Here is a 113650-nt window from a genome sequence, read left to right on the forward strand (position 1 = left end):
TCTTCTCCGTCGCCGGGGAAGCCGCGGCGCACGGAAACCGGCGTATCTTTGGTGAGCAGCGCGACGCCATAGTGACCTTTCTGACCGTGGTAAAAGACGTTATAGCCAAGTTTCGCCACCTCTTCGAGGGGGAACATGTCGTCGTGAACCTTGGTCTCCTGCAGGCCGATCACATCTGGCTGATGTTGCTCAACAATGGCTTCAAGCTGATGGGGGCGGGCGCGCAGGCCGTTGATATTAAAAGAGACAAATTTCATAGTCGCTGCCAGTGCAAGGTGAATAGTGCATGGATGGTAGCAGAATTTGCGTCAACTGTTACCGGGTTCGACCAATAACTGCGACAGATCATGCCGGTGGTGCAATATTTGCACCATTCTGACGCGCTTCGCCCCCAAAGAGGGCGTAAATGGCCGATAAATTTCGCGAGCGATCACAATTCCAGAATTATATTTGGCCTCTGCATACTCTTTCTGATTTTCATGCGGCAAAGCGCCGCTTGTCGTAAAAATATTCACTTTTTATGCACTAACAGTGAATAACTCCATGTTGTAACTTGTTGATATTCTGTTACCTCAACCCGTTTATGCAATTTTATCGCTGGCTGGCACGAAGGCTGCAATCTACATTCACAGTGCAAACACTCAATTATTTAACATTCAAATAACTTTTTATTTACCGGATGAGGTCGCTATGTCTCTGTCAATTACGCGTGAAAATTTCGATGAATGGATGATGCCGGTTTACGCTCCGGCGGCTTTTATTCCGGTTCGCGGGGAAGGCTCACGCCTGTGGGATCAGCAGGGTAAAGAGTATATCGACTTTGCAGGTGGGATTGCGGTCAATGCGCTGGGTCATGCGCACCCTGCGCTGCGTCAGGCGCTGAATGACCAGGCGGCGAAGTTCTGGCATACCGGCAATGGCTTTACCAACGAACCCGCACTGCGCCTGGCGAAAAAGCTGATTGACGCGACATTTGCCGAAAAAGTCTTTTTCTGTAACTCCGGGGCGGAAGCCAATGAAGCGGCGCTGAAGCTGGCGCGCAAATATGCCCACGATAAGTTTGGTACGCACAAAAGTGGGATTGTGGCGTTTAAAAATGCCTTCCATGGACGCACGCTCTTTACCGTGAGCGCGGGCGGCCAGCCTTCTTATTCACAGGATTTTGCCCCGCTGCCGCCGGATATTCGCCACGGCATCTATAACGACCTGCAGTCCGCCAGCGAGCTGATTAACGACACCACCTGCGCGGTGATCGTCGAGCCGATGCAGGGCGAGGGCGGCGTGCTTCCGGCGCAAAAGGCATTCCTTCAGGGGCTGCGCGAGCTGTGCGACCGTCACAACGCGGTCCTGATCTTCGACGAAGTGCAGACCGGCGTGGGCCGCACCGGCGAGCTGTATGCCTATATGCACTACGGCGTGACGCCGGACGTGCTCTCTACCGCCAAAGCGCTGGGCGGCGGCTTCCCGATTGGCGCGACGCTGACTACCGATAAATTCGCCAGCGTGATGACCGTGGGCACGCACGGCACGACCTACGGCGGCAACCCGCTGGCGACCGCCGTCGCCGGACAGGTTCTTGACATCATTAACACACCTGAGGTGCTGAAGGGCGTTAAACAGCGTCACGAGTGGTTCGTTGAGCGCCTGAACGCCATCAACGGCAAGCTTGGCCTGTTTAAAGAAATTCGCGGTCTGGGGCTGTTAATCGGCTGCGAGCTCACCGCTGAGTTTGCCGGAAAAGCTAAACTTATTTCACAGGAAGCGGCAAAAGTGGGCGTGATGGTGCTGATTGCCGGTGCCAACGTGGTGCGTTTTGCGCCTGCGCTGATCGTCAGCGAGGAAGAGGTGCAAACCGGTCTGGACCGTTTTGCGCTGGCGTGTGAAAAGGTGAAATCCGGGGTGTCATCATGATGGTCATCCGTCCCGTTGAGCGCGACGATATCGCCGGGCTCATGCAGCTTGCCGGTAAGACGGGAGGCGGGCTGACCTCGCTTCCTGCCGATGAAAAAACGCTGTCGGCGCGCATTGAGCGCGCCCTGCAAACCTGGCAGGGGACGTTGCCAAAAAGCGAACAGGGTTACGTGTTCGTGCTGGAAGACACCGACACGGGGAGCGTGGCCGGGATTTGCGCCATCGAAGTGGCCGTCGGGCTTAACGACCCGTGGTACAACTACCGCGTCGGCACCATGGTTCATGCCTCGAAAGAGCTGAACGTCTATAACGCGCTGCCCACGCTGTTTCTCTGTAATGACCACACGGGCGCCAGCGAGCTCTGCACGCTGTTCCTCGACCCGGCGTGGCGCAAAGAGGGCAACGGCTATCTGCTCTCCAAATCTCGCTTTATGTTTATGGCCGCCTTCCGCGATCGCTTTAATGAAAAAGTGGTGGCAGAGATGCGCGGCGTGATCGACGACAAAGGCTACTCTCCCTTCTGGGAAAGCCTGGGCGAGCGCTTCTTCTCGATGGAGTTCAGCCGGGCGGACTATCTCTGCGGCACGGGCCAGAAAGCCTTTATTGCCGAGCTGATGCCTAAACATCCTATCTATACCCATTTCTTAACGCCGGAAGCGCAGGCGGTGATCGGTGAAGTGCATCCGCAAACCGCGCCTGCCCGTGCGGTGCTGGAGAAAGAGGGCTTCCGCTACCGTAACTACGTCGACATCTTTGACGGCGGACCGACGCTTGAGTGTGATATTGACCGCGTGCGCGCGATCCGCAAAAGCCGCCTGGTTGAGGTATCTGAAGGCCAGCCTGCGCCGGGTGACTGGCCGGCTTGCCTGGTGGCGAACGAAAATTACGCCAACTTCCGTGCCATGCTGGTGCGGGCCAACCCGAAATGTGAACGTCTGGTGCTGACGGCTGCTGAGCTGGATGCCCTGAAATGTAACGCCGGCGATACGATTCGCCTGGTGCGTCTCTGCCCTGAGGAGAAAACAGCATGACATTATGGATTAACGGTGACTGGGTCACGGGCGAAGGCGAACAGCGCACAAAGACCAATCCGGTTGGAAAAGAAGTTCTCTGGAGGGGGAATGACGCCAGCGCCGCGCAGGTCGAGCAGGCCTGCCGTGCCGCGCGCCGCGCATTTCCCGCGTGGGCAAAACAGCCTTTCACCGAGCGCCAGGGGATTGTTGAAAAGTTTGCCGGTCTGCTGGAGGCGAACAAAGCCGAACTGACGCGCATCATCGCGTCTGAAACCAGTAAACCGCGCTGGGAAGCAGCAACCGAAGTGACGGCGATGATTAATAAGATCGCCATTTCGGTCAAGGCGTACCACACCCGCACCGGCGAACAGCATACCGAGATGCCGGACGGCGCGGCCACGCTGCGCCACCGTCCGCACGGCGTGCTGGCGGTGTTTGGCCCGTATAACTTCCCGGGGCATCTGCCGAATGGCCACATTGTGCCCGCGCTGCTGGCGGGCAATACCGTTATCTTCAAACCGAGCGAGCTCACGCCGTTAACCGGCGAGGCGGTGGTGAAGCTGTGGGAACAGGCTGGCCTGCCGCCGGGCGTACTGAACCTCGTGCAGGGCGGACGGGAAACCGGCCAGGCGCTCAGTGCGCTGAGCGATATTGACGGCCTGCTGTTTACCGGCAGCGCCGGAACGGGCTATCAGCTGCACCGCCAGCTGGCGGGCCAGCCGGAAAAAATCCTGGCGCTGGAGATGGGGGGCAACAACCCGCTGATTGTGGAAGACCCTGACGATATCGACGCCGCGGTGCACCTGACGATCCAGTCCGCCTTTATTACCGCCGGACAGCGCTGTACCTGCGCTCGCCGCCTGCTGGTCAAGCGCGGCGCGCAGGGGGATGTCTTCCTGAAACGTCTGGTAGAGGTGAGCGCGCGTCTGGTGCCTGCCGCGTGGGATGCCGACCCGCAGCCGTTTATCGGCGGGCTGATTTCAGAACAGGCCGCGCTGAACGTGCTGAAGGCCTGGCAGGACCACGTCGCGCGCGGCGCGAAAAGCCTGCTGGAGCCGAAGCAGGTTCAGCCGGGTACCTCGCTGCTGACGCCGGGCATCGTTGAGATGAGTGGCGCGAGCAACGTGCCGGATGAAGAGGTGTTTGGCCCGCTGCTGTGCGTCTGGCGTTACGACGATTTTGACGCGGCCATTGCGATGGCCAATAACACCCGCTACGGCCTGTCGAGCGGGCTGATTTCACCGCATCGCGAGAAGTTTGATCGCCTGCTGCTGGAAGCGCGCGCCGGGATCGTGAACTGGAATAAACCGCTGACCGGGGCGGCGAGCACCGCGCCGTTCGGCGGCGTAGGGGCATCCGGTAACCATCGCGCCAGCGCGTGGTATGCCGCCGATTACTGTGCGTGGCCGATGGCGAGCCTGGAAACCCCGGCGCTGACGCTGCCGGAGACGCTCAACCCGGGGCTGGACTTTAGCGAAGGGGCTCGACATGAAAGCGCGTGAAGTTAACTTTGACGGGCTGGTGGGGCTTACGCACCACTATGCCGGTCTCTCTTTTGGTAACGAAGCCTCGACGAAGCACCGCTTTCAGGTCTCCAACCCGAAACTGGCGGCGAAGCAGGGGCTGCTAAAAATGAAGGCGTTGGCGGATGCCGGTTTCCCGCAGGCGGTGATCCCGCCGCAGGAACGCCCGAACGTGGCCGTGCTGCGCCAGCTCGGTTTCACCGGCAGCGATGAGCAGGTGGTCGAAAAAGCGGGCACGCAGACGCCGCACCTGCTCTCTGCCGCGAGCTCCGCCTCCTCAATGTGGGTGGCCAACGCGGCGACCGTCGCCCCGTCAGCCGATACGCTGGATGGCAAAGTCCACCTGACGGTGGCGAACCTGAACAACAAATTCCACCGCGCCACCGAAGCGGACACCACCGAGCGCGTGCTGCGCGCCATTTTCAAGCATGACGACCATTTTGAGGTCCATCAGGCCCTGCCGCAGGTGGCGATGTTTGGCGACGAAGGTGCGGCCAACCACAACCGTCTGGGAGGCGATTACGGCGATCCCGCCGTGCAGCTGTTCATCTACGGGCGCGAGGAGGGCGGGCATTCCGCCCCGGTCCGTTATCCAGCGCGTCAGACGCTGGCGGCCAGCCAGGCGGTGGCCCGCCTGAACCAGGTCAATCCCTCACAGGTTATTTTTGCCCAGCAGAACCCGCAGGTGATCGATCAGGGGGTGTTTCATAACGACGTGATTGCCGTGTCCAACCGCCAGGTGCTGTTCTGCCATGAGCAGGCCTTTGCCCATCAGGAGAAGCTGCTTACCACGCTGCGCGAACGCGTGCCCGGCTTTATGCCGATTCAGGTGCCAACGCAGGCGGTCAGCGTGCAGGACGCGGTCGAAACCTATCTGTTCAACAGCCAACTGCTGAGCCGTGATGACGGTAGCATGATGCTGGTGCTGCCGCAGGAGTCCCGGGATCATCAGGGCGTGTGGCGCTATCTCACTGAACTGGTGAAGGCCGATAACCCGATTGACGAGCTTCGCGTCTTTGACCTGCGCGAAAGCATGGCCAACGGCGGTGGTCCCGCCTGTCTGCGCCTGCGGGTCGTGTTAACGTCGAATGAAATGCAGGCCGTTAACCCGGCTGTGATGATGAATGAGGCGCTGTTCAACACCCTGAACGACTGGGTAGATCGCTACTATCGCGACCGGTTAACGCAGGCCGATCTGGTCGACCCGCAGCTGCTGCGCGAAGGGCGCGAGGCGTTGGACGCGTTATCGACAATCCTGCAGCTGGGATCGGTTTATCCGTTCCAGCGCTAGAGGAGTGGGTATGGAAAATTTACTGGCGCTGACCCTGGCGGATGAAACGCCGGAGCAGAGCGAGGGGGAAGGCCCCTCATTCCGCTGGCGGTGGCAGGGGCGCGGGGTGCTTGAGCTGACGCCGAGCGCAAAAAGCGATCTCTCGCTGCTGCTTTCCACTGGGATTCACGGGAATGAAACCGCACCCGTTGAGATTGTCGATGGGCTGCTGCGCGCGCTTTATCGCGGAGAAATCACCCTTGCGTGCCGCGTGCTGGTGGTGCTTGGCAACCCGCCTGCGCTGGCGCAAAACAAACGGTATCTGGTGAGTGATATTAACCGCATGTTTGGCGGTCGCTGGTCGCAGTTCCCGCAGAGCGACGAAACAGCGCGCGCTCAGTGGCTGGAGAACGTCGTGACGACGTTTTTTGCCGCGGCGGGGCCAGCGCGCTGGCATCTCGATCTGCATACGGCGATCCGCGCCTCTTACCATGTGCGCTTCGGCGTTCTGCCGCAGCGCAATCAGCCGTGGGATGAGGGCTTTTTGAGCTGGCTCGGGGATGCCGGGCTGGAGGCGCTGGTGTTCCATCAGTCCCCGGGCGGAACGTTTACGCACTTTACCTGTGAAAACTTCGGTGCGCTGTCCTGTACGCTGGAGCTGGGAAAAGCGCTACCGTTCGGACAGAACGATCTTACGCGCTTTGCGCCAACGCGTCTCGCGCTTCGGGCGCTGCTCGGTGGGACAGCTCCCGAGCACGCACATCAGCCCGTTGAGCGGTACCGGGTCGTACAGCAGATCACCCGCCGTAGCAATGCTTTCCAGCTTCATATGGCCGCGCATACCCTGAACTTCACGCCGTTTCGCAAAGGGGCGCTGCTTGCGGAAGATGGCGAAGATCGTTATGAGGTGCAGAAAACAACCGAATATGTGCTGTTCCCTAACCCCACAGTGGCGTTTGGCCTGCGAGCCGGTCTGATGCTGGAAAAACTCTCCTGACCTTTCCCCTCTCGTCATCCGGGAGGGGAAGTAAAAATGTTTTCTTAGCGATTAAAGCGCTCTGACTTGTTTTACGGAATATTCCTGGCGAATTGCTTTATTATTCACCTTCACTCCGTTATACTTCTGCTAAATATCTTTAAAATCATCGCGTTGAATATTTTTTGTTGCAACTCTCCACGCTTTATCCTTATTTCCTCCACATTTGGCGAAAAATTGTTTTTTACACTTTCATTGTTTTACCGTTGCTCTGACTAATTGACGATAAACCCCGTAAAGTTAATCTCGTCAACACGGCATAGCGCCGAAGAATAACTGAAAGAAAGGAAATAAATTATGCGTAAGTTTACTGCACTGTTTGTTGCTTCTACCCTGGCTCTGGGCGCTACCAGCATGGCGTTCGCCGCAGATACCGCAACCACCGCTGCCGCGCCGGCTGAGGGCAAAATGATGATGCATCATCAAGGCAAGCCGGGTATGCACCATGAAATGATGATGTTTAAAGATCTGAACCTGACGGACGCGCAGAAGCAGCAGATCCGCGACATCATGAAAAGCCAGCGCGACCAGATGAAGCGTCCTCCGCTGGAAGAGCGCCGCGCAATGCATGACATCATTGCCAGCGACAGCTTCGATAAGGCGAAAGCTGAAGCGCAGATCGACAAAATGGCCGAGCAGCATAAAGCCCGCATGCTGGCTCACATGGAAACCCAGAACAAGATCTACAACATTCTGACCCCGGAACAGAAAAAACAGTTTAATGCCAATTTTGAGAAGCGTCTGACAGAACGTCCGGCGATGGAAGATAAAATGCCAGCACCAACCGAATAATCGGTTCACTCTCTTAAGACCGCCGGGATCCTGTCCACAAAAGCGCAATCGCTGTGGACAGGACCGGCGGTTTTTCTATTCTGCCCTCTTGTCTGCCGCCGCCAGCGCGGTATTCTCCTGTAGTCGCTTCAGAGAATGTTTGTAAGTCATGGCGTTAGCTTTTTTTACTAACGCTCCTCTAAGGCCTGCCCGCTCTGCTGCCGATACTGTGTCTGTGAATCTCTAACGATAACAAACAAGACTGCAAGGGTAGCGATATCCTTGCCCTGGCACGGGTTGTGCCATTCAGGAGTGGTGATGGAGTTCTTTGATATTCGTAAGATGCCGGTCAGCCTCTGGCGCAATGGTGCCGGCGAAACGCGAGAAATTTGCTGTATTCCTCCCGCGACGCGCGATTTTTTCTGGCGTGCCAGTATCGCGACCATCGCCAGCAACGGCGAATTCTCCTCGTTTCCCGGTGTCGACCGGGTAATTACGCTGCTGGAAGGCGGGGAGGTGACGCTGGATGCCGGTCAGGCGTTCTGCCATACCCTTAAACAGCATCAGCCTTACAGTTTTGCCGGCGATTTGCCGGTGAAGGCGCTGCTTTCCGATGGCAGGATGGCGATGGACTTCAACATCATGACCCGGCGCGACTGCTGTCAGGCGAAGGTACGGGTTGCCGATCGTACCTTTACCACCTTTGGCTCGCGCGGAGGCGTGGTGTTTGTATTAAGCGGGGCATGGCAGCTGGGTGATAAATTGCTGACGGCCGATCAGGGCGCCAGCTGGCAGGAGGGGACCCATACTCTGCGTCTGCTGGAGTCACAGGGTACCCTGCTGTTCAGTGAAATTAACTGGCTGCCGGGTCACTGAGCGCGATGACCTCGAACTTGCCCGCTAAGACGGGCTTGCAGAGGATTTTGTAGCCGTCGTGGTCGAATCCGGCGGGGGTGCGCAACAGGGTTGCCGCGTCGCTTAAATCATCGACAGCCCCCAGCCAGAGCCAGTTATTGACGATGTGATACTGCGTCATGGTTTCACCCACCTCTTTTAGCGCAACGGCGCCGTCCCACGGCCAGCAGTTGACGCTGATGGCCGCCAGACCGCTGAGGAGACGGATGTGATGCGCCTCAAGGCTCTCTTTCCCGCAGCAGGCGCCTGCGCAGCGCTTCAGCGCGGAGCGAAAACAGGCGCGGCCCCGCGTGGTGCCCTCTAACCCTAAAAGGCTGTAGCATAGCTGCAGCTCGTCGGCGAGCGCCTGAAGAGACTGCAGGGCCGCACGCTTGTTTGCGAATAATCCAAAGAGATTAGGGGCATGTGAAAAATCGACTTCACGGGCGTACACTACCTGCGGCTTGCCGTCGGCGATCTGCAGGGAGCAGAGCTGGCGGTTGCGTCGCAGGCGCTTATTAAAGAGCGGCTGCTGCTCCTTTATCAGCCGGGCTTCCAGCAACAGCGCGCCCATTTCTCCCGCCGTCTGGAACCAGGTAATGCGTCGCGACTGGCGCAGCATGGCGGCCTCGTCCGGGGTACGCAGGTGGGATAATACCCGGCTGCGAATGTTAACGCTTTTGCCGATGTAGAGCGGCAGGGTCTCGCTTTCACCGTGAAAGATGTACACGCCCGGCTGTTTGGGCAACGCCTCAAGCCAGGGGCGGAGATGTTCGGGATATTCATAGATAGCCGCCGCTTCAAACTCAAGACGCGGGGCGGATTGACGCCTGCTCACATACTGCTCCATATACTGTTCAGGTATACAGTGTAGCAGGTGTGCTGTGGTTAAAAAAGAGCCGGGTGGCGGCTACGCCTTACCCGGCCAGGACGTGCGGCCTGATGCCCTCACCCCAACCCTCTCCCACGGGAGAGGGCGCAAACATTAAAAGCGGTAACCTGGATACCGCTTTGCTTTATTTTTTCCAGAAGTCGTCAAACACCGTAATTGGCGTGTGGCGCTTGTGCTCGGTTTTCAGATACCAGCCTTCGATAATTTTCGCGGTACCTTCATCCAGCGTTTTGCCTTCCAGATAGTCATCAATGTTGTCATAGGTGACGCCAAGGGCGGCTTCATCCGGCAGGGAAGGGCGATCGTCTTCCAGATCCGCTGTCGGCGCTTTCTTGTACAGGTGCTCAGGGCAGCCCAGCGCGGCGAGCAGCTGCTTGCCCTGTCGCTTGTTGAGACGGAAAATCGGGTTTATGTCGGTGCCGCCATCGCCGTATTTGGTGAAGAAACCGGTGATCGCTTCTGCCGCATGGTCGGTGCCTACCACAACGCCTTTGGTCATCCCAGCGATGCTGTACTGCGCTTTCATGCGCTCGCGCGCTTTCTCGTTGCCGCGCACAAAATCGCTCAACTCAATACCCGCTTCGCGAAGCGCCTGCTCGCTTGCCAGCACCGAGCCTTTAATATTGACGGTGAGCACGCGGTCAGGCTGGATGAAGGCGATGGCATCCTGGCAGTCCTGTTCGTCCGCCTGTATGCCATAAGGCAAACGCACGGCGATAAACTGCAGCGCGTCATCGCCCGTCTCTTCGCGAAGCTCTGAAATCGCCATTTGACAGAGTTTACCGGTCAGGGTTGAGTCCTGCCCGCCGCTGATGCCCAGCACCAGGGATTTCAGGAAAGCGTTCTTTTTTAAGTACGACTTTAAAAAATCCACGCTGCGGCGGATCTCTTCATGTGCATCTATCGCAGGCTTTGCGCCCAGCGCCTGAATAATCTCTTGTTGCAGAGCCATCATGCCCTCCATATGCAGAACATAAACAGAATGTGTTAACTGTTAAAACTAAACCTTTGGGCGGAAAACGACAAGGATCACAGTTTCGAGTGCGTTAATTTGCGGCGATTTAGCAGGTTATCGTTGTTTTATTAGAATTTTCCGAAATTCGTCTGGCATAAATCACAAAGTTGAACAATAGTACTTTTTATTCCATGCTTAGATAACACGCTGATAAACAAGAGGACGGAATATGAACAAGAACGTAGCAGGAATTCTTAGCGCAGCGGCGGTACTGACGATGCTGGCAGGGTGTACAGCTTACGATCGCACCAAGGATCAGTTTACCCAGCCCGTGGTTAAAGACGTTAAAAAAGGGATGACCCGTTCGCAGGTGGCTGCAATCGCCGGCAAGCCTTCTTCTGAAGTCACCATGATTCACGCGCGCGGTACGTGTCAGACCTATATCCTGGGTCAACGTGATGGTAAGGCAGAGACCTACTTCGTCGCGCTGGATGATACCGGACATGTGATTAACTCCGGCTATCAGACCTGTGCTGAATACGACACCGATCCGCAGGCACCTAAGGCGCAGTAACCCTGCTTGCCTGACGATGTTAATAAGCCGGCCCATGGGCCGGTTTTTTTATGCATACGTAAATCTTATTTCTTTGCGCGAATTATTTGCCTGAAATGTGAAGGGAGTCAACAAGCCAGGTCAATGAGAGACAATTTGAGTCTATCCAGAATTATCCCCTGTCTGTACCATTGCGTATACTCACTCCAACGATAAACAACAGTATGCAAGCTACCTGTCTGCCGGGACAGCGAGTCGAGTGATAGCGCGACGGCAGGTAGTCCTACAAGAGGGAAATTACGATGGAAAAGAAACATATCTACCTGTTCTGCTCAGCCGGCATGTCAACCTCGCTTCTGGTGTCAAAGATGCGCGCGCAGGCTGAAAAGTATGAAGTCCCTGTGGTGATTGAAGCGTTTCCAGAGACGCTGGCGGGCGAAAAAGGCCAGAAAGCCGATGTTGTTTTACTGGGGCCGCAAATTGCCTACATGCTGCCCGAAATTCAACGACTGTTACCGAATAAACCGGTCGAGGTGATCGACTCGGGGCTGTACGGCAAGATTGATGGTTTAGGTGTACTAAAAGCTGCTGTGGCAGCCATTAAAAAAGCTGCTAATTAATTTTTATTTTTCCCGTCAAAGAGTTATTTCACACACAATTACGCCGTAACATGCGTTACGGCATTTAAGGGTATTTTCCTATGAGTAAAGTCATCGCTTCACTTGAAAAGGTACTCCTTCCTTTTGCTGTTAAAATAGGAAAGCAGCCTCACGTTAATGCCATCAAAAACGGTTTTATTAAATTAATGCCGTTGACGCTGGCAGGGGCCATGTTCGTTTTAATTAACAACGTTTTTCTTAGCTTTGGTGAAGGTTCCTTCTTTTATTCATTAGGAATTCGGTTAGACGCTTCCACTATTGAAACCCTTAATGGTTTTAAAGCCATCGGCGGCAACGTCTATAACGGTACGTTGGGTATTATGTCGCTGATGGCGCCTTTCTTTATCGGGATGGCGCTGGCTGAAGAGCGGAAAGTGGATCCGCTGGCCGCCGGGTTATTATCCGTTGCCGCGTTTATGACCGTCACGCCATACAGCGTGGGGGAGGCGTATGCCGTCGGCGCGAACTGGCTGGGTGGCGCCAACATTATCTCCGGTATTGTTATCGGCCTGGTGGTGGCAGAAATGTTCACCTTTATTATCCGTCGCAACTGGGTCATCCGTCTGCCGGATAGCGTACCGGCCTCCGTTTCTCGTTCATTTTCCGCGTTGATCCCAGGCTTCATTATTCTCTCCATCATGGGGATTATCGCCTGGGCGCTCTCTCACTGGGGCACGAACTTCCACCAGATCATCATGGACTCTATCTCTACGCCGCTGGCGTCGATGGGTGGCGTGGTCGGTTGGGCGTATGTGATTTTCACCTCTCTGCTGTGGTTCTTCGGCGTGCATGGTTCACTGGCACTGGCCGCGCTGGACAGCGGAATTATGACCCCATGGGCACTGGAAAACGTTGCGCTTTACCAGCAGTACGGCTCCGTTGATGCGGCGCTGGCGGCAGGTAAAACCTTCCATGTGTGGGCGAAGCCGATGCTTGACTCCTATATCTTCCTGGGTGGTACCGGGGCGACTCTGGGTCTGATCATCGCGGTCTTTATTGTCTCTCGTCGCGCTGATTATCGTCAGGTGGCGAAACTGGCGCTGCCATCGGGCATCTTCCAAATTAACGAGCCGATTCTGTTCGGTCTGCCAATCATCATGAACCCGGTAATGTTTATCCCGTTCATTCTGGTGCAGCCGCTGCTGGCAGCGATCACCCTGACGGCCTATTACATGGGTATTATTCCACCGATCACCAACATTGCACCGTGGACCATGCCGGCAGGTCTGGGCGCGTTCTTTAACACCAACGGTAGCGTCGCGGCCTTCCTGCTGGCGATATTCAACCTCGGGATTGCCACCCTGCTGTACATGCCATTCGTGGCGATTGCGAACAAAGCCGCCACCATCATTGATGAAGAAGAGAGCGAAGAGGAAATTGCCCTCTCACTGAAATTCTAAGATTGACCGGCGCGGGGAAGCCCGCGCCAGCCACAAGGAGCTTAAACATGTTAGATTTGGATAGTATCGTCGCAGACGAAGCCGCAGAGAACGATCTCGAAGAAGTGGTGATGGGCCTCATCATCAACTCCGGTCAGGCGCGCAGCCTGGCGTATGCCGCACTGAAGCAGGCCAAGCAGGGCGATTTCGCCGCCGCGAAAACCATGATGGAGCAGTCCCGCACGGCGCTGAACGAAGCGCACCTGGTGCAGACAAAGCTGATTGAAAGCGACCAGGGCGAAGGGAAGATGAAGGTCAGTCTGGTGCTGGTACACGCTCAGGATCACCTGATGACGTCCATGCTGGCGCGCGAGTTGGTGGCGGAGTTGATTGAGCTTCACGAGAAAATGCACTAAGTCGGATTGAGCAGCAGGAGGTCAGCACGATGGAAATCAAAACCGCATTTGAACAGCAACTGTTTAATGGCAAAAATTTTCACGTGGTTATCTACAACAAGACGGAGAGCGCCAGCGGTCTGCACCAGCATGACTACTATGAGTTCACGATTGTTCTGACCGGCCGCTACTACCAGGAGATCAACGGTAAGCGTGTCCTGCTTGAGCGAGGGGATTTTGTCTTCCTGCCGATGGGTTCCTATCACCAGAGCTTTTACGAATTTGGCGCGACCCGCATTCTGAACGTGGGCGTCAGCAGACGCTTCTTTGAGAAGCACTATCTGCCGCTGGTGCCGTTCTGCTTTGTGGCGTCCCAGGTCTACCGTGTGAAAAACGAGTTCATGACCTGGATTGAAACGGTCATCGCCTCGCTTAACTTCCGCGACAATGAATTTGATGAGTTTATTGAAACGGTGACCTTCTACGTGATGAACCGGTTGCGGCATCACCGTGAAGAGCAGCAGGTGACGGATGATGTTCCACAGTGGCTGCGCAGCACCGTGGAACTGATGCACGATAAAGGCCAGTTCAGCGAAAATGCGCTGGAAAATATGATATCCCTCTCGGGGAAATCCCAGGAATATCTGACCCGCGCGACGCAGCGTTATTATCGTAAAACGCCGGTGCAAATTATTAATGAAATCCGCATTAACTTTGCCAAAAAACAGCTGGAAATTACCAACTATTCTGTCACCGATATTGCGTATGAGTCAGGATACAGCAGTCCCAGTCTGTTTATTAAAACTTTTAAGAAATTGACGTCATTCACACCGAACAGCTACCGGAAGAATTTAACGGTAATTAATTAACTTTCGGCGGGTTACCCGCCACAAATATTGCTTTAATGGCTTGCCCAAATAGCGGGAAGAGTACGCTATACCTTGCAGGCGATTAACCTGATACGCTAAGGGAGATATTATGCAAAAGAAATTAAAAGTCGTAACCATTGGCGGCGGCAGCAGCTATACCCCGGAATTACTTGAAGGCTTTTTAAAACGCTATCACGAATTACCGGTCAGCGAATTATGGCTGGTGGATGTTGAGGAAGGTCAGGAGAAGCTGGATATTATTTTCGACCTGTGCAAGCGCATGGTTGAGAAAGCGGGCGTGCCTATGACCGTGCATAAATCCGTCGATCGTCGCCTGGCGCTGAAGGATGCGGATTTCGTCACTACCCAGCTGCGCGTCGGCCAACTGAAAGCGCGCGAGCTGGACGAGCGTATTCCGCTGAGCCACGGCTATCTGGGGCAGGAGACCAACGGCGCGGGCGGCCTGTTCAAAGGCCTGCGTACCATTCCGGTGATTTTCGACATCGTAAAAGATGTGCAAGAGGTCTGCCCGAACGCGTGGGTGATTAACTTCACTAACCCGGCCGGAATGGTGACCGAGGCGGTTTATCGTCATACCAGTTTCAAACGCTTTATCGGCGTCTGCAATATCCCGATCGGCATGAAGATGTTTATCCGCGACGTGCTGGAGCTGACCGACAGTGACGATCTCTCTATCGACCTGTTCGGCCTGAACCACTTGGTGTTCATTAAGGACGTCATCGTGAACGGAAAATCGCGCTTTGCCGAGCTGCTCGACGGCGTGGCTTCCGGTCGCCTGACCGCGGCCTCCGTGAAGAACATCTTTGACCTGCCGTTCAGCGAAGGGCTTATCCGCTCGCTGAATCTGCTGCCGTGCTCGTACCTGCTTTACTACTTCAAGCAGAAAGAGATGCTGGCCATCGAAATGGGCGAGTACTATAAGGGCGGCGCGCGCGCGCAGATCGTTCAGAAAGTTGAGAAGCAGCTGTTCGATTTGTATAAAGATCCGAACCTGAACGTTAAACCGAAAGCGCTGGAGCAGCGCGGCGGGGCCTATTATTCTGATGCGGCGTGTGAAGTGATCAACGCCATCTACAACGACAAGCAGGCGGAGCACTATGTCAACGTGCCGCATCACGGCCATATCGACAATATCCCGGCTGACTGGGCGGTTGAGATGACCTGCATCCTGGGACGCGATGGCGCTAAACCGCATCCACGCATCACCCACTTCGATGATAAGGTCATGGGCCTGATCCACACCATCAAAGGCTTTGAAGTGGCGGCAAGCAATGCGGCGCTGAGCGGCGAGCTCAATGACGTGCTTCTGGCACTGAACCTTAGCCCGCTGGTGCATTCCGACCGCGATGCGGAGCAGCTGGCCAGCGAGATGATCCTGGCGCATGAAAAATGGTTGCCGAACTTTGCCGCCACGATCGAGAAGCTGAAGTTCAAACATCACTGAGAGGACGCACAATGGAAAACCTGCTGATCGTTAATGCTGATGACTTTGGCCTCTCTAAAGGTCAGAACTACGGCATTATTGAAGCCTGTCGTCGGGGGGTTGTAACCTCTACCACGGCACTGGTGAATGGTGAGGCGGTTGAACACGCGGCGCAGCTGAGCCGCGAGGTGCCGGAGTTGGGCGTCGGCATGCATTTTGTGCTGACGCTCGGGATGCCGCTTTCGCCAATGCCGGGCCTGACGCGCGACGGCCTGCTGGGCAAATGGATTTGGGAGCTGGCGGAGCAGGACGCTCTGCCGCTCGAAGAGGTTGCCCGTGAGCTGGACTGCCAGTACAACCGCTTTGTTGATCTGTTTGGCAAGGCGCCGACGCATATTGACAGCCACCATCATGTGCACATGATCCCGGCGATTTTCCCGATCGTTGCGGCGTTTGCCCAACGCAAAGGCGTGGCGATGCGCGTGGATCGTGAGGTGCAGGGCGTGCCGGACTGTGCCGTGGCAACCACAGAGGGGTTCAGCAGTGCCTTTTACGGCGACGAGATCGACGAAGGGCTGTTCCTGAAGGTGCTGGAAGATTCCGCCGCCAGGGGGGAACGGTCGCTGGAAGTTATGGCGCATCCTGCTTTTGTCGATAACACAGTGCGGAAAAGCGCCTACTGCTGGCCGCGCCTCGCTGAGCTGGACGTGTTAACGTCGGCCTCGCTGAAGTATGCGATTGCCGAGCGTGGGTATCGTCTGGGGACGTTTGGGGATCTGTGAGATAAAGCCCGGCGGCGAGGTAAAAGCAAAACGGTAACCTGGGTTACCGTTTTTATTGTTTTCTCCCTCTCCCGTGGGAGAGGGGCGGGGTGAGGGCATCAGGCCGCACAACCGGGAATGGTTTTTACGCCGGTATCTGGTCAATCTTACTGCTGCGCGACCAGACGCGGTGCGCGGCGAGCAGGTCAAACAGCTTCGTCATAAAGGCATCGTCCACGTTATCGCCCTCGACAATGCCATCCTCACCCTGTTCGGCAACCTTCAGCTGCGCCTTAAACTGTCGCGCGTCGCCGGACAGCGCGATCGGTTTCAGGTGCTTATAGGCTTCCAGCAGATAATACACGGCATCACCGTTGTTCAGCAGACTGTCAATATCCCCGCACGGCACAATCACTGCATCGACGGTCAGCGATGGTGCCCCGGCAAAGGTCGCCGCCACCGGCAGCACGGAGCCGTCATCGGCGGTCACTTCCCCCATGCGGGAATAAAGCAGTTTCGCATGCACGCCCTGGGTTTTCAGCGCCTGCATGATCCCCAGCACGTCGCTGGCGCGGGTTTTATCGTTCAGCAGGATGGCGACCACGCGGCCTTTAATCGAGCCTCCAGGCACCGCATACAGGCTCAACGACGGATCTTTCTTCACGCCGTTAACCTCTTTCGGCGGAGCAAGGTTGCGCTGCTCGTCCGTTAGCGCAATGCCCAGGTTATCCGCCACGCTCTGGGCAAGCTGAATATCAATATGTGCCAGCTGATCGACCACCCGCTCGCGGATGTAGGTGCGCACCACTTTGCTCAGTTCGAAGCTAAAGCCGCCAATGATGTGCTGTTGCTCAATCGGCGTCTGGCTGTTCCAGAACAGGCGAGGGTGGGCGTAATACTCGCCGAACGAAGGGCTACGCTCGCGAATTTTGTTGCCGTCGATACGTTCCTGATAAGATTCGAATCCGCCGCGTTTCGGCCCCGGCGGGGTTTCTCGCGGCCAGTTATCGTTGATGGAGTTCGGCTCATAGTTCGCCGGGTTGGTATCAATATCCTGACGGTGCATCCCGTCGCGCTGGAAGTTATGGTACGGGCAGGTTGGGCGGTTAATCGGGATCTCGTGGAAGTTCGGCCCGCCAAGACGGCTAATCTGCGTATCGGTATACGAGAACAGACGGCCCTGTAAGAGCGGATCGTTGGTGAAATCCAGCCCCGGTACGATATGGCCCGGGTGGAACGCGGCCTGCTCGTTTTCGGCAAAGAAATTATCCGGGTTGCGGTTGAGCACCATTTTCCCCACCAGCTGTACCGGCACCAGCTCCTCAGGAATGAGTTTGGTCGGGTCAAGCAGGTCGAAATCGAACTTAAACTCGTCCTCTTCCGGTATAAGCTGCAGGCCCAGTTCGTACTCCGGGAAGTCGCCGGCTTCAATCGATTCCCACAGCTCGCGACGATGGAAGTCCGGATCGCGCCCGGTGAGCTTCTGCGCTTCATCCCACACCAGCGAGGCTTTGCCCGCTACCGGCTTCCAGTGGAAGCGCACAAACGTGGCTTTTCCTTCCGCATTGATCATGCGGAAGGTATGAATACCGAACCCTTCCATCGTGCGATAGCTGCGCGGAATGCCCCGGTCGGACATCGCCCACATCACGTTGTGTAAGGTTTCAGGCTGCAGGGAGACATAGTCCCAGAAGGTATCGTGCGCGCTTTGGCCCTGGGGTATGGCCCAGTGGGGCTCCGGTTTTACCGCATGGACAAAGTCAGGAAATTTATGCGCATCCTGAATGAAAAACACCGGGGTATTGTTGCCCACCAGATCGAAAATACCCTCTTCGGTATAAAACTTAGTGGCAAAGCCGCGGATATCACGGACCGTGTCTGCCGAACCTGCGCCGCCCTGCACGGTGGAGAAACGCACAAATACCGGGGTGATTTTATCCGGGTCGGAAAGGAAATCCGCTTTGGTGATCGCTTTCAGGCTCTTATAGGGCTGGAAGTAGCCGTGTGCAGCCGAGCCGCGCGCGTGAACGATGCGTTCAGGAATGCGCTCGTGGTCAAAATGGGTAATTTTTTCCCGCAGGATGAAATCTTCCAGCAGGGTCGGCCCGCGCGCGCCTGCGCGAAGGGAGTTTTGATCGTCAGCAATCCGCACGCCCTGATTGGTGGTGAGCGCAAAACCTTCGCTGCCTTTGCGGTGCGGCTCAAGTGATTTCAGCTTCTCGTTTTCAGTATCCGGCGATTTCATGCTTCCCGGCGCGGTTGGCTGTTCGCCAGGGGCTGAAGGGCCAGGCGAGGGGCGGTGAGAGCCGTCAGCAGGGGCGAGAGAGTCCATACCCGGTTGAGATTCTTCAGTGCCATGAATCGGTGATTGATGTGTTTTATCTTTGTTCGACATTGCACGCTTCTCCTTTATCCATTGCTAAAAACCCTATTAAGGATAGAACAATGTCGTGAAATGGCTCGCGAACTAAGAGTTTTCACATCACGCCATTAACGAAAGGAGCCATCTCACCCACTCGGAGCGCGACGTAAGGTAGCAGGATCGGCTATCATAGAATTTTCCTGCTCCAAGAATTTGCTTTAGTGAATCCGTCGCTTATGAAACCTCTTCGTCAACAAAACCGCCAGGTTATTAGCTATGTGCCACGCGTTGAGCCCGCGCCGCCTGACCATGCCCTGAAAGTGGATGGTTTTCGTGATGTCTGGCTGCTTCGCGGTAAATATGTGGCTTTTGTCCTGATGGGTGAACATTTCCGCCGGTCGCCGGCGTTTTCCGTGCCGGAGTCAGCCCAGCGATGGGCGACGCAAATCCGCCAGGATGAAGAGGTTGAAGAATAACAGCCATAAAAAAACCGCCATCAGGCGGTTTTTTTATTTCTACCGTGATTAACGGTGCGCCAGCTCGGCGTCGTCTTCACTTTCCAGAATGGCTTTGTCGGTCTGCTTCAGCCACTGGCTGGTCAGCGTACCGGCAGTCATGGAACCGCTCACGTTCAGCGCGGTACGGCCCATGTCGATCAGCGGTTCAACGGAGATCAGCAGGGCGACCAGCGTAACGGGCAGGCCCAGCGCGGGCAGCACAATCAGCGCGGCGAAGGTTGCGCCACCGCCAACACCTGCAACGCCTGCGGAGCTGATGGTAACAATCCCGACCAGCGTGGCGATCCAGACCGGATCCAGCGGGTTGATACCCACGGTCGGGGCAACCATCACTGCCAGCATCGCCGGGTAGAGCCCCGCACAGCCGTTTTGACCAATTGTGGCACCAAAGGAGGCAGAGAAGCTGGCGATGGATTCCGGCACGCCCAGACGACGGGTCTGCGCTTCAACGTTCAGCGGAATAGACGCGGCGCTGGAACGGCTGGTGAAGGCGAAGGTCAGTACCGGCCAGACTTTGCGGAAGTATTTCAGCGGGCTGACGCCGTTTACGCCGAGCAGGATACCGTGCACCACGAACATAATGCCCAGACCCAGATAAGAGGCGACAACGAAGCTGCCCAGTTTAATGATGTCCTGCAGGTTAGAGCCGGCTACCACTTTGGTCATCAGCGCCAGAACGCCGTATGGCGTCAGCTGCATGACCAGACGGACCAGCTTCATCACCCAGCTTTGCAGGGTATCAATAGCGGTCAGCACGCGTTCGCCTTTCGGCGCATCGTCTTTCAGCAGCTTAAGCGCCGCCACGCCCAGGAAAGCCGCGAAGATCACCACGCTGATAATAGAGGTTGGGCTTGCACCGGTCAGGTCAGCAAACGGGTTCTTCGGAATGAAGGAGAGCACCATCTGCGGAACCGTCAGGTCAGCCACTTTACCCACGTAGTTGGTTTGAATGGCGGTCAGACGCGCCGTTTCAGCGGTACCCTGAACCAGACCTTCGGCGGTCAGGCCAAACAGGTTGGTAACCAGCACCCCCACCAGCGCGGCAATTAGCGTGGTAAAGAGCAGCGTACCAATCGTCAGAAAGCTGATTTTACCCAGCTGGGTCGCGTTGTGCAGGCGGGCAACGGCGCTCAGAATAGAGGCGAACACCAGCGGCATAACGATCATCTGCAGCAGCTGGACGTAGCCGTTACCGACAATGTTGAACCACTGGATGGACTCTTTCAGTACCGGGCTATCGGAGCCGTAGACGGCGTGTAAGGCCAGACCAAACGCCACACCCATGACCAGGCCCACCAGCACTTTTTTCGCCAGGCTCCACTGTTTGTGGCGCGCCTGCGCGAGAAGCAATAGTAATACGACGAACACGACTATGTTCGCGATGAGTGGAAAATTCATCCCCGTTCTCCTGATTTATTATGTGGGATCGGTTTTTCCCGATCCTGTTGGCGGAAGGTTAGCAGAAGTGTGATGTGGCGCTTATATCCAAATGGAATGGTTTATGACAAATGGAATGATTTTGTTGGTTTACTGTTCAATCTGGTGATGAATAAAACGATTGAACTGAAATTGCAGCGAATTGATCATCTGGGAAGACCAGCGCACTGCACTGTTTTCGGGCAAGGTTTGCGGCATCCAGACGGCGTACGCGAACAGCGCCATGCACAGCACGCGTTCAAGCTGGTTCCCTTTCTGCGGCGCAAGGATCGGAAAACGAAAACGCCAGCGGCAGGGCCACAGCAGCGGCACGCCTGCAGGCGTCAGCATATCGGCGAGGATATGGCTTAAATAACCCAGCACCATCCCCTGGATGGCATCGCCCGGCACTATCCATCTTTCTGGGACTTTTAAATAGAAAAGCGTTAGCAGGCCAAACACGGCCAGCAGACTGTGGGTAAACCCGCGGTGGCCGAACGCGCGGGCGATGGGCTTAGACACCCACTTCAGCCGCTGCCCGAGGAAGGATTTCGGGTGGTCAATATCGGGCAGCAGGCAGGTTAATACGGCGGAAGGGACAATATGCCACCAGTCTCCCTGTGCAAGCACGGGAGTGAGCTCTGCGTTTTTGGCAAATACTGCGCACGCAATTGAAAAAAGCAGGTGGCCTTCCGCCGTCATGATAAAACCCACGAAACTGTCAATTTATACAGTATAGGGTTTTCATACAGTGGGCGAAAGAGGTGACGGTGTAACTGTTTGTCACAAACGCCCGTCAGCGCGCCAGCCACCCGCCGTCGACGGCTAAGGTGTGGCCATTTACGTAATCCGAGGCGGAAGAGGCCAAAAAGACGACCGGTCCCTGAAGGTCGTCCGGTGTTCCCCAGCGACCCGCCGGAATGCGCGCAAGGATCTCGGCATTGCGTTGTTCGTCCGCGCGCAGCTGCTGCGTGTTGTTCGTCGCCATGTAGCCCGGCGCGATGGCATTCACGTTGATGCCATGTACCGCCCACTCATTCGCCAGCAGGCGCGTTATCCCCAGTACGCCGCTTTTCGAGGCGGTATACGACGGTACGCGAATGCCGCCCTGGAACGAGAGCATAGAGGCGATATTGATAATTTTGCCGCCCTGGCCCTGGGCGATAAATTGTTTGGCGGCCGCCTGCGAGAGGAAAAAGAGCGATTTGAGATTCAGATTCATCACGTCATCCCAGTCCTTTTCACTGAACGCCAGAGCGTCCTCCCGGCGAATCGTCCCGGCATTGTTCACCAGAATATCGACCCGCCCCATCTCCGCCACGGCGGTATCCACGACGTGCTGAAGGCTTTCCTGCTGGCTCAGATCGGCCCGAATAGCCAAAAAACGTCTTCCCAGGGCGGTGACGGAGCTGGCCGTTTTCTCTGGATCTTTGCGATTTACCCCAACGATATCGCAGCCTGCCTGCGCCAGCGCAATGGCCATGCCTTGTCCCAGCCCGGTATCGCACCCGGTGATGAGGGCCACTTTGTCTGAAAGAGTAAAGGTGTCCAGTATCATACGCGCCTCAGAAGCTGGTTATCGTCGTTCTGACGTTAAAGATAGGAGGCAGGAATGAGAAAAGCAAATAAAATGAAACGGTGTTTTGTTTTTCAGGCAGCATGATGCTGCCTGAAGGGGGGGGCGTTACTCGCCGCGCAGGTGTTGCACCGTCAGTTCAGCCAGCGAATTGAGTTTTACGTCGGCAAGAGCAAACCGGGGATCGTGGCGGTTTTCTTCAGCAGGTACCACAATGGAGCGCATACGCGCGGCTTTGGAGGCCACCATGCCGTTAACGGAATCTTCCAGCGCGACGCAGGTAAGCGGATCAAGACCCAGCTTCGCGGCGCAGTCCATATAGACCTGCGGATGCGGCTTGCTGTAGGGCAATTTTTCCGCAGACGCCAGGGCGTCAAAACTGTCGCGCAGCTCAAACATGATCAGCACTTTTTCCAGCATATGCAGCGGTGAAGCAGAAGCCAGGCCAACCTTCAGCCCCTGAGACTTGCACAGCGCGACAGCGTCACGTACGCCGGGCAAGAGCGGCTTGGTCTCCTCCACCAGCGCGATGGCGCGGCTGATAATGCGTGCGGTGACTTCGTCGCGATCGGGTCCAACCCACGGCTGTTGGGCGTACCAGAGGTCAACGACCATATCAATACGCAGGCCCAGCGTGTCGGGAAGTTCATTACGGCGGCTGATATCAACGCCCAGGCTGGCCATCACGTCCAGCTCGGCGCGATCCCACAACGGCTCGGAATCAATCAGTAATCCATCCATGTCAAAAATAGCGGCAAGTATCTGGCGCGGTGTCGACATCACAACGTCTCCTTATCCAGGGTGTTCGACAGACGATAAGTGCTAAGCACAGTCTGCAATTTAGCATATTGCTTTCAAAGAGCGGGCGAAATTGATGTCCAGCAGGTAGACTTAGGCACACATAACGCGTCTTTATGAAGAGGAACTGATGACGTATCAACAAGCTGGACGCATTGCTGTCTTAAAACGTATTGCAGGCTGGGTGATTTTTATTCCCGCCGTCATTTCTACGCTGATCTCCGTGCTGAAGTTTATGTACGATCACAGCGAAAAACAGCCGGGCATTAATGCGGTAATGCTTGATTTTGCACATGTCATGATTGAGATGGTGCGGTTTAACACCCCGTTCCTGAACGTCTTCTGGTTCAACTCGCCAACGCCGGACTTTCACCAGCAGCTGAATATTGGTTTCTGGATTATCTATGCACTGATTTTTATTGCGATGGCGCTACAGGCATCAGGTGCACGAATGAGCCGCCAGACTCGTTTTTTACGCGAAGGGGTGGAAGATCAGCTTATCCTCGAGAAGGCGAAAGGCCCTGAAGGAATGAGCCGGGAGCAGATTGAATCCCGCATTGTGGTACCTCGTCACACCATTTTCCTGCAAATTTTCCCGCTCTATATCCTGCCGGTTATTATCATCGTGGCGGGATACTTCTTCTTCTCACTGCTCGGTTTTCTATAACAGATAAGGGTGGCGGCAAGGCCACCCGTTTTGTCTTTATACCGCAAGCACGCGTTCAAGCGCACGCTGGGCGTTGACCAGATGTTGCCCGCCAAAAAGAATGGCTCGGTTCATCAGCGTATAGAGCTGGTACACGGGCTGGCGCTCAAGGAAGTCCGGCGGCAGGGGGGAGACAGACTGATAGCCATCGTATATTTGCGGCGGCTGTTCGGGATGCAGGGGCAACATGGCCAGATCGCACTCTCTGTCGCCCCAGTAGCAGGCCGGGTCAAAGATATACGGGCCGTTGGGGCCCAGCGCGCAGTTATCGGACCATAGATCGCCGTGCAGCAGAGAAGCCTGAGGCTGGTGGGAGGCCAGGCGCTGTTGCACATGCTCGACGATGGCATCAATGTTGCCAAATTCCAGCCCTTTTTCAGCGGCCAGCTCAAGCTGCCATCCGATGCGCTGCTCGGCAAAGAATGTTGCCCAGCGGCGCTGCCAGGCATTGGGCTGCGGCGTGGTGGAAAGGTCGTTGTCAAAGTCGAGGCCAAACTGGGGCTGGTCGCTCCACTGGTGCAGACGCGCTAACTGTTGCCCGAGAATAAAGGCATTATGGGCATCCAACGGACGGGCAGGGAGATAGTCCATCACCAGAAAGCTGTAGTCCCGGTCGCTACCCACGGCCAGTACCTCAGGTACCGTCACCGTTTTACTGCGGGACAACAGTTCAAGCTGATCGGCTTCAGCGGTAAAGATCGGGAGCAGCTCTCGCTCGTCGCATTTAACGAACAGATCGCGTCCTGCGTAGCGTAAATGCCACGCGGCGTGAATTTCACCGCCCGGCAGCTCGTTACGCAGTTCAATTTCACCTTCACCCAATTGCTCATGTAAAAGATGACTGATAGCCTGCCACATGTTGACTCTCCCATGTTGTCTGCCAGATCATAAAGTTAGCGCATAATTGCCGTAAAAAAATACGAACTAACGCACACCTGAGCGGTTTAATTTCATGCAGGGCACTTATTGTTCTTTTTTCTGCCAGCGCTCCCACGTTTCCACGGTAATGTCGGCAGGCTTGTCGGTCACACTTTCCACCAGACTGGCGGCCAGCGCATGCACCTCCTCTTCACTCAGGGCTGCGATCAGGCCAAACGCCAGGGTGCCTAAATCATGAATATGACCTTCGTCATCCGTCAGCGTGAGCAGGAAGTTCGCCCGTGTAAAGGCGTTGTTGAGCTCATTAAGCTCGGTCAGCGATGCTTCATGAAGGCTGATGGTCACGACGTAGCGAGTGATATCACCACTGCTCATAATTCACCTCGTTGTTATCCTGAAAGTTTTTTTAGCATAGTCGATACGCCATATTTGGCGACTTCGACGTGTATCCCCCTCCGTCAGGAAGGGGAATAGCGGTCAGCTTCGTGACAGGTAATCGACGATTTTCTGCGTATCGGCAAGCGAACACAGGCGCGTTCCCTGATTGATGGTGGCGGCACTCCCCGCTGCGACGCCATAACGGGTCATCTCCAGAAGTGACGCGCCCTGTGCCAGCTTCAGCGCCATCGCGCCCACCATACTGTCACCTGCGCCGACGGTGCTCTGGCTCTTCATTGGGGGCGGCACAACCTGCACAAATCCCGTCTTGTCGACGGCCAGCGCACCCTGAGGACCGAGAGAGACGACAACGCGGTGCGCTTTGCCGCTGCGAACCAGCTCTTCTGCGGCAGTACGCACGTCATCCGGCTGGCTAAGTTCGCGATTAACAAGCGCACTGAGCTCTTTCTGGTTAGGCTTAACGAGCTCAAGCTGTCCGGGTTCCAATGCTGCCTGCAGGGCTTCGCCTGAGCTGTCGACAATGCAGCGGATGCCGCGCTGAAGTACGGCCCCAACCAGCGCTGTCAGCTTTTCTGTTCTGACGCCCGGCGGCAGGCTACCGCTGATGACCAGCAGCGAGCCGCTTTCAATAGTCAACACCTTCTCTTCCAGTTGACGAAACTCATCATCGCTCAGCCTGGCGCCCGGCATAACGAAGCGATACTGTTCACCGCTGGACTCAACGTGGACATGCAGGTTCTGCCGGGTCCAGTCTTTGGCGTCGACGGTATCCACGGCAACCTGTTCATCGGCCAGCAAGGTAACAAGATGCTCCCCCGTGGCGCCACCGGCCGGGAATATGGCCGTTGCTTTACCGCCGAGGTGAGTAATCGCGCGCGCCACGTTAATCCCGCCGCCGCCCGGCTCAAATACGGGTGCGCTACAGCGTAGTTTACCTTCCGGGTAAATTTGCGGCGTTATGGTCGCGGAGTCGAGGGAAGGGGAGAGCGTCAGCGTATAAATTGAAGCCATCATAACCTCCTTTTAGCATGGGTTCTTTTAAGCCTGGCACCGATCGACAGGAAGGCAATGTAAATAACAGTATGATTTTAAAAATGAATGCTGACATAAATGCGATGAGGGATATATAAAATAAAACGCGTTTTGAGATCGTTCTTATTCAAAAAATGAAATAAGAAAATATTGCTATGTTATTTGCGCCTTTTTATAATTTGTTACCTTTCTCTGGACGCCTTGTCATTGATCCTCAAGAAAGTTTCCGAGACCGTGGTGGTCTCTTTTTTTGTTGTACGGACTCCTTAAATAAAATGAAGCTTTTGAAGACAGTACCCGCAGCACTGATGCTGGCGGGTGGCGTTTTTGCATCACTGAATGCAGCCGCCGATGACACCGTTTTTACTGTCATGGACGATCCCTCCACTGCCAAAAAACCGTTTGAAGGTAACCTTAACGCCGGGTATCTCGCGCAATCGGGTAATACGAAAAGCTCTTCTCTGACGGCGGACAGCACCCTGACCTGGTACGGCAATACCACTGCATGGTCGCTGTGGGGAAATGCCAGCAACACGTCCGCTAACGATGAACGCTCATCCGAGAAATACGCGGTAGGTGGACGTAGCCGTTACAACATGACCGACTATGACTACATCTTTGGTCAGGCTAGTTGGTTAACCGACCGCTTCAACGGTTATCGCCAGCGCGATGTGTTCACCGCCGGTTATGGTCGTCAGTTCCTGAATGGACCGGTACACAGCCTCCGTTTCGAATTCGGTCCTGGTGTCCGCTATGACGAGTACACCAATGGCGAAAATGAAACCCAGCCGCTGGGTTATGCTTCCGGCACGTATGCCTGGCAGATGACCGACAACACCAAATTTACGCAGGGTGTTTCTGTGTTTGGTGCCGAGGATACGACGCTGAACTCCGAAAGTGCTTTGAACGTGGCTATCAATGAACACTTCGGTTTGAAATTGGCCTACAACGTGACCTGGAACTCTTCGCCGCCAGAAACGGCACCGGATCATACCGATCGCAGAACCACGATTTCGCTGGGCTATAAAATGTAATCTTAGCGGGCCGATGATGGTGTCGGCCCGTTTTCATTGTTATGGTTAACCCGCACCAATAAATTCTCTTCTACGCGCAACGGCATTTATTTTATTTGGACTGCTAAAGTTGTATTTAGCCCCAAATCATTGCCGCCCACCGAAATAACAGCATTGCGCCGCAGATGGCAACCAGCACCAGCACCATTTTCCAGTGTTTTACGGCAAATCGTTTTGTTGGCATAACCTAATCCTTGTTCGTTGATACGCATAGTCTATCAAACGGGGCTAAAAGATGCGCCTTCCCGGGAGCGATCGGGTTATGCCAACGAGGGTTCGGCTCAGAACCAGTGGAATCGTTCGGCGAGGATCAACAATAAACCTGTTGCGGAAAGGACGTTCAAAATCACAACCGTTCTACTGGATACATTCATGGTATGCACCTGTTGATTTAAAGGCATGTTCAAGAGTAGCCCAGCATGTCTGAAATGCGAGCGCCGGAGAGATGCAGCCTGCAAATTCACGCGAAATGCCAGCCTATCAATCTGGCTGCAGAGGGTGCAATCTCCTTGCTGATAGTGTTAACATTACGTCGCTTGCCGTAAATCCGCATTAATCTGAATTCGGCAGGTGCATGATGACGAACCAATTTGACGATTGTTGGTCAGATGGTGTCGTAATCTATTGTCAAATCACGATTATTTTCTTTGTATATGCTCTTATGTGTGGGGCATCACTGCAAATAAGGATATAAAATGCCTGTAATTACTCTTCCTGATGGCAGCCAACGCCATTTCGACCACGCTGTTAGCCCTATGGATGTTGCCCTGGACATCGGTCCTGGCCTCGCGAAAGCGACCATCGCCGGCCGTGTGAACGGTGAGCTGGTTGATGCGTCCGATCTGATTGAAAACGATGCGACGCTTGCAATCATCACCGCGAAAGACGAAGAAGGTCTTGAGATCATTCGTCACTCCTGCGCGCACCTGTTGGGTCATGCTATCAAGCAGCTGTGGCCAAACACCAAAATGGCGATCGGTCCGGTTATCGACAACGGCTTCTACTATGACGTTGATCTTGACCACACCCTGACCCAGGAAGATATCGACGCGCTCGAAAAACGTATGCACGAGCTCGCCGAAACCAACTATGACGTCATCAAGAAGAAAGTCAGCTGGCACGAAGCGCGTGAAACCTTCGTCAAGCGTGGCGAGAGCTACAAAGTCTCTATTCTCGATGAAAACATCGCTCATGATGACAAGCCTGGCTTGTACCATCACGAAGAATACGTCGACATGTGCCGTGGACCGCACGTGCCGAACATGCGCTTCTGTCATCATTTCAAGCTGATGAAGATCGCCGGCGCCTACTGGCGTGGCGACAGCAACAACAAGATGTTGCAGCGTATCTATGGTACCGCGTGGGCTGATAAGAAAGCCCTGAACGCGTACCTGCAGCGCCTGGAAGAGGCCGCGAAGCGTGACCACCGTAAAATCGGTAAGCAGCTCGACCTGTACCATATGCAGGAAGAAGCGCCGGGCATGGTGTTCTGGCACAACGATGGCTGGACTATCTTCCGTGAACTGGAAACGTTCGTACGCTCCAAGCTGAAAGAGTATCAGTATCAGGAAGTGAAAGGCCCGTTCATGATGGACCGTGTGCTGTGGGAAAAAACCGGCCACTGGGACAACTACAAAGATGCGATGTTCACCACCTCGTCTGAGAACCGTGAATACTGCATCAAGCCAATGAACTGCCCGGGTCACGTACAGATCTTCAACCAGGGTCTGAAATCCTACCGCGACCTGCCGCTGCGTATGGCGGAGTTCGGTAGCTGCCACCGTAACGAGCCATCAGGCGCGCTGCACGGTCTGATGCGCGTTCGTGGCTTTACTCAGGATGATGCGCATATCTTCTGTACTGAAGATCAGGTCCGTGATGAAGTTAACGCCTGTATTCGTATGGTCTACGATATGTACAGCACCTTTGGCTTCGAGAAGATCGTGGTCAAACTCTCAACGCGTCCGGAAAAACGTATCGGTAGCGATGAGACCTGGGATCGCGCAGAAGCGGATCTCGCCGTAGCGCTGGAAGAGAACGGCATTCCGTTCGAATACCAGCTGGGCGAGGGCGCGTTCTACGGTCCGAAAATTGAATTTACCCTGTATGACTGCCTCGATCGCGCATGGCAGTGCGGAACGGTACAGCTGGACTTCTCCCTGCCGCAGCGTTTAAGCGCCTCTTATGTTGGCGAAGACAACGAGCGTCAGGTGCCGGTCATGATTCACCGTGCCATTCTCGGTTCTCTGGAGCGCTTCATTGGCATCCTGACCGAAGAGTTCGCGGGCTTCTTCCCAACCTGGCTTGCGCCAGTGCAGGTCGTGGTGATGAACATTACCGATTCTCAGGCAGATTACGTTAAAGAATTGACGCAGAAACTACAAAATGCGGGCATTCGCGTAAAAGCAGACTTGAGAAATGAGAAGATTGGCTTTAAAATCCGCGAGCACACTTTACGTCGTGTCCCGTATATGTTGGTCTGTGGTGATAAAGAGGTGGAAGCAGGCAAAGTTGCCGTTCGCACCCGCCGTGGTAAAGACCTGGGCAGCCTGGACGTAAGTGAAGTGATTGAGAAGCTGCAACAAGAGATTCGCAGCCGCAGTCTTCAACAACTGGAGGAATAAGGTATTAAAGGCGGAAAACGAGTTCAAACGGCACGTCCGAATCGTATCAATGGCGAGATTCGCGCCCAGGAAGTTCGCTTAACAGGTCTGGAAGGCGAGCAGCTGGGGATTGTGAGTCTGAGAGAAGCGATCGAAAAGGCTGAAGAAGCTGGAGTAGATTTAGTTGAAATCAGCCCTAACGCCGAACCGCCAGTTTGTCGTATCATGGACTACGGCAAGTTCCTTTATGAAAAGAGTAAGTCTTCTAAGGAACAGAAGAAGAAGCAAAAAGTTATCCAGGTTAAGGAAATCAAATTCCGTCCTGGTACCGACGATGGCGATTATCAGGTAAAACTCCGCAGCCTGATTCGCTTTCTGGAAGATGGCGATAAGGCCAAGATCACGCTGCGTTTCCGCGGTCGTGAGATGGCCCACCAACAGATTGGTATGGAAGTGCTTAACCGCGTCCGTGACGATCTGAGTGAACTGGCAGTAGTCGAATCCTTCCCTACGAAGATCGAAGGCCGCCAGATGATCATGGTGCTCGCTCCTAAGAAGAAACAGTAAGGCCTTCAAGCAGCAAAATCTGTGGAGCCTTCGGGTTTCATAGGTTTTGTTCGCCTATGTTTCGTTTATTTAACAATGCGAAGTGGAAGTTATTAAGATGCCAAAAATTAAGACCGTACGCGGTGCTGCTAAGCGCTTCAAAAAAACCGGTGGTGGTGGATTTAAGCGTAAGCACGCAAACCTGCGTCATATTCTGACCAAAAAATCTACTAAGCGTAAACGTCACCTGCGTCCAAAAGGCCTTGTTTCTAAAGGCGATCTGGGTCTGGTTATCGCGTGCCTGCCGTACGCATAAGCCGTTAACGTTTAATTTTTTACTAAGAATATAGATACAGGAGAGCACATATGGCTCGCGTAAAACGTGGTGTAATTGCACGTGCACGTCACAAGAAAATTTTGAAACAAGCTAAAGGCTACTACGGTGCGCGTTCACGCGTATACCGCGTTGCCTTCCAGGCTGTTATCAAAGCAGGTCAGTACGCTTACCGTGACCGTCGTCAGCGTAAGCGTCAGTTCCGTCAACTGTGGATTGCGCGTATCAACGCAGCAGCACGTCAGAACGGTATTTCTTACAGCAAATTCATCAACGGCCTGAAAAAAGCCTCTGTTGAAATCGACCGTAAGATCCTGGCTGACATCGCAGTATTCGACAAAGTAGCGTTCACCGCTCTGGTCGAAAAAGCGAAAGCAGCACTGGCATAAGCCAGTTGAGAGAGGGGGCTTTGCTCCCTCTTTTCATTTAACACCATCAGAAGATTGACATTTATCCGTCCAGGCTTTTCAATAAGGTCTTAACGGTTTTTACCACACAAGGTAACGCAAGCATGAATGCTGCTATTTTCCGCTTCTTCTTTTACTTTAGCACCTGATCTCAGGAGGCTAGCGCGTGAAAGATGAAACGAAAAACAGCGCCAGATAAGCCTCCCGATGGAGGCTTTTTTTGTGCCTGAATTTGAGAGAATAACTCCACCAAATCGGTGTCTGCACCGACATAATGAGGAAAATCATGTCACATCTCGCAGAGCTGGTTGCCAGTGCAACAGCCGCCATTAATCAGGCCTCAGATGTTGCCGCGTTAGACAATGTCCGCGTCGAATATCTTGGGAAGAAAGGGCACCTGACCCTTCAAATGACAACCCTGCGTGAACTGCCGCCTGAAGAACGCCCGGCAGCGGGTGCGGTGATTAACGAAGCCAAAGAGCAGGTCCAGCAGGCGCTGAACGCACGCAAGGCCGAGCTGGAAAGCGCGGTGCTGAACGCACGTCTGGCGGCAGAAACCATTGACGTTTCTCTGCCGGGCCGTCGTATCGAAAACGGCGGTCTGCACCCGGTCACCCGCACCATCGATCGCATTGAAAGTTTCTTCGGTGAGCTCGGCTTTACCGTGGCGACTGGCCCGGAAATCGAAGATGATTACCACAACTTCGACGCCCTGAACATTCCAGGCCATCATCCGGCACGCGCTGACCACGACACTTTCTGGTTTGACGCTACGCGTCTGCTGCGTACCCAGACTTCAGGCGTTCAGATCCGCACCATGAAGGAGCAGGAACCGCCAATCCGCATCATCGCGCCGGGTCGCGTCTATCGTAACGACTACGATCAGACCCACACCCCAATGTTCCACCAGATGGAAGGCCTGATTGTTGATAAAAATATCAGCTTCACCAACCTGAAGGGCACGCTGCACGATTTCCTGAACAACTTCTTTGAGGAAGATCTGCAGGTTCGTTTCCGTCCTTCCTACTTCCCGTTCACTGAGCCGTCTGCGGAAGTTGACGTGATGGGCAAAAACGGCAAATGGCTGGAAGTGCTGGGCTGCGGCATGGTGCATCCAAACGTGCTGCGCAACGTGGGTATCGATCCGGAAGTTTACTCCGGCTTTGCGTTCGGTATGGGCATGGAGCGTCTGACCATGCTGCGCTACGGCGTCACCGACCTACGTGCATTCTTCGAAAACGATCTGCGTTTCCTCAAACAGTTTAAATAAGGGCAGGACAGAACAATGAAATTCAGTGAACTGTGGTTACGCGAGTGGGTGAACACCACGCTGGACAGCGAAGCGCTTTCCAACCAGATCACCATGGCGGGCCTGGAAGTTGACGGCGTTGAGCCGGTTTCCGGTGCCTTCAACGGTGTGGTCGTCGGCGAAGTGGTAGAGTGCGGCCAGCACCCTAACGCTGACAAACTGCGCGTGACAAAAGTGAACGTGGGCGGTGACCGTCTGCTGGATATCGTCTGCGGTGCGCCAAACTGCCGTCAGGGCCTGAAGGTGGCCGTGGCGACCGTCGGTGCCGTGCTGCCGGGTGATTTCAAAATCAAAGCCGCCAAGCTGCGCGGCGAGCCGTCTGAAGGCATGCTGTGCTCTTTCTCCGAGCTGGGTATTTCCGACGATCACAACGGCATCATTGAGCTGCCGCTGGATGCACCAGTTGGCACCGATATCCGCGAATACCTGAAGCTTGATGACAACACTATCGAAATCAGCGTCACGCCAAACCGTGCCGACTGCTTAGGCATTATCGGCGTGGCGCGCGACGTGGCCGTACTGAACCAGACCGAACTCAACGCGCCGGACATTGCGCCGGTTGAAGCGACCATCAGTGACGTGCTGCCGATTCAGGTTGACGCTGCTGACGCATGCCCGCGCTACCTCGGCCGCGTGGTGAAAGGCATCAACGTTAAAGCGCCAACCCCGCTGTGGATGAAAGAGAAGCTGCGCCGCTGCGGTATCCGTTCAATCGACGCCGTGGTTGACGTCACTAACTACGTTCTGCTGGAGCTGGGCCAGCCGATGCACGCGTTCGATAAAGATCGCATTGAAGGCGGCATCGTTGTGCGCATGGCGAAAGAGGGCGAAACCCTGGTGCTGCTGGACGGCACTGAAGCCAAACTGAATGCCGACACCCTGGTGATTGCTGACCACAGCAAAGCGCTGGCAATGGGCGGTATCTTCGGGGGCGAGCATTCTGGCGTGAACGATGAGACGCAAAATGTCCTGCTGGAATGCGCGTTCTTCAGTCCGCTCTCCATCACCGGTCGCGCACGCCGTCACGGCCTGCACACCGATGCCTCTCACCGCTACGAGCGCGGCGTTGACCCGGCGCTGCAGTACAAAGCGATGGAACGTGCGACCCGCCTGCTGATCGACATCTGTGGCGGTGAAGCGGGGCCGGTTATTGACGTCACCAACGAAGCGACGCTGCCTAAGCGTGCGACCATCACCCTGCGCCGCAGCAAGCTGGATCGCCTGATTGGCCATCACGTTGCCGATGCGCAGGTGACCGACATCCTGAAGCGTCTGGGCTGTGAAGTGACCGAAGGCCAGGACGAGTGGAAAGCCGTTGCGCCATCATGGCGTTTCGACATGGAAATTGAAGAAGATCTGGTGGAAGAAGTGGCCCGCGTATACGGCTACAACAACATCCCTGACGAGCCTGTCCAGGCGAGTCTGGTAATGGGTACCCACCGTGAAGCTGACCTGTCCCTGAAGCGTGTGAAAACCATGCTGAATGACAAAGGCTACCAGGAAGTGATCACCTACAGCTTCGTTGATCCTAAGCTGCAGCAGCTGATCCACCCGGGTCAGGAAGCGCTGATCCTGCCAAGCCCAATATCCAGCGAAATGTCCGCGATGCGTCTGTCCCTGTGGACGGGCCTGCTGGGGACTATCGTTTACAACCAGAACCGCCAGCAGAACCGCGTGCGCATTTTCGAAAGCGGTTTACGCTTTGTGCCGGATAATCAGGCAAATTTAGGCATCCGTCAGGATCTCATGCTGGCTGGCGCCATCAGCGGTAACCGCTACGAAGAGCACTGGGACCTGGCAAAAGGCACGGTTGATTTCTACGATATGAAGGGTGATCTGGAAGCGATTCTGGATCTGACCGGTAAATTATCTGAAATTGAATTCCGCGCGGAAGCGATTCCTGCGCTCCATCCGGGCCAGAGCGCGGCGATTTATTTAGACGGCAAACGCGTTGGTTTCATTGGGGTTGTTCATCCTGAGCTGGAGCGTAAGCTGGACCTGAACGGCCGTACCATCGTGTTCGAGCTGGAGTGGAACCCGGTTGCAGACCGCGATATTCCTCAGGCGCAGGACGTCTCTCGCTTCCCGGCGAACCGCCGTGATATCGCGGTTGTGGTCGCTGAAAACGTGCCCGCAGCAGATATTTTGGCCGAATGTAAGAAAGTTGGCGTAAATCAGGTAGTTGGCGTAAACTTATTTGACGTGTACCGCGGCAAGGGCGTAGCAGAAGGTTTCAAGAGCCTCGCTATTAGCCTTATCCTTCAGGATACCAGCCGTACACTCGAAGAAGAGGAGATTGCCGCTACCGTCGCCAAATGTGTAGAGGCATTAAAAGAGCGATTCCAGGCATCATTGAGGGATTGAACCTATGGCGCTTACAAAAGCTGAAATGTCAGAATATCTGTTTGATAAGCTTGGGCTTAGCAAACGGGATGCCAAAGAGCTGGTAGAGCTGTTTTTCGAAGAGATCCGTCGTGCTCTGGAAAATGGTGAGCAGGTAAAACTCTCCGGTTTTGGCAATTTTGATTTGCGAGACAAAAACCAACGTCCGGGCCGTAACCCGAAGACGGGGGAAGATATTCCCATTACAGCCCGCCGCGTGGTGACCTTCAGACCCGGCCAGAAGTTAAAGAGCCGCGTCGAAAACGCAACGCCCAAAGCAGAGTAATATGAACTAACCAAAAAGGCCGCCCACGCGGCCTTTTTTCTTTGCGCTCTTCGGCAAAGCCGCCGTAAAATCAATTACATCACTCGCTAACAAACCGTACACATGCTTGATTATGCTCATCGTCAGCACCGTTCCGATCGGCGTCGCCTGCTTCTGCTGGTGCTGCTGCTTATTCTCGCCGCGGGTATCAGCCTCTGCGCAGGCGACAGCTGGATCGGGCCTGAAAGCTGGATGGGGCCTGACGGGCAGCTCTTCGTCTGGCAGATTCGTCTGCCGCGCACCGTCGCGGTGATCCTGGTCGGCGCCGCGCTGGCGCTGTCTGGCACCATTATGCAGGCGCTGTTCGAAAACCCGCTGGCGGAGCCCGGCCTGCTCGGCGTGTCGAACGGTGCAGGCGTCGGGCTGATTGCGGCGGTAATGCTGGGCGGGGGAGAGCTGTCCGGCTGGAGTATTAGCCTGAGCGCCATTCTCGGCGCACTGCTGATCACCGTCATTCTTCTTCGCTTCGCCAGACGGCACCTGTCGACCAGCCGGCTGCTGCTTGCCGGCATCGCGCTGGGGATCATCTGTAGCGCGCTGATGACCTGGGCGGTCTACTTCTCGACGTCCTTTGACCTGCGTCAGCTGATGTACTGGATGATGGGCGGCTTTGGCGGCGTTGACTGGCAGCAGGGCTGGCTAATGGCGCTGCTGGTGCCTGTCATCGCGTGGGCTGCTCTGCAGGCCCAGCCGTTGAACCGGCTCGCGCTGGGGGAAATCTCTGCTCGCCAGCTCGGCATGCCGATTGGTTTCTGGCGTAACGTACTGGTCATTGCCATTGGCTGGCTGGTGGGCGTGAGCGTGGCCCTGGCGGGGGCGATTGGCTTTATCGGGCTGGTCATTCCGCACATGCTGCGTCTGTGCGGTTTCACGGATCATCGAACCTTGCTTCCGGCCTCGGCGGTTGCCGGGGCCGCCACGCTGCTGGTGGCCGACATCATCGCCCGGCTTGCCCTGACGGCCGCAGAGCTGCCGATTGGCGTGGTGACCGCTACGCTGGGCGCGCCAGTCTTTATCTGGCTACTATTAAAAGCCGGACGTTAAAAACTACCCGTAAGACAACCTGAGGGAATGCTATGCAGTCAGATATCCTGAATACCGAAGTGACCACCATTGATGGGGATAATACCACGCTGGAAGGCTACAAAGGCAAGGTGTTGCTCATCGTCAACGTGGCATCGAAATGCGGCCTGACGCCGCAGTACGAGCAGCTGGAGAATATTCAGAAGGCCTGGGAGAAAGACGGTTTTACCGTGCTGGGCTTCCCGTGCAACCAGTTCCTGGGCCAGGAGCCGGGCAGCGAAGAAGAGATCAAAACCTTCTGCAGCACTACCTATGGCGTGACGTTCCCGATGTTCAGCAAAATTGACGTCAACGGTGAAAACCGCCATCCGCTGTATGCGAAGCTGATTGCTGCCGCGCCGAAGGCCGTTGCGCCGGAAGAAAGCGGTTTTTACGAGCGTATGGCCAGCAAAGGCCGCGCGCCGCTCTATCCGGACGACATTCTGTGGAACTTCGAAAAATTCCTGGTTGGTCGTGATGGCCAGGTCGTTCAGCGTTTTTCGCCGGATATGACGCCTGAGGATCCGATCGTCATGGAATCTATCAAGCTGGCGCTGGCGAAATAATGCCACTCCTGATGCAGCTCACGGACGTCGCCGAGAAGGGGCGTCTGGAGCCGATAACCTGCGGCATCGATTCGGGCGAAATCCTGCATCTCGTCGGACCAAACGGCGCGGGTAAAAGTACGCTGCTGGCGCGGATGGCGGGGCTGACCACCGGGCCTGGGCAGATTACGCTGCTGGAACATGCCCTGGCCGACTGGTCACCCGCCTCGCTGGCCCACCGGCGCAGCTACCTGGTGCAGCAGCAGGTACCGCCTTTTGCGATGCCGGTCTGGCATTATCTGATGCTGCATCTGCACGACAAACAGCATACGGCACTGCTGGAGGAAGTGGCTGCGGCGTTAGGGCTGGAAGATAAACTGTCCCGGCATGCCAGCCAGCTTTCCGGTGGTGAATGGCAGCGGGTGCGTCTGGCGGCAGTCATTCTACAGATCCATCCCGCGGGCAATCCTCACGGGAGGCTGCTGCTGCTGGATGAACCGATGAGCGGTCTGGATGTTGCCCAGCAGGCGGCGCTGGATAGCCTGTTAAGCGCTCTGAGCAGGAAAGGTATCGCCGTAGTGATGAGCAGCCACGATCTTAACCATACGCTGCGTCACGCCCATCGGGTATGGCTCCTGTCGCGCGGCAGAATGATTGCCAGCGGCACGCGGGACCGGGTCCTTACGCCGCCAAATCTCGCCCGCGCCTACAGCATGTCGTTCCGCAGGCTGGATATAGAGGGACATAAGATGCTGATTTCTACCGGGCAGGAGTAACCGTTTCTTGCCTGTGAACACAATTGCACGCTAAATTACCGAAAGAACAATAAAAGCAGAGGATTCGTCTGAAAATGCGATTCTGGTTTCTCCTCGTGGCGGCACTCTTTCTTGCGGGATGCAGCAGCCATCGTGCACCGCCGCCTAACCCACGGCTATCAGATTCTATCACCGTCATTGCCAGCCTTAACGATCAGCTGAGCAACTGGCGCGGTACGCCTTATCGCTACGGCGGCATGAGCCGCGGCGGGGTGGACTGCTCAGGCTTTGTCCTGATGACGTTTCGTGACAAGTTTGATCTACAGCTTCCGCGAGACACGCGCAAACAGGCGGAAATAGGAACAGAAATTGATAAAGACGATCTCCTGCCCGGGGACCTGGTTTTTTTCAAAACCGGCTCGGGAGAAAGCGGTTTGCATGTTGGCATATATGATACAGACAACCAGTTTATTCATGCCTCTACCAGCCGCGGCGTGATGCGCTCTTCTCTCGATAACGTGTACTGGCGTAAAAATTTCTGGCAGGCGCGACGTATTTAGTCTGCCCGAACACGTTTTTTATGTCGGCATGGTAACTATTAAACCATGCCGTTTTTCTCAAATAAGCTGATTAAAGTTAAATTTACCTAAATTAGCAACATCCTTATGTGTCTGTTTTATCTAAAACTGGCTATTACTCTGTAACCAGGATAAGATTATTTTAGATTCAGGGATAAATCTGAAAATTAATACGGAACTAATGAAATTAAACTTATTAAAATCAAGACAGTGGAATTGTGTCAGCAATTGCTCCAGGATGTCCTCTCTCATCTTTAATGCGGGGCGAGTGCAATGATTATTACGCTAGATAATGCTTACCAGTCTGAACTGATGCTTCTGCCTGCCCGTAATAGTGCAGGCGAGCTAAAAGGTTTAGAAATACTGGTTAACTTTACTGGCGTCGGCACCGATGTGAGGATCCCTACCGAGCTCGTTATCCCCCGGCTTTCAGCGGCAGAAGAGTTAGCGCTGTTTAACGAAAAACTGCAATTGCTTGATACCTGTAAACTGTTTTTTATTCAGCATCAGTTAATTGCATGGATCAATATTACACCAGCAATTGTTGAGTTTTTATTAAGTAATGGGAATGCTGTTTCAATTCTTGAGCGTTATCCGTTTCTTGAGTTTACTGTTAATGAGAACTATCCAGGTTTAAATAACGGAAAGGACGATCTGCAACTGGCAAGAATGGCGATCCATTTTCCGCTGGTCCTGGCAAACTTTGGTGCCGGTGCTGCATCGCTCAAGGCCGTCTATGATGGATTATTTAAACGGGTTATTCTTGATAAAGGATTCATCCAGCAGCGTGCTTCGGAGCTTTCTTTCGAGCCTTTTATGCGCGCGATCCTCTGGCAAATAACGCCGCACTGCCAGTCGGTGATCGTCTCCGGCATTGACGACCACGCTCTGCTGCAGCGCGTCCTGTCCTTTAATTTTGGTGCCATGCAGGGCGCGCTCTGGCCAGCCGTCTCGCCGGAGCACGTCACGACGCTCGTTCAGCAGCGATAACCCTGCCTTTCGCCCGTGTTTAAGTCCGGGTAAACCCTCTACACTAAAAGCAGGAGGACTTATGACCCTGTCTTTTACCGCTCACTGGCATGACGAGTTGCCTGGCTTTTACACCGCACTCAAACCAACACCGTTACATAATTCACGTCTTATCTGGCATAACGATCGGCTGGCCGATGAGCTGGCCATTCCGCCTGATATGTTTCAGCGTTCAGACAGCGCTGGCGTCTGGGGAGGAGATACGCTTCTCCCCGGTATGCAGCCTCTGGCTCAGGTCTATAGCGGACACCAGTTTGGTGTCTGGGCGGGGCAGCTGGGCGACGGCAGGGGGATCCTGCTCGGCGAACAACGCCTTCCCAACGGAGAGACGGTTGACTGGCATCTCAAAGGCGCAGGTCTTACCCCATATTCACGGATGGGCGACGGGCGGGCGGTATTGCGGTCTACAATACGCGAAAGCCTGGCATCCGAAGCGATGCATGCGCTGGGTATTCCCACTACCCGCGCGCTGTCGATCGTCACCAGCGACACGCCGGTGACGCGCGAAACGGTGGAAAAGGGGGCGATGCTGATGCGCATTGCGCAAAGCCATCTGCGCTTTGGTCATTTTGAGCACTTTTACTATCGCCGCGAGCCGGACAAGGTTCGCCAGCTCGCGGACTTCGCCATTCGCCACCACTGGGCGCATCTGCAGGATGAGGCGGATAAATACGTTCTCTGGTTCCGGGACGTGGTTGCCCGTACCGCCACGATGATTGCGCGCTGGCAAACGGTAGGCTTTGCTCACGGGGTCATGAACACGGACAACATGTCGATCCTCGGCCTGACCTTTGATTACGGTCCGTTTGGTTTCCAGGATGATTATCAGCCGGGGTATATCTGCAACCATTCCGACTATCAGGGGCGTTACAGCTTTGACAATCAGCCCGCGGTTGGGCTGTGGAACCTCCAGCGGCTTGCACAAACATTATCGCCGTTTATCGACGTCGATGCCCTGAACGATGCGCTCGACAGCTATCCGGACCTTTTGCTGCGGGAATACGGCACGCTGATGCGTAACAAGCTGGGGCTGATGACCCAGGAGAAGGGTGATAACGACATCCTTAACGGACTGTTTGCCCTGATGGCGCGTGAAGGGAGCGATTACACCCGCACCTTCCGCATGCTGGGCCAGACAGAGCAGCACAGCGCCGCCTCGCCGCTGCGCGACGAGTTTATTGACCGGCAGACGTTTGACGACTGGTTTACACAGTACCGCACGCGGCTGCAGCAGGAGCAGGTAGACGATGTTACACGTCAGGTACAGATGAACGCAGCGAATCCGGCAATGGTGTTGCGCAACTGGCTGGCGCAGCGGGCGATTGAGCAGGCAGAGCAGGGCGAGTATGACGAGCTACACCGTCTGCATCTGGCGTTGCGCACGCCGTTTGCCGACCGGGATGATGATTACGTCAGCCGCCCGCCCGACTGGGGCAAGCGGCTGGAAGTCAGCTGCTCAAGTTAAGGATTTTGGCCGGGCGGCGGGGTCGCCTTACCCGGCCTGTTCATCACTGAGCAACCCAGCCGCCATCCATATTCCACGCGGCGCCGCGAACGTTCACGGCGCCCTCGCTGCACAAAAACAGCGCCAGTTCACCCAACTGCTCCGGGGTAACAAACTCCCCTGAAGGCTGTTTCTCTGCAAGGAGCTGTTCGCGAGCCTGCTCCGGCGGCACGCCATCCGCGATGCGCTTATCAATTTGCTGTTGTACCAGCGGCGTCAGTACCCAGCCGGGGCAGATGGTATTGGCGGTAATACCCGTGCGGGCGGTTTCCAGCGCCAGCGATTTGGTAAAGCCCACTACGCCATGCTTGGCCGCAACGTAGGCCGATTTCTCTTTCGACGCGACCAGCCCGTGAACGGAGGCAATATTGATAATGCGCCCCCAGTTTTTCTCGCGCATGGCCGGCAGCGCCAGCCGGCTGGTGTGAAACACTGCGGAGAGGTTTATGGCGATAATGTCGTTCCACTTCTCCACCGGAAAGGCGTCGACCGGGGCCACGTGCTGGATCCCGGCGTTGTTCACAAGAATGTCCACGCCGCCAAACTGCGATTCGGCGTAGCGCATCATGGCTTCAATCTGCAATACGTCCCGCAGATCCGCATCGTGATAGCCCGGCTTTTTACCCAGTTGCGCAATTTCTTCCCGTGCCGATGCGCTGTCGCCAAAACCGTTTAGGATCAGCTGCGCGCCCGCCTTTGCCAGCACGCGGGCGATCCCAAGTCCAATGCCGCTGGTCGAGCCGGTCACCAGGGCGGTTTTACCGTTCAGATTCATTTTTCTCTCCTTACACAATGCCGGTCAGATAGAACACGGCAATGACAAAAAGCACTGCCAGACTTTTAATGATGGTGATTGCGAAAATGCCGCCGTAGGCCTGGCGATGGCTCAGGCCGGTGATAGCCAGCAGGGTAATCACCGCGCCGTTATGGGGCAGCGTATCCATCCCGCCGCTCGCCATCGAGGCCACGCGGTGCAGCACCTCAAGCGGGATATTGGCTGCGTGGGCGGCAGCAACAAAGGTATCGGCCATCGCCGCAAGGGCGATGCTCATTCCGCCGGACGCCGAGCCGGTGATCCCCGCGAGAACGGTCACGCTGATGGCCTCATTCAACAGCGGATTCGGGATAGTCGCCAGCGCTTTGGATAACACCAGAAACCCGGGCAGGGCGGCGATAACCGCGCCGAAACCGTATTCGGAGGCGGTATTCATCGCCGCCAGAATGGCACCGCTCACCGCGGTCCGGCTGCCTTCAGCCAGACGCCCCCGGATATTGCGAAAGCCAAAAATCAGCACCAGCACAATACCGGAGATCAGCGCCGCTTCCACGGCCCAGATGGCGGTGATCTTGCCCACCTCGGTGACAATCGGTTTCGCCAGACCTGGCAGAGTAAGCTCGTGGGTCGTGCCGTACCAGCCGGGGATCCAGCGGGTAAACAGCAGGTTCAGTATGCCCACCAGCAGCAGCGGGGAGATAGCAATCAGCGGATGCGGGAGGTTAATGTTATCCGGCGTTTCGGGCTCATTTTTCAGATCCGTGCCGTAACCTTCATTGTTATTCAGCGCCTTACGACGCTGGCGCTCCAGCCAGAGCAGGCCAAAGACGATAATAAACAGTGAGCCGATAAGCCCCAGCCACGGCGCCGCCCAGGCGTTCGTACCAAAGAAGCTGGTGGGGATGATATTCTGGATTTGCGGCGTGCCGGGCAGGGCGTCCATGGTAAACGAGAACGCCCCCAGCGCGACGGTGGCCGGGATCAGCCGCTTGGGGATGCCGCTCTGGCGGAACAGCTCCGCGGCGAACGGGTAAACCGCAAACGCCACCACGAACAGCGACACGCCGCCGTAGGTTAACAACGCGCACACCAGGACGATCACCGGAATAGCGTGGCGACGACCGAGGATCTGGATCGCGGCGGCGACGATGGAGCGTGAGAAACCGGAAAGCTCAATCAGCTTGCCAAAAACGGCCCCCAGCAGGAACACCGGGAAGTAGAGCTTAACAAAGCCGACCATCTTTTCCATAAACAGGCCGGTAAACGTCGGGCCGACGGCACCCGGATCGGTCAGCAGCACGGCGCCGAGCGCCGCGATCGGCGCAAACAAAATAACGCTATATCCGCGATAGGCCGCCAGCATCAGCAGCGCCAGCGCCGCCAGGGCTATTAACACACTCATTACGACTCCTCACTTTAATTATTATTCGGGTACCAACGAGAGGCTTAACGCTCGACGGTGAGAGCAATGCCTTGCCCGCCGCCTACGCACAGGGTGACGAGCCCTTTTTTAACGTCACGGCGCTGCATTTCGTACAGCAGCGTCACAAGAATGCGGCAGCCGGAGGCGCCAATCGGATGGCCCAGGGCGATAGCGCCGCCGTTAACGTTCACCCTGCGTTCATCCCAGCCGAGCTGCTTGCCCACCGCCAGCGCCTGGGCGGCAAAGGCTTCGTTAGCTTCAATGAGGTCCACCTCGTCGAGCGTCCAGCCCGCCCGCGCCAGTGCCGTCCGGCAGGCGCTGACCGGGCCGATGCCCATTACCGACGGATCAACGCCCGTCACGGCGTAACTTACGATGCGGCCAAAAACAGGCAATCCGCTCTCCCGCGCCTTTTCCTCGCTCATCAGCAGCACCGCGGCAGCACCGTCGTTGAGCGTGGAGGCATTCCCCGCCGTGACGGTGCCTTCCTCGTGCAAAAATGCGGGGCGCAGCTGGGCCAGCTTCTCAGCGGTGGTGCCTGGCCGGGGCTGTTCGTCACGGCTGACGATAAGCGGCGGTTTTTTACCCTGTTTCACCGTCACCGGCGCTATCTCGTCGTCAAAGCGACCCGCTTCGATGGCGGAGGCCGCTTTTTGCTGCGACCGGGCGGCGAAGGCGTCCTGGTCCTCGCGGGAAATGTCATACTCACGGGCGACGTTTTCAGCGGTGAGCCCCATGTGGTAATCGTTGAAGGCGTCCCACAGGCCGTCGGTAATCATGCTGTCCTTAAGGCCCGCATGCCCGAAACGCAGCCCGGCACGTGCGCCGTCCAGCAGATACGGTGCGTTGCTCATGCTCTCCTGACCGCCGGCGATAGCCACCTCTGCGTCGCCGCAGCGGATCGCCTGGGCGGCGAGCTGCACCGCTTTTAAGCCCGCGCCGCACACCAGGTTGACGGTGGTCGCCGGCGTGCTGACGGGTAATCCGGCGCTAATGGCCGTCTGGCGCGCAGGGTTTTGCCCGCACCCGGCCGTCAGCACCTGACCGAAAATCAGTTCATCTACCTGTTCTGCGCTAAGACCGCTGTTCTCAAGCAGGTGCCGTACCGTGACGGCCCCAAGCTCAACCGCAGAAAGGGACGAGAGCGATCCGCGAAAACTGCCTATGGGGGTTCGCGTTGCCCCGACAATCATGACCTTTTTCATGCTGCCCCCTCAGTTGAAGCGCATCTCGCGCACGTCATCCGCCACAATGATTTTCCCTGCCGTTTTACGCACGATCTCGTCAATACTGATGCCCGGGGCGTATTCCCGCAGAATGAACGCGCCGTCCTCGATTTCCAGCAGCGCGAGATCGGTCAGGACCCGACGGATGCAGCCCGCGCCCGTGAGCGGCAGCGTGCAGCGCGGCAGCAGCTTTGACTCACCGCTTTTTGAGGCGTGGGTCATCACCACGATGATGTTCTGTGCCCCGGCGACAAGATCCATCGCGCCGCCCATGCCCTTCACCATCTTTCCGGGGATCATCCACGAGGCGATGTTGCCCTCCACGTCCACTTCAAACGCGCCCAGCACGGTCAGGTCGACATGGCCGCCGCGGATCATGGCAAACGACTGGGCCGAGTCGAAAATGGCCGCGCCGGTCCGCGCGGTCACGGTCTGTTTACCGGCGTTGATCATGTCGGCGTCAAGGCTCTGCTCATCAGGAAACGCGCCCATCCCCAGCAGCCCGTTTTCCGACTGGAGCATCACATCCATCCCGTCCGGAATGTAGTTCGCCACCAGGGTAGGGATGCCGATCCCCAGGTTGACGTAGTAACCGTCGCGCAGCTCGCGGGCGACGCGCATGGCCATCTGTTCACGGGTTAACATCGTCACACTCCTTCCGCGCGCAGCGTGCGCTGTTCAATGCGTTTTTCAAACTGGCCGACAATCAGCCTGTCGACGTAAATTCCCGGGGTGTGAATGGCCGAGGGGGGCAGCTCACCCGGCGGAACAATCTCTTCCACCTCCACCACCGTGATCCGGCCTGCCGTTGCCATCAGCGGATTGAAGTTTTGCGCGGTATGGCGATAGATAACGTTGCCGTACCAGTCTGCTTTCCAGCCCTTAATGAGCGCGAAATCACCGGTAATAGCCTCTTCAAGGATGTAGTGCTTCCCCGCAAACTGGCGCACGTCTTTACCGACAGCCACGGGCGTGCCGTAGCCGGTGGCCGTGTAAAATGCCGGAATGCCCGCGCCGCCCGCGCGCACCTTTTCCGCCAGCGTGCCCTGCGGCGTGAGTTCAATCTCCAGCTCGCCGCTCAGCACTTGCCGCTCGAACAGCGCGTTTTCGCCGACGTAAGAGGCCACCACTTTGCGCACCTGCCGCGTTTCGAGCAGTATCCCGAGACCGAAACCGTCCACGCCGCAGTTGTTTGACACCACGGTCAGATCTTTCACCTGACGGCGTCTGACCTCTGCAATAAGGTTCTCCGGAATGCCGCACAGACCGAAGCCGCCTGCCAGCAAGGTCATTCCGTCCGTCAGCCCATCCAGCGCCTGCGCATAGCTGCCGACGCGCTTATCCAGTCCTGCCATAGTCATCCCTCCCGTTAACCGTGGCGGTATCATTAGGGGCGGCGACTCATTTGTTAATTTTGAATTTGTGACCCACTCATTTGGTTTTCTTATTAATTTACTGTTAACTAATTCTTTTCAATTAGTTAACAGGATGAAAAATGAGAATGAGTGTCAAACAGTTACGCGCGTTTTTAGCGGTAGCTCACACTCTCAATTTCGCGCATGCCAGCGAACGCTTAAATCTCTCCCAGCCGGCACTGAGCCTGACGATTAAAAGTCTGGAAGACGCGCTCGGTGGCCCGCTGCTGCAGCGGAGCACGCGCAAGGTCGCGCTGACGCAGGAGGGAGAGACGTTTTTGCCGATGGCGCGTCAGCTGCTTGCCGACTGGGATAACGTCGAAGAGGCGATGCACCAGTGCTTTACCCTGCAGCGCGGTAAAATCTCGGTCGCCGCCATGCCGTCGTTTGCCGCGAATGTCCTGCCCGAGGTGCTGAAAGCGTTTCGCGATCGCCACGCCGGGATCAACGTCACCGTGCATGACGTCATCAACGAGCAGGTGATTGAGATGGTGCGTGAAGGGCGTGTTGAGATGGGGATCGCCTTCGAACCGGCCCCCACGCACAACCTGCTGTTTACGCCGCTGGGGCTCGACAGGTTTGTTGCCATTGTGCCTAAAGATTCCTCGCTGGCGGGCAAAAAGCGGCTGGCCTGGGAAGAGCTGCTGACGCTGGATTTCATTACCCTGCAGCGCCCTTCGGCGGTACGTCTGATGATGGAGGAGGAGCTGGCGCGAAGCGGCAGAAAGCTGGACGTGGCGCTGGAGAGTCATCAGCTGGTGACGGTAGGGCGCATGGTCGCCAGCGGGCTGGGTGGCAGCGCCGTACCGGCGCTCTGCGAGGCGCAGATGACGGCACTGGGCGCGGTCTGTATCCCGCTGGATAGCCCGCCTATTGAAAAGTGCATCGGAGCAATCCATCCAGGGCACACGCAGCTCTCTAAAGCGGCGCATGCCCTGCTGGAAACGCTGAAGGATTTTTACCAGCCCGCTCAGGGGGCGAGAAATACCTGCGGTACGGGGTGATCCGGGTGGCTGCCAACGCACACCTGCGCGCCGTACCAGCGCGCCAGCGTCCCGGCCTGCAGCACGTCCTCCGGCGCGCCGCGGGAAACCAGCCTGCCGTTGTGCATCAGCAGAATGCGATCTGCCCACAGCGCCGCCAGATTGAGATCGTGCAGCACCACGCAGACGTGGAGGTGACCCCGACGGGTCAGGGATTTCAGCAGGCGCAGCAGATGCTGCTGGTGGTAGAGATCCAGCGCGGAGGTGGGTTCATCAAGAAACAGCCAGCCGCGCGGTGCCCCGTCGCACCAGAGCTGGGCCAGCGCGCGGGCGAGCTGGATCCGCTGCTGCTCGCCGCCGGAGAGCGTCGAATAGTGTCTGCCCGCCAGCGGTAAACAGCCCGTAATCGCCATCACTTCCTCAACCACCGATGCTTCAGGGGCGCGAGTCCAGGGCGCGCGGCCCATACCGACTACCGCTTCTACCGGCCAGTCGAATCCAGGCTGTGTATTCTGGCGCATCACCGCCCGGTAGCGGGCGAGGGTATCCGGCGGCCAGTCCGCAAGCGGCGTGCCGGCCAGAGTGCAGCGTCCGCTTGCGGGCTTGAGGTAGCCGGTAAGCAGCCGCAATAATGTCGACTTCCCGGCACCGTTGGGGCCAATCAGTGCGACCAGCTCACCCTGAGAGAGAGTAAGCGACACATCGTCGATCAGCGTCCGCTGCCCGGCGTGAAAGAAAATGTTCTCCGCACAATAGCGTTCAGCCATGCGTACCTCCGCGACGAAAGATAAGCCACAGGAACCACGGCGCACCGAGAAGGCTGGTCAATAACCCGACGGGCATCTCCGCCGGGGAGACCAGGGTGCGCGCCAGCGTGTCGGCAACCAGCAGCAACAGCGCACCGGCCAGCACCGAGCCGGGAACGACGGCCCGGTGGTCGGCTCCCAGCCACATGCGCATCAGGTGCGGCACCACAAGGCCAATAAAGCCGATCACGCCGCTGACGGCCACCGCCGCGGCAACCAGCAGGGCGCTGCACAGCAGCAGGATCCTCTGCACAGTAGCAACATCCACCCCGAGATAGTGCGCCTCTTCATCGCCCAGCTGCAGCAAATTGAGCGGGCCGGCAAGCCGCCAGATAATCAGCACCGCGGGCACCATCAGCGACGTTACCGCCAGCAGGGTGGACCACTGCGCCTGCCCGAGGCTGCCCATTCCCCAGAGGGAAAGCTGGCGAAGCTGGGCATCGTTGCTGAGCCAGGAGAGTACCCCGACGGCCGCGCCGCACAGGGCGTTGATGGCGATCCCCACCAGCAGCAGGCGGGACAAGGAGCCGTGACGCTGCTGGCTGAGCAGGAAGATAAGGACGGTTGCGGCCAGCGCGCCGAGGAACGCCGCAAGCATCGGGGCATACAGCATCAGCAGGGCAGGTAAAGCGGCGGGAATAACCACCCACAGCGCCACCGCCAGCGCCGCGCCGCTGCTGATCCCCAGCAACCCCGGGTCCGCCAGCGGGTTGCGGAACAGCCCCTGCATCACACAGCCGGCCAGCGCCAGTGCTCCGCCAATCACCAGCGCCAGCAGCACGCGGGGCAGGCGAATGGTAAGCCAGATCTGACGCATGGCCTCATCGCTGCCGCTCCACAGCAGGCTGACCGGCAGGTGCAATGCCCCAAACCCCGTCGCCGTGAGCGTCATGATGCTCAGGATCGCGGCCAGCATCCACAACGACAATGCGATCCGCCGGGACATCAGGGCAGTTGCTCCGCTTTGGCGCGCAGCTTCTGGATGGCATCCGGCGTTCGCACGCTGAAGCCCAGCAGGGCCATATCATCAATCGCCAGCATCTGCCTGTTGCGTCCCGCTGGGGTTTGCGCCAGGCCGGGCAGCTTCCACAGGTTTTCCTCGCCGCCAAGCGCGTTCAAGCCGTCCTGCGAAATCACCACCAGGTCGGGCCGGCTGGCAATGACTCCTTCCTGCGACAGCGGCTGATAGCGGGTGAATCCCTGCATCGCGTTCTGCAGCCCGGCGGCCCGGATGGCGGCGTCAGCGCCGGTCTGCTGCCCGGCGGCCATCGCGGTCATTCCCCCGTGGTTGAGGATAAACAGCACCCGCTTGTTAAGGGGCGCTGCGGGCAGCGCCGCCAGCGCCTGGCGCAGCGTGTTGCGCAGGGCTTCCCCCTCGGCTTCACGGTGCGTGGCGTCGGCAATCACCCGAACCTTTTCGTCAATGACGCTCAGGTCGTTGCGGCCAGGAACGGTAACCACCCTGACGTGACTTTGTTCGACCTGCTTCAGCGCAAGAGACGGCTGCGCCTGGTCGCTGGCCAGCACCAGCGTGGGGCGCATGGACAAAATGCCTTCGGCGTTGAGCTGACGTAAATATCCCACGTCAGGCAGATCGTTTGCCGCCTGCGGCCACTGGCTGGTGCTGTCGCGTGCGACCAGAGAAGACTGCGCGCCAAGCGCATAGACAATCTCCGTCACGTCGCCGCCAAGGGCGACAATTTTCTCCTGCGCGGCGGCAAACGCTACCAGAGGCAGGGCGCACAGCAGGGCTAACCACGTTTTCATGCGGCCAGCCCTTTTGGCGTCAGGGTGTCAATCTGGCTGCGCCACTGGCTCTGCTCCGGCTCGCCTTCGGTACGCTGGCCATAAAGCTGCGCGATTTGCGTACCGTCAGCGGCAAACAGCTCCAGGCTGGTGACGTGGCCGTCTGCGGTTGGTTTGCGCGTCACCCAGCTCTCCGCGATGGTTTCTTCCAGCAGATGCAGCGTAAAGACGGGGTTAAAGATGTTCAGCCAGCCTTTCATCGGCACGACTTTCTGTACTGCACCGGTGAAGATCTGCACGCAGCCGCGGTTACCGACGAATACCATGATTTCGTTGCCGTCCTGACGTGCCGTTTCCAGCAGCCGTGCCAGCGCACTGTTCTCCACCTTACAGGCAAGGTCGTCGCCCACCAGGCGAAACGCCTGCTGACGGCTGAGATTGTGGCGTTTGAGCAGGCTGAAGAACTGATGCACGTCAGTCATGGCGCGCCACTCCTTATCCACGAGAGCGGCATCCGCGTTTTCGGCGTGAGCCGGGGCATCCGCAGCGCCCAGCTCAAGCGGCGGATTATCGGCAAAGATAAAGCGGGTCAGCACATCGCCCCAGGCAGCGAGGTCGGTGTTGTCCGTGGTATAGACCTTGAGCACCGCATCGCCCTGGCGATCGAAGAACTGAATGCTCTGCCGCTCGCCGCGTGGGGTGGCTTCGCTGAGGTGAAACGCGCTCGCCCATTGGTTGAGGAACAGGCGAAGATCCAGCGCGCGCGGGTTCAGCACCAGCCCGGCGTGGCCCTTCAGGTGCTGGTTGGTGAAGCTGCCAACCTGCTCGTGCACGGCATACTCGTTGCGGCAGATGCATTTGGTTTCACCCACGGCTTCCAGCGCGCCCAGGATATCGCGGATGTCGCCGCGCAGGCGCCAGGCGTCATGGCCCACGCGCGCGAAGGTCAGCTCCGCCTCGCTGATGTTCATTAACCCTGCGATGTCTCGCGCGTACTTACCCGGATGTTCTTCTTTTAGCTCAAGCCAGCGTGTGTAGTGATTCATTGTCTTATCCTTCTGAAGAGTGGCCCCGAAGGGGAATTACCACTGATAGCTTACGAAAATCTTGCCGTTACGCCCGTCCTGCGGAATGCCCTGAGGTGACCAGTACGCTTTGTCAAAGGCGTTGCCCAGCACCAGCGTGGTGGTGACGCCCTTGAGCTTCTCCTGGCCCTTATAGCTGACGTAAAAATCGTTGACCGCATAGCCCGGCTGCTTGCTGTAGCTGCTGCTGACGTGAGTTGAGCGATCGGCAAAAGTGCCGATCCAGCCGACGGAGAACCCGCTTTGCGCCACCGGAACGTCCAGCCTGCTGGTGACGGTGTCCGGGTTGATGCTGGAGATGTACTCCCCGGTATTGGTATCTTTCCCGCGCGTGCGGTTATAGGCCACGTCAAGGTTAAACAGATCGGCCGAATATTTTGCCATTACGTCCCAGCCCCAGATTTTGGCGTCTGGAACGTTGTACGACATGGTGGTCGCCGCGGCGAAGTTGACGGTGGTGGAGATGTAGTCTTTCGCTTTGGTATCGAAATAGCTGGCCTTGAACTCCAGCGCATCGTTGGAGAGCATCAGATCGTCAAAGCGCAGGCCAAAACCAAACTCCTGCGTTTCGTTGGTTTCCGGGCGCAGGTTCGGGTTAGGTACCCAGTAGTTGGTGTAGAACCGGCCGATGGAGAAGTGTTTAGCGTCGTTATACATTTCACCCATGGTCGGCGCGCGGAAGGCCTGCGCGTAAGAGCCGAACAGCATCAGCCAGTCGGTGGGGCTGACGGTTAACCCTGCCCGGGAAGACCACTTATCGGCATTGACGTCATCGTAGCCATCGCTGCTGCCGCGATAGTTGTCATAGCGCGTGCCGCCCAGAAGGGTAACGGGCAGATCGCGCAGGGTGATCTCATCCTGCAGCCAGCCTGAGCTAAAGTCGATTTTCGCCTCCGGGAAGCCGGTCGTGGCACCGCCCGGACGCTGCTCCTGGCGATAGTATTCTCCGCCGTAGGTCAGAAGGTGAGACGCAAAGGAGTCGCTGAACAGGCGGGTACGGTTTTCCACCTTGCCGCCTTTGGTGGTCTGCTTGCGGAACTCGCCGGTGCTGTCGATGTTCTGGGCGTTAATGCGCGCTTCAGACCAGTAAACCTTCGCATCGGCGTTCAGCCAGTCGTACCCTTCCGGCGCAATGCGGTAGCTAACCTGCGCATCTCGCTGGATGGTGGAGCGGTCGGTCATCGGGTTGCTGCTGTTGGCATCTGATGTTTGCGGGTTTTTCGGCTCCTGTGCGGCGTTGTTGTAGTAACGCAGGGCGCCACTCAACGTCTGAGCCGGGTCGATTTTCCAGCTGCCTTTCGCCAGCATGTTATTAATGGATTCGTCGTTAGGCGCCGTTGCACCGTCGCTCTGGCGGATATCGCCGCGGTCGCGGCTGGACCACGACACCAGGCCGTCCAGGGTATCGGTGCGGCCATAGGCGCTGGCCCCCAGGCCGAGGCTGTGGTCACCCGTTGCACCGGTACCAAACACGCGATAACCACTGTTTTTACCCGGCTCCAGCAGGTCTTTGGCGTCGACGGTGTCATAGGAAATCACGCCGCCCAGCGCGCCGCTGCCGTAGAGCAGGGCCGAGGGGCCGCGAACCACCTCGATACGTTTGATGAGCGCGGGATCGAGGAAGGTGCTGTTCAGGTGGCCGGTATCGGTTCCCTGGCGCACGCCGTCAACCAGTACCAGCACGCCGCGACGGTCGTAGCCGCGCAGGTTAACGTCCTGACCGTTGGTGCGGCCGGTGCCGTCAAGCGTCAGGCCGGGGACGTTGCGCAGCAGATCGGCGGCAGAGCTGGCGGTCTGTTTTTCCGGGGCGGTGGCGTCAATCACGCTCACCATCATCGGGGCTTCGAAGGCGCTACGGGCGTTGCCTGTGGCGGTGACGGTTATTTCATCTGCGGCAGCAAACGCGACGCCCGGCAGGGTGCTGACAATCGCCAGCGCCAGAAGGGACGGGCGTAAACGTGCGGTGTGCAGGTGTGGCATAGCAACTCTCCATAAAGTATCGAAAGCGCTGGCTGCCTGGGGATGACCTGGGTGGCTGGCGAAGGATTTAGTTTATTTTGTGAGGATCAATTTTCCGGCATTCGTCTGGCGCAGCAGGTAGTGCTGGCCGTCATGCTCGATAATCACCCGGCCCTCATCACCCAGCAGAGTTTTGCTGTCGATGCGGCGATCGCCAGGGGCCGGGGACGGTGCTGTGTGTGTTTTTGCTGGCGTTGCCGCGCTGTTATCCGTAGGTGACATCATGTTTATAAATAACAATCAATGTAACAATGATAATCATTATCAATAAACTGCAAATTCACGGCAAGCGTTTTTATGAAAATTGTGTGACGGGATCAAATTCAGGGGGCGAGGTGCGGCCTGATCCCCTCACCCTAACCCTCTCCCCAAAGGGGCGAGGGGATTGTTCGCTGCTCGCATTAATTTGTGGGGATTCCTCAACCAAAAGGAAGAGAATCGTAGGTCGGGTAAGCGTAGCGCCACCCGACAAGGTTTTAGAATCGCGTATCAACCGCAGCTGCAAGCTTCTCCAGCAGCAGTTCGCTGTCTTCCCAGCTCAGGCACGGATCGGTGATCGACTGGCCGTACACCATCTGCTGGCCGGCAACGATTTTCTGCGTGCCTTCCTTGATGAAGCTTTCGGCCATAATCCCGGCAACGGCGGTCGAGCCGCTGCGGATCTGCTGACAGATCTCATCGCAGACGTCCAGCTGGCGGCGATGCTGCTTCTGGCAGTTGCCGTGGCTGAAATCCACCACCAGGTGTTCCGGCAGGTCGAACTCGGCCAGCGTTTCACAGGCCGCCGCAATATCTTCTGCATGGTAATTGGGTTTCTTCCCGCCGCGCATAATGATATGCCCGTACGGGTTACCGCTGGTCTGGTAGATGGTCATATGACCGCTTTTGTCCGGCGACAGGAACATGTGGCTGGCACGCGAGGCGCGGATCGCATCTACCGCGATACGGGTGTTGCCGTCGGTCCCGTTTTTAAAGCCGACCGGACAGGAGAGGGCAGAGGCCATCTCGCGGTGGATCTGGCTTTCGGTGGTCCGCGCGCCAATCGCGCCCCAGCTGATCAGATCGGCGATAAACTGCCCGGTCACCATATCGAGAAATTCGGTGGCCGTCGGCACGCCCAGCTCGTTGACCTGCAACAGCAGCTTGCGCGCCAGTTCGATGCCGTGGTTCACGCGATAGCTGCCGTTAAGGTCAGGGTCCGAAATCAGCCCTTTCCAGCCCACCACGGTACGCGGTTTTTCAAAGTAGGTGCGCATCACAATCTCAAGGCGATGCTGGTATTTATCCCGCAGCCCCTGAAGGCGTTTTGCATAGTCCATTGCCGCATCCAAATCGTGGATGGAGCAGGGGCCAATCACCACCAGAAGACGCCTGTCTTCACCATTGAGGATTTTTTCAATGCGGCGGCGGGAGGCCGTCACATGTTCCGCGACCGTGGCGGAAACGGGGTGCCGCTCGGCCAGTTCAGCCGGGGTGACCAGGCTGTCTATGCGCGCCGTGCGGAGTTCATCGGTTTTATTCATGACTTGTCTCAGAAAATTTTTGCTTCATCGGCAGACTACCGGGAAGTGATGGGCATCACATTAAACCAATCCCTGCTGATTTCAAGTTCGGGGCGACACCGCCCCGCTGTTGAAATGGATGATACATGAATCCGAGCTAATGTACTAGCTTGTTAGTACATTCGGCGGTTAAGTCCCATGATGTCGAGAATTTTGGTGGCGATCTCTTCAACCGAATAGTTGGTGCTGTTCAGCCACGGGATCTGGTTTATGCGGTACAGCGCCTCTACTTCGGAAACCTCCATGCGGCACTGGCGCATCGAGGCGTAGCGGCTATTCTCGCGGCGCTCTTCGCGGATCGCCGCCAGGCGTTCCGGGTTAATCGTCAGGCCGAACAGCTTGTGCTGCAGCGGCTTAAGAGCAGCGGGCAGCACCAGGTTATCCATGTCATCAGCGATAAACGGGTAGTTTGCGGCGCGGATGCCGAACTGCATCGCCAGATAGAGGCTGGTTGGCGTTTTGCCGCAGCGCGACACCCCGAGCAAAATCACCTGGGCCTGGTCGAGATTGCGCAGCGAAATCCCGTCGTCGTGCGCCAGGGTGTAGTCGATGGCGGCGATACGCGCGTCGTATTTGGTCAGGTTGCCGGGGTTCAGCCCGTGGGTGCGGTGCGCGATAGGCGTCGGGTCAAGCTTCAGTTCGCTCTGGAGCGGAGCCACCAGCGCCTGCACGATATCCTGGCAGAAGCCCTCACTTTGCAGAATGATGTGGCGAATTTCGGGAATCACGATGGAGTAGAACACCAGCGGGCGCACGCCGGTCTGCTGGTAGATGGCATCGATCTGATCCTTCACCGCTTTGGCGCGACTCTCATTTTCCACAAAAGGCAGCGTGATGCTGTTGATCGAAACGGGGAATTGCGACATCACCGCGTGGCCCAGCACCTCGGCGGTGATCGCCGTACCATCAGAAATATAAAAAACGTGACGATCGACAGCATTATCCATTTTACCCACCCTGAATATCATACGTAATTGTCTGAAAGCATAAATTAAAAAAGGTAATTACACAGCAAAGAACTTATCCTAATTATAAATGAAACGCTGTTTTTGATTTTCCTGAAAAGCGGATTTCATTTTTCAAATAGCGACTTTATTTTTGGGGTTTCTGGCTGAATATAGAGGAATCATCGGGTTATTGGCTGGTGGGAAACTATCCGAAAAGTTGAAAATTTAAATTGCTTACACGATTCACCGTTTTTTTAGCGCAAATAATTATGCCAGTATAAATACGTAGTCAGGTGTTACTTACTCCGATCAAATATCACAAAAGGATTGTTTCGATGTCCAACAATGGCTCGTCACCGCTGGTGCTTTGGTATAACCAACTCGGCATGAATGATGTAGACAGAGTTGGGGGCAAAAATGCCTCCCTGGGTGAAATGATTACAAATCTGTCCGGTATGGGTGTCTCCGTACCAAACGGGTTTGCCACGACCGCCGACGCGTTTAACCTGTTTTTAGACCAGAGCGGTGTAAACCAGCGCATTTACGACCTGCTGGATAAAACGGATATTGATGACGTCACCGAGCTTGCAAAAGCCGGGGCGCAGATCCGCCAGTGGATCATCGACACACCTTTCCAGCCGGAACTGGAAAAAGCCATCCACGACGCCTACAACCAGCTCTCCGCTGACGATGCGCAGGCTTCCTTTGCCGTGCGTTCTTCCGCGACCGCAGAAGACATGCCGGACGCCTCGTTTGCCGGACAGCAGGAAACTTTCCTGAACGTTCAGGGCTACGATGCCGTGCTGGTGGCGGTGAAGCACGTGTTTGCCTCCCTGTTCAACGACCGTGCCATCTCCTATCGCGTGCACCAGGGCTACGACCATCGCGGCGTGGCGCTCTCCGCGGGCGTGCAGCGTATGGTGCGCTCCGACGTTGGCTCCTCCGGCGTGATGTTCTCCATTGATACCGAATCCGGCTTCGACCAGGTGGTGTTCATCACCTCCGCGTGGGGTCTGGGTGAGATGGTGGTGCAGGGCGCGGTTAACCCTGACGAGTTCTACGTCCACAAGCCTACGCTGGCCGCTGGCCGTCCGGCGGTGGTGCGCCGCACCATGGGCTCGAAAAAAATCCGCATGATCTATGCCCCGACCCAGGAGCACGGTAAGCAGGTTAAGATTGAAGATGTGCCGCAGGAGCAGCGCGACCGCTTCTCCCTGACCGACGCCGAAGTGCAGGAACTGGCGAAGCAGGCGGTGCAGATAGAAAAACACTACGGCCGTCCGATGGATATCGAATGGGCGAAAGACGGGAACACCGGCAAGCTCTTCATCGTGCAGGCGCGCCCGGAAACCGTCCGCTCACGCGGCCAGGTGATGGAGCGTTATACGCTGCACGCGCAGGGTAAAATCGTGGCGGAAGGCCGTGCCATCGGTCACCGCATCGGTGCCGGCCCGGTCAAAGTGATCCACGACATCAGCGAGATGAACCGCATTGAGCCAGGCGACGTGCTGGTGACCGATATGACCGACCCGGACTGGGAACCGATCATGAAGAAAGCCGCGGCCATCGTCACCAACCGCGGCGGTCGTACCTGTCACGCGGCGATCATTGCCCGCGAGCTGGGTATTCCTGCGGTTGTCGGCTGCGGTGATGCCACCGAGCGCATGAAGGACGGGCAGAACGTGACCGTCTCCTGTGCCGAAGGCGATACCGGCTACGTGTATGCCGATATTCTCGACTTCAGCGTGAAGAGCTCCAGCGTGGATACCATGCCGGACCTGCCGCTGAAGATCATGATGAATGTCGGCAACCCGGACCGTGCGTTTGACTTCGCCTGCCTGCCGAACGAAGGCGTTGGCCTGGCGCGTCTGGAGTTCATCATCAACCGTATGATCGGCGTTCACCCGCGCGCGCTGCTGGAGTTTGACGATCAGGATCCGAAGCTGCAGAACGAAATCCGCGAGATGATGAAAGGCTACGACTCGCCGAAAGAGTTCTACGTCGGCCGTCTGACCGAAGGGATCGCCACGCTGGGCGCAGCGTTCTACCCGAAACGCGTGATTGTGCGTCTGTCTGACTTCAAGTCAAACGAATACGCCAACCTGGTGGGCGGCGAGCGCTACGAGCCGGAAGAAGAGAACCCGATGCTGGGCTTCCGCGGCGCCGGACGCTATGTGTCCGACAGCTTCCGTGACTGCTTCGCGCTGGAGTGTGAGGCGGTGAAACGCGTGCGCAACGATATGGGGCTGACCAACGTCGAAATCATGATCCCGTTCGTGCGTACCGTGGATCAGGCGAAAGCGGTGGTGGACGAGCTGGCGCGTCAGGGGCTGAAGCGCGGCGAAAACGGGCTGAAGATCATCATGATGTGCGAGATCCCGTCCAACGCCCTGCTGGCCGAGCAGTTCCTGGAGCACTTCGATGGCTTCTCTATCGGCTCGAACGACATGACGCAGCTGACGCTGGGCCTGGACCGCGACTCCGGCGTGGTTTCCGAGCTGTTTGACGAGCGTAACGAGGCGGTGAAAGCGCTGCTCTCCATGTCCATCCGCGCGGCGAAGAAGCAGGGTAAATACGTCGGCATTTGTGGTCAGGGTCCATCTGACCATGAAGACTTTGCCGCCTGGCTGATGGAGGAGGGGATCGATAGCCTGTCCCTGAACCCGGACACCGTGGTGCAAACCTGGCTGAGCCTGGCGGAACTGAACAAGTAACGACATCACTATCGGAAAAAGGCGAGGATATTATTCCTCGCTTTTTTTATTTCACCGCTAATTTGCTCCCCATCACAAATAAACTAAAAAACCAAATATCATAATTTGTCTGTTAATTAAGACAATTGTTAGTGCGCAAAGCGTTGCTAATACTTGAGCCTTACTGCGCATTTCCCTTCGGAAGATGCGCAACTGGTTGAAATACGTTTTAACCTGATAAAAAGGCAAATAACAATGACACTTTCCTCTGTATTGCGTACCAAAGATAAAATAGGTTATGGCTTAGGCGATATGGCCAGCGCGCTGGTCTGGCAAACGGCCACGTTATTTCTTGCTTATTTCTATACCGACGTTTTCGGTTTACCCGCTGCCATTATGGGCACCATGTTTTTAGTGGTGCGCGTGGTCGATGCGTTTGTCGACCCGTGCATTGGCGCGCTGGTTGACCGCACGCAGACGCGTCACGGCCGTTTCCGTCCCTGGCTGTTGTGGTTTGCTATTCCCTTTGGCGTAAGCTGCCTTATCACCTTCTACGTACCGGACGTCGGGCCGACGGCAAAAATTGTTTATGCCTGTGCGACCTACGCGATTTTAAGCCTGATTTACTCCGCCATTAACGTGCCTTACTGCGCCATGCCGGGGGCGCTGACGCTGGATCCGCGCGAGCGCCACTCCCTGCAGTCCTGGCGTTTTGGCCTGTCGTTTATCGGCGGGCTGATCGTAACGGTTATCGCCTTGCCGCTGGTCTCATTGTTAGGACAGGGCAACGTGCAGAAAGGCTATTTCTACGCTATGAGCCTGATGGGGCTGCTGGGGATTGTGCTGTTTTTCTGCTGTTTCCTGATGACCCGCGAGCGTTATTCCCCACGCAATGATACCTCCGGCTCCATGCTAACCGATTTAAAACTGCTGGCCGGGAACAGCCAGTGGCGTATTGTCTTCCTGTTTAATATTTTGCTGTTAACGGCGGTGGTGACGCGCGGCTCTGCCACCATGTATTACGTCAACTATGTGCTGTTGCGCCCGGAGCTGGTTTTTGCCTTTATTGTTTCCGGCATGGTGGCCTCCTTAAGCGGCGCATTATTATCTGAACGGCTGCTGGGGAAATTTGACCGCGTCCGCGCCTATCAGTGGACGATTATTTCCTTCGTCATCTTCGGCGCGCTGATTTTCTTCCTGCCGCCTTCTCAGGTGTGGCTGATTTTTGGCCTCAACATTGTCTTTAGCTTTGTACAAAACCTCACCACGCCGCTGCAGTGGACCATGTTCTCAGATGTGGTCGACTACGAAGAGCACCGCAGCGGCCGCCGTCTGGACGGGCTGGTCTTCTCCACCGCGCTGTTTGCCATCAAGTTTGGGCTGGCGCTGGGCGGGGCGGTGGTCGGCTGGGTGCTCGGCATGGTGGATTACGCTCCGGGCCAGGCAGCCCAGGCGCCGCACGTGCTCTCCACCATCAACGCGCTGTTCACCCTTATTCCGTGCGCGCTGTTCCTTTGCATGGTGGCGCTGCTTTCCATCTACAAGCTCAACAGCCGGCTGGTGGATTCCATCGCCCGGGAACTGGCGAGCAAGCGTGAGGTAAGACCCGACGCGGGGCAGCTCAGCCCGGCAACCCCTTCCGCACTACAGGAGTAAAATATGACTGCTATCTATAAGGACGCGGGACGTCCCGTACACGAGCGCGTCGCCGATTTACTGGCGCGTATGACCCCGGAAGAGAAGTTCGCCCAGATGCATGCGTACTGGCTGATCCTCGATGAAAACGGTAACCACCGCGAGCGCAGCGATCTCAGCGATGAGTTCGCTGGCGTGAGCCAGCAGGCTGCACTCAGCGAACGGCTGAAGCTGGGCGTCGGGCAAATTACGCGCCCGCTGGGCACCCACATCGTTGATGCGAAAACCGGCGTGCGCGCCGCTAACCGCCTGCAGCACATGATGATGGAGGAGACGCGTCTTGGCATTCCGGCATTGTTCCATGAAGAGTGCCTGGTGGGGCTGCTGTGCAAAGACGCCACGCTGTTCCCGTCGTCGCTGAACTACGGTTCTACCTGGGACCCTGAACTGGTGCAGCGCGCGGCAGAGCAGATTGGTAAAGAGGCGCGTTCCGTCGGCTGCCAGCAGGGGCTGGCCCCGGTGCTGGACGTTTCCCGCGACGTGCGCTGGGGGCGAACCGAAGAGACCTTCGGGGAAGATCCCTGGCTGGTGGGGGTGATGGCCACCGCCTACGTGAAAGGCTTACAGGGCGATAAGCGCGATCTGCTGGCGACGCTCAAGCATTACGTGGGCCACTCGTTCAGCGAAGGGGCGCGTAACCACGCCCCGGTTCATCTCGGCTTCAGCGAGCTGAACGACACCTTCCTGCTGCCGTTTGAAATGGCGGTCAAGCTGGCAAACGCCGGTTCGGTCATGCCCGCCTACCACGATATCGATAACCAACCAGGGCACAGCGACAGCTTCCTGCTGACCACCGTCCTGCGTGAACAGTGGGGCTTCGACGGCATTATTGTCGCGGACTACGGCGGCGTCAGCCTGCTGCACCAGCATCACGGGATTTCCCACGACGCAGCGGAGTCCGCTGCGCTGGCCTTTAACGCCGGGCTGGACGTTGAGCTGCCGAAAGACGACTGCGCGAGCCATCTGGCAGATGCCGTTGAGCGTGGATTGATTTCCATGACGAAGGTGGATGAGATCGTAGCGCGTACGCTGACCGAAAAATTCCGCCTCGGCCTGTTTGAGAACCCGTATGCCGATGAAAACGGTATCGATCTGCAAAATGAGATGACCCGAGAGGTCGCGCGGGAGGTAGCGACCAAATCGATCACGCTTCTGGAAAACGACGGCATTCTGCCGCTGAACGGTAAGCCCCGCGTGGCGGTGGTGGGGCCGACGGCAGACGATCCGCTGGCGTTACTCAGCGGCTACAGCTTCCCGGTGCATTTGATCATCAGCGATATGGTTGAGGAAACCTCGCAGGTGACGACCCCGCGCGCGGCGCTGGAGCAGTACCTGGGGGCATCGAACGTGCGCTATGCAAAAGGGTGCCACATTATCGAAAAACGGATGGCGGGCGCGCCGGTCTTCCCCGGCGACAGCGGCGGCAAGCCGATGCAGCAGTCTCCCGTGTCGCAAAGCACGGCACTTATCCCCGAGGCGGTCAACGCCGCGCAGGAGAGTGACGTGGTGGTGGCCTGCGTGGGCGATCTCGCCGGACTGTTCCAGAGTGGCACGGTCGGGGAAGGATCTGATACCGATTCTCTGAATCTGCCCGGCGTGCAGCAACAGCTGCTGGACGCCCTGGTCGCCACCGGCAAACCGGTGATTGTCGTGATGACCGGCGGGCGCCCGTACAACCTTCAGGGGCTGGAGGACAAGGTTGCCGCGCTGATGATGGCCTGGGCGCCGGGGCAGGAAGGGGGCTGGGCGATTGCCGATGTGCTGACCGGTCGCGCGGAGCCGCAGGGGCGGCTGGTTGTCAGCGTGCCGAAAAGCGCCGGGGCGATGCCGTACTACTACAACCACAAGCTGAAAAGCGGCGGCACGCCGTTTGCGTTCCATTTCGGTGCGCGTTATCCGTTTGGTTTTGGCCTTGGCTGGACGCAGTTTAGCTGGGGCGCTGCCCGCGTCGCTGAAAGCCGCGTGCCGGTCGACGGTGAGGTGACGCTGAGTGTGGATATCACCAATACCGGCGAGCTCAGCGGGAGTGAAGTCGTGCAGGTCTACGTGCGGGACAGGGTCGCTACCCAGGTGCGCCCGCTTCAGGAGCTGAAGGCCTTCCAGCGCGTCACGCTCTCGCCGGGCGAAACCGCCACGCTCACCTTCACGCTGCCGGTTGAGATGTTCAACTTCACCCGTCGTGACGGGAAACGCATTGTTGAGCCTGGCGAGTTTGAACTGCAGATTGGCGCATCGTCGGCGGATATCCGCGAGGTCGTGACGGTCAACGTAACCGGAGAGACGCGGGTTCTGCCTGCTGAATGGCGAATGCTCAGTCGCTGTGACGTGAAGCGCGCGTAGTCAGGATAAAAAAAAGCCCATCGTGGGAGATGGGCAAAGACTACACACAGCAATTCGTTGTTTCACTCAGGGGATTTCCATGCTTATAAACCAAGGTGTTGATTTATAACCGTGAGCTAATAGTAGGCATTGTGTTATTTAGCGTCGATCAGATTCGTCTCAATAGTTAAAGAGACGTAAAGATTTCTTGAGGATAATAGCGGACTTACTGTTGAAATAGCGGGTCTGACCAGTGAGTGACGAATAAATAGTTTAGTAATGCTTAAGTGTTGATGAGGGTAATGTAGACCGGGTGCGCGTTAGCGCCACCCGGCCAAAAGGCTTACTGCGTGTTCTTCTCTTCCAGCTCTTCCAGCTCGCTCAGAATCACGTCCGGGTCGGTTCCCGGCGGCGGCACTTCATGAACCCAGGCGGAGAACAGACGCCAGGTGACGGCGAGCAGCACCGGGCCAATGAACAGACCGATCATCCCGAAGGCAATCAACCCGCCGATAACGCCGGAGAGGATCAGGATCAGCGGCAGGTCTGCGCCCATGCGGATGAGGATGGGGCGAATCACGTTATCCATGGTGCCGACCACGCAGCTCCAGACCAGCAGAACCGTTCCCCACGTGGTATCACCCGTCCAGTACAGCCAGATAATACTCGGAACCAGCACCAGCAGCGGCCCCAGTTGCGCAAGGCAGGTCATCAACATGACCACGGTAAAGACGGTGGCGTACGGTACGCCGGAAATCGCCAGGCCGATACCGCCCAGCACCGCCTGAACCAGCGCCGTCACCACGACGCCCAGGGCGACCGCGCGCACGGCCTGCGCGGCCAGCAGTACCGCGGCATCGCCCCGTTTTCCCGCCAGGCGGGTGGCAAAGTGACGAACGCCTAAAGCCACCTGCTCACCGCGCCAGTAAAGCAGGGCGCTGAAGACCAGCATCAGGGTACAGTGCATCATAAAGCGGCCGATATGCGCGGCCTGACCGACAAACCAGGTGGTGGTGGTGCCAATATACGGACGCACTTTCGCCATCAGCGCGCTGCCGCCCATCTCCAGCAGGCTATGCCAGCCGCTGTAGAGTTTAGCGCCCACGACCGGAATGCTGTTCAGCCAGGCAAGATCCGGCAGCGTCAGGTCGCCGCTGGTCACGGCGCGGATCACCGGGCCGCTGGAGTCGACAAGGCTGTTAACCAGCAGGGCAATCGGAATAATAAACAGCAGGAACAGCAGCAGCGTCATGACCAGCACGGCTAAGCCGCGGCGGCCAAACAGCAGCTTCTGCAGGCGTAATAAAAGAGGCCAGGTTGCGACGACAACGGTCGCGGCCCACGCAAAGCCGAGAATAAAGGGTTGAACAATCCACAGACACGCAATAATCATGAGGGCTAAGAACAGCACCGACAGCAGAATTTGCGCAACATCCCTGGGCTGACGAAGATTGACCATAAACGAAACATTTCCTTAAATGAACGCCAGCCGGGCTGGCGGGAACGTAAACCGCATCTCTCTAATCATTAGTGATATCAGCGATTTTTGACAGGCGAATTCTGCCTGTAATTCAGCAGAGATTATAAGAAAAAAATGTGATAAAACTTTTAAGATACACGCAAACGATTCCCACAACTCTAATTAGGGTCGACAGTAATGATCCCACAGATTTCTCAGGCACCTGGCGTCGTTCAGCTGGTGCTTAATTTTTTGCAGGCACTGGAGCAACAGGGTTTTACAGGTGATACCGCCACGAACTATGCCGACAGGCTGACGATGGCAACCGATAACAGTATCTACCAGCTTCTTCCCGATGCCGTCGTTTTCCCTCGATCTACGGCCGACGTGGCGCTTATCGCCCGGCTGGCAACGCAGGAGCGCTTTGCCTCTCTGGTCTTCACGCCGCGCGGCGGTGGCACCGGGACCAATGGTCAGGCGCTGAACCAGGGCATCATTATTGATATGTCGCGCTATATGAACCGCATCATTGAGATCAACCCTGAAGAGGGGTGGGTGCGGGTCGAAGCGGGCGTCATCAAAGATCAGCTTAATCAGTATCTCAAGCCTTACGGCTACTTTTTTGCCCCTGAACTCTCCACCAGCAACCGCGCGACGATTGGTGGAATGATCAATACCGATGCTTCCGGCCAGGGCTCGCTGGTCTACGGTAAAACCTCCGACCACGTGCTGGGTGTGCGTGCGGTGCTGCTGGGCGGCGACATCCTTGATACCCAGCCGATGCCGGTTGAACTGGCGGAAACGCTGGGCAAAGATAACACCGCCAGCGGGCGCATCTACCGCACCGTGCTGGAGCGCTGCCGCGACAACCGCCAGCTTATTCTCGACAAATTCCCCAAACTGAACCGCTTTTTAACGGGCTACGACCTGCGCCACGTGTTTAATGACGACCTGACGCAGTTTGATTTAACCCGCGTGCTGACCGGCTCCGAAGGGACGCTGGCGTTTATTACCGAGGCGCGGCTGGATATCACCCGCCTGCCGAAGGTGCGTCGTCTGGTGAACGTCAAATATGACTCCTTCGACTCCGCGCTGCGCAATGCGCCGTTTATGGTGAAAGCGCAGGCGCTGTCGGTGGAAACCGTCGACTCGAAGGTGCTCAATCTGGCCCGGGAAGATATCGTCTGGCACTCCGTTAGTGACCTCATTACCGACGTGCCGGATAAAGAGATGCTCGGTCTCAATATTGTGGAATTTGCCGGCGATGATGCGGAGCTGATTGAACGCCAGGTCACCACGCTCTGCCAGCGTCTGGATGAGCTGATTGCGCAGGGAGAAGGCGGTGTGATTGGCTGGCAGCTCTGTAACGATCTGGCCGGTATCGAGCGTATTTACGCCATGCGTAAAAAAGCCGTGGGCCTGCTCGGCAATGCGAAAGGGGCGGCGAAGCCCATTCCTTTTGCCGAAGATACCTGCGTGCCGCCTGAACATCTGGCGGATTATATCGTTGAGTTTCGCGCCCTGCTGGACAGCCACGGCCTGAGCTACGGCATGTTCGGCCACGTGGATGCCGGGGTGCTGCACGTGCGTCCGGCGCTGGACATGTGCGACCCGCAGCAGGAGATCCTGATGAAGCAGATCTCCGACGACGTGGTGGCCTTGACCGCCAAATACGGCGGTCTGCTGTGGGGAGAGCACGGGAAAGGGTTCCGCGCGGAATACAGCCCGGCCTTCTTCGGGGAGCAACTCTACGCGGAGCTGCGTAAGGTGAAAGCGGCATTTGACCCGGATAACCGCCTTAACCCGGGGAAAATCTGCCCGCCAGAAGGCGTGGACGCGCCAATGCTCCAGGTGGATGCCGTCAAGCGCGGCACCTACGACAGACAGATTCCGATTGCGGTGCGCTCGTCCTGGCGCGGCGCGATGGAGTGTAACGGCAACGGCCTGTGCTTTAACTTCGACGCGAAAAGCCCGATGTGCCCGTCAATGAAAATCACCAGCAACCGTATTCACTCGCCGAAAGGGCGGGCGACGCTGGTACGCGAGTGGCTGCGTCTGCTTGCGGATCGCGGCGTCGATCCCCTGAAGCTGGAGAAGGAGCTGCCGGAAAAACGGGCCAGCCTGCGCTCGCTGATTGAGCGCACCCGCAACAGCTGGCATGCCAACAAGGGCGAATATGATTTCTCCCATGAGGTGAAAGAGGCGATGTCCGGCTGCCTGGCCTGTAAAGCCTGCTCTACCCAGTGCCCGATTAAAATCGACGTGCCGGAATTCCGCTCGCGCTTCCTGCAGCTTTACCACACCCGCTACCTGCGCCCTGTGCGCGACCATCTGGTGGCGACGGTGGAAAGCTATGCGCCGCTGATGGCGCGCGCGCCGAAGACCTTCAACTTCTTTATCAACCAGCCGCTGGTGCGCAAGCTTTCCGAAAAACACATCGGCATGGTCGATCTGCCGCCGCTGTCGGTGCCGTCTCTGCAGCGCCAGCTCGTCGGCCATCGCTCGGCAAACATGACCCTGGAGCAGCTCGAAGCGCTTACCCCTGAGCAAAAAGCGAACGTGGTGCTGGTGGTCCAGGATCCGTTTACCAGTTACTACGACGCCCAGGTCGTGGCCGATTTCGTCCGTCTGGCGGAGAAAGTGGGTTACCAGCCGGTGGTGCTGCCGTTCTCGCCTAACGGCAAGGCGCAGCACATCAAGGGTTTCCTGAACCGATTTGCGAAGACAGCGCAGAAAACGTCTGACTTCCTGAATCGCGTGGCGCAACTCGGAATACCGATGGTCGGCGTCGATCCGGCGCTGGTGCTTTGCTATCGCGATGAATACAAACAGACGCTGGGTGAGAAGCGGGGCGATTTCCACGTGATGCTGGTGCACGAGTGGCTGCCGTCGGCCCTGGAAGAGAAGACCGTTCAGGAGGCTAGCGGTGAACCGTGGTATCTGTTCGGCCACTGTACCGAAGTGACGGCGCTGCCGGGGGCCCCGGCGCAGTGGGCCGCTATTTTTGCGCGTTTCGGCGCGAAGCTGGAGAGCGTCAGCGTGGGCTGCTGCGGGATGGCTGGCACCTACGGCCACGAAGTGAAAAATCACGCCAACTCGCTCGGCATCTATGAGTTGTCCTGGCATCAGGCGATGCAGCGTTTACCGCGCAACCGCTGTCTGGCGACGGGCTACTCCTGCCGCAGCCAGGTCAAGCGGGTAGAGGGTAACGGCGTACGCCACCCATTGCAGGCTTTACTGGAGATAATTGGATGATCTGGAAACGTGTCGTGACGCTGCAGGCGCTGAACGCCATGGGCGAGGGGAATATGGTGGGGCTGCTGGATATCCAGTTCACCCGCATCGGGGAAGACGATCTGGAGGCGACGATGCCTGTCGATAGCCGTACCCACCAGCCGTTTGGTCTGTTGCACGGCGGGGCCTCCGTCGTGCTGGCGGAAACCCTGGGCTCTGTCGCGGGGTATCTCTGCACCGAAGGCGAGCAGAAGGTGGTCGGGCTTGAGGTGAATGCCAACCATATTCGCTCTGTGCGTAGCGGACGCGTGCGCGGTATTTGCCGCGCGCTGCACGCCGGTAGCCGCCACCAGGTGTGGCAGATTGATATTCTCGATGAGCAGGATCGCCTGTGCTGCTCGTCGCGGCTGACGACGGTGGTCGTGTAAAGTTTTCAGATGAATTGGCTTTGGTCAAAAACTAGCCAGGATGTTGTGATATACTGGTCAGGATTTGTACATAAGCGAGGATATCATGGATACTGAAATAACCCCAACACAGCTGGCAATTGAATATTTACGTCGCGATAAGAGCAACCTGTCTCCGGCGCAGTACCTGAAAAAGCTGAAACAGCTTGAGCTGGAGTTCACGGACTTGCTGGCGCTCTCTTCGAATGAGCTGAAAGAAGAGATCTACTTTGCCTGGCGGTTGGGCGTTCACGTCCATTGAGCGAGTGTTGTTGAAAAGGCCGCGACTGCGGCCTTTTTTGTGCCCGGAATTCAGTATCGGGCAGGAAGCTTGTTGATCCTGATGAGTCGGCCTTCTTCGATTTCGATAAATCCGCCGGTTTTTAAATCCGCCAGAATACGCATTACGCCGCTGCGGGAGAGCTGGGTTTTCTCCCGAATATACCTTTCTGCCGTCACGCTGCTGCGATAGCTCTCATCTTCCTCCATCAGCTTTATCAGCTGCTGGCGAATCATCTCATACGCCGTCGGGGCGCCCTGCGGCATTACATTATTATAAAGACGGCTATACACAAACATGAGTTGCTTCGAGAGTAGTCCCCACAGCGCCTTATCTTTAATAATCTCATTCACCCGCGCGGTGGTGAGCGTGCCAATCAGGCACGGGCTAACCGTCTTGATATAATCATTAAAATAGATATCGGTGAGGTTAGCGAGGCCGAACACGGCGGGGCTGCGGGCCGTAGACAGCATCATGTCATCGCTTCTTCTGTAGATGGCGACCGTTCCCTCAAGAATTAAATAGCACATTCCCTGACCGTTGATCTGGAGGTCAAGCCGCTCGCCGCGAGCGGTGCGTCGCGTTGTGCAATCAGGCTGTAAGTGTGAAATAAGCTCTTGTGCGTAAGGTGAGCCGCGGTGAGACGTTTCTGGAAGGGACATGGTAGCCGGTAACCTTAAGAATAACCTGGCTAATTATAGCGTCTCTCGCTGGTACAGGCACGGTGGCAATCAATATTTGCGTGGCAGATGGTGAATTTCACGCAGCACACCGCGCTCCATAGTGATGTACTTGCCGGTCCGCAGCTCCGACAGAATACGCATAATTCCGCTACGTGAAAGATACGTCCGGCTTTTGATGTAGGCTGCCGCCGTCGTATTGTGCCGTATGGCGTCCGGCTCCTGCATCAGCTCAACAAGCTGGAACCGGATGATATCGTAGGCAGACATTTGCGATATTTGCGCGCAATGTTCGTATACCCGCGAGGCGGTATAAATAAGCAGCTTTGAAAAGTGCTCCCATAAATCATGCTGCGACACAATCTGGTTAAAGCTTTCCAGGGGCACGCGGGCGATTTCCGCGGTTTCCAGCGCCCTGACGTAAAGATGCTCAGAGGAGAATTGACTGCTCACGCCCAGAATAAAAGGCGCTGACTCAGAGTTTAATACAATACCGTCACCGCGGCGATGAAGCGCCACGCTGCCCTGGATAAGCAAAAAGCACTGCCGAACATCATCTTTATAATAATGAACCGTTTCACCCCGGGCGATGATCATTCTCTTCGCTGCCGGGACCACATGGTTAATCAGCGTGTCTATATGGAATAACGGTTTTAAATCCAGAGCGGATGACGGCTGATTATTCAGCGGGGTGGTTAAACGTGTATTCATAAGATACCTCACATCGACTGCTTGTGTGATCATTTTTTGATCTGCGAAGAGAATTATCTTAAAAATTAATAAGTCAGGGAACATTCTGCAGAGGTCTAAAAGTAGACTGGGGAGCTTTTTCTATCTAACTGTTTGAATGCTAGAGAGAATTTATTTAAGTCTATTAATAGACCTGAAGCAATACGTGATAAGAATTTTCAAAAAACGAATGTTTCTTTTTTGTTAAATCTGAGTCTACAGCTAGACCATATAACCGTTGTCCTGGTGAAAAGAATTATATAAATTTTAACCAGGCAGTAAGAAAATACTTAAGCCGTTTATTGGAGAATAAAAACCTTCAGGGTTTTTATCGGCTTTCTACTGCATGAATCTCAGTAATAAATAAAGTGATACAGGGTAGAGCATTATGAAAAAGCAATTAATGATGGCAATGTTTGCAGCCAGTTCTGTACTGACCATGACAAATGCATTCGCAGCGGCAGGTACCGTTAATTTTAACGGTAATATTCTTGATTCTGCCTGCGATGTAGATGTGGCTTCGCAGAACCAGGTGGTGGTGCTGGGCGATTATAATAAAACGGAATTCCCGGTTACGGGTTCCAGAACGGCTGCAACACGATTTGATATTGTACTGAAAAACTGTCCGGTTACGGTTACCAGCGCAAAAGTCCGTTTCGACGGCACGCCGGATCCAACCAATGCCAACCTTCTGGCAATTGATTCGTCGGTGGCAGGGGCGGCAACAGGGGTGGCGATTAACCTGATGTCAGCGGATAAGGCCGATCTGCCGTTACACAGCAGCAATAATTATTCCTATGTACTCAGCAGTACAACGGATAATACGCTAAATTTTTACGCGCAGTATATTTCCACTGAAGCAACGGTAACCGCCGGTCCTGCAAATTCCGTGGCTAATTTCTCCGTTGTCTATAACTGATTTTTCTTGACGGAAACCATTGGGGGGCCGTCTGTTGGCCCCTTTGTTATTGAGGTATAAAATGTATTTTCTGAGTAAAACTTTACTTGCCTGCGTGTTTCTTTCAGCCGGTATTTCTCAAGCCACTGCGGGTGTGGTCATTGGCGGGACGCGCGTTATTTATGATGGCAATAAAAAAGAGTCTTCTATTAGCGTCACGAACCCCGACACGGCACCGTATTTAATTCAGTCGTGGGTAGAGTCGCAAAACGGAAGTGCTGAGAAAACACCTTTTATTATCACGCCACCACTCTACCGCCTGGATAAAGGCCAGCAGAACGTGGAACGTATTGTATTAGCAGGTTCGGTTGCCCAGGATAAAGAGTCGCTCTACTGGCTAAATATTAAGTCTATTCCTGCGGCATCGCGAAAAGAAAATACGCTGCAAATTGCGGTAAAAACCCGCATTAAATTGATCTATCGTCCAGCAGCCCTGAAAGGGGTCATTCCTGAAGAGCTGGCAGATAAATTAACCTGGCAGCGTAGCGGGAATCAGATTCAGGTCACTAACCCAACTAACGTGGTAATGAATTTCAATGAAATCCGCGTGAATGGTAAAAAACTCGAGGACGTAACTTATGTACTTCCCGGGGCTAGCGCACGGTTTGATTTGCCGAAAGGTATTACCGGCGGTTCGGTAACGTTCAGGTTAATTAATGATTACGGTGGTACCGGAAATGTGCATAACGCCACCCTGTAATTCGTATTGTGCCAGAGGCCCTCTTTATTCTCGGTATGGAGTAACGTCGTGATTAGTCATAATAAGCAGGCGGTTTTATTTAATCCGGCACTGTTAATCGCTGTCGTACTCGGTTCGGTTACCGAGACCGCTTATGCAGGTGAGTATTTTAACCCTGAGCTGATTGAACTGGACAACCCTGGCATGAAAGGCGCCGATCTTTCGGCGTTTGAATCCGGTTCGCAACTGCCCGGCACCTATCGCGTTGATGTGCTCATCGGCGGGCAGGTTGTTGACACGCGCGAGATCAGATTTGACGCGGTAAAAAACGCGGAAGGCGAGACGTCCTTGCAGCCCTGCCTGAGCGTGGCGCAGCTTAAAAGCTGGGGGGTAAAAACCGAGCTATTCCCTGACCTGGATTCAGGCGGCGAATGTGCGAAGCTCTCGGCGATCCCGCAGGCGTCAACCGCGTTTATTTTCAGTGCCCAGCACCTTGAGATTACGATTCCACAGGCGGCGCTGTCACCGCAGGCTCGCGGATATGTGCCGCCAGAAATGTGGGACGAGGGGATCACCGCCGCGCTGCTTAACTACAGTCTGAGCGGCTCAAACAGCTGGGGACGTGACGGCAACAGCAGTAATACGAACAGCCAGTACGCCAACCTGCGTCCGGGCATTAACGTCGGTCCATGGCGGATCCGCAACTATTCCACCTGGAGCCGCGACGGCAGCGGTAAAGACAAATGGGATACGGTCTACACCTACGTACAGCGGGCGATCGTTCCGCTGAAGGCTCAGCTCACGACCGGCGACAGTGCCTCTCCGGCTGACATATTTGACAGTATTCCATTCCGGGGGGCGCAGCTGGCCTCTGACGATGACATGATGCCGGACTCGTTGAAAGGCTATGCTCCGGTGGTGCGCGGTATTGCCCGCACCAATGCACAGGTCATCATTCGTCAAAATGGCTACCAGATTGCTCAGAGCGATGTGGCGCCGGGGGCGTTTGAAATTACGGATATATACCCCACTGGCGGCGCGGGTGACCTCGACGTTACCGTGAAAGAGAGCGACGGCAGCGAGCAGCACTTCACCGTGGCCTTTGCTTCACTGCCGGTATTACAGCGTGAAGGGCGTTTTAAGTATGCGGTAACCGCAGGCCAGTACCGATCCTATAGCAGCGAAGTTGATAAAACCCCGTTCGCACAGTTGACCGGGATCTACGGCCTGCCGCATGGTCTGACGCTCTACGGCGGTTTCCAGGAATCGAGCAAGTATCAGTCTCTGGCTGCAGGGATCGGTAAAAACATGGGCGACTTTGGCGCCTTCTCGACGGATGTTACTCAGGCGTGGTCAACCCCACAAAATCTGCCGGGAAGTAGCGGTCAGTCCTGGCGCATTCGCTACAGCAAGAACTTTGTTGAGACGGGAACCAACTTCGCCATTGCCGGCTACCGCTATTCAACCAGCGGCTACTACGGAATGCAGGAGGTGCTGGATTCCTATGGCGACAGCAGCGCGCTGCAGAACCGCCGTCGTAACCGGGCCGAGCTGACGATGAGCCAGAACATCGGTCAGAACCTGGGATCGCTCATGCTCAGCGCCGTTCGTGAAGATTACTGGAATTCAGGCAGGACCACAGCGTCTTACAGCGCCGGGTACAACAACGCCTGGAAAAGCGTGAGCTATGGGATCACCTATACCTACAGTGAAAACGGCAGTACTGACGGTAACAGTGGTTCATCCCGCAACGGTAAGGATCAGCAGATTGCACTGAACGTCAGCGTGCCGTTAGAGGCTTTCTTGCCGCGTACCTGGGCTAATTACAGCATGAACGCCAGCAAGAACAACGGCACGACGCACAGCGTCGGCCTTAACGGCACCGCGCTGGAAAACAACGCGCTCAGCTGGAATGTACAGCAAGGTTACGGAACGGATTCCGTGGGATATACCGGCAATGCCAGCGCTGATTTTAAAGGCACGTATGGTGAAGTCTATGCGGGGTACGGTTACGACAAGAGCAGCGATCGTCTGAACTATGGATTGCAGGGGGGGATCCTTGCCCACGCCGACGGGGTGACTTTCTCGCAGCCACTAGGTGAAACCAACGTGCTGATAAAAGCACCCGGCGCGAAAGGGGTGAGTATCCAGAATCAGAGCGGCGCAAAAACCGACTGGCGTGGCTACACCGCGGTGAGCAATTTAATGCCGTATCGCAAGAACGACGTGGCGCTGATGACCGAGACGCTACCGGATGACGTGGAGCTGGAGCTGACCAACAAGACGGTGATACCAACCCGCGGTGCGGTGGTCAGGGCGGATTATGTGGCAAATGTCGGCATGCGGGTATTGATGACGCTTCAATACCGTAATGGCCAGCCGGTCCCGTTTGGCGCTATTGCCACTGTCAAAGGGCAGAGCGGGAACAGTTTTATTGTTGGGGATAAAGGTCAGGTTTATTTGACCGGCTTGAGTCCGAACGGAACGTTATGGGTTAAATGGGGTAGTGATAATTCAGAACAATGTCAGGTCAACTATGCGATTACTGAAAAAGACAGGTCAGACAGTATCCCTGCCGTTGTTTACGATTGTCGTTGAGGAAGCGTTATGTATTTAGCAAATAAATATCGGCCGTATGGGCAATTCATTTTTCTGGCACTGTTATGGTTATGCTCACTACGTGCTGAAGCAGACTGTACGTTCGGGGGTGGTGGATTTAACCCAGTACAACCGTTTAACATACAGCAGCCCGCCGTGACGGTTCTGCGTGATGCTCCCGTTGGCACAGTAATAAGCAGCTTCATTACCAATGGCAGTGGTGATATGGATCTTTGTATAGGTCCGGGGACGATTACTTATGAAATGAGTATGTTCAGTACACCTTCGTCAATAACTAATTATTATAATACAAATGTTCCAGGCGTGGGTCTTAGTTTGCAATTTGTTACTACAGACTGGTTCTTTTCCAAAGTCAGACAGTATTCATATTCGGTACCGACCAAAATCGTTGTTTATCCTCTGGAGGTTACTTTAATAAAGACAGGGGATATTACTTCAGGCGTGATCGGCTCTGGATTACTGGCAACGGCTCATGGTGATGATAATGTTCAATCGTTAACGGTTAACTATGCTGGCAATAAAGTGACGCAATTAGCATGCGCAATAACAACGCCTAATTTAACTTTTCCTATCGGTGATATATCGGCATCGGCTTTTGGCAATACTGTCGGCACCATTCCTTCTGGTGCTCAAAGCACGCAGAATCTGGGCCTTGATTGCGATGCCGATGCGAATATTAACGTTATGCTGCAGGGGATGCAAAACCCGGACGTCAGCACTGACAGCGTATTAGCCTTGACTGGGCAAGGGAACGCGGACGTGGCGAAGGGGGTCGGCGTACAATTGCTATATAATGGGGCGCCTTTAGCGTTAAATAACCGAATTGTTTTGAAACAATCCGCGGGTGGCCAGGAAACGTTCCCGATAACCGCCCGTTATTATCAGACTCAGGCGAGTGTTTCAACAGGCAAGGCCAACGCATCAGCCACCCTTGACTTAACGTATCAGTAATGGATAACGCGATGAATATTTTGCACGCGGCAGCGCTTGCCGCCACGTTAATAAGCTGCAATACCTTTGCAGGGGACGCTGTTAACGTCAGCGTTACCGGAAATATTATTGCCTCGCCCTGCATATTTAACGGAGGGAATGACAATATGGATATTAACCTCGGCAATATTCAGGCATCAAACATGTCTACGCCGGGGTCATCTTCCGATCCTGTGCCGTTTAACCTGATGTTTACCCAGTGTCCGGCTGGCACTAGCAGCGTAACGGTCTCATTTACCGGTAACCCCGATCCCGTCGCGGGGGCGGATTACTACATGAACAGCGGTTCTGCCACTAATGTCGCGATAGCAATGAGTGAGGCGGCAACCGGTGCGTTAAAGGGGACGGGGACAAGCATTACGCAGACGATCGCAGCAGACAGAACCGCAACGATGGCCATGCAGGCCGCGGTGACATCCTTTACCGGCGGGGCGACGCCGGGGAACATCAGCGCCGTTGTTGTCATGACGATGCAGTACAACTGATCGCTACGTGGAGATAATGGTGATGATTGACTGCTGGCGGTAACTGCTATGCTGAATATTCTCATTAAAGAGACTGATTTATTTTTTAGAGACGGATTGCAGCGTTTTCTTGTGGATTTCTTCACCCATAATTTCAGGCATTCGCTCCATTTTGACGTTGAACTTTCTCATGAACATGTTAGTGCCGCCGATATTATTTTTCTCGCGTTATGTCAGGGGGAAACCCTGACCTGCTATCCTGAATTACTGGCGCGCAAAAAAGGAATTGTGGTTGGTCTGGTCGAGGATGAGCACCGTTTCTCGGCATGTCCGTCCTGTTATCAGGATATGATATTTCTCTCTCGGCGCACCTCGCTTGACAGAATGACCGAGACGCTGTTTATCGCATGGTATCGCACCCAATTACCCAGCTTTCGCTGGAAAAATAAAAGCTGCGATGAATGCCAGCACAAAATATTATCGCTGCAGCAAATTCGCGTTATGGTGCATTTTTACAGAGGATTATCGGTAGGGCAGATTGCGGATAAGCTTAACACCAGTGATAAAACCATTTTTACCCATAAATATCTGCTGATGCAGAAATTCGACCTGCGTAGTGATTTTGAACTCATGGCCTTGATCCACCGGATGGTAGAGAAGAATACCTGTCCGAACCGGTTGCGTGACTATCTAATTGATAATCAGCTGCAAAGCTAACGCGTGGCGTTGTTGCCGGGTGGTGTGGTGCTGACGCCACCCGGCAGATGCATCAGACATTCACTGCGTTAATCAACCGCGTTTTCATCGTCTGGTAAGACGACGCCGCAAAATCCTCTGCCCAGCGCTGGTCCTCGATCGCCTCCAGTTGCACCGCGCAGTACTTCGTTTCCGGGGTTTTGGAGATGGGATCGAGGTTATCCTGGGTTAGCTCGTTGCAGGCGCCAATCCACCACTGATAGGTCATATAGACCGCCCCGGCGTTGATACGCTCGCTGATGCTGGCGCGGGTAATCACCTTGCCGCGACGTGAACGTACCCAGACCAGCTGTCCGTCGGTAATGCCCAGTTTGTCCGCATCGGCTGGGTTCATTTGCACCCGACCCGGCTCATCGGCCAGGCTCTGCAGCGCGGCGCAGTTCCCGGTCATCGAGCGGCAGGAGTAGTGGCCTACCTCGCGCACCGTGCAGAGTACCAGCGGATAATCATCATCGGGCGTCTCTGCCGGCGCGCGCCACGGCGCGGCAAACAGTTGACCCTTGCCTGTTGGCGTGTCGAACTGATTGTTTTTGTACAGGTACGGCGTTCCCGGATGATCGAGCGTCGGGCAGGGCCACTGCACGTGCCCCATCTCGCCCATTTTTTCATACGTCACGCCGTAGAAGAGCGGGCACAGCTCGCGCATTTCGTCCCAGATCTGCTGGTTGGAGTCATAATGCATCGGGTAGCCCATCTCGGTGGCGAGCAGGCTGATGATCTCCCAGTCGCGCTTCACGTTGCCGCTGGCCTCAATGGCTTTGCCAAAACGCTGGAAGCCGCGGTCGGCGCAGGTAAAGACGCCGCCGTGTTCGCCCCAGGAGGTGGCAGGGAGCAGAACGTCCGCCACTTCCGCCGTTTTGGTCATAAAGATGTCCTGAACCACCACAAAATCGAGGGCGTCAAAACCGCTGCGGACGAGACCGAGATCGGCTTCCGTCTGAAGCGGATCTTCCCCCATGATGTAGTAGGCCTTGACCTTGCCTTCCAGCGCCAGATGAGGCACCTCGGTAATGCGCGTCCCGACCCGATCGTCCATTTTATTGACGTCAATCCCCCAGGCATCGGCGAACTTCTGCCTGACCGCCGGATCGGTCACATCCTGATAGCCGGGGAACATATTCGGCAGAACGCCCATATCACAGGCACCCTGAACATTGTTTTGTCCGCGTACGGGGCCGACGCCGACGGCAGGACGGCCCAGGTTGCCGGTCAGCAGTGCAAGGCTGGAAAGCCCTTTGACGACATCGACGGCCTGACCAAACTGGGTCACGCCCATTCCCCACATTACGGTGGCGGAAGGAGCCGCCGCGAAGGTGCGCATTGCCTGACGTACGTCTCGGGCGGGAATGCCGGTAAGATGCTCGACCTTCTCCGGCGCATAGTCTTTCACCGTTTGACGATAGGCCTCAAGCCCTTCCGTAAACCGCGCGACATAGTTTTTGTCGTACAGCTCCTCTTCCAGCAGCACATAGCCAAAGGCGTTCACCAGCGCCATGTTGCTGCCGTTTTTCAGCTGCAGGTGCTGATCGGCAATGCGCGCCGTTTCGATGCGGCGCGGATCGCAGACGATGATTTTCGCGCCGTTTTCTCGGGCTTTAAGCACGCGGCGGGCGACGATAGGGTGAGAGTCTGCGCAGTTATAGCCGAATACCAGCAGACATTTAGAATGCTCAATATCGTTGATGGAATTACTCATCGCACCGTTGCCGAGGGTCTCCTGTAACCCTGCCACTGAAGGACCGTGACAGACGCGCGCGCAGCAGTCGACGTTGTTGGTGTGCAGCACCGCACGGGCAAATTTTTGCATGACGTAGTTGGTTTCATTGCCGGTTCCGCGTGATGAACCGGTAGTCATGATTGACCGCGGCCCGTGTTGCGCTTTAATGCTGCTGAGCTTCTGGGCGGTGTATCGGATAGCCTCCTCCCAGGTCACGGGGGTGAATGCCTCGCCTTTACGGTAGCGGATCATTGGCTGGGTCAGGCGTGGGGTGAGGAGGCGGGTATCGTTGAGGAAGTCCCAGCCGTAAAATCCTTTCAGGCATAAGGTGCCCTGGTTTGTAACCCCTTCTGCCGCTTCGGCACGGATGATACGGTTATTCTCAACGACAAGGTTTAATTTGCAGCCTGCACCACAGTAAGGGCAGACGCTGGCGATTTTTTTCATCAATAACAGACCTGTTAAGAAATGAAGCAAAATGACTGGTAAGCCCAGTCCCGTAAAAGGGAGTAAGCAGAAACCATGCCATCTTTATAGCGCTTATTTAACAGGGGATTATGAAGAGAAAGCGTGTCATCGTCAGAACGTTCGTCAGTTTTGACGATGACACGATTGCGGAATGGCAGGGTGCTTAAACGTCGTCCATGGTGTAGCCCACCACGATTTCAAGCGTCTTACGAATAACATCCGCCTGAACAACGTCGTTGGTCGCTTCCAGCGTCTGAATGAGCCAGAGAATGATGGCTTTATTGGACAGATGTCCTTCAGAAGCCAGAACACAGCGTACTGCAGTAGAAAAAACAGCAGACTCTTCAGCAAAACGATCGCCTGCATGACGGAAATACTCCGACAGCGCGCTTTCTAAAAAAGCAGAATGGTATTCGGGTTGCAGCTGAATATTTTGTCTCATTTGTTCTCACCGTAGCTGTTAAATTGCAGTCAATGTATTTTTTTGGGATCGGACGGTTTTCCCTTTCCAAATAACGGCACTACATTGTCTCTTTGATAACTGAGAGGTCCCTCTCTGTTCATTCGTCCTTGTGCGGCTCTGCGACGTTTTAATCCGAGGCTTTTTGATCCGATATCGGCAATCACCCTCGCAAGTGTCTCCCGCCGCCGGGGATCCTTTTCATGTGCTTTCATATCCCGCAGACGCAGAACCAGCGCTTCCGTTGTAACGGGACCGTGCTCCTTCAAAAGTGAAAGAACGGCTTGTCCAATCAGCTGGTCAGTCAGCGTGTCTGCGTCACTGCTTTTCATAACATTATCGTTCGAAGAGAAGACCAAGCAGCATGTGGTAATGCTGCTCCTCTTCCGGGCCATCGGCTTTTTCGAGGCGGCTTAATAGTTTGGTACAGAGCGATTTACGATTGAGGTTCCGCCCGTCGCTAAGGATCTCAACAACCACCTGACCGAGCGTTTCTTGCTGGGTAGGAAGAGAGGCTTTTTCGAAGTACTGTGCGATTGCTGCTGCGGAATCTGCGACGTGACCTTTCTGCTGCATGTTTCGCTCCTGTAAAATTTTGTAATCAGTAACGTTACATTTAAGGTATACACAATTTATAAATCTGTACATTAAAAATGTACAATTTTTTAAATTTAGTATGATATATTTTATAAAGTGCTTTTTATTCATGTGGTTAAGATGATGTAGCGCATCGGTGAAATCACAGGATATATTGTACAAAGCTGTGCGTTGCAGTTAAGTTGTACAGCACGGAAAAAGGTCTCATTAAAAGCCGTAAATGGTTGAGATGTAAATTATTTGTCAGCCAATTAATGTGCTATAAATGATCCTTACCCACCTTTATTGTGGCCAAAACCCTAACCCCCAGGAATAGCATGCTTACAACCATCATTTACCGCAGTCATATCTGCGAAGACGTTCCAGTGAAAGCGCTGGAAACAATGGTCGCTGCTGCAAATAGTAAAAACCGGCAATCCAATGTCACGGGGATCTTGCTGTTTAACGGCACACATTTTTTCCAGTTGCTTGAGGGGCCAGCGGATCATGTTTCTGCTATTTATGAGCAGATCTGCAACGACACCCGCCACCATAACGTGGTAGAGCTGATGCGGGATCACGGGCCTGTCCGGCGTTTTGGCAAGGTGGGCATGGAGCTTTTTGATTTACGCCAGTTCGACAGGGATGAGGTGCTGCAGCAGGTGCTCAACAGAGGCACGACGCGCTACCAGCTGACGTATAATGACCGCCCGCTGCAGTTTTTTCGGACCTTTGTTGAGGCCACAGAAAAAGCGAACTATTTTGAACTGCCTCCTGCAGATTCATGGGATTTTGTTCCTGAAGACACGCACTTATCTGCACAACCTGAGGTGGTCGCGAAAGGGGCGGATTGTAGCTTTGCCTTTCAACCGATAGTCGATCCGTTTATGCAGCGGGTCGTCTCCTGGGAGGCGCTTCTCCGCACCCCGTCCGGCGACTCGCCGGGGGTCTACTTCGCCAACCGCTCGCGCGAGGACGTGTATGCCTCTGATTTGCAAAGCAAGCAGGTGGCGCTCTCAATGGCCAGCGCGCTGGGGTTACAGGACCAGACGTTGTCTCTTAACCTGCTGCCTATGACGCTGGTCAATCTCCCCAACGCCGTGGACTTTCTGCTTACCGCCATCGAAGCAAATGGTTTTGTGCCCGAGCAAATTATGGTCGAGTTCACCGAGAACGAAGCCATTTCCCGTTTCGATGAGTTCACAGACTCGGTCAGGCAGTTAAAAAGTGCGGGGATCAGCGTAACGATCGATCACTTTGGTGCCGGTTTTGCCGGGCTACAGCTGCTGGCCCAGTTCCAGCCGGACAGAATTAAGATTAATCGCGATCTGGTAGCGAACGTGCACAAAAGTGGCCCGCGTCAGGCTATTATTCAGGCGATTATCAAATGCTGTTCTTCGCTGGAAATTCAGTTCTGCGCGGTCGGCGTGGAGAAGGCGGAAGAGTGGATGTGGCTGGAGTCTGCGGGGATTTCGCAGTTCCAGGGACATCTTTTTGCCAGCCCCCGGCACGGCGGTATTCCGGCCATTGCATGGCCAGAGAAAAAATTCGACTTTTGATAAAGCCGGGCGCAATTGAGTCGGTCTGGCTGTACGAATGGCAAATTTTGTACAACAATGTATTAACAGATGGGTGGTGGAATGTCCCATTCACCTGGGCAAAATACGGTCTTAGTTATACAAATGGTTTGTACAATCTGATAAGGTTGGTGCAGTTAGGTATGGAAGTTCTGAGCGTGAGGGAGTTAATGGCCTATTACAGTATCGGCGAAGTAGCCGAACGATGCGGTATCAACCCCGTTACGCTGCGTGCCTGGCAGCGCCGTTATGGATTGTTGAAGCCGCAGCGCAGCGAAGGGGGTCATCGTCAGTTCGACGATGAAGATATCCTGCGTATCGAAGAGATCAAGCGCCTGATGAAAAGCGGCGTTTCGGTCGGAAAAGTCAAAGCCCTGCTGGAAAACAAAGAAGTTCTGACCCAGGGTAACTGGGCCTCGTTCCAGGAAGAGATGATGACCGTTCTGCGCTACGCCAGCCCGGCAAAGCTGCGTGCCAAAATCGGCGAATTTCGCCGCGACCACGCGATGGATGCGCTGATCGATAACATCATTTCCCCCGTCCGCCAGCGAATGAATCAGGATCAAAATACCGTACGCCACATGGCGAGCATGCTTGACGGTGTTCTGATTGAATTCGCGATTGCAAGCCTGGCGGAGTCGCGCAAGAAAGCGGGTAACGATGCGTTGCTTATCGGCTGGGAATGCGATGACCGGACCCACCTGTGGCTGGAAGCCGCGCGCTTATCGCACAAGGGCTGGCACATTGATGTTCTGGCCGAGCCGATTGATTCCCCGCGTCCTGAGCTCTTCCCGGGGCAAAAAATCTTCGTCTGGACGGGAAAAGCGCCAACACTGCGTCAGCAGGAACAGCTCGATCACTGGCGTGAACAGGGTTTTACCGTTTCATTTCATCACTCATAATCAGAGGCCTTGAGGGCCTTTTTTTGTTTTGGTCCCTTCCTGAACAAAAGCTATCTCAAAAATAGGCATTTCCGATGCATATTTTACTTTTCCTTTCGTCGCTGTTTCCTCCGTTCAATAATCCATTAATTTTCAAAGTATTGAACAATTAAATCCATCCCGCCCGCATCTCCTGACAGGGTCTATGCTTAATAAAAGTAGACAAAAAGGGCGGTTTAGCCGAATGCCCCTGCTGACAGAGGGTTGAAGTGATAATCGTTATCACTAACATGGTGTTATGCCCTGATGGCTAATCAGATGAGGTGGACCTATGGAACTGCATTCAGAAACCTTCAATCCTGCCGATTTTGCCTGGCGTGGTTTAACGCTCACGCCTGCGGCGGCAGCGCATATCCACGAGCTGGTGGCGAAAAAGCCCGAGATCCTCGGCGTACGCTTAGGCGTTAAGCAGACCGGCTGCGCGGGCTTTGGCTACGTGCTGGATACTGTCACCGCACCGGAAAAAGATGACCTGGTGTTTGAAACCGATGGCGCAAAGCTGTACGTCGCGCTTCAGGCTATGCCGTTTATCGACGGTACAGAGGTGGACTACGTACGGGAAGGTTTAAACCAGTTATTCAAATTTCATAACCCGAAAGCCCAGAACGAATGCGGCTGCGGCGAAAGCTTTGGGGTATAGGCGGTACTATGTCTCGTAATACTGAAGCAACGAGTGATGTAAACACCTGGAGCGGCGGACACCTCAACTATAAAGAGGGTTTTTTCACGCAGCTGCAGACCGACGAGCTGGCGAAAGGGATTAATGAAGATGTCGTGCGCGCCATCTCGGCCAAACGTAACGAGCCCGAGTGGATGCTCGAATTTCGCCTGAGCGCTTTCCGCGCCTGGCTGGAGATGGAAGAGCCGCACTGGCTGAAAGCCCATTACGACAAACTGAACTATCAGGATTACAGCTACTACTCCGCGCCCTCCTGCGGCAGCTGTGACGATACCTGCGCTTCGCAGCCCGGCGCGGTACAGCAGACCGGTGCCGAGAACAGCTTCCTGAGTAAAGAAGTGGAAGAGGCCTTTAATCAGCTTGGCGTCCCGGTTCGCGAGGGCAAAGAGGTGGCGGTGGACGCCATTTTCGACTCCGTCTCGGTGGCGACCACCTATCGCGAAAAGCTGGCCGAGCAGGGGATTATTTTCTGCTCCTTTGGCGAAGCGATTCATGACCATCCCGAGCTGGTGAAGAAGTACATCGGCACCGTGGTACCGAGTAACGATAACTTCTTCGCCGCGCTAAATGCCGCGGTAGCCTCTGACGGCACCTTTATCTACGTGCCGAAAGGCGTGCGCTGTCCGATGGAGCTCTCCACCTATTTCCGCATTAACGCCGAAAAAACCGGCCAGTTCGAACGCACCATTCTGGTCGCGGACGAAGGCAGCTACGTCAGCTATATCGAAGGGTGTTCTGCACCGGTGCGCGACAGCTATCAGCTGCACGCGGCGGTGGTCGAGGTCATCATTCATAAAGACGCGGAGGTGAAATACTCCACGGTGCAGAACTGGTTCCCCGGCGACGGCAACACCGGCGGTATCCTGAACTTCGTCACCAAGCGCGCGCTGTGCGAAGGTGAAAACAGCAAAATGTCCTGGACGCAGTCGGAAACCGGCTCTGCTATTACCTGGAAGTACCCGAGCTGCATCCTGCGTGGGGATAACTCCATCGGTGAGTTTTACTCGGTGGCGCTCACCAGCGGGCATCAGCAGGCCGATACCGGCACCAAGATGATCCACATCGGTAAAAACACGAAATCTACCATCATTTCGAAAGGGATCTCTGCCGGGCATTCCCAGAACAGCTATCGCGGGCTGGTGAAAATCATGCCGACGGCCACCAACGCGCGTAACTTCACCCAGTGTGACTCAATGCTGATTGGCGCAGACTGCGGGGCGCATACCTTCCCGTACGTGGAGTGCCGTAACAACACGGCCCAGCTGGAGCACGAGGCGACCACGTCGCGCATTGGGGAAGATCAGCTCTTCTACTGTCTGCAGCGTGGGATCAGTGAAGAAGATGCCATTTCGATGATTGTGAACGGCTTCTGTAAGGACGTGTTCTCTGAACTGCCGCTGGAATTTGCCGTTGAAGCACAAAAACTCCTCGCCATTAGTCTTGAACACAGCGTCGGTTAAGGAAAGCACATGTTAAGCATTAAAGATTTACAGGTTAGCGTGGAAGAGAAAGACATCCTGCGCGGTCTCAATTTTGACGTCAAGCCGGGTGAAGTTCACGCCATTATGGGGCCGAACGGCTCCGGGAAAAGTACGCTTTCTGCAACGCTGGCGGGACGCGAAGATTACGAAGTGACTGGCGGTTCGGTCGAATTTAACGGCAAAGATCTGCTGGAGATGTCACCGGAAGACCGCGCGGGTGAGGGCATCTTTATGGCCTTCCAGTACCCGGTGGAAATTCCGGGCGTCAGCAACCAGTTTTTCCTCCAGACGGCGCTGAATGCGGTGCGCAAGTATCGCGGCCAGGAGGCACTGGATCGCTTCGACTTCCAGGATCTGATGGAAGAGAAGATCAAGCTGCTGAAAATGCCGGAAGACCTGCTGACCCGCTCGGTCAACGTTGGCTTTTCCGGCGGCGAGAAAAAGCGTAACGACATCCTGCAGATGGCGGTGCTGGAGCCCGAGCTGTGCATTCTGGATGAGACCGACTCCGGTCTGGATATCGACGCCCTGAAGATTGTCGCCGACGGGGTGAACGACCTGCGCGACGGCAAGCGTTCATTCATAATCGTCACCCACTACCAGCGCATTCTGGACTATATCAAGCCGGACTACGTGCACGTGCTTTACCAGGGACGCATTGTGAAATCCGGTGATTTTACGCTGGTTAAACAACTGGAGGAGCAGGGTTATGGCTGGCTTACCGAACAGCAGTAATGCACTCCAGCAGTGGCACAGGCTGTTTGAGGCGCAGGGTAATACGCGCTCCGAGCAGGCGCAGCAGCATCTCCAGCAGATGCTGCGTCTCGGCCTGCCGACGCGCAAGCATGAGAACTGGAAATACACCCCGCTCGACGGCCTGCTGAACGGCGAGTTTGTGACGCGCCTGGCGGAGATCGACCCGGCCCGGCGTGACGCTCTGGCGCTGACGGTGGATGCGGTGCGTCTGGTCTTTGTCGACGGTGTCTGGCGCCCTGAACTGAGTGACGACGTTCAGGGGAGCGGGTTCGATATCGTGATTAGCGACGACCGCCAGAGCCTGAGCGCCCCGGTTCAGCCGGAAGTGTTTCTCCACCTGACCGAGAGCCTGGCCCGCAGCGTGACGCATATTCAGGTTAAGCGTAACCAGCGCCCGGCCAAACCGCTGCTTCTGATGCACATCACTCAGGGCGTGGAGGGCGATGAGATCAACACCGCGCACTATCGCCATCACCTTGATCTGGCGGAGGGAGCGGAGGCCACGGTAATCGAACATTACGTCAGCCTCAACGAGACCCGCCACTTTACCGGGTCGCGGCTGACGATGAACGTCGCCGCAAATGCGCAGCTTCACCACATTAAGCTGGCGTTTGAGAATCCGCAGAGCCACCATTTTGCCCATAACGATATAGCGCTGGGTCAGGATGCCGCGGCGTACAGCCATAGCTTTCTGCTCGGCGGCGCGGTGCTGCGCCACAACACCAGTACGCAGCTTAACGGTGAAAACACCACGCTGCGCATCAACAGCCTGGCGATGCCGGTCAAATCAGAAGTCTGCGACACGCGCACATGGCTTGAGCACAACAAGGGCTACTGCAACAGCCGCCAGCTGCATAAAACCATCGTCAGCGATAAAGGGCGGGCGGTGTTTAACGGCCTGATTAACGTGGCCCAGCACGCCATTAAAACTGACGGGCAGATGACCAACAACAATCTGCTGTTGGGGCGCCTGGCGGAGGTGGACACCAAACCGCAGCTGGAGATCTACGCTGATGACGTGAAATGCAGCCACGGCGCGACGGTCGGGCGGATTGACGACGAACAGATGTTCTACCTGCGTTCCCGCGGCATCGATCGGCAGGCGGCGCAGAAAATGATTATCTACGCCTTTGCGGCGGAGCTTACGGAAGCGCTACACGATGGCGTATTGAAGCAGCAGGTGCTGGCTCGCATTGGTCAGCGTCTGCCCGGAGGCGAAGCATGAGTTTTCCTGTAGAGAAAGTGCGGGCCGACTTCCCGGTTCTGACCCGTGAAGTGAACGGCCTGCCGCTGGCCTATCTCGACAGCGCGGCCAGCGCGCAGAAACCGAATCAGGTGGTGGATGCGGAAGCCGAGTTCTACCGCCATGGTTATGCTGCGGTGCACCGGGGTATCCATACCCTGAGCGCCGAAGCGACCCAGCGCATGGAGAACGTGCGCACGCAGGTGGCCGCTTTCCTCAATGCACGTTCGCCTGAAGAGCTGGTCTTCGTGCGCGGAACCACTGAAGGGATCAACCTTGTCGCCAACAGCTGGGGCAACGCGCAGGTCCACGCGGGGGATAACATCGTCATCACCCAGATGGAGCACCACGCCAATATTGTGCCGTGGCAGATGCTCTGCGAGCGTGTCGGCGCACAGCTGCGGGTCATTCCGCTGAATGAGGACGGCACGCTGCAGCTTGAGCAGCTTGACGCCTTGCTGGACGATAAAACGCGGCTGGTGGCGGTTACACAGGTCTCTAACGTGCTGGGCACCGAAAACCCGGTGGCAGAGATTATCGCAAAAGCCCATCAGGCCGGTGCGAAGGTGTTGATTGACGGCGCGCAGGCGGTAATGCACCACGCGGTGGATGTGCAGGCGCTGGACTGCGATTTCTACGTATTCTCCGGGCATAAGCTCTATGGTCCAACCGGCATCGGCGTGCTGTATGTGAAAGAGGACATTCTGCAGGCGATGCCGCCGTGGGAAGGCGGCGGATCGATGATTGCCACCGTAAGCCTTTCGGAAGGGACAACCTATGCCCGTGCGCCGTGGCGTTTTGAGGCGGGTACTCCCAACACCGGCGGGATTATCGGCCTGGGGGCGGCGGTGTCTTACGTTTCCGCAATCGGCCTGGACGCCATCCAGGAGTACGAACAGCTGCTGATGCACTACGCGCTGCAGGAGCTTGCCAGCGTGCCGGATCTTACCCTGTATGGCCCGGCCGACCGCCAGGGCGTGATTGCGTTTAACCTTGGGAAACACCACGCCTATGACGTGGGCAGCTTCCTTGATAACTACGGCGTGGCCGTCCGTACCGGGCACCACTGCGCCATGCCGCTGATGGCCTTTTACCAGGTACCGGCAATGTGCCGCGCGTCGCTGGTGATGTATAACACAATGGAAGAGGTCGACAGGCTGGTGGCGGGGCTTAAGCGCATTCACCAGCTGCTGGGCTAACGAAGAGGCAAAAGATGGCGGAACTGCCGGACAGAGATAAATTGCTGCGCAACTTTGGGCGCTGCGCAAACTGGGAAGAGAAGTACCTTTATATCATCGAGCTGGGGCAGCGTCTGCCGCCGCTCGGCGAAGAGGCGCATAACCCGGAAAACATTATTCAGGGCTGCCAGAGCCAAGTGTGGATTGTGATGGAGCAGTCTGACGACGGGACTATTGCACTGCACGGCGACAGCGATGCGGCCATTGTAAAAGGGCTGATTGCGGTGGTCTTTATTCTTTACCACCGGATGTCGGCGCAGGATATCGTTGCGTTCGATGTCCGCCCGTGGTTTGAAAAAATGGCCCTGACCCAACACCTCACCCCGTCCCGTTCCCAGGGGCTGGAAGCGATGATTCGCGCCATTCGCGCCAAAGCTGCAATCCTTAGCTAGACTTACAGAACAGCATTCATTCTGTTTCGCGAGGTGGTTCCCGCCTCGCTGGTTTTTCAGCTTTCTGGCCTCCTGCCAGTGAATAAGGAATCTCAGCATGAAGCGCGCGTCTCTAATAACTCTATTACTCGTCAGTTCGCTCGGTACGTTTAATTCGGCCCGCGCGATGGACTATCCGTTGCCGCCCGCAGGCAGTCGCCTGATTGGGCAAAATCAAACCTACACGATACAGGAAGGGGATAATAAGCTTCAGACCATCGCCCGTCGGTTTAATACGGCGGCGCAGGTGATCCTTGAAACGAACAATACCATTGCGCCGGTGAACCCGGCACCGGGTACCGTTATCACGATTCCGTCGCAGATGCTGCTGCCGGATACCCCGCGCGAGGGCATTGTGGTGAATCTGGCTGAACTCCGGCTCTACTACTTCCCGCCGGGAGAAAATATTGTCCAGGTCTTCCCGCTCGGCATCGGACAGCTGGGGCTGGAAACGCCGGTGAGCACCACCCGCGTAAGTCAAAAAATCCCTAATCCAACCTGGACGCCTACGGCGGGCATCAGAGCCCGTTCGCTGGCACAGGGTATTAAATTGCCTCCGGTCGTCCCGGCCGGGCCAAATAACCCGCTGGGGCGCTACGCGCTGCGTTTGGGTATTGGTAATGGGGAATATCTTATTCACGGCACCAGCGCGCCGGACAGCGTAGGCCTGCGCGTCAGTTCCGGCTGCATGCGTATGAACGCCCCGGATATTAAAGCCCTGTTCGAACAGGTACGGGTTGGCACGCGGGTACAAATTATCAATGAGCCGGTGAAGTTCTCGGTTGAGCCGGACGGGAAGCGTTATATTGAGGTTCACCGTCCGCTGGCGCAGGTGGAGGGCGAGAACCCGCAGATTTCGCCCATTAACCACTCCGCAGAGTTTGCGACCTTTGTGTCTCAAGCCGGAAGCGACAAAGCGCTTATTGATAAAGCGCTGGCACGCCGCGCGGGGATCCCGGTTGTCGTATCCGCGGGTAGCGGCCCGTCGGCCAGCAATAGCGTGCTGTCGGTACAGAACAGTCGGGTGTCGGCTGCGGTAGCTGAAGAGGAAGGGGAGAAGGTAACGCAGTAGTCGTTTGACGCAGGCAAAAAAAATGGCGCACAATGTGCGCCATTTTATTAACAGGTACTATTACTTACGGTATTTAGTAGCCTGGTTGTCCAGACGCTGGTTAGCGCGAGCTGCGTCGTCTTTAGCAGCCTGAACGTCGGAACGCATTGCGTTCACGTCGTTGCTCAGCTGGTCAACTTTAGCGTTCAGAGTCTGAACGTCAGAAGACAGCTGATCGATTTTAGCGTTGCTGGAGCAACCAGCCAGCAGAGTAGAACCCAGGATTACCGCGCCCAGTACCAGTTTAGTACGATTCATTATTAATACCCTCTAGATTGAGTTAATCTCCATGTAGCGTTACAAGTATTACACAAACTTTTTTGGGTTGAGAATATTTTTTTGATGGGAATACGCCTATTTTTGATCGTTCGCTCAAAGAAGCATCGAATCAGCCCTTTTTGAGTAAAAAGCTATGTAAAAAAAGGCATTTTTCATCGGATTCATCTTAGATAATTCGCAATTAAATAGAAAAACCCGATTTGCTTTTTGAATGAATTTGGCTAATGACGGTAATAAAAAAAGCGCCCATTGGGCGCTTTTTATCAAAACTAATTCGTTCCTGAATTATTACAGCACGTGAACGGAGGCCGTATTGGTCGTTCCGCTTGGTACCAGCGCACCAGAAACCATCACAACAACGTCGCCTTTCTGCGCCAGACCGCTTTCCAGAGCCAGTGCTTTACCCTGAATGTAGAAATCATCAGTAGAGGCGATCTCTTTGACCAGGTGCGCAAGCACGCCTTTGCTCAGCACCAGCTGACGTGCGGTGGTTTCGTTGGTGGTCAGGGCCAGGATGGTGGCATCCGGGAAGTATTTACGTACTGCGCGCGCAGATTTACCGCCCTGGGTCGCTACCACAATCAGTGGCGCTTCCAGTTTCTCAGCGGTTTCTACTGCACCGCGGCATACTGCTTCGGTGATGCGCAGCTTGCGGCTGTCGTTGTTGAAGTCCAGACGGCTTGTCATCACGCGGTCAGTACGTTCGCAGATGGTTGCCATGATGCCGACCGCTTCCAGAGGGTATTTCCCTTTCGCGGATTCACCGGACAGCATCACTGCATCGGTACCGTCGAGGATGGCGTTCGCCACGTCACCAGCTTCAGCGCGGGTAGGGCGTGGGTTTTTGATCATGGAGTCCAGCATCTGCGTTGCGGTGATAACCACTTTACGCGCGCGAACACACTTCTCGATCATCATCTTCTGCGCGAAGATCACTTCTTCAACCGGGATTTCAACGCCCAGGTCGCCACGTGCAACCATGATGCCGTCAGATGCTTCAAGGATTTCGTCGAAGTTGTTCAGGCCTTCCTGGTTTTCGATCTTGGAGATGATCTGGATCTTCTCGCCGCCGTGCGCTTTCAGGTGCTCACGAATTTCAACCACGTCGGAACGCTTACGGATGAAGGACGCCGCAACGAAGTCAACGCCTTGTTCGCAGCCGAAGATCAGGTCCTGTTTGTCTTTCTCAGCCAGTGCCGGCAGTGCGATGGAAACGCCCGGCAGGTTAACGCCTTTGTTTTCGCCCAGGTCGCCGTTGTTCAGCACTTTACAGATAACCTTGTTGCCTTCGATAGCGGTCACTTCCATACCGATCAAACCATCGTCGACCAGCACGGTGTTACCCACGGAGAGATCGCTGGTGAAGCCTTCATAGGTTACCGCAACGATTTCGCTGTTACCGACAACGGATTTATCGGTAGTGAAGGTGAAGGTCTGGCCCGCTTTCAGAGAAACGTCGTTACCGCCTTCCAGTTTGATGGTACGGATTTCCGGACCTTTAGTATCCAGCAGAATAGCGGCTTTTTTGCCAGTCTTGCTCATCACGTTGCGCAAGTTCTGGATACGCTGACCGTGCTCAGCATAGTCACCGTGGGAGAAGTTCAGACGCATCACGTTCATGCCGGCGTCCAGCATTTTGCTCAGCATCTCTTCGGATTCGGTTTTCGGGCCGATAGTACAAACAATTTTCGTCTTTTTCATGACAGTCTTAGTCTTTAAGTTGGGAAGGATATGGAAATCTCGCTCCGGGGGCGCACCGCCGCGGAGTCAAACCTGTGTTGCAAAAGAGTATATGACACGCACTAAGGATAGGAGACATCAAATGAGCGTGCAGAAGAAAGTGTGCCTGAGTGTCAGCCCAACGAAGGAGAGGAGAAGTTGTACGTTGTTTTTTGTATTCCAAGCGCTGAAACCATTCACCAGGGATTTGGCGCGCATTATACGCTGATTTTAAGATAAAAGGAAAATGGATACGGCGTTTCAGAATTAATCAATGCCGTTTCACATAATATTGTTATCAAGGCGTTAAGCCATGATGACAACTTTTGGCGGCAGGCATTTGACCTGCCGCATTTTGCTTATTTTTGCAGCGCCTGACTGAGGTCGGCAATCAGGTCTTTCGGATCTTCAATGCCCACCGACAGTCGAATCAGCTGCGGCACAATGCCGTTTGCCAGGCGTTGTTCCAGCGGAATCGAGGCGTGCGTCATGCTGTAGGGCTGGCTCACCAGGCTCTCTACGCCGCCCAGGCTTTCCGCGAGGGTGAACAACTTCAGGTTGCGAATCACCTCTGTGGCGCGTTGCGCATCGCCTTTTACCACGACGGAAATCATCCCGCCTGGCAGGGCCATCTGCGTGCGCGCAAGCTGATATTGTGGATGCGATTCCAGCCCGGGATAGAACACCTTTTCAACCAGAGGATGCTGCGCCAGCCATTGCGCAATCGCCAGTGCGTTGCTGCTGTGCTTTTCTACCCTCAGCGCAAGCGTGCGAATTCCGCGCAGGGTCAGGAAGCTGCTAAAGGGATCCAGGACGCCACCGACCGCATTTTGCAGGTAGCCAAGCCGGTCCGCCAGCGCCGGGTTATCACCCACCACCGCCAGCCCGGCCACCACGTCCGAATGGCCGTTAAGGTACTTGGTGGCGGAGTGCACCACGATATCGAAACCCGACGCCAGAGGGCGGTGGATCGCCGGCGACGCGAAGGTGTTATCCGCCACGCTGATGACGTTATGGCGCCGCGCGATAGCGGCAATGGCCGCCAGATCCGCCAGCTTCAGCAGCGGGTTGGTCGGCGTTTCCACCCACACCATGCGCGTATCCGGGCGAATGGCGGCCTCAAGCCCCGCTAAGTCGTCAGGCTTAACCCAGCTGACCTGCAGGCCGGTGCTGCGCTTGCGCACGTTTTCAATCAGGCGGTACGTCCCGCCGTAAACGTCGTCAATGGCGACGATATGGCTGTCTTTGTCCAGCAGTTCGAGCACCGTGGAGATGGCGGCGAGACCGGAAGCAAAGGCGTAACCGCGCGTGCCGCCTTCCAGTTCAGCGATAGCGGTTTCCAGCGCGTGGCGGGTAGGGTTGCCGCTGCGGGAATACTCATAGCCGGTATGCTCGCCGGGTGACGGTTGCGCAAACGTCGAGGTGGCGTAAATCGGCGGCATGACGGCGCCGTGCTGGTCGTTGAACGCGCCGCTGTGGACGCTCAGGGTTGCCAGGTTTTTCATCGTTTATTCCTTTATTGCTGTAGACGATTGCGCCACGCGGTCAGAACGTCGCTGCGCGTAATCAGGCCGAGAAAGCGGTCATTGTCGTTAATCACGGCCACCAGACCGCGGTCGAAGATGGCGTGCAGGGCGCTCTCCGGGGCGCGTTTGTCGAGGAATTCCACCTGACGCGTCATGGCTGCCGTCACCGGAAGGGCAAAGCGGTCGCCGTCGCCGCCGATATGCCGCAGCAGATCCCACTCGTCGATAATGCCCACCACCTTGCCGTCCTCAAGGACCGGCAGCTGGGAGATGTCATACAGGCGCATGCGTGCCAGTACGGTGGAAAGCGTGTCGTCCGGAGCGGCGGTGACGGTGGCGCCTTCATCGTGTCGCAGGGCAATATAGTCGGAAAGATCGCCTGCCTGAGGGCGCGTGAAAAGCCCCTGCTGGCGCATCCAGTCGTCGTTGAACATCTTCGAGAGATACTTATTGCCGCTGTCACAGGCGAAGGTCACCACGCGTTTCGGCGCGGTTTGTGCCTGGCAGTATTTCAGCGCGGCCGCCAGCAGCGTGCCGCTGGAGGAGCCCGCCAGAATGCCTTCCGTTTTCAGCAGATCGCGCGCGGTGGTGAAGGCTTCACGGTCGGTGATGCGCCAGGCGCGATTCACCCCTTCGATGTGAGCCAGCGGCGGAATAAAGTCCTCGCCAATGCCCTCAACCAGCCAGGAGCCCGCGTCGTGGTAGCGTCCGGTTTCCACCTGGTCGGCGAGAATCGATCCGGCGGGGTCTGCCAGGACAAACTCCGTGTGAGGAGAGTGCTCGGCAAACCACGCCTGCAGGCCGCCGAGCGTCCCGCCTGAGCCGACGCCCACCACGATGGCGTCGATCCTGCCGTCAAGCTGCTCAAACAGCTCCGGTGCCGTGGTGGTGCGGTGCGCCAGCGGGTTGGCTTCGTTATTAAACTGGTCGATGTAAAACGCGCCGGGCAGCTCGTTAGCCAGACGCCGGGCGTAATCCTGGTAATAGGCGGGGTGGCCCTTGTTGACGTCGGAGCGGGTCAGCACCACCTGGGCACCCAGCGCGCGCAGGTGGAAAATCTTCTCGCGGCTCATTTTGTCCGGCACCACCAGGATCAGCGAGTAGCCTTTCTGGGCGGCGATCAGGGCCAGGCCCAGACCGGTATTCCCCGCCGTTGCTTCAATAATCGTGCCGCCCGGCTGCAGCTGACCGGTGCGCTCCGCTTCGTTAATCATCGACAGCGCAACGCGATCCTTGATAGAGCCGCCCGGGTTCTGGTTTTCCAGCTTCAGGAACAGCGAGCAGGGACCGGTATCAAGCTTATGCAATTGGATAAGCGGGGTACGACCAATCAGTTCAGTGACCGAGTGATAAATCGTCATGATGTTTTCCTTTCTGGATGTCATGACGGGATGATAGGGCGGTGAAATTTTCGCAATAAAGAACCATTCACTGCCGTTTAGAACGGAATGGAATATAAATGCCGTTTTTGGATGGCAGGACAGCAAGACGTAAAGTTGTCCGGAAGTGAGGATGGCTATATCCGCATAAAATGCTGCAATAATGACCGTTTTTTGAGCGAGTCAGCCAGCGGATATGCGTCTGGCAGATAATCATTGCTGAAATTGGTCTAAATGCTTTCGACCCTTTAAATCCGCTGCTTATTACCTCAGGTTATAACACATGCTTTTTTGTTCATTTAAAAGCTGATAACGCCTGTTTACTATCTTTTGGACATCCATACTGCTAAACCGCCAGGGGCGGATCGGATAACGAATAAGAATGATCGTACTCAGGAATATTTCGAAGGTTTTCGACAACGGAAAGGTCGCGCTGACTGCCGTTGATAACGTCAATTTGACGATAGAGCAGGGACAGATTTACGGCATTATCGGCTACAGCGGCGCCGGGAAAAGCACGCTGATTCGTCTGCTGAACGGTCTGGAAAAACCCAGCGCCGGAAGCGTCACCATTAACGGGCAGGATATCTCTGCGGCAAAAGGTGAAGCGCTGCGTCAGGCGCGTCTGAAAATCAGCATGGTGTTCCAGCACTTCAACCTGCTGTGGTCGCGCACGGTGAACGAGAACATCGCTTTCTCGATGCAAATCGCCGGTGTGCCAAAAGCCCAGATTAAGGCGCGCGTGGCCGAGCTGGTGGATCTGGTTGGCCTGAAGGGGCGTGAGCATGCGTATCCGTCGCAGCTGAGCGGCGGGCAAAAGCAGCGCGTGGGTATTGCGCGTGCTTTGGCTAACAACCCTGACGTGCTGCTCTGCGATGAAGCCACGTCCGCGCTCGACCCGCAGACCACCGATCAAATCCTCGATCTGCTGCTGGACATTAACCGTCGCTTCAAACTCACCATCGTGCTGATCACGCACGAAATGCACGTGGTGCGCAAAATCTGCGACCGCGTGGCGGTGATGGAGAACGGTAAAGTCGTGGAGGAGGGCGACGTGCTGAGCGTCTTTACCCATCCGCAGCAGCCGATTACGCAGCAGTTTGTCCGCCAGGTGAGCCAGTACGCTGAGGAAGAAACTTTCAATACCGAACTGGCAAACGATCTGGAAGGCACGGTCATCAGGCTGACCTTTACCGGGCACAGCACCCATAAGCCGATCGTGGGTGAACTAACCCTGCGCTACGGCCTGCCGTTTAACATCCTGCATGGAAAAATGACGCAAACCGCCCACGGAGTTTTCGGGCAACTCTGGGTGCACGTGGTGGCATCTGATGAACAACTGAACAATATCCTCGCCGACCTGAAGCACAGCGATATTGAAGGTGAGGTGATTAAACATGGCTGAGGATCTCTTTCCGCATCTGAAGTGGGACCAGCTCTGGGCGGCAACTCAGGAGACGCTGTACATGACCGCGCTCTCCGGCGTGGCGACCTTTGTTCTGGGGCTCGTGCTCGGTCTGGCGCTGTTTTTAACCGCGCGCGGCGGGCTGTTCCATAACCGCACGGTCTACAGCGTGATTTCGATTGTGGTGAACGTGTTCCGCTCGATTCCGTTCATCATCCTGATTGTTCTGCTGATCCCGTTCACGAAAACCATCGTCGGGACCATCCTTGGCGCCAACGCGGCGCTGCCGGCGCTGATTGTGGGCGCAGCACCGTTCTACGCACGCCTGGTGGAAATCGCCCTGCGTGAAGTGGATAAAGGCGTTATAGAAGCAACGCGCTCGATGGGCGCACGACTGAGCACGTTAGTGTTTCGGGTTTTACTGCCGGAATCATCACCTGCACTGGTTTCAGGTATTACGGTGACGCTGATTGCGCTGGTGAGCTACAGCGCGATGGCGGGGGTGATTGGCGCCGGCGGTTTGGGAAATCTGGCTTATCTGGAAGGATTCCAGCGCAACCATGGTGACGTCACGCTGGTGGCAACGGTGACCATTCTGATCATCGTTTTCATTATCCAGTTCTGCGGCGATGTCATTACATCACTGTTAGATAAACGCTAATACCCGTCATATTTCGAGCCTCAGGCGCGTTGGCTGCATTCGTTCACCCCAGTTACTTACTGTATGTAAGCTCCTGGGATTCGCTCACTTGCCGCCTTCCTGTGACTCGAACTATTTAGGGTAACAACAACACACAGGAACCACATCATGAAAAAGACACTGACGCTGATTGCCGCCGCAACCCTGAGCGCCCTGAGCTTCGCCTCCTGGGCCGACACCCTGACCGTGGGCGCGTCCAACACGCCGCACGCCGAAATTCTGGAGCAGGCCAAGCCAATTCTGGCGAAGCAGGGTATCGACCTGGAGATCAAACCGTTCCAGGACTACATTCTGCCCAACACCGCGCTGGCGGGACATGACATTGACGCCAACTATTTCCAGCATATTCCTTACCTGAACAGCGTGCTGAAAGATCACGCGGGCGATAAAGACTATGACTTTGTCAGTGCGGGCGCGATCCACATTGAGCCCATCGGCATCTACTCCAAAAAATACAAATCGCTGAAGGACCTGCCGGAAGGCGGCAAGATCATCATGCGTGATGCGGTTTCCGAAGAAGGCCGTATTCTCTCCATCTTCGAAAAAGAGGGCGTGATCAAGCTGAAGCCGGGCATCGATAAAGTGACCGCGCGCATCAGTGATATCGTCGAGAACCCGAAAAAGCTGAAGTTCACGCCGAACGTGGAAGCGTCTCTGCTGCCGCAGATGTACAACAACGACGAAGGCGACGCGGTGGTGATTAATGCCAACTACGCGATTGACGCCGGTCTGGACCCGGTTCATGACCCGATTGCGGTCGAGAGCGGTGAAAACAACCCGTACGCCAACATCATTACCGTGCATCGCGGCGACGAGAAGAAGAAAGACATTGTCGCGCTGGTGAACGTGCTGCACTCCAAAGAGATTCAGGACTGGATCCGCACCAAATACAAAGGCGCGGTCATTCCCGTAAACAACTAATTATCTGATTTTCAAGATGAAGCCCGGCGAGTTTCTCGCCGGGCTTCTTTTTTGTATCCGGCAGGAGAATCATTTAAGCTCAACGTTTAACAGGCAATGGAGTGATGACGATGGGTAACGTGACCAAAGATGAAGCGCTGTACCAGGAGATGTGCCGGGTGGTCGGGAAGGTGGTGCTTGAGATGCGTGATTTAGGGCAGGAGCCAAAGCATATTGTCATTGCCGGAGTCCTGCGAACCGCGCTGGCGAACCAGCGCGTTAAACGCAGTGAATTGACAACCGAAGCGATGGAAACGGTGGTTAAAGCGCTGGCCGGGTAAGGCGCCAGCGTTTCGCAAGCTGCTCGAGCGAGCAGCAGAGCAGGTAGTAGACCACGCCCGTAAAGATAAAAATGGCCGCCGGGTAGATTTGCACCCGGTTGTTGACCTGGCCCGCTACGGTGGTAAGTTCCGGGACGTTCACGATAAACGCCAGCGACGTATCCTTCAGCAGGCTGATAAATATCCCCACCAGAGACGGCAGAATATTGCGCATCACCTGCGGGAGTAGCACGCGCCACAGGGTTTGCCGGGTGCTGAACCCCTGGGTCAGTGCCGCTTCATATTGCCCGGCGGGCAACGCGTTTAGCCCGGCGAGAACCGAATGCATGACCGATGCCGCCGTGAACCAGGCCAGCGCCAGCGTGACGGTAAGCGCCCCCGGCAGATCGCCGCCGGTCATCAGCGGCAGCAGATACCACATCCAGAAAATTACAAAGATAAGCGGAATACCGCGTATCAACTCTGCCCATAAAAACAGCGCCTTACGCCCAGGTCCGGGATAGCGCCACGCGGCGCACGCCAGCGCAATACCGCCGGGCAAAGCAAGTATGGCGGCACCCGCGGCCATCAGCAGCGAGAGCAACACGCCTCCGGGCTCACCCGCAGCGGCACGTCCCCACAGCAGATAATCCAGGTTATCAGCAATCACGTTAAATCCGGCAATCATGCTGAGCCCTCCCTGCGCGGGGGCCGAGTCGCGTCAGTAGCATACCCATCACAACGCCGGTAAGCAGATACAGTGCGGTTCCCACGGTAAAGGCCTCCAGCGCGTGCGCGTTGTAGCTTTCGATCTGCCGCACCTGACAGGTGAGTTCGGCAAAGCCAATTCCGCTGGCGAGGGAGGAGAGCTTCATCAGGTTGAGATACTGACCGACGACAGGCTGCCAGGCGTTCGCCAGTCCTTGCGGCAGCAGAATGTAGCGAAATAACCGCCAGGCAGAAAACCCCTGCGCCAGCGCCGCTTCCCGCTGTCCGCCGGGGACGGAACGCAGCCCGGACTCAATCTCCTCAATTAAAAATGCTGAGGTGAATACGCCCAGCCCCCAGGCAGAACATAAAAATTCAGGGGTGAACCACCAGACGTCACCGGGCAGAATCGACCAGGCGTGATCGGCATTCACGACGTCCCTAAGCCCGAGCGGCAGGCCGTTCCAGGCGGCGAAGTACCAGAACAGGAGCTGCACCAGCAGCGGCGTGTTGCGAAACAGCGAGACCCAGCCGCTGACGACGGCATGACCAAACCGTCCTGCGGAGAGGCGAAGAAGCAGAAACAACAGCGCTAGCAGGGTGGCAAGCGCCAGTCCCGCAAGCGTGACCCACAGCGTGGTGAGAAAACCGGATAAAATCCACTGCAGGGGCTGCCCGGTCAGCACGCCCTGCCAGTCGAACGCGTGCATTACAGCGGCTCCTGGTGAAGTGGGTCGAGCACTTTTTGCAGGAACCGCCGCGCGCGCGGATGTGACGGCTGGCTGAAAAACTGTGCCGGCGGAGCGGTTTCCAGAATTTGCCCACCGTCGATAAAGACGATCCGGTCAGCAATCTCCCGGGCAAACTGCATCTCGTGCGTCACCACAATCATGGTGATCCCGCTGTGGGCAAGGGCCTTCATCACGTACAGCACTTCGCCAATCATCTCCGGATCCAGCGCGGAGGTGGGCTCATCGAACAAAATGATTTGCGGCGACGAGGCCAGCGCGCGAGCAATCGCCACGCGCTGCTGCTGGCCGCCGGAGAGCTGCGCGGGAAAGTGATGGGCTTTTTCGAGCATCCCGACCTTTTCCAGCAGTGCCAGGGCGCGCGCCTGGGCAGGCTGCGGCTTCCAGCCGTGCACGTGCTCCAGTGCCAGGGTAATGTTCTGGCTGGCGGTGAGGTGGGCGTAAAGATTGAACTGCTGGAAAACAAAACCGACGCGGCTGCGTAACTGGCGCAGGGCTGCTGCGGCAAGTCGGGCGGTGGGTTTGTTATCAATCAGAATGTCGCCGTCACTGAGGGTTTCAAGCTGGTTGATAAGACGGATCAACGTCGATTTACCTGAACCGGATGGACCGAGGATTGCCACCACTTCACCCGGAGAGATGCTGAGGTTAATGCCTTTTAATACCTCGTGGTCGCCGTAACGTTTAACGACGTCACGAAACTCGACGCTGGCGTGTTCCAGATGTGAAAAATCCGCGGCGCTGGCCGCGGAGTGTGAAAATAAACCTGAGAGCATATTACTGAGCTTCTATTTTAAAGGCGCGAGGCTGTGGGGCGGGGGTGTTTGGGCCAAACCAGACATCGTAGATTTTTGCCGCCTGACCGTTCTTCTCAAGATTAACCAGCTCGTCGTTGACGGCCTTCAGCAGCTCAGCTTCGCCTTTTTTCACCCCAACGCCAATCTCTTCCTTGCTGAGCAGATCGGGGAGGATTTTAAAGTTCGCTTTATCCGGGGCCTGTGCCAGCAGGCCTGCAAGAATAGTGCTGTCCTGGGTGATGGCCTGCACGTTGCCGTTGCGCAGTGCCGTCAGCGCCAGAGGAATATCATCATAAGAAAGCACGCGAGACTGCGGGAAACGCTGGTGCAGCGCCTGCTCACCCGTTGTCCCTTTCACCGCACCAATGCGGGCCCGGCTGTATTCATCCAGCTTATCGGATGATTTGGCGGGAACCAGGAACTGTTGTCCGGTCACGAAATAGGGGGTGGAGAAATCAATCACCTGCGCGCGTTCCGGGGTGATGGTGATATCCGCCACAATCAGATCCGCTTTACCGGACTGAAGCAGTGGGATTCGGTTCGCCGGATTGGTGGCAACCAGTTCAAGCTTCACGCCGAGCGATTTTGCCAGCGCTTTGGCGAAGTCCACGTCATAACCCACGATCTCGTGCGTTTTGGCATCAATAGAGCCAAACGGCGGGTTGGCGTCAAACGTGGCCACTTTCACCACCCCTGCGGCCTTAATATCCGCCAGCCGATCGGCCTGTGCCTGTGCTGAAAGCAGGCTCCCGGCTGCCAGTAATCCCAGAACCAGTGTCCGTTTGGTAAACCCTTTCATGTTTGCTGCCATAGTCATTCGCTATCCCGTTGTTTTTGTTTTACCCCGCTACGCTCCCATAAGCGAAAGCTATCGCCAAATAAGAAATCGTTCTTTGCTATGAGAAAAAAAGCATTAGTGAACAGGGTGTTATGAACAGGTAAATAAGAGGGAAGGCTATTTGCAGATACTGCACATGAACAGTCGATATTGGTATTTCCCCCGCGCCAAATTTGAGTGTTTAACTTAGATCAGGTGAAGCAAGAGGGGGTAAAGACGATGAAAAAATGGATCAGCACGTTACGGCGGTTTTTTGCGACCCGACCCGCGAATGCGGAGAACAGCGCGCAGCGTGTTCTTGAGTCGATACTGCCTGTTGCCAGCCTGTATGGCGTGGACGTTGCCAACATCGACCCGGAGTGGTTCCATGATAAAACGTCACGCTGAACTGCGCCGCACGCGCGAAATGTACTGGAATGAGCTGTGCGTGCTGCATGTAAAGCAGGGATGAACGGAAAAATACGCGGGCAAATCCTCGGTAAACCATAGCCGTTTTGTTACCAATATCTCCTTTCTCAGAAGGAGATGATAATGAAACGGACAGTATTAACCCCGGCACTTTCTGCCACCGCACTACTGATTGCCATGCAGGCGGCACACGCTGCGCCACAGGCGCATGTCGTCTGCGGTTACTCCCACACGCTCGGCGACGATGTCATTATGATGTACGGCATGCCCAACGAGGCCATGCTGCACGATTTTTTTGGCAACGCGCAAACGGATGCCTTTTCCAGCCGTGAATCGCTGCGTAGAGATGAAAAGACCACCTGCGATAACAAAGCAGACAGCTCGGCCTACTGGGCACCCTCTCTGAGATTGCCTGACGGAACGGTGGTTAAACCTGCCTATCAAAAAACCTATTATCAGGCATCGAACGTGGACGCCTGGCCGCTGCACCCATTCCCGGCGGGGCTGTCGCTGCTGGCGGGCGATCATCACGGCACCGCGCCGAATCCACATATCACCTTCCTGTGCGCTAACGGCAATGGCTACACCACCAAAACGGGTGAGGTCTGCGGCTTACGCAAGGCGAATGATGCCGTGCAGTTTAATATCGGCATTCAGTTTCCGAACTGTTGGGACGGGGTGAACCTGAAGCCCGCCCACGGTCTGGTCAACGCCACCTACGACACCAAAGGGCAGTGCCCGTCCGATTTCCCGGTGAAAATTCCCACCGTGAACATGAACATTGCGTACGTGCTCCCGACAATTAGCTCGCTCGATACCAGCAAAGCGCAGCTTTCCCTCGACCCCATCATGCACGGCGACGAGCGTGAAGAGCGATGGGGAAGCCTGTATACGGCGCATGCTGACTTTATGAACGGCTGGACGGAAGACGCCGCGCGCTTTATGACCGACCTGTGCATGAATCGCGGGCTGGATTGTGGCACTACCGTTCCGTATGGTTATTCAAAAGCGAAGGCCAACGTCTGGCTCAGCAGCCTGGAGCCAGCGCTTTCCCAGCCCGATCCCCAGGCCCTGCTGGTGCAGGATAACTGGCAGAACGGCGGACGCACGAGAAACAGCGAAACGCTGTCGCTGGTGAAGTTCCATATTCCGCCGCTGCCTGCCGGACAAGATCCTGCGCAGTTTAAATACCGCGTGCGGATTTATGGCGGGAAAGTGGAAACCAACGGCGCGGACCAAATCTTCTTCTATCCGGCAAGCAACGACTGGGATCCGGCCAGCGTGAGCTGGCAGTCGCGGCCAGCCTGTAACTACCGTTCGGATGCGGTGCTTTACCTTAACCACTCCCGCGAATACCGGATGGTGGACGTGGATAAAGCGGTGCGCAAGGCGCTGGCAGAAGGGAAAACCGAGATTTCGTGGTACATCGGCGGCGATCGTCAGGGCAATCACTACCAGTTTGAGACGGCAGCATCCCCACAAAGCCTGATCCTCATGCTGACCGGCTTTAGCAAAACGCCGGAGATCTGATCGCGCCGCGTTTTTTTGTTCTCATCAACGTTAACTGGTAATGTCGATAGCCTGAATGACGGTGCCAGTTAACGCTATGAGCATAAAAAAAATGATAAAGCGCAGCATCGCGGTATGGGTGCTGGTCTGCCTGATAAGCGGCGTGCTGCTGTATGCGGAACAGATACGCCGCCAGTTCTGGGAGCGCGATCGCGAGTTTACGGCGCTGTATTCGGCGATCGGCGCCGTGCTGACGCAAAACGAGTCGGTGCTTCCGCTTCTGAATGGCGATGAAGACCTCGCCGCGTTGCGCAAAAAATTCCCCCACATTAAGGCCCTGGAAAAAACCACCGGTCGTGCGCTGGACGCCGCGCGCGTGGAGCCGTTTCGCGGTGTTCAGTACTGGCTATACAACCCGTGGCGGCAGATCCGCGTCCTGATCGACTTAAGCGCGCTGCTTGCGCCGGGCCATCGCTTTGCAGAGCTGCATCTGAACCTCTCGAATGACGATCAACCGGGGTCTACAGGCGCGTTCTGGCACTGGCAGCGCGCCTTCCCGCAGCATACACAACCCTTTATTCTCTCTGCCACGGCAGATCCGGACTGGTTCAGGGTCTCCTGGCTGGCGTATCCGCTGCTCTTTCTGACGTGGGGAATGGTGATTGCGGGCGCGGGAACCGTGCTCTGGCAGCGCAAACAGCGCCAGCAGGCCGAGCAGCGTGCACTTTATTATCAGCATGCCAGGCTAAACACGCTGGGGGAGATCACCGCGGGCATCGTCCATGAAATCAACCAGCCGCTTACCGCCGTGCAAACCTGGATCCAGGGGGCGCAGCGACAGCAGCAGGATAATCCGCAGGCCGTCTCGCAGGCGCTCGCGGCCGCGCTGCTGCAAACGCAGCGTATCAGCGCTTTGCTGACGCGGTTTCGCGAGCATGTGGTACAGGAGAAGGTGACCCTGCGCGAAACCGATCTGGTGCAGTGCTGGCAGCAGGTGGAGAATTTACTGGAGCACGAGCGTATATCCCGGCGTATCGCGGTCATTCATGCGTTTGCTGCGGATGCCACGATTGTGATGGCGGACCGACTCTGGCTGGAACAGATCCTGCACAATCTGCTCAGCAATGCGATTCAGGCGCAGCAGGAGCGCACGCACGGCTGGGTGCGAATCGACAGTCAGAAAAATGAGAAGGGCATTCTGGTGACTCTGACCGACGGCGGGCCCGGGTTTAGCCCTGATGCCCTGCAGAACGCGTTTATGCCATTCTTTAGCGGACGTCCCGGCGGAATTGGGCTGGGGATGACCTTAACGGAGACGCTGATAACGCGCATGAACGGCTCGATAGCCCTGGGCAATGCCCCGCAGGGTGGGGCGCAGATCCGCTTGCAGCTGGCAGCAGGAAAGGAGATAAAGCATGGATAAGGTGGTCTGGCTCATTGATGACGACGAGTCCATCAGAGAATCCCTGGCGTTTTTACTGTCAGGGATGGGCTGGCAGGTTAAGGCCTTTGAGAGCGTCGAGGCCTTTACTAAGGCGCAGCGCGATGAATCGACGCTCGTCGGCTGTCTGCTTCTGGATATGCGCATGCCAGGCAAAGGCGGGCTGACGTGGCTGGAGGAGGGCGAATGGCCGTGGCCGCTGTTGCCGATCATTATCATGACCGGGCACGGAACGATTGACGCCTGCCGTCGCGCGTTTCGCAACGGCGTGTTTGAGTTTTTCACCAAACCGTTAGACGCCGATAAACTCATCGAAACGGTTGGGCTGGCCTTTGAGGAGAGCCAGCGACGATCTGCCGCCTGGCAGGATCTTTCGCAGATCAAAGCACGCTTTGAACAGCTAACCGCGCGGGAGCACGAGGTGCTGACTGTACTGATGGAAGGGTGCAGTAATAAAGAGGTGGCTGCACGTCTGAATCTTTCCCCGAGGACCGTGGAAGCGCACCGCGCAGCGGCGTTTGCCAAGCTCGGCGTTACTAGCCTGGTGCAGGCGAGCCGGGCGTACGACAAATTGCAATCCGTATAACTACCAGGTGGAGTGCGTAATCAACCGAATTACGTTTCATCGCGCCGTTAAGTAACCTCCGGGATGTCTAACAACACGCGAGGAAGTGCGATGAAAAAAGTCATGATGGTTGCGGCACTGGTCGCGGGTAGCGTAAGTCTGGCCGCGCAGGCCGAGACGTTGACCCAAAAAAATCTCTCTCTGACCCAGGCTAACGCGCTGGCAACATCCGCCATTCAGGCGTGCGCAGCGAAAAATTACCAGGTTGCGGTCACGGTGGTTGACCGTGCGGGCGTGGTAAAAGCGGTGCAGCGTATGGATAACGCCGGTCCTCACACGGTAAAAGCCAGCGAAATGAAAGCGTTTACGGCGCTTAGCGCAAAGAATGCGTCAGGCAAAGTAATGGAAGCGGCGCAGAGCAATGCGGGCGCACAGAATATGCGTGATATTCCAGGCTTCCTGCTGCTGGCCGGCGGGCTGCCGGTGAAAGAGGGCGATGAGGTGATCGGGGCTATCGGCATCGGCGGTGCGCCGGGCGGTCATCTTGATGAAGCCTGCGCTCAGGCGGCCATTGACGGGTTGAAAAAGTAGTAAAAAAAGCACCGGTTTTCCGGTGCTTTTCTTATCAAATCTTGCAAGCATCACCGCAGTCGTCGTCAGCAACAACCGCCTGCGCTTTTTTATCCGCGTCGTCCAGACGCTCCGCGTTACGCTCTTCCGCTTCATCCAGTCCGTTAAAAACTAAGTTATCGAGATCAATTTCCATGTTGCACCTGCTCTGTTCGGGTTTTGATACTGGCACAGTATAGGGTAAAAAACGCCGGCAATGTACCTCGCAGCACATAAGGATAATCCCTGCCATACTCAGTGCTTTATCACCGAGGAGCGCTCATGATTACACTCTGTAGAACCTGCGGTACTTCCTATGATGGAAAGCCGGAGAGATGTCCGATTTGCGAGGATGAACGCCAGTATGTCCCGGCCAGCGGTCAGGCGTGGATTGATTACGCGACGGTGACGGCCACACACGCGAACAAGTGGCAGCAGCTGGAGCCCGCGCTGTTCAGTATCAAAACGGTACCGTCCTTTGCTATTAACCAGCGAGCGCTGCTTCTGCGCACCCCCCACGGCAATATTCTGTGGGACTGCATCGCCAACCTCGATCCCGCAACCCAAACGCTCATCACCGCGCTCGGTGGCCTTCACGCCATTGCGATTTCGCACCCGCACTATTACACCACGATGCAGGCGTGGGCCGCGGCTTTCGATGCGCCGGTCTATCTCCACGCCAGCGATAAGGAGTGGGTGATGCGCGACAGCCCGGCGATTCATTTCTGGGATGGCGACGCGCTGGAGATTATGCCCTCGGTCACGCTGCTGCGCCTCGGCGGGCATTTTGCGGGCGGGGCGGTGCTGCACTGGCAGGAAGGCGAGGGCGTTTTGCTGGCAGGGGATATTTTGCAGGTTACCCCGGGGAAAGATGCCGTGTCGTTTATGTGGAGCTACCCGAATATGCTTCCGCTGCCTGCCCGTACGGTTGAGGACGTTATCCGGCGCCTGGCAGGAAAACCGTTCGCTCGTCTTTACGGCGCGTTCGAAGGGCAGAACATCCAGGCCGGTGCCGACGACATCGTGCAGCGGTCGGGCCAGAAATATATTGCTTGTCTCAGGTAAAGTACGGTGGGTAAACTTTACGAGTGTGATCGCGATCATACCTAAACGAAAACAGATAAAAGAGAAATTGCTATGCAACATATCATTGAAGGTTTTCTCAGCTTTCAAAAAGAGATTTTCCCGCAACGTAAAGAGCTCTTTCGCAGTTTAGCGTCCAGCCAGAATCCCAAAGCGCTGTTTATCTCCTGCTCCGACAGCCGTCTGGTTCCTGAACTGGTCACCCAGCAAGAGCCGGGACAGCTCTTTGTCATTCGTAATGCTGGCAACATTGTCCCTCCGTTCGGGCCGGAGCCAGGCGGCGTCTCTGCAACCATCGAGTATGCGGTAGTGGCGCTGGGCGTGACCGACATCGTGATCTGCGGCCACTCCAACTGCGGCGCGATGAAGGCGATTGCCGATAACGCGAACCTGGAGCCAATGCCTGCTGTATCGCACTGGCTGCGCTATTCCGACGCAGCAAAAGCCGTGGTTGAGAAAAAAAGCTGGGATAAGCCGATCGATAAAGTGAATGCGATGGTGCAGGAGAACGTGTTTGCGCAGCTCAGCAACATCAAAACCCACCCGTCCGTCGCGGTGGGCCTGCGTAATAACTCGCTTCGCCTGCACGGCTGGGTGTACGATATTGAAAGCGGCAAAATCCTTGCCCTGGATAAGAACACCAAAACGTTCGTATCGCTGTCGGAAAACCCGGAGGTCTTCTTCGAGTAATGACCGATAGCAGGGCATGGAAGCCCTGTCAGTTCTCCACGTACGGTAATCGACGCCGTACCCCTGAGGCAGGTTTTTCAGCCGCCTTCGCCATCGCTTCTGCAATCTCCGCGCACTCCGCCAGTCCCTGAACGAAGGGACGATCGTGCATCAGCCAGGGTATCGCGCCGAAAGCGATGCGCCCGCGAACCGATTCAGGCGCTTGTAGCGTGTAATCCTCGCCGATATCGGGTATTTCTTCCCCCGTTGCTTCCAGTCGTTTGCGTATCGTCGGGAAGGGCAGATCTTTCGTTTTGAGCGGCTTTTGCCCGCGAGCGTCAATAAAAACGTCGAAACGATAAACGGTCTCTCGTGTGGTGATGACTGTCCGATCGCTGCCAGCATCAAGCGTGTAATCATCGCCGAGCGCTGTCACGCTAATGATGCCTGCCTCGCGAAGCGCGAGAAGCCTGCGAATAGACTGCGGCGGGATGGCGGCATAGTTGTCGATAAACACACGCGCCAGGCCCTGCTTGAAGCGTTTTCTGTCCTGCTCGCTGAGATGCGGAACGATCTCCTGAACGACCTCATGCAGCCGAAGTACGGTGTAGCGCCAGGCCACGGTACGGCGTTCACGTTTGTTCCGCTCAACCTCGCTGAGGTTCTCTTCCGCCCAGGTGAAGGGCCCGTGCCGTTTACGATCCTCAAACCACGCCTCACGAAGGCTATCGGCATCCTGGTTACGCAGAGAAATTTTCTCGCACCACGCCGGGTCGGCGAGTTCAAGCTCTTTCACCATCAGAGCAAAGATGCGGTCAAGCAGGCCATCCGATCCTTTGGCTATCTCGCTTTCAACCACGAATTCGGTCAATACCGACAGCGGTTCATAAGGGATAGGGCAGTAAAAATCGGCTTCCGGCAGAATGCCCGCTCGGGACATTAGCGTAATGTTTAACCCCTCGCTGCCTTTGTCGAGGATGAATTCACCATCACGAAACTCACCGTGCTGCATCACCACCGCCATAGCCGCGTCCAGACCGCTCAACGAGGTTCCCATAATGCCCACGCGGCAAGGGGGAATGCTGGCGTCCATCAAACCGGACCACGGGCTTGGGAAGAACGTGCGCGTGGCTTCATCCTCTTCTGGCCAGACATGGCCGGTGGCGATAACCGCCAGGTCGAATTGATCGGGCAAGGTGTCGTCATTGACTGAAAGCGTTACGCCGGATGTCGAGGGGATGATGTCCGTTACCTTCGCGGATTCATGGACCGTAACCTGGAACCCCAGCTTTTGAGCCTCTTTTACAATTGAACGAAAGCTGTCGCGAAAATACTCTCCCAACAGGAGTCTGGGCAGGAACTGCCGATCATGCAGGCTGGCTTTATCAACCTTAAAGCGCGCCAGATGGGTGTCGCTCTGTTCCTTGAGCCAGTCGAGGTAGGTCATAAAAATGGGGGGAATTTCAATGCTCGCAATGTTCGCCAGCATCAGCCGGGAATTATCGTCGTCATTATAGGGCATGCCCACGCCGGCTTCATCGGCCTGTTCAAAGACTGACACGGAGAGCGGGGTGCTGTTATTCAGCAAATGATAAAAGGTGTAAATCCCTGTGGGGCCGGAGCCGATAATCGCGATATTCTTCATTGACGCGCTTCCTGTATTTTTTCCATAAGAAAAGCGTAGCAGGAGAATAATGATGGAAATAAGGGATTAAGAAAATTCAGGGTAACAAGAGAGGATTTGCACCATTTCAGGACTGAAAATGGTGCGTCCGAGTGGACTCGAACCACCGACCCCCACCATGTCAAGGTGGTGCTCTAACCAACTGAGCTACGGACGCAGAATGGTGCGTTCAATTGGACTCGAACCAACGACCCCCACCATGTCAAGGTGGTGCTCTAACCAACTGAGCTATGAACGCAACGTGTTGTCGGTGACAACGGGGACGAATATTAGCGGCACAGCACCAAGGAGGCAAGAGGGAAAACGCATTTTTCTCTCTGATTTCACGCGATTGCTTCATTACCGCGCAAAGTGAAGAGAAAGTAGCCGCCGGGCGGCGGCTACTGCGTAGTTAACGTGCAGCGCGCTGCAAAATCACCGTTGACGGCTGGCGCTGCAGGAAGCGCATGCGCAGCATCATCATGATCGCCGCCGATGTGAGTCCGATGATAAAGCCCATCCAGAATCCGGCTGGCCCCATGCGATCAACGACCAGATCGGTCAGCGCCAACACGTAGCCAGCCGGCAGACCCAGCACCCAGTAGGCGATAAAGGTAATAAAGAAGATCGAACGCGTGTCTTTATATCCGCGCAATACGCCGCTGCCAATCACCTGGATGGAGTCAGAAATCTGATACACCGCAGCCAGCAGCATCAGGTGTGAGGCCAGCATCACCACGTCCGGGTTGTCATTGTAGAGCAGGGCGATCTGCTCACGCAGTGCCACCGTGAACAGCGCCGTACAGATGGCCATACAGACACCGACGCCCAGCCCGGTGCGCGCGGCCGTTTGCGCATCCAGCGTCGAGCCCTGACCCAGGCGGAAGCCAACGCGAATCGTCACCGCCGCCGCCAGCGACATCGGCAGGACGAACATCAGAGAGCTGAAGTTGAGGGCAATCTGGTGCCCGGCCACGTTAACAATCCCCAGCGGGGAGACCAGCAGGGCGACCACGGCAAAGAGCGTCACCTCAAAGAACAGGGCCAGCGCAATCGGCAAGCCTAGCTGTACCAGACGCGTCATGATGCTCCAGTCCGGCGTGCTGAAGCTCTTTGCGTTGCGAATATCGCGCATTGAACGGGCGCGTTTCACATAGGCGATCATACTGAAGAACATTACCCAGTAAACGGCCGCCGTCGCCACGCCGCAGCCGACGCCGCCCAGCTCCGGCATGCCGAAATGACCGTAAATAAAGACATAGTTCACCGGAATATTCACCAGCAGGCCGATAAAGCCCATCACCATGCCGGGCTTGGTTTTCGCCAGCCCTTCACACTGGTTACGTGCTACCTGGAAAAAGAGGTAACCAGGCGCTCCCCAGAGCAGGGCGCGCAGATAGCCCACGGCTTTGTCTGCCAGCGCCGGGTCAATATTGTGCATGGCGCGAATGATATGGCCCGCGTTCCAGAGCACGACCATAATCAGCACAGAGACAAACCCTGCCAGCCAGAAACCCTGGCGGACCTGATGGGCAATACGCTCGCGACGACCCGAGCCATTGAGCTGAGCGATAACCGGCGTGAGCGCGAGCAGCAGACCGTGGCCGAACAGGATGGCCGGAAGCCAGATTGACGTGCCGATGGCAACGGCCGCCATATCGGTGGCGCTATAGCCACCCGCCATTACCGTATCCACAAATCCCATTGCGGTCTGGGCCACTTGCGCGACGATCACTGGTATAGCCAGTGCCAATAACTGGCGCGCTTCATTCATGTACTTCTGCACGTGAACACCTTTATTTTGTAGTTATATGAGAGACAAAAAAGCCGCCGTAACTGGCAGCAAGAAGAAAATGCAGGGGGGTGCCAGCTATTGTAGCGGGCTTTAGCTATTTATCTAGTGAAAAAATCGCCAGAAAATGCGCTCCGCTGGCAACCTGTTTTTCCAACTGTTATTGTGGTGGGATTAAACGGTGTTACCACCGTCCGGAAAAAACAGGAGTTGTAAGCATGTTTACTGGTATTGTGCAGGGCACCGCCAAAGTGGTGTCCATTGATGAAAAACCTAATTTTCGTACGCATGTTGTAGAGCTGCCGGAATATATGCTTGATGGCATCGAAACCGGCGCCTCGGTTGCCCATAACGGCTGCTGCCTGACCGTCACCGAAATTAATGGCAACCAGATTAGCTTTGATTTAATGAAAGAGACGCTGCGTATTACCAACCTGGGCGAGCTGGTAGTGGGGGACACCGTCAACGTTGAGCGGGCGGCGAAGTTCAGCGATGAGATTGGCGGCCACCTGATGTCCGGGCATATCATGACCACCGCCGAAGTGGCGAAAATCGTGACCTCGGAAAATAACCGACAAATCTGGTTTAAAGTGCAGGATCCGTCATTAATGAAATACATCCTCTATAAAGGGTTTATTGGCATTGATGGGATTAGTCTGACGGTGGGAGAAGTGACGCCAACCCGTTTTTGCGTGCATTTAATTCCTGAAACGCTGCAGCGCACCACGCTGGGTTCGAAAAAACTGGGGCATCGCGTGAATATCGAAATCGATCCGCAAACCCAGGCGGTTGTCGATACCGTTGAGCGCGTGCTGGCCGCCAAAGAAGCCGCAATAATAAAGACCGCAGAAGAAGAATAAAAAATACCCCCGGCAAGCCGGGGGTATTTTTCTAGCGTGCGACCCGCAAGCCGTGTTCAATCCCTCGGCTGAAAACAACCTGCCAGAGCTGAATATCGCGCGCGCGAAACGCCCCCGCGCAGGCATTCAGATAATAGCTAAACATCCGCTTGAATCGTTCAGAATAGTTGTCCGCAATTTCAGGCCAGGCTTCCTGAAAACGCGCATGCCAGGCCATTAACGTGGTGTCGTAATCCGCGCCGAAGTTATGCCAGTCTTCCATCACGAAATGGGATTCGCTGGCGTTGGCAATCTGGCGAACGGACGGTAAACAGCCATTCGGAAAGATGTATTTGTTGATCCACGGGTCGACGTTATTGTCGGTCCGCTTCGAGCCGATGGTATGCAGCAGGAAGATGCCGTCCGGTTTCAGATTACGGTCCACCACCTCAAAATAGGTGTCGTAGTTTTTTGGCCCCACGTGCTCGAACATGCCGACGGAAACGATCCGGTCGAACTGCTCGTTCAGGTCACGGTAGTCCTGCAGCCGGATATCCACATCAAGATCCTGACAGCGCTCTCGCGCCATTTTTTGCTGTTCTGCTGAGATCGTCACGCCGACCACGCTGACGCCGTAGTGCTTCGCCATAAAATACGCCAGCCCGCCCCAGCCGCAGCCGATATCCAGCACGCGCATGCCGGGCTGTAGCTGCAATTTCTCGCTAATCAGGCGCAGTTTGGCCTGTTGAGCCTCTTCAAGCGTCGACGCCTCTTTCCAGTAGGCGCAGGAGTATTGCATGAAGGGGTCCAGCATGCGGCTGAACAGATCGTTGCCGAGATCGTAATGCTCTTTGCCGACGATCCACGCACGTTTTTTACTTTGCAGATTAAACAGGCGGGCAGAGGCGACACGCAGGGTGTCTTTCAGATTGCGAGGGAGCTGTTTTTCAAGGCCGGCACGCAGCACGCTGGCGAAAAAGGTATCCAGCCGTTCGCACTCCCACCAGCCGTCCATATAGCTTTCTCCCAGACCTAACGATCCCTCCCGCAACACGCGTTTATAAAAATCGGGATGTTTAACCTGAGGATCGGATGGCGATGATCCATTGATAGTGATGCCTGCCCGACCTAACAGTTCACTGACGATCCGGGACCAGTTATCGTCCGGAACGCTGACTTCTTCTATACACGATGAACTCATAGCTTCTCCATCACCCTACTGTGATCAGAACCTTAAAACAGCGTAGACGCTTTTTTTGGTTTGTGAGAAATCTCACGGTAAATACCGCGAGGCTAGTATCCGACGTAGAACAGAGGAAGGGAGATAACCCTTGCCGAAATGCCTTCCATGGTAAAACGGGAGCACTCCGGCTCCCGTTAACACTTAATATTTATCGTATTTAATCGAACCAAATTTAGTATAGGCCTCAAAATTTGGTGATTCAATAGAAAATTCTTAGCAACCTAATCACTGAAAATTAACATAGTTCCTGGTGCGATCAGGCGTGCGAGGTTTCAACCTGCGTACTCTCATCCTGCGCGGCAGCCTGCATGCGATAGCCTATGACGGCCAGCGCAACGGTAGCCAGCATTACGCTGGTTGTCGTCAGTAGCGGCGTGGCAATCAGCGCTGAGACTACCAGACTTGCCAGGAAGCACAGCCCCAGCTGCAGGGTGTTCTGCAGCGCGGCCGCGCGGCCTGTCGCCTGCGGGAACGGACGCAGCGCCTGCGCCACAACAATAGGGTAGATCGCCCCGTTCGCGACGGCCATCACGCAGAATGGAATCAAAATTTCGGCCAGACCGGCACCCGGAATAAAGCCAACGGCCCAGGTCCCGATGACGCTCAGCGCATACAGCACCAGCAGCCATGGCAGCATCTGCTGACCTTCCCACTTTTGCAGCGCCGCGCGGCAGCCATACCCGCCCACCAGGAACGCGATAGTCTGTGGAACATAGCTCAGGCCGATGGCTGCCGGGCTGTAGCCCATATCGTGCAGAATGAACGGCGAACCGGTGAGCCACGCGAAAAAGCTTGCCGAGCAGGCGGCATAGATCAGAACGTTGCCGCGATACGCTTTGGTGCTGAGCAAGGAAGTGAAGGTGATCGGCTTCGCGTCTGCGTGCACCTCTTTTTTATGCGCGGGCTTGAGGGCGAATGCCGGCAGCATCAGCACCAGCGTGATGGCAAACAGCGTGGCAAAGATGGCCTGCCAGTCAAAGCGCGCGAGGATCCAGCTGCCCAACAGAGGGGCGAGGGCAGGAGAAAGCCCTACCAGCGGCATAATGGTGGCGAAAATACGGTTGGTGCGGTTTGCCGGATAGTAGTCGGTGACCAGCGCCTGCCAGGTCACGGCAGCGGCACAGACGCCGACCGCCTGAACAAACCGCAGCACCAGCAGCCAGGTGGCATCGCGCACCCACAGCATTCCCAGGCAGCCCACGGCAAAAATGACCAGACCCAGCAGCAGTACCGGTTTACGGCCAAAGCGATCCGAAAGCGGTCCCCAGAGCAGCTGCGCGAAGGCAAAACCAGCAAGGAACAGGCTCAGGCTGGCGCTGATGGCGGCAGCAGGGGTTTGCAAATCTTCCTGCATGGCGGCGAAAGCCGGCAGGTACATATCGGTGGCCAAAAAGCCCAGCACGCTTAAGCCGCCGAGCCAGACTAAAAAACCTTTCCTGGGTTGCACTGTTTTATTCTCCTGAGGAGGCAGGTATACGTTGGCGCTGAGTGTAGGGAGTGCAAAGCCGCTTGTGAAACGCTAATATTTGGCGGGTGCGTTCAAATTTTTTGCAGGCAGAAAATGTGGTCAGATTATTCTCTTGAAGTGGTCGATGCTGTCGCGCGTAACGGCAGCTTTAGCGGGGCGGCGCAGGAGCTGCACCGCGTCCCTTCGGCTATCAGCTATACCGTACGTCAGCTTGAGGAGTGGCTGGCGGTACCGCTGTTTGAACGGCGGCATCGTGATGTGGAATTAACGCCTGCAGGGGCGTGGTTTTTGAAGGAAGGGCGTTCTGTTATCAAAAAAATGCAGATCACCCGCGAACAGTGCCAGCAGATCGCGAACGGCTGGCGGGGACACCTTTCCATTGCGGTGGATAACATCGTTAAGCCCGAGCGCACCCGGCAGATGATTGTCGATTTCTACCGTCATTTTTCTGACGTCGAACTGCGGGTTTCGCAGGAGGTGTTCAACGGCGTCTGGGATGCGCTGGCGGACGGCAGGGCAGAGATGGCCATTGGGGCCACGCAGGCGATCCCGGTCGGGGGGCGTTACGCCTTTCGCGATATGGGGATGCTGAGCTGGAAATGCGTGGTGGCAAGCGATCATCCGCTGGCGAAGATGGAAGGGCCGCTGAGCGATGATACGCTGCGCGGCTGGCCGTCGCTGGTGCTGGAGGATACCTCCCGCTCGCTGCCCAAGCGTATCACCTGGCTTTTGGACAACCAGCGGCGGGTGGTGGCCCCTGACTGGGAATCGTCGGCGACGTGCCTCAGCGCCGGGCTCTGCGTCGCGATGGTACCCGTTCATTTTGCGAGACCGCGAATCGACACCGGTGAGTGGGTTGAGCTGGCCCTGGAGAATCCGTTCCCGGATGCGGCCTGCTGCCTCACCTGGCAACAAAATGATGTTTCGCCGGCGATGGCCTGGCTTCTGGATTATCTGGGGGACAGCGAAACGCTTAACCGGGAGTGGCTGAGGGAGCCAGCCTGACTGGCTCCGCAATGAGATTAACGACGGTAGTCGCGGAACGGGCCATCCGCAACGGAACGGCGTTCAATAAGGCGAGGGTGAACTTCAATGGACTGCGACTCTTCACGTTTGTTGACGATCCTGTCCAGCAGCATATTGAAGGCGGTTTCACCCAGCGAATCTTTCGGCTGGTGAATGGTGGTCAACGCTGGCGTGAAGAAGCGCGCGTTGCGCACGTTGTCATACCCGATCACGGAGATGTCCTGCGGGACGCGCAGACCCAGCTCATCGGCCGCACAGAGGGCGCCCATCGCCATGATGTCACCCCCGCAGAAGACGGCGGTCGGGCGGTGCGGCTGGGAGACGATCTGCTGCATCGCGCGGTAGCCTGATTCCGGCTCAAAGTCGCCCTGCACGATCCAGTTTTCCGGCACGGTAATCAGCGCTTCTTCCATCGCTTTCATAAAGCCGGCCAGACGGCCCGCGCCGGTGTTGCGCTCCAGCGGACCCGGGATCACGCCAATCTCGCGATGGCCGCGCTCAATCAGATAACGGCCGGCCATATAGCCGCCCTCAAAGGCGTTATCGATAACCGAATCGGTGAAATCCGCGCGCGCTTCGCCCCAGTCCATCACCACCATCGGAATATGGCGATACTCTTCCAGCATCGACAGCACGGATTCCGGGTACTCGGAACACATTACCAGCAGGCCATCCACGCGCTTTTGCGCCATCATCGACAGGTAGGCGCGCTGTTTTTCAATGCTGTTCCATGCGTTGCCGAGAATCAGGGTATAGCCTTTCTGGAAGCAGTTTTTCTCCACCGCTTCAATGATCTCGGCAAAATAGGCCGCTTCACTGCTGGTCGCCAGTAATCCAATGGACTTGGTGTGATTGACCTTGAGGCTGCGCGCAACCGCGCTTGGCG

Annotated in this window: 113 protein-coding genes, 2 tRNA genes, 1 other RNA gene and 1 other annotated feature (2 of these 117 only partly in view); of the genes, 66 read left to right on the top strand and 50 right to left on the bottom strand. The window is 56.1% G+C overall.

The window, feature by feature from the left end; genetic code table 11:
* On the bottom strand, positions 1–257 hold the 5' end (the start) of the coding sequence (gene xthA / locus AB8818_RS00325) for an exodeoxyribonuclease III (protein WP_116340543.1). The gene continues 550 nt to the left of window position 1, outside the view; 257 of the gene's 807 nt are visible here — the first part of the coding sequence; its start codon is at positions 255–257; its stop codon lies beyond the left edge, outside the window.
* Positions 258–690: 433 nt separating this feature from the next.
* On the opposite strand from xthA, the gene AB8818_RS00330 reads away from it, so the two are divergent.
* From AB8818_RS00330 to ves, 7 genes are all read left to right on the top strand, one after another.
* Positions 691–1911 (top strand): aspartate aminotransferase family protein, encoded by a 1221-nt coding sequence (locus tag AB8818_RS00330; RefSeq protein ID WP_116340541.1) that lies wholly within the window; start codon positions 691–693, stop codon positions 1909–1911.
* Entirely contained in the window at positions 1908–2942 is a 1035-nt protein-coding gene (gene astA, locus AB8818_RS00335) for an arginine N-succinyltransferase (protein WP_192981633.1), read from the top strand. The genes AB8818_RS00330 and astA overlap by 4 nt, the downstream gene beginning before the upstream one ends.
* On the top strand, positions 2939–4426 hold the full coding sequence (gene astD, locus AB8818_RS00340) for a succinylglutamate-semialdehyde dehydrogenase (protein ID WP_192981630.1): 1488 nt from the start codon (positions 2939–2941) through the stop codon (positions 4424–4426). The genes astA and astD overlap by 4 nt, the downstream gene beginning before the upstream one ends.
* Positions 4413–5738 (top strand): N-succinylarginine dihydrolase, encoded by a 1326-nt coding sequence (gene astB, locus AB8818_RS00345; protein ID WP_192981627.1) that lies wholly within the window; start codon positions 4413–4415, stop codon positions 5736–5738. Before astD ends, astB begins: the two co-directional genes overlap by 14 nt.
* A 10-nt stretch (positions 5739–5748) precedes the next feature.
* Positions 5749–6714 (top strand): succinylglutamate desuccinylase, encoded by a 966-nt coding sequence (gene astE, locus AB8818_RS00350; protein WP_116340533.1) that lies wholly within the window; start codon positions 5749–5751, stop codon positions 6712–6714.
* A 336-nt stretch (positions 6715–7050) separates the two neighbouring features.
* Positions 7051–7545, top strand: a complete 495-nt coding sequence (gene spy, locus AB8818_RS00355; protein ID WP_192981624.1) for an ATP-independent periplasmic protein-refolding chaperone Spy — start codon at positions 7051–7053, stop codon at positions 7543–7545.
* A 297-nt stretch (positions 7546–7842) separates the two neighbouring features.
* Positions 7843–8400, top strand: coding sequence for an environmental stress-induced protein Ves (gene ves / locus AB8818_RS00360; protein WP_045261590.1), 558 nt, complete (start codon positions 7843–7845; stop codon positions 8398–8400).
* Here the strand turns inward: ves and cho are convergent.
* Together cho and nadE are read right to left on the bottom strand one after the other, a co-directional pair.
* Positions 8378–9256, bottom strand: a complete 879-nt coding sequence (gene cho, locus AB8818_RS00365; protein WP_316387231.1) for an excinuclease Cho — start codon at positions 9254–9256, stop codon at positions 8378–8380. The genes ves and cho overlap by 23 nt on opposite strands.
* Positions 9257–9434: 178 nt before the next feature.
* On the bottom strand, positions 9435–10262 hold the full coding sequence (gene nadE, locus AB8818_RS00370) for an ammonia-dependent NAD(+) synthetase (protein WP_192981620.1): 828 nt from the start codon (positions 10260–10262) through the stop codon (positions 9435–9437).
* Positions 10263–10494: 232 nt separating this feature from the next.
* Between nadE and osmE the strand changes: the two genes are divergently transcribed.
* The 7 genes from osmE to chbG all read left to right on the top strand — a co-directional run bounded on the left by osmE (position 10495) and on the right by chbG (position 16346).
* A complete protein-coding gene (gene osmE / locus AB8818_RS00375) occupies positions 10495–10839 on the top strand; it encodes an osmotically-inducible lipoprotein OsmE (RefSeq protein WP_003857836.1) in 345 nt (114 codons plus the stop codon).
* Between the two features lie 281 nt (positions 10840–11120).
* The gene (gene chbB / locus AB8818_RS00380) at positions 11121–11438 is read left to right on the top strand and encodes a PTS N,N'-diacetylchitobiose transporter subunit IIB (protein ID WP_014883474.1); all 318 of its coding nucleotides are present in this window, start codon (positions 11121–11123) and stop codon (positions 11436–11438) included.
* A gap of 80 nt (positions 11439–11518) precedes the next feature.
* Entirely contained in the window at positions 11519–12877 is a 1359-nt protein-coding gene (gene chbC, locus AB8818_RS00385) for a PTS N,N'-diacetylchitobiose transporter subunit IIC (protein WP_028012799.1), read from the top strand.
* 47 nt (positions 12878–12924) lie between these two features.
* Positions 12925–13272 (top strand): PTS N,N'-diacetylchitobiose transporter subunit IIA, encoded by a 348-nt coding sequence (gene chbA, locus AB8818_RS00390; RefSeq protein ID WP_028012800.1) that lies wholly within the window; start codon positions 12925–12927, stop codon positions 13270–13272.
* Between the two features lie 5 nt (positions 13273–13277).
* A complete protein-coding gene (chbR, locus tag AB8818_RS00395) occupies positions 13278–14120 on the top strand; it encodes a transcriptional regulator ChbR (protein WP_192981735.1) in 843 nt (280 codons plus the stop codon).
* Between the two features lie 109 nt (positions 14121–14229).
* A complete protein-coding gene (locus AB8818_RS00400; RefSeq protein WP_163328926.1) occupies positions 14230–15585 on the top strand; it encodes a 6-phospho-beta-glucosidase in 1356 nt (451 codons plus the stop codon).
* Positions 15586–15596: 11 nt separating this feature from the next.
* The gene (gene chbG / locus AB8818_RS00405; protein WP_163328928.1) at positions 15597–16346 is read left to right on the top strand and encodes a chitin disaccharide deacetylase; all 750 of its coding nucleotides are present in this window, start codon (positions 15597–15599) and stop codon (positions 16344–16346) included.
* A 124-nt stretch (positions 16347–16470) separates the two neighbouring features.
* Here chbG and katE read toward each other — a convergent pair whose 3' ends face one another.
* Positions 16471–18720, bottom strand: a complete 2250-nt coding sequence (gene katE / locus AB8818_RS00410) for a catalase HPII (protein ID WP_192981618.1) — start codon at positions 18718–18720, stop codon at positions 16471–16473.
* A gap of 167 nt (positions 18721–18887) precedes the next feature.
* Between katE and cedA the strand changes: the two genes are divergently transcribed.
* Positions 18888–19163: a cell division activator CedA gene (gene cedA / locus AB8818_RS00415; protein WP_223239595.1), complete on the top strand. Its 276-nt coding sequence runs from the start codon at positions 18888–18890 to the stop codon at positions 19161–19163.
* A 48-nt stretch (positions 19164–19211) separates the two neighbouring features.
* Here cedA and tcyP read toward each other — a convergent pair whose 3' ends face one another.
* The 4 genes from tcyP to hxpB form a co-directional block, all read right to left on the bottom strand.
* Positions 19212–20603 carry a cystine/sulfocysteine:cation symporter gene (gene tcyP, locus AB8818_RS00420; protein ID WP_041910456.1) on the bottom strand — a complete coding sequence of 464 codons (1392 nt, stop codon included), beginning with the start codon at positions 20601–20603 and terminating at the stop codon, positions 19212–19214.
* 129 nt (positions 20604–20732) lie between these two features.
* Positions 20733–21323, bottom strand: a complete 591-nt coding sequence (locus AB8818_RS00425; protein WP_192981616.1) for a metal-dependent hydrolase — start codon at positions 21321–21323, stop codon at positions 20733–20735.
* 94 nt (positions 21324–21417) lie between these two features.
* The gene (gene kduD, locus AB8818_RS00430) at positions 21418–22179 is read right to left on the bottom strand and encodes a 2-dehydro-3-deoxy-D-gluconate 5-dehydrogenase KduD (protein WP_192981614.1); all 762 of its coding nucleotides are present in this window, start codon (positions 22177–22179) and stop codon (positions 21418–21420) included.
* 126 nt (positions 22180–22305) lie between these two features.
* On the bottom strand, positions 22306–22977 hold the full coding sequence (gene hxpB, locus AB8818_RS00435) for a hexitol phosphatase HxpB (protein ID WP_166710831.1): 672 nt from the start codon (positions 22975–22977) through the stop codon (positions 22306–22308).
* Between the two features lie 148 nt (positions 22978–23125).
* On the opposite strand from hxpB, the gene AB8818_RS00440 reads away from it, so the two are divergent.
* Complete coding sequence (locus tag AB8818_RS00440) at positions 23126–23662, top strand: YniB family protein (protein WP_049000725.1); 537 nt, start codon at positions 23126–23128, stop codon at positions 23660–23662.
* A gap of 36 nt (positions 23663–23698) precedes the next feature.
* Here the strand turns inward: AB8818_RS00440 and AB8818_RS00445 are convergent, their stop codons facing one another.
* The 3 genes from AB8818_RS00445 to pfkB all read right to left on the bottom strand — a co-directional run bounded on the left by AB8818_RS00445 (position 23699) and on the right by pfkB (position 25990).
* A complete protein-coding gene (locus AB8818_RS00445; RefSeq protein ID WP_116340514.1) occupies positions 23699–24559 on the bottom strand; it encodes a fructosamine kinase family protein in 861 nt (286 codons plus the stop codon).
* A gap of 105 nt (positions 24560–24664) precedes the next feature.
* Complete coding sequence (gene ghoS, locus AB8818_RS00450) at positions 24665–24955, bottom strand: type V toxin-antitoxin system endoribonuclease antitoxin GhoS (RefSeq protein WP_028012811.1); 291 nt, start codon at positions 24953–24955, stop codon at positions 24665–24667.
* Between the two features lie 102 nt (positions 24956–25057).
* Positions 25058–25990: a 6-phosphofructokinase II gene (gene pfkB, locus AB8818_RS00455; protein ID WP_166712686.1), complete on the bottom strand. Its 933-nt coding sequence runs from the start codon at positions 25988–25990 to the stop codon at positions 25058–25060.
* Between the two features lie 296 nt (positions 25991–26286).
* Here pfkB and AB8818_RS00460 point away from each other — a divergent pair, with 296 nt between their 5' ends.
* Complete coding sequence (locus AB8818_RS00460; RefSeq protein WP_028012813.1) at positions 26287–27045, top strand: YdiY family protein; 759 nt, start codon at positions 26287–26289, stop codon at positions 27043–27045.
* 115 nt (positions 27046–27160) lie between these two features.
* Here the strand turns inward: AB8818_RS00460 and yniD are convergent, their stop codons facing one another.
* Positions 27161–27268 carry a small membrane protein YniD gene (gene yniD / locus AB8818_RS00465; protein ID WP_088205299.1) on the bottom strand — a complete coding sequence of 36 codons (108 nt, stop codon included), beginning with the start codon at positions 27266–27268 and terminating at the stop codon, positions 27161–27163.
* 97 nt (positions 27269–27365) lie between these two features.
* Positions 27366–27485: a stress response membrane protein YncL gene (gene yncL / locus AB8818_RS00470; protein ID WP_332908628.1), complete on the bottom strand. Its 120-nt coding sequence runs from the start codon at positions 27483–27485 to the stop codon at positions 27366–27368.
* Positions 27486–27779: 294 nt separating this feature from the next.
* Between yncL and thrS the strand changes: the two genes are divergently transcribed.
* The 14 genes from thrS (at position 27780) to selO (ending at position 40424) form a co-directional block, all read left to right on the top strand.
* A complete protein-coding gene (thrS, locus tag AB8818_RS00475; RefSeq protein ID WP_028012814.1) occupies positions 27780–29708 on the top strand; it encodes a threonine--tRNA ligase in 1929 nt (642 codons plus the stop codon).
* 3 nt (positions 29709–29711) lie between these two features.
* Positions 29712–30254: a translation initiation factor IF-3 gene (gene infC / locus AB8818_RS00480; protein WP_023616141.1), complete on the top strand. Its 543-nt coding sequence runs from the start codon at positions 29712–29714 to the stop codon at positions 30252–30254.
* Between the two features lie 97 nt (positions 30255–30351).
* On the top strand, positions 30352–30549 hold the full coding sequence (gene rpmI, locus AB8818_RS00485) for a 50S ribosomal protein L35 (protein WP_003030583.1): 198 nt from the start codon (positions 30352–30354) through the stop codon (positions 30547–30549).
* A gap of 50 nt (positions 30550–30599) precedes the next feature.
* The gene (gene rplT / locus AB8818_RS00490; protein ID WP_000124850.1) at positions 30600–30956 is read left to right on the top strand and encodes a 50S ribosomal protein L20; all 357 of its coding nucleotides are present in this window, start codon (positions 30600–30602) and stop codon (positions 30954–30956) included.
* Positions 30957–31073: 117 nt separating this feature from the next.
* Positions 31074–31198: a sequence feature (Phe leader region), on the top strand.
* Positions 31079–31123: a pheST operon leader peptide PheM gene (gene pheM, locus AB8818_RS00495; protein ID WP_001386830.1), complete on the top strand. Its 45-nt coding sequence runs from the start codon at positions 31079–31081 to the stop codon at positions 31121–31123. It overlaps the preceding feature by 45 nt.
* Before the next feature lie 62 nt (positions 31199–31260).
* The gene (gene pheS, locus AB8818_RS00500; RefSeq protein WP_020884406.1) at positions 31261–32244 is read left to right on the top strand and encodes a phenylalanine--tRNA ligase subunit alpha; all 984 of its coding nucleotides are present in this window, start codon (positions 31261–31263) and stop codon (positions 32242–32244) included.
* Positions 32245–32259: 15 nt separating this feature from the next.
* The gene (gene pheT, locus AB8818_RS00505; protein WP_192981612.1) at positions 32260–34647 is read left to right on the top strand and encodes a phenylalanine--tRNA ligase subunit beta; all 2388 of its coding nucleotides are present in this window, start codon (positions 32260–32262) and stop codon (positions 34645–34647) included.
* 4 nt (positions 34648–34651) lie between these two features.
* Positions 34652–34951, top strand: coding sequence for an integration host factor subunit alpha (ihfA, locus tag AB8818_RS00510; protein WP_003857805.1), 300 nt, complete (start codon positions 34652–34654; stop codon positions 34949–34951).
* A 102-nt stretch (positions 34952–35053) separates the two neighbouring features.
* Complete coding sequence (btuC, locus tag AB8818_RS00515; protein WP_192981610.1) at positions 35054–36034, top strand: vitamin B12 ABC transporter permease BtuC; 981 nt, start codon at positions 35054–35056, stop codon at positions 36032–36034.
* Positions 36035–36066: 32 nt separating this feature from the next.
* A complete protein-coding gene (locus tag AB8818_RS00520; protein WP_163328943.1) occupies positions 36067–36618 on the top strand; it encodes a glutathione peroxidase in 552 nt (183 codons plus the stop codon).
* Positions 36618–37373, top strand: coding sequence for a vitamin B12 ABC transporter ATP-binding protein BtuD (gene btuD / locus AB8818_RS00525; RefSeq protein WP_116340502.1), 756 nt, complete (start codon positions 36618–36620; stop codon positions 37371–37373). The genes AB8818_RS00520 and btuD overlap by 1 nt, the downstream gene beginning before the upstream one ends.
* Before the next feature lie 74 nt (positions 37374–37447).
* Positions 37448–37912: an NlpC/P60 family protein gene (locus AB8818_RS00530; protein WP_061098488.1), complete on the top strand. Its 465-nt coding sequence runs from the start codon at positions 37448–37450 to the stop codon at positions 37910–37912.
* Positions 37913–38203: 291 nt separating this feature from the next.
* On the top strand, positions 38204–38920 hold the full coding sequence (locus AB8818_RS00535; protein WP_116340500.1) for an EAL domain-containing protein: 717 nt from the start codon (positions 38204–38206) through the stop codon (positions 38918–38920).
* A gap of 61 nt (positions 38921–38981) precedes the next feature.
* Positions 38982–40424, top strand: a complete 1443-nt coding sequence (gene selO, locus AB8818_RS00540) for a protein adenylyltransferase SelO (protein ID WP_371199724.1) — start codon at positions 38982–38984, stop codon at positions 40422–40424.
* Between the two features lie 43 nt (positions 40425–40467).
* Here the strand turns inward: selO and AB8818_RS00545 are convergent, their stop codons facing one another.
* The 5 genes from AB8818_RS00545 to AB8818_RS00565 are packed head-to-tail and all read right to left on the bottom strand — an operon-like array spanning position 40468 to position 45242.
* Positions 40468–41238 (bottom strand): 3-hydroxybutyrate dehydrogenase, encoded by a 771-nt coding sequence (locus tag AB8818_RS00545; protein WP_166710839.1) that lies wholly within the window; start codon positions 41236–41238, stop codon positions 40468–40470.
* Positions 41239–41248: 10 nt separating this feature from the next.
* Entirely contained in the window at positions 41249–42640 is a 1392-nt protein-coding gene (locus AB8818_RS00550) for a GntP family permease (protein ID WP_116340494.1), read from the bottom strand.
* A 44-nt stretch (positions 42641–42684) separates the two neighbouring features.
* Positions 42685–43866, bottom strand: a complete 1182-nt coding sequence (locus AB8818_RS00555; protein ID WP_116340491.1) for an acetyl-CoA C-acetyltransferase — start codon at positions 43864–43866, stop codon at positions 42685–42687.
* Positions 43867–43875: 9 nt separating this feature from the next.
* Positions 43876–44532: a CoA transferase subunit B gene (locus AB8818_RS00560; protein ID WP_163328951.1), complete on the bottom strand. Its 657-nt coding sequence runs from the start codon at positions 44530–44532 to the stop codon at positions 43876–43878.
* A gap of 2 nt (positions 44533–44534) precedes the next feature.
* Complete coding sequence (locus tag AB8818_RS00565; protein ID WP_116340487.1) at positions 44535–45242, bottom strand: CoA transferase subunit A; 708 nt, start codon at positions 45240–45242, stop codon at positions 44535–44537.
* Between the two features lie 140 nt (positions 45243–45382).
* Between AB8818_RS00565 and AB8818_RS00570 the strand changes: the two genes are divergently transcribed.
* A complete protein-coding gene (locus AB8818_RS00570; RefSeq protein ID WP_163328953.1) occupies positions 45383–46306 on the top strand; it encodes a LysR family transcriptional regulator in 924 nt (307 codons plus the stop codon).
* Here AB8818_RS00570 and AB8818_RS00575 read toward each other — a convergent pair.
* The 8 genes from AB8818_RS00575 to AB8818_RS00610 all read right to left on the bottom strand — a co-directional run bounded on the left by AB8818_RS00575 (position 46273) and on the right by AB8818_RS00610 (position 54450).
* The gene (locus tag AB8818_RS00575; protein ID WP_163328955.1) at positions 46273–47052 is read right to left on the bottom strand and encodes a heme ABC transporter ATP-binding protein; all 780 of its coding nucleotides are present in this window, start codon (positions 47050–47052) and stop codon (positions 46273–46275) included. The genes AB8818_RS00570 and AB8818_RS00575 overlap by 34 nt on opposite strands.
* Positions 47045–48037, bottom strand: a complete 993-nt coding sequence (locus AB8818_RS00580) for an iron ABC transporter permease (RefSeq protein ID WP_116340485.1) — start codon at positions 48035–48037, stop codon at positions 47045–47047. Before AB8818_RS00580 ends, AB8818_RS00575 begins: the two co-directional genes overlap by 8 nt.
* Positions 48037–48858, bottom strand: coding sequence for a hemin ABC transporter substrate-binding protein (locus tag AB8818_RS00585; protein WP_192981604.1), 822 nt, complete (start codon positions 48856–48858; stop codon positions 48037–48039). The genes AB8818_RS00580 and AB8818_RS00585 overlap by 1 nt, the downstream gene beginning before the upstream one ends.
* Positions 48855–49883 (bottom strand): hematinate-forming heme oxygenase ChuS, encoded by a 1029-nt coding sequence (gene chuS / locus AB8818_RS00590; protein ID WP_192981601.1) that lies wholly within the window; start codon positions 49881–49883, stop codon positions 48855–48857. The genes AB8818_RS00585 and chuS overlap by 4 nt, the downstream gene beginning before the upstream one ends.
* Before the next feature lie 36 nt (positions 49884–49919).
* Positions 49920–51902 carry a TonB-dependent hemoglobin/transferrin/lactoferrin family receptor gene (locus AB8818_RS00595; RefSeq protein ID WP_192981599.1) on the bottom strand — a complete coding sequence of 661 codons (1983 nt, stop codon included), beginning with the start codon at positions 51900–51902 and terminating at the stop codon, positions 49920–49922.
* Positions 51903–51974: 72 nt separating this feature from the next.
* The gene (hemP, locus tag AB8818_RS00600; protein WP_166712687.1) at positions 51975–52163 is read right to left on the bottom strand and encodes a hemin uptake protein HemP; all 189 of its coding nucleotides are present in this window, start codon (positions 52161–52163) and stop codon (positions 51975–51977) included.
* Positions 52164–52417: 254 nt separating this feature from the next.
* Positions 52418–53464, bottom strand: coding sequence for a 3-deoxy-7-phosphoheptulonate synthase AroH (aroH, locus tag AB8818_RS00605; protein WP_192981596.1), 1047 nt, complete (start codon positions 53462–53464; stop codon positions 52418–52420).
* A 152-nt stretch (positions 53465–53616) separates the two neighbouring features.
* Entirely contained in the window at positions 53617–54450 is an 834-nt protein-coding gene (locus tag AB8818_RS00610; protein ID WP_192981594.1) for a pyruvate, water dikinase regulatory protein, read from the bottom strand.
* Between the two features lie 335 nt (positions 54451–54785).
* Between AB8818_RS00610 and ppsA the strand changes: the two genes are divergently transcribed.
* The 3 genes from ppsA (at position 54786) to AB8818_RS00625 (ending at position 61178) form a co-directional block, all read left to right on the top strand.
* Positions 54786–57164 carry a phosphoenolpyruvate synthase gene (ppsA, locus tag AB8818_RS00615; RefSeq protein ID WP_023311316.1) on the top strand — a complete coding sequence of 793 codons (2379 nt, stop codon included), beginning with the start codon at positions 54786–54788 and terminating at the stop codon, positions 57162–57164.
* A gap of 234 nt (positions 57165–57398) precedes the next feature.
* The gene (locus AB8818_RS00620) at positions 57399–58799 is read left to right on the top strand and encodes an MFS transporter (protein ID WP_116340475.1); all 1401 of its coding nucleotides are present in this window, start codon (positions 57399–57401) and stop codon (positions 58797–58799) included.
* A 3-nt stretch (positions 58800–58802) separates the two neighbouring features.
* On the top strand, positions 58803–61178 hold the full coding sequence (locus AB8818_RS00625; RefSeq protein WP_192981591.1) for a glycoside hydrolase family 3 N-terminal domain-containing protein: 2376 nt from the start codon (positions 58803–58805) through the stop codon (positions 61176–61178).
* 5 nt (positions 61179–61183) lie between these two features.
* Here AB8818_RS00625 and rprA read toward each other — a convergent pair.
* Both rprA and ydiK read right to left on the bottom strand, forming a co-directional pair.
* Positions 61184–61291: antisense sRNA RprA (gene rprA, locus AB8818_RS00630), an RNA gene on the bottom strand.
* Between the two features lie 209 nt (positions 61292–61500).
* The gene (ydiK, locus tag AB8818_RS00635; RefSeq protein WP_116340471.1) at positions 61501–62616 is read right to left on the bottom strand and encodes an AI-2E family transporter YdiK; all 1116 of its coding nucleotides are present in this window, start codon (positions 62614–62616) and stop codon (positions 61501–61503) included.
* A gap of 198 nt (positions 62617–62814) precedes the next feature.
* On the opposite strand from ydiK, the gene AB8818_RS00640 reads away from it, so the two are divergent.
* From AB8818_RS00640 to AB8818_RS00650, 3 genes are all read left to right on the top strand, one after another.
* Entirely contained in the window at positions 62815–65871 is a 3057-nt protein-coding gene (locus AB8818_RS00640) for an FAD-binding and (Fe-S)-binding domain-containing protein (protein WP_371199727.1), read from the top strand.
* The gene (gene menI / locus AB8818_RS00645; RefSeq protein WP_371199728.1) at positions 65868–66278 is read left to right on the top strand and encodes a 1,4-dihydroxy-2-naphthoyl-CoA hydrolase; all 411 of its coding nucleotides are present in this window, start codon (positions 65868–65870) and stop codon (positions 66276–66278) included. Before AB8818_RS00640 ends, menI begins: the two co-directional genes overlap by 4 nt.
* Before the next feature lie 85 nt (positions 66279–66363).
* Entirely contained in the window at positions 66364–66558 is a 195-nt protein-coding gene (locus tag AB8818_RS00650) for a YdiH family protein (RefSeq protein WP_003857766.1), read from the top strand.
* A 50-nt stretch (positions 66559–66608) separates the two neighbouring features.
* Here the strand turns inward: AB8818_RS00650 and AB8818_RS00655 are convergent, their stop codons facing one another.
* Both AB8818_RS00655 and AB8818_RS00660 read right to left on the bottom strand, forming a co-directional pair.
* Entirely contained in the window at positions 66609–67238 is a 630-nt protein-coding gene (locus AB8818_RS00655; RefSeq protein ID WP_371199729.1) for a helix-turn-helix domain-containing protein, read from the bottom strand.
* 69 nt (positions 67239–67307) lie between these two features.
* On the bottom strand, positions 67308–67967 hold the full coding sequence (locus AB8818_RS00660) for a helix-turn-helix domain-containing protein (RefSeq protein WP_116340465.1): 660 nt from the start codon (positions 67965–67967) through the stop codon (positions 67308–67310).
* A 406-nt stretch (positions 67968–68373) separates the two neighbouring features.
* On the opposite strand from AB8818_RS00660, the gene AB8818_RS00665 reads away from it, so the two are divergent.
* The 6 genes from AB8818_RS00665 to AB8818_RS00690 all read left to right on the top strand — a co-directional run bounded on the left by AB8818_RS00665 (position 68374) and on the right by AB8818_RS00690 (position 74412).
* Complete coding sequence (locus AB8818_RS00665; RefSeq protein ID WP_163328973.1) at positions 68374–68904, top strand: fimbrial protein; 531 nt, start codon at positions 68374–68376, stop codon at positions 68902–68904.
* A gap of 61 nt (positions 68905–68965) precedes the next feature.
* On the top strand, positions 68966–69643 hold the full coding sequence (locus AB8818_RS00670; protein WP_166710854.1) for a molecular chaperone: 678 nt from the start codon (positions 68966–68968) through the stop codon (positions 69641–69643).
* 51 nt (positions 69644–69694) lie between these two features.
* Positions 69695–72220, top strand: coding sequence for a fimbria/pilus outer membrane usher protein (locus tag AB8818_RS00675; RefSeq protein WP_192981732.1), 2526 nt, complete (start codon positions 69695–69697; stop codon positions 72218–72220).
* A gap of 9 nt (positions 72221–72229) precedes the next feature.
* Positions 72230–73192, top strand: a complete 963-nt coding sequence (locus AB8818_RS00680) for a fimbrial protein (RefSeq protein WP_192981585.1) — start codon at positions 72230–72232, stop codon at positions 73190–73192.
* A gap of 11 nt (positions 73193–73203) precedes the next feature.
* Positions 73204–73716 (top strand): fimbrial protein, encoded by a 513-nt coding sequence (locus AB8818_RS00685; RefSeq protein ID WP_163328977.1) that lies wholly within the window; start codon positions 73204–73206, stop codon positions 73714–73716.
* A 48-nt stretch (positions 73717–73764) separates the two neighbouring features.
* Entirely contained in the window at positions 73765–74412 is a 648-nt protein-coding gene (locus AB8818_RS00690) for a LuxR C-terminal-related transcriptional regulator (RefSeq protein ID WP_116340457.1), read from the top strand.
* Between the two features lie 52 nt (positions 74413–74464).
* On the opposite strand, the gene fdhF is transcribed toward AB8818_RS00690, so the two are convergent.
* The 4 genes from fdhF to ycgZ form a co-directional block, all read right to left on the bottom strand.
* Positions 74465–76615 (bottom strand): formate dehydrogenase subunit alpha, encoded by a 2151-nt coding sequence (gene fdhF, locus AB8818_RS00695; RefSeq protein WP_192981582.1) that lies wholly within the window; start codon positions 76613–76615, stop codon positions 74465–74467.
* A gap of 184 nt (positions 76616–76799) precedes the next feature.
* Positions 76800–77078 (bottom strand): biofilm development regulator YmgB/AriR family protein, encoded by a 279-nt coding sequence (locus AB8818_RS00700; RefSeq protein WP_116340453.1) that lies wholly within the window; start codon positions 77076–77078, stop codon positions 76800–76802.
* Between the two features lie 29 nt (positions 77079–77107).
* Positions 77108–77428: a hypothetical protein gene (locus tag AB8818_RS00705; protein WP_116340451.1), complete on the bottom strand. Its 321-nt coding sequence runs from the start codon at positions 77426–77428 to the stop codon at positions 77108–77110.
* A gap of 4 nt (positions 77429–77432) precedes the next feature.
* On the bottom strand, positions 77433–77672 hold the full coding sequence (gene ycgZ / locus AB8818_RS00710) for a regulatory protein YcgZ (RefSeq protein ID WP_116340449.1): 240 nt from the start codon (positions 77670–77672) through the stop codon (positions 77433–77435).
* 338 nt (positions 77673–78010) lie between these two features.
* Between ycgZ and AB8818_RS00715 the strand changes: the two genes are divergently transcribed.
* The 9 genes from AB8818_RS00715 (at position 78011) to AB8818_RS00755 (ending at position 87090) form a co-directional block, all read left to right on the top strand.
* The gene (locus AB8818_RS00715; RefSeq protein ID WP_192981579.1) at positions 78011–79231 is read left to right on the top strand and encodes a diguanylate phosphodiesterase; all 1221 of its coding nucleotides are present in this window, start codon (positions 78011–78013) and stop codon (positions 79229–79231) included.
* Between the two features lie 188 nt (positions 79232–79419).
* Positions 79420–80151 (top strand): MerR family transcriptional regulator, encoded by a 732-nt coding sequence (locus AB8818_RS00720; protein ID WP_192981576.1) that lies wholly within the window; start codon positions 79420–79422, stop codon positions 80149–80151.
* A gap of 310 nt (positions 80152–80461) precedes the next feature.
* A complete protein-coding gene (gene sufA, locus AB8818_RS00725; RefSeq protein ID WP_116340443.1) occupies positions 80462–80830 on the top strand; it encodes a Fe-S cluster assembly scaffold SufA in 369 nt (122 codons plus the stop codon).
* Between the two features lie 8 nt (positions 80831–80838).
* Positions 80839–82329 carry a Fe-S cluster assembly protein SufB gene (gene sufB / locus AB8818_RS00730; RefSeq protein WP_032657798.1) on the top strand — a complete coding sequence of 497 codons (1491 nt, stop codon included), beginning with the start codon at positions 80839–80841 and terminating at the stop codon, positions 82327–82329.
* 9 nt (positions 82330–82338) lie between these two features.
* Positions 82339–83085 (top strand): Fe-S cluster assembly ATPase SufC, encoded by a 747-nt coding sequence (gene sufC / locus AB8818_RS00735; RefSeq protein ID WP_192981573.1) that lies wholly within the window; start codon positions 82339–82341, stop codon positions 83083–83085.
* Positions 83060–84331 carry a Fe-S cluster assembly protein SufD gene (gene sufD / locus AB8818_RS00740; RefSeq protein WP_163328990.1) on the top strand — a complete coding sequence of 424 codons (1272 nt, stop codon included), beginning with the start codon at positions 83060–83062 and terminating at the stop codon, positions 84329–84331. Before sufC ends, sufD begins: the two co-directional genes overlap by 26 nt.
* Complete coding sequence (gene sufS / locus AB8818_RS00745) at positions 84328–85548, top strand: cysteine desulfurase SufS (RefSeq protein WP_116340437.1); 1221 nt, start codon at positions 84328–84330, stop codon at positions 85546–85548. Before sufD ends, sufS begins: the two co-directional genes overlap by 4 nt.
* A 14-nt stretch (positions 85549–85562) precedes the next feature.
* Complete coding sequence (gene sufE, locus AB8818_RS00750; protein WP_028012869.1) at positions 85563–85979, top strand: cysteine desulfuration protein SufE; 417 nt, start codon at positions 85563–85565, stop codon at positions 85977–85979.
* A 97-nt stretch (positions 85980–86076) separates the two neighbouring features.
* Complete coding sequence (locus AB8818_RS00755; RefSeq protein WP_163328996.1) at positions 86077–87090, top strand: L,D-transpeptidase family protein; 1014 nt, start codon at positions 86077–86079, stop codon at positions 87088–87090.
* A gap of 60 nt (positions 87091–87150) precedes the next feature.
* Here AB8818_RS00755 and lpp read toward each other — a convergent pair whose 3' ends face one another.
* The 4 genes from lpp to AB8818_RS00775 all read right to left on the bottom strand — a co-directional run bounded on the left by lpp (position 87151) and on the right by AB8818_RS00775 (position 92014).
* Positions 87151–87387 carry a murein lipoprotein Lpp gene (gene lpp / locus AB8818_RS00760; RefSeq protein ID WP_001082307.1) on the bottom strand — a complete coding sequence of 79 codons (237 nt, stop codon included), beginning with the start codon at positions 87385–87387 and terminating at the stop codon, positions 87151–87153.
* A 309-nt stretch (positions 87388–87696) separates the two neighbouring features.
* The gene (gene pykF / locus AB8818_RS00765) at positions 87697–89109 is read right to left on the bottom strand and encodes a pyruvate kinase PykF (RefSeq protein ID WP_163328998.1); all 1413 of its coding nucleotides are present in this window, start codon (positions 89107–89109) and stop codon (positions 87697–87699) included.
* Between the two features lie 377 nt (positions 89110–89486).
* Positions 89487–90632: a PLP-dependent aspartate aminotransferase family protein gene (locus tag AB8818_RS00770; RefSeq protein ID WP_163329000.1), complete on the bottom strand. Its 1146-nt coding sequence runs from the start codon at positions 90630–90632 to the stop codon at positions 89487–89489.
* A gap of 11 nt (positions 90633–90643) precedes the next feature.
* The gene (locus AB8818_RS00775) at positions 90644–92014 is read right to left on the bottom strand and encodes a cystathionine beta-synthase (protein WP_192981570.1); all 1371 of its coding nucleotides are present in this window, start codon (positions 92012–92014) and stop codon (positions 90644–90646) included.
* A 400-nt stretch (positions 92015–92414) separates the two neighbouring features.
* On the opposite strand from AB8818_RS00775, the gene AB8818_RS00780 reads away from it, so the two are divergent.
* The 4 genes from AB8818_RS00780 (at position 92415) to fumD (ending at position 95378) form a co-directional block, all read left to right on the top strand.
* Positions 92415–93437 carry a methionine ABC transporter ATP-binding protein gene (locus tag AB8818_RS00780; protein WP_192981567.1) on the top strand — a complete coding sequence of 341 codons (1023 nt, stop codon included), beginning with the start codon at positions 92415–92417 and terminating at the stop codon, positions 93435–93437.
* The gene (locus AB8818_RS00785; RefSeq protein ID WP_163329006.1) at positions 93430–94098 is read left to right on the top strand and encodes a methionine ABC transporter permease; all 669 of its coding nucleotides are present in this window, start codon (positions 93430–93432) and stop codon (positions 94096–94098) included. The genes AB8818_RS00780 and AB8818_RS00785 overlap by 8 nt, the downstream gene beginning before the upstream one ends.
* Positions 94099–94245: 147 nt before the next feature.
* Positions 94246–95058, top strand: coding sequence for a MetQ/NlpA family ABC transporter substrate-binding protein (locus tag AB8818_RS00790; protein WP_028012875.1), 813 nt, complete (start codon positions 94246–94248; stop codon positions 95056–95058).
* Positions 95059–95168: 110 nt separating this feature from the next.
* On the top strand, positions 95169–95378 hold the full coding sequence (gene fumD / locus AB8818_RS00795) for a fumarate hydratase FumD (RefSeq protein ID WP_008500615.1): 210 nt from the start codon (positions 95169–95171) through the stop codon (positions 95376–95378).
* Here fumD and AB8818_RS00800 read toward each other — a convergent pair.
* Genes AB8818_RS00800 through AB8818_RS00815 form a run of 4 tightly spaced genes read right to left on the bottom strand, consistent with a single transcriptional unit; the run spans position 95359 to position 98422 of the window.
* Positions 95359–96045 carry an amino acid ABC transporter permease gene (locus AB8818_RS00800; protein ID WP_163329008.1) on the bottom strand — a complete coding sequence of 229 codons (687 nt, stop codon included), beginning with the start codon at positions 96043–96045 and terminating at the stop codon, positions 95359–95361. The genes fumD and AB8818_RS00800 overlap by 20 nt on opposite strands.
* Entirely contained in the window at positions 96029–96775 is a 747-nt protein-coding gene (locus AB8818_RS00805) for an amino acid ABC transporter permease (RefSeq protein WP_116340425.1), read from the bottom strand. Before AB8818_RS00805 ends, AB8818_RS00800 begins: the two co-directional genes overlap by 17 nt.
* Entirely contained in the window at positions 96775–97590 is an 816-nt protein-coding gene (locus tag AB8818_RS00810) for an amino acid ABC transporter ATP-binding protein (protein WP_192981552.1), read from the bottom strand. The genes AB8818_RS00805 and AB8818_RS00810 overlap by 1 nt, the downstream gene beginning before the upstream one ends.
* 1 nt (position 97591) lies before the next feature.
* Complete coding sequence (locus tag AB8818_RS00815; RefSeq protein WP_192981729.1) at positions 97592–98422, bottom strand: ABC transporter substrate-binding protein; 831 nt, start codon at positions 98420–98422, stop codon at positions 97592–97594.
* Between the two features lie 246 nt (positions 98423–98668).
* Between AB8818_RS00815 and AB8818_RS00820 the strand changes: the two genes are divergently transcribed.
* The 5 genes from AB8818_RS00820 to AB8818_RS00840 all read left to right on the top strand — a co-directional run bounded on the left by AB8818_RS00820 (position 98669) and on the right by AB8818_RS00840 (position 102963).
* The gene (locus AB8818_RS00820) at positions 98669–98836 is read left to right on the top strand and encodes a hypothetical protein (RefSeq protein WP_013096943.1); all 168 of its coding nucleotides are present in this window, start codon (positions 98669–98671) and stop codon (positions 98834–98836) included.
* Positions 98837–98980: 144 nt separating this feature from the next.
* Positions 98981–100387, top strand: coding sequence for a DUF1996 domain-containing protein (locus AB8818_RS00825; RefSeq protein ID WP_192981549.1), 1407 nt, complete (start codon positions 98981–98983; stop codon positions 100385–100387).
* Between the two features lie 91 nt (positions 100388–100478).
* Positions 100479–101789, top strand: a complete 1311-nt coding sequence (locus AB8818_RS00830) for a sensor histidine kinase (protein ID WP_226857503.1) — start codon at positions 100479–100481, stop codon at positions 101787–101789.
* Complete coding sequence (locus AB8818_RS00835) at positions 101782–102393, top strand: response regulator transcription factor (protein ID WP_163329016.1); 612 nt, start codon at positions 101782–101784, stop codon at positions 102391–102393. Before AB8818_RS00830 ends, AB8818_RS00835 begins: the two co-directional genes overlap by 8 nt.
* 90 nt (positions 102394–102483) lie before the next feature.
* The gene (locus AB8818_RS00840) at positions 102484–102963 is read left to right on the top strand and encodes a heme-binding protein (RefSeq protein ID WP_116340412.1); all 480 of its coding nucleotides are present in this window, start codon (positions 102484–102486) and stop codon (positions 102961–102963) included.
* A 34-nt stretch (positions 102964–102997) separates the two neighbouring features.
* Here the strand turns inward: AB8818_RS00840 and AB8818_RS00845 are convergent, their stop codons facing one another.
* Positions 102998–103138 carry a hypothetical protein gene (locus AB8818_RS00845; protein WP_061098445.1) on the bottom strand — a complete coding sequence of 47 codons (141 nt, stop codon included), beginning with the start codon at positions 103136–103138 and terminating at the stop codon, positions 102998–103000.
* A gap of 125 nt (positions 103139–103263) precedes the next feature.
* Between AB8818_RS00845 and AB8818_RS00850 the strand changes: the two genes are divergently transcribed.
* Both AB8818_RS00850 and AB8818_RS00855 read left to right on the top strand, forming a co-directional pair.
* Positions 103264–104046, top strand: coding sequence for an MBL fold metallo-hydrolase (locus tag AB8818_RS00850; RefSeq protein WP_163329018.1), 783 nt, complete (start codon positions 103264–103266; stop codon positions 104044–104046).
* A 72-nt stretch (positions 104047–104118) separates the two neighbouring features.
* Positions 104119–104754 (top strand): carbonic anhydrase, encoded by a 636-nt coding sequence (locus AB8818_RS00855; protein WP_028012884.1) that lies wholly within the window; start codon positions 104119–104121, stop codon positions 104752–104754.
* A gap of 28 nt (positions 104755–104782) precedes the next feature.
* Here the strand turns inward: AB8818_RS00855 and AB8818_RS00860 are convergent, their stop codons facing one another.
* The 4 genes from AB8818_RS00860 to mdtK all read right to left on the bottom strand — a co-directional run bounded on the left by AB8818_RS00860 (position 104783) and on the right by mdtK (position 108182).
* Complete coding sequence (locus AB8818_RS00860) at positions 104783–106378, bottom strand: FAD-NAD(P)-binding protein (protein ID WP_192981543.1); 1596 nt, start codon at positions 106376–106378, stop codon at positions 104783–104785.
* A gap of 119 nt (positions 106379–106497) precedes the next feature.
* Positions 106498–106574, bottom strand: a tRNA-Val gene (locus tag AB8818_RS00865).
* A 4-nt stretch (positions 106575–106578) separates the two neighbouring features.
* Positions 106579–106655, bottom strand: a tRNA-Val gene (locus AB8818_RS00870).
* A gap of 153 nt (positions 106656–106808) precedes the next feature.
* Positions 106809–108182: an MdtK family multidrug efflux MATE transporter gene (gene mdtK, locus AB8818_RS00875; RefSeq protein WP_192981540.1), complete on the bottom strand. Its 1374-nt coding sequence runs from the start codon at positions 108180–108182 to the stop codon at positions 106809–106811.
* A gap of 224 nt (positions 108183–108406) precedes the next feature.
* On the opposite strand from mdtK, the gene AB8818_RS00880 reads away from it, so the two are divergent.
* A complete protein-coding gene (locus tag AB8818_RS00880) occupies positions 108407–109048 on the top strand; it encodes a riboflavin synthase subunit alpha (RefSeq protein ID WP_163329022.1) in 642 nt (213 codons plus the stop codon).
* Between the two features lie 31 nt (positions 109049–109079).
* On the opposite strand, the gene cfa is transcribed toward AB8818_RS00880, so the two are convergent.
* Together cfa and punC are read right to left on the bottom strand one after the other, a co-directional pair.
* A complete protein-coding gene (gene cfa / locus AB8818_RS00885) occupies positions 109080–110228 on the bottom strand; it encodes a cyclopropane fatty acyl phospholipid synthase (protein WP_116340402.1) in 1149 nt (382 codons plus the stop codon).
* A 298-nt stretch (positions 110229–110526) separates the two neighbouring features.
* Complete coding sequence (gene punC, locus AB8818_RS00890) at positions 110527–111717, bottom strand: purine nucleoside transporter PunC (protein ID WP_192981537.1); 1191 nt, start codon at positions 111715–111717, stop codon at positions 110527–110529.
* A gap of 114 nt (positions 111718–111831) precedes the next feature.
* On the opposite strand from punC, the gene punR reads away from it, so the two are divergent.
* Positions 111832–112743: a DNA-binding transcriptional activator PunR gene (punR, locus tag AB8818_RS00895; RefSeq protein WP_192981534.1), complete on the top strand. Its 912-nt coding sequence runs from the start codon at positions 111832–111834 to the stop codon at positions 112741–112743.
* A 17-nt stretch (positions 112744–112760) separates the two neighbouring features.
* Here punR and purR read toward each other — a convergent pair whose 3' ends face one another.
* Positions 112761–113650 carry the 3' portion of an HTH-type transcriptional repressor PurR gene (gene purR / locus AB8818_RS00900; protein ID WP_008500597.1) on the bottom strand. 136 nt of this gene lie beyond the right edge of the window, so only the last 890 of its 1026 coding nucleotides appear in the window; its start codon lies beyond the right edge, outside the window; it ends in the stop codon at positions 112761–112763.

Source organism: Enterobacter sp. KB-280D8 (genome assembly GCF_041399405.1).
Lineage (GTDB): Bacteria > Pseudomonadota > Gammaproteobacteria > Enterobacterales > Enterobacteriaceae > Enterobacter > Enterobacter cloacae_N.

Coding starts and splice junctions, on each gene's coding strand:
- AB8818_RS00330 (WP_116340541.1), top strand. CDS start 691: ATGTCTCTGTCAATTACGCGTGAAAATTTCGATGAATGGATGATGCCG.
- astA (WP_192981633.1), top strand. CDS start 1,908: ATGATGGTCATCCGTCCCGTTGAGCGCGACGATATCGCCGGGCTCATG.
- astD (WP_192981630.1), top strand. CDS start 2,939: ATGACATTATGGATTAACGGTGACTGGGTCACGGGCGAAGGCGAACAG.
- astB (WP_192981627.1), top strand. CDS start 4,413: ATGAAAGCGCGTGAAGTTAACTTTGACGGGCTGGTGGGGCTTACGCAC.
- astE (WP_116340533.1), top strand. CDS start 5,749: ATGGAAAATTTACTGGCGCTGACCCTGGCGGATGAAACGCCGGAGCAG.
- spy (WP_192981624.1), top strand. CDS start 7,051: ATGCGTAAGTTTACTGCACTGTTTGTTGCTTCTACCCTGGCTCTGGGC.
- ves (WP_045261590.1), top strand. CDS start 7,843: ATGGAGTTCTTTGATATTCGTAAGATGCCGGTCAGCCTCTGGCGCAAT.
- nadE (WP_192981620.1), bottom strand. CDS start 10,262: ATGGCTCTGCAACAAGAGATTATTCAGGCGCTGGGCGCAAAGCCTGCG.
- osmE (WP_003857836.1), top strand. CDS start 10,495: ATGAACAAGAACGTAGCAGGAATTCTTAGCGCAGCGGCGGTACTGACG.
- chbB (WP_014883474.1), top strand. CDS start 11,121: ATGGAAAAGAAACATATCTACCTGTTCTGCTCAGCCGGCATGTCAACC.
- chbC (WP_028012799.1), top strand. CDS start 11,519: ATGAGTAAAGTCATCGCTTCACTTGAAAAGGTACTCCTTCCTTTTGCT.
- chbA (WP_028012800.1), top strand. CDS start 12,925: ATGTTAGATTTGGATAGTATCGTCGCAGACGAAGCCGCAGAGAACGAT.
- AB8818_RS00400 (WP_163328926.1), top strand. CDS start 14,230: ATGCAAAAGAAATTAAAAGTCGTAACCATTGGCGGCGGCAGCAGCTAT.
- chbG (WP_163328928.1), top strand. CDS start 15,597: ATGGAAAACCTGCTGATCGTTAATGCTGATGACTTTGGCCTCTCTAAA.
- katE (WP_192981618.1), bottom strand. CDS start 18,720: ATGTCGAACAAAGATAAAACACATCAATCACCGATTCATGGCACTGAA.
- tcyP (WP_041910456.1), bottom strand. CDS start 20,603: ATGAATTTTCCACTCATCGCGAACATAGTCGTGTTCGTCGTATTACTA.
- AB8818_RS00425 (WP_192981616.1), bottom strand. CDS start 21,323: ATGACGGCGGAAGGCCACCTGCTTTTTTCAATTGCGTGCGCAGTATTT.
- kduD (WP_192981614.1), bottom strand. CDS start 22,179: ATGATACTGGACACCTTTACTCTTTCAGACAAAGTGGCCCTCATCACC.
- hxpB (WP_166710831.1), bottom strand. CDS start 22,977: ATGTCGACACCGCGCCAGATACTTGCCGCTATTTTTGACATGGATGGA.
- AB8818_RS00440 (WP_049000725.1), top strand. CDS start 23,126: ATGACGTATCAACAAGCTGGACGCATTGCTGTCTTAAAACGTATTGCA.
- AB8818_RS00445 (WP_116340514.1), bottom strand. CDS start 24,559: ATGTGGCAGGCTATCAGTCATCTTTTACATGAGCAATTGGGTGAAGGT.
- ghoS (WP_028012811.1), bottom strand. CDS start 24,955: ATGAGCAGTGGTGATATCACTCGCTACGTCGTGACCATCAGCCTTCAT.
- pfkB (WP_166712686.1), bottom strand. CDS start 25,990: ATGGCTTCAATTTATACGCTGACGCTCTCCCCTTCCCTCGACTCCGCG.
- AB8818_RS00460 (WP_028012813.1), top strand. CDS start 26,287: ATGAAGCTTTTGAAGACAGTACCCGCAGCACTGATGCTGGCGGGTGGC.
- yniD (WP_088205299.1), bottom strand. CDS start 27,268: ATGCCAACAAAACGATTTGCCGTAAAACACTGGAAAATGGTGCTGGTG.
- yncL (WP_332908628.1), bottom strand. CDS start 27,485: ATGCCTTTAAATCAACAGGTGCATACCATGAATGTATCCAGTAGAACG.
- thrS (WP_028012814.1), top strand. CDS start 27,780: ATGCCTGTAATTACTCTTCCTGATGGCAGCCAACGCCATTTCGACCAC.
- rpmI (WP_003030583.1), top strand. CDS start 30,352: ATGCCAAAAATTAAGACCGTACGCGGTGCTGCTAAGCGCTTCAAAAAA.
- rplT (WP_000124850.1), top strand. CDS start 30,600: ATGGCTCGCGTAAAACGTGGTGTAATTGCACGTGCACGTCACAAGAAA.
- pheS (WP_020884406.1), top strand. CDS start 31,261: ATGTCACATCTCGCAGAGCTGGTTGCCAGTGCAACAGCCGCCATTAAT.
- pheT (WP_192981612.1), top strand. CDS start 32,260: ATGAAATTCAGTGAACTGTGGTTACGCGAGTGGGTGAACACCACGCTG.
- ihfA (WP_003857805.1), top strand. CDS start 34,652: ATGGCGCTTACAAAAGCTGAAATGTCAGAATATCTGTTTGATAAGCTT.
- btuC (WP_192981610.1), top strand. CDS start 35,054: ATGCTTGATTATGCTCATCGTCAGCACCGTTCCGATCGGCGTCGCCTG.
- AB8818_RS00520 (WP_163328943.1), top strand. CDS start 36,067: ATGCAGTCAGATATCCTGAATACCGAAGTGACCACCATTGATGGGGAT.
- btuD (WP_116340502.1), top strand. CDS start 36,618: ATGCCACTCCTGATGCAGCTCACGGACGTCGCCGAGAAGGGGCGTCTG.
- AB8818_RS00530 (WP_061098488.1), top strand. CDS start 37,448: ATGCGATTCTGGTTTCTCCTCGTGGCGGCACTCTTTCTTGCGGGATGC.
- AB8818_RS00535 (WP_116340500.1), top strand. CDS start 38,204: ATGATTATTACGCTAGATAATGCTTACCAGTCTGAACTGATGCTTCTG.
- selO (WP_371199724.1), top strand. CDS start 38,982: ATGACCCTGTCTTTTACCGCTCACTGGCATGACGAGTTGCCTGGCTTT.
- AB8818_RS00545 (WP_166710839.1), bottom strand. CDS start 41,238: ATGAATCTGAACGGTAAAACCGCCCTGGTGACCGGCTCGACCAGCGGC.
- AB8818_RS00550 (WP_116340494.1), bottom strand. CDS start 42,640: ATGAGTGTGTTAATAGCCCTGGCGGCGCTGGCGCTGCTGATGCTGGCG.
- AB8818_RS00555 (WP_116340491.1), bottom strand. CDS start 43,866: ATGAAAAAGGTCATGATTGTCGGGGCAACGCGAACCCCCATAGGCAGT.
- AB8818_RS00560 (WP_163328951.1), bottom strand. CDS start 44,532: ATGTTAACCCGTGAACAGATGGCCATGCGCGTCGCCCGCGAGCTGCGC.
- AB8818_RS00565 (WP_116340487.1), bottom strand. CDS start 45,242: ATGGCAGGACTGGATAAGCGCGTCGGCAGCTATGCGCAGGCGCTGGAT.
- AB8818_RS00570 (WP_163328953.1), top strand. CDS start 45,383: ATGAGAATGAGTGTCAAACAGTTACGCGCGTTTTTAGCGGTAGCTCAC.
- AB8818_RS00575 (WP_163328955.1), bottom strand. CDS start 47,052: ATGGCTGAACGCTATTGTGCGGAGAACATTTTCTTTCACGCCGGGCAG.
- AB8818_RS00580 (WP_116340485.1), bottom strand. CDS start 48,037: ATGTCCCGGCGGATCGCATTGTCGTTGTGGATGCTGGCCGCGATCCTG.
- AB8818_RS00585 (WP_192981604.1), bottom strand. CDS start 48,858: ATGAAAACGTGGTTAGCCCTGCTGTGCGCCCTGCCTCTGGTAGCGTTT.
- chuS (WP_192981601.1), bottom strand. CDS start 49,883: ATGAATCACTACACACGCTGGCTTGAGCTAAAAGAAGAACATCCGGGT.
- AB8818_RS00595 (WP_192981599.1), bottom strand. CDS start 51,902: ATGCCACACCTGCACACCGCACGTTTACGCCCGTCCCTTCTGGCGCTG.
- hemP (WP_166712687.1), bottom strand. CDS start 52,163: ATGTCACCTACGGATAACAGCGCGGCAACGCCAGCAAAAACACACACA.
- aroH (WP_192981596.1), bottom strand. CDS start 53,464: ATGAATAAAACCGATGAACTCCGCACGGCGCGCATAGACAGCCTGGTC.
- AB8818_RS00610 (WP_192981594.1), bottom strand. CDS start 54,450: ATGGATAATGCTGTCGATCGTCACGTTTTTTATATTTCTGATGGTACG.
- ppsA (WP_023311316.1), top strand. CDS start 54,786: ATGTCCAACAATGGCTCGTCACCGCTGGTGCTTTGGTATAACCAACTC.
- AB8818_RS00620 (WP_116340475.1), top strand. CDS start 57,399: ATGACACTTTCCTCTGTATTGCGTACCAAAGATAAAATAGGTTATGGC.
- AB8818_RS00625 (WP_192981591.1), top strand. CDS start 58,803: ATGACTGCTATCTATAAGGACGCGGGACGTCCCGTACACGAGCGCGTC.
- ydiK (WP_116340471.1), bottom strand. CDS start 62,616: ATGGTCAATCTTCGTCAGCCCAGGGATGTTGCGCAAATTCTGCTGTCG.
- AB8818_RS00640 (WP_371199727.1), top strand. CDS start 62,815: ATGATCCCACAGATTTCTCAGGCACCTGGCGTCGTTCAGCTGGTGCTT.
- menI (WP_371199728.1), top strand. CDS start 65,868: ATGATCTGGAAACGTGTCGTGACGCTGCAGGCGCTGAACGCCATGGGC.
- AB8818_RS00650 (WP_003857766.1), top strand. CDS start 66,364: ATGGATACTGAAATAACCCCAACACAGCTGGCAATTGAATATTTACGT.
- AB8818_RS00655 (WP_371199729.1), bottom strand. CDS start 67,238: ATGTCCCTTCCAGAAACGTCTCACCGCGGCTCACCTTACGCACAAGAG.
- AB8818_RS00660 (WP_116340465.1), bottom strand. CDS start 67,967: ATGAATACACGTTTAACCACCCCGCTGAATAATCAGCCGTCATCCGCT.
- AB8818_RS00665 (WP_163328973.1), top strand. CDS start 68,374: ATGAAAAAGCAATTAATGATGGCAATGTTTGCAGCCAGTTCTGTACTG.
- AB8818_RS00670 (WP_166710854.1), top strand. CDS start 68,966: ATGTATTTTCTGAGTAAAACTTTACTTGCCTGCGTGTTTCTTTCAGCC.
- AB8818_RS00680 (WP_192981585.1), top strand. CDS start 72,230: ATGTATTTAGCAAATAAATATCGGCCGTATGGGCAATTCATTTTTCTG.
- AB8818_RS00685 (WP_163328977.1), top strand. CDS start 73,204: ATGAATATTTTGCACGCGGCAGCGCTTGCCGCCACGTTAATAAGCTGC.
- AB8818_RS00690 (WP_116340457.1), top strand. CDS start 73,765: ATGCTGAATATTCTCATTAAAGAGACTGATTTATTTTTTAGAGACGGA.
- fdhF (WP_192981582.1), bottom strand. CDS start 76,615: ATGAAAAAAATCGCCAGCGTCTGCCCTTACTGTGGTGCAGGCTGCAAA.
- AB8818_RS00700 (WP_116340453.1), bottom strand. CDS start 77,078: ATGAGACAAAATATTCAGCTGCAACCCGAATACCATTCTGCTTTTTTA.
- AB8818_RS00705 (WP_116340451.1), bottom strand. CDS start 77,428: ATGAAAAGCAGTGACGCAGACACGCTGACTGACCAGCTGATTGGACAA.
- ycgZ (WP_116340449.1), bottom strand. CDS start 77,672: ATGCAGCAGAAAGGTCACGTCGCAGATTCCGCAGCAGCAATCGCACAG.
- AB8818_RS00715 (WP_192981579.1), top strand. CDS start 78,011: ATGCTTACAACCATCATTTACCGCAGTCATATCTGCGAAGACGTTCCA.
- AB8818_RS00720 (WP_192981576.1), top strand. CDS start 79,420: ATGGCCTATTACAGTATCGGCGAAGTAGCCGAACGATGCGGTATCAAC.
- sufA (WP_116340443.1), top strand. CDS start 80,462: ATGGAACTGCATTCAGAAACCTTCAATCCTGCCGATTTTGCCTGGCGT.
- sufB (WP_032657798.1), top strand. CDS start 80,839: ATGTCTCGTAATACTGAAGCAACGAGTGATGTAAACACCTGGAGCGGC.
- sufC (WP_192981573.1), top strand. CDS start 82,339: ATGTTAAGCATTAAAGATTTACAGGTTAGCGTGGAAGAGAAAGACATC.
- sufD (WP_163328990.1), top strand. CDS start 83,060: ATGGCTGGCTTACCGAACAGCAGTAATGCACTCCAGCAGTGGCACAGG.
- sufS (WP_116340437.1), top strand. CDS start 84,328: ATGAGTTTTCCTGTAGAGAAAGTGCGGGCCGACTTCCCGGTTCTGACC.
- sufE (WP_028012869.1), top strand. CDS start 85,563: ATGGCGGAACTGCCGGACAGAGATAAATTGCTGCGCAACTTTGGGCGC.
- AB8818_RS00755 (WP_163328996.1), top strand. CDS start 86,077: ATGAAGCGCGCGTCTCTAATAACTCTATTACTCGTCAGTTCGCTCGGT.
- lpp (WP_001082307.1), bottom strand. CDS start 87,387: ATGAATCGTACTAAACTGGTACTGGGCGCGGTAATCCTGGGTTCTACT.
- pykF (WP_163328998.1), bottom strand. CDS start 89,109: ATGAAAAAGACGAAAATTGTTTGTACTATCGGCCCGAAAACCGAATCC.
- AB8818_RS00770 (WP_163329000.1), bottom strand. CDS start 90,632: ATGAAAAACCTGGCAACCCTGAGCGTCCACAGCGGCGCGTTCAACGAC.
- AB8818_RS00775 (WP_192981570.1), bottom strand. CDS start 92,014: ATGACGATTTATCACTCGGTCACTGAACTGATTGGTCGTACCCCGCTT.
- AB8818_RS00780 (WP_192981567.1), top strand. CDS start 92,415: ATGATCGTACTCAGGAATATTTCGAAGGTTTTCGACAACGGAAAGGTC.
- AB8818_RS00785 (WP_163329006.1), top strand. CDS start 93,430: ATGGCTGAGGATCTCTTTCCGCATCTGAAGTGGGACCAGCTCTGGGCG.
- AB8818_RS00790 (WP_028012875.1), top strand. CDS start 94,246: ATGAAAAAGACACTGACGCTGATTGCCGCCGCAACCCTGAGCGCCCTG.
- fumD (WP_008500615.1), top strand. CDS start 95,169: ATGGGTAACGTGACCAAAGATGAAGCGCTGTACCAGGAGATGTGCCGG.
- AB8818_RS00800 (WP_163329008.1), bottom strand. CDS start 96,045: ATGATTGCCGGATTTAACGTGATTGCTGATAACCTGGATTATCTGCTG.
- AB8818_RS00805 (WP_116340425.1), bottom strand. CDS start 96,775: ATGCACGCGTTCGACTGGCAGGGCGTGCTGACCGGGCAGCCCCTGCAG.
- AB8818_RS00810 (WP_192981552.1), bottom strand. CDS start 97,590: ATGCTCTCAGGTTTATTTTCACACTCCGCGGCCAGCGCCGCGGATTTT.
- AB8818_RS00815 (WP_192981729.1), bottom strand. CDS start 98,422: ATGGCAGCAAACATGAAAGGGTTTACCAAACGGACACTGGTTCTGGGA.
- AB8818_RS00820 (WP_013096943.1), top strand. CDS start 98,669: ATGAAAAAATGGATCAGCACGTTACGGCGGTTTTTTGCGACCCGACCC.
- AB8818_RS00825 (WP_192981549.1), top strand. CDS start 98,981: ATGAAACGGACAGTATTAACCCCGGCACTTTCTGCCACCGCACTACTG.
- AB8818_RS00830 (WP_226857503.1), top strand. CDS start 100,479: ATGATAAAGCGCAGCATCGCGGTATGGGTGCTGGTCTGCCTGATAAGC.
- AB8818_RS00835 (WP_163329016.1), top strand. CDS start 101,782: ATGGATAAGGTGGTCTGGCTCATTGATGACGACGAGTCCATCAGAGAA.
- AB8818_RS00840 (WP_116340412.1), top strand. CDS start 102,484: ATGAAAAAAGTCATGATGGTTGCGGCACTGGTCGCGGGTAGCGTAAGT.
- AB8818_RS00845 (WP_061098445.1), bottom strand. CDS start 103,138: ATGGAAATTGATCTCGATAACTTAGTTTTTAACGGACTGGATGAAGCG.
- AB8818_RS00850 (WP_163329018.1), top strand. CDS start 103,264: ATGATTACACTCTGTAGAACCTGCGGTACTTCCTATGATGGAAAGCCG.
- AB8818_RS00855 (WP_028012884.1), top strand. CDS start 104,119: ATGCAACATATCATTGAAGGTTTTCTCAGCTTTCAAAAAGAGATTTTC.
- AB8818_RS00860 (WP_192981543.1), bottom strand. CDS start 106,378: ATGAAGAATATCGCGATTATCGGCTCCGGCCCCACAGGGATTTACACC.
- AB8818_RS00880 (WP_163329022.1), top strand. CDS start 108,407: ATGTTTACTGGTATTGTGCAGGGCACCGCCAAAGTGGTGTCCATTGAT.
- cfa (WP_116340402.1), bottom strand. CDS start 110,228: ATGAGTTCATCGTGTATAGAAGAAGTCAGCGTTCCGGACGATAACTGG.
- punR (WP_192981534.1), top strand. CDS start 111,832: ATGTGGTCAGATTATTCTCTTGAAGTGGTCGATGCTGTCGCGCGTAAC.